Raw genomic sequence first — 114,845 nt, 5'->3', positions numbered from 1 at the left:
TCAATGTGTTCGTTGCGGATAAAGCGGTAGGCACCTTCCATATCGGCGGGGGATTGAGTGATGTTCACAAGTGGTTTTCCTGGTTCATTTGCAAGAGTTGATGCTAACCTTACCAGACGCGCAGTTCTTCGTGGATCACCTAAGTCCGATTTACCGAATTGTTGTGTTGCCCAATGAGTATGTTCGTTAATCATGATGTGTCTCCAAACAAGATTTGAAGATCTGATCATGACGTTGAGATTTAGTTCAAAAAAATCCCTGCTAATTTCTCAGCAGGGATTTGTGTATAAGAGACAGCTCAGTGAGTGGCTTTAAAAATTATTGACTAATAAACTGATTAGGAATGTCCCATTGTAGGGTGTGTAATTGACCCTGCCATGTCTGAATTGTGACCCACAATTTGTCATCGGCCGAAATAGCTTTCGGGGCTATTACATGTGCGTGTTGACCATGTGCCGTTCCATGCATAAGGCCTTCTTCATCTTTTGCAAATTCAGTGAGTGGCAGCGGCGCTTCACCTATATTTAAATAGGCTTGACGTATATTGCTAATATCACCTTGATTAAAGGCGATAAAGAAATCTTTTACATACTCGTTATGATGCGAATAGGGGGCATCTTCATTAAGTGGCATTGGCGCAATTTTAAACTCACCTGCTTGTTGTTCTTGCCAAAGAGCAGGGAATTGTGGGTTGAGCGATTGGTAAATAAACCACACCGGTAAGGCGAGCACAATTGCATGTAACAGGTACTTTTTACGTTGCCACCACGTTGCGTTTAAACGTGCCATTAGTTTGCCTCCTGAATGTTATTAACGGGCGCAACTTGGCGTGCTTTTTCAGGTTTATTTTTTACCAATTTAGAGGTGTACATCATAAACCCTGTGACTGACATACCACTTAAAATTAAGCCAAAGATAAACCAGATAACTTTGGTCCAAAGGCCACCAATATTACCGTAATGAAGGGGGTCGGTAATGTGCGATAGAGTTTGTAATCCTGTCATTGTTTCTGGACTTTTGCTGGCTGCTATCTCACCGGTCCATGGATTAACAGAGGTTGAGTACGCGTAGTTATCATAAAAAATCGTATCACCACTGCCCATAATGTTGAACATACCGCGATTATGCTCTGGTAGCATCACATAGCTCGGTTTAAAGTCGGGATACTTTGCTTTTGTGGCTGCTAATGCGGCTTTTAAATCAGTTGGTGGTGTTTGTTTTGTGGCGGGCAATGTCGACACCGCCACTAACGGGGCGTGCTCTTCAATATCAATTTCGTTGTGCCACATAAAGGCTTGTACAAAATACCATAAGCCAGTCAACGCCATGATGGCCATAAACCAAATTGACCATACTCCGCTGAGTGTATGTAAGTCCTTGAGGAAGGTTTTACGGCCTTGATTAAAGCGCAATTTTGGTTGCGTGAATGCACGCCAGAAATTCTTATAAATTACTAAGCCAGTGATTAGAGCACCCAGAATAACAAATGCCATTGCGCTTACTAAGTAATAACCAATGCTGTAGCCTTCTTGCCAAGGGAAAAATAACCAACCATGCAGGGTACGCATAAACTCAATAAACGAAATGGTGCTGTTTACAGCTTGCACTTCGCCAGTGTATTGATTGACGTAAGCAACAGCATAAGGTTTGTCTGTGTCGGTAAAAATGACTGCGTTAACAAGGTAAGGCTCATAAGTAAGTACACTCATAACATCGGCACTTGGGTAAGCACTTTCTACGCTTTCAATAACCTGATCAACAGGCATCGCCGGTAAATTATTAGGGTTAGTTGCGCGTGCTTCGCTGTTGGTTAACCACATCAGTTCATGGCTTATTACTGAAATTGTGCCCGTAACACAGATAAAGCAGAATAACACCCAGATAGGCAGCGAAAACCAACCGTGTAGCTGGAACCAAAGACGTTTACTCATGAAAAATAGCCCGACATTTAATTGATGATAGTAATTGTTATCATTCAAATTGTACTACAAAGCTTTAATGAAACACAATCTCTGTCGTCGCGAGGTAAAAAAGGTGCTATTCAGCACCTTTCTCATGTGTGTGATTAAGTGTAACGATCCGCTGTGGGAAGGGAATGTCGATATCTGCACCCTGAATAGCGCTGAATACTTTGCGGTTAACCGAGAGCTTGGTTTCAATAATTTTGGTCGTCGGTACCCAATAACGATAACTTAATGTCACGCCGCTGTCTGCAAAGCGCTCGATACCCACTTGTGAATGAGGCTCGTCGGCAACTAATTCGTGCTCTTTTAATACTGTTTCGATGAGTTCAATTGCTAAGTCTGCGTTGGCATCGTAGGCAATATCAATTTCACCTTTTACCAGTGAATAACTAAACGAATTATGTAAAATTTCACCAACAATGTGTTTGTTTGGGATAGTGATTTCGACTTTTTCTTCGTTAATCAAAATAGTATACCCAAGTTCAATAGTTTTAACTTGTCCGCTAACGCCCTTTACTTCAATCGTGTCGCCAACAACAAAAGGGCGCGTGGCAATGATTGCAAGACCAGCCCCATAATTTGACAGCATACCTTGCAGTGCTAAACCAGCCCCTAACGATGCAGCACCGATTGCTGCAACAAATGGCGTAACACTGATGCCAATTTTACCCAGTGCGATAACCAAAAACATAATAATAAGCAGTACTTTAACAACGTTACTGACAAAGTTAGTTAAGGTTATGTCAATGTTGTGCCGTTGCATTAATCCAGCAATCATTTTTGATACTTTTTGTGCGACCCATAAACCAAAGAACAGGATTAAGATGGCACCAAAAATTTGCATGCTGTAGGTAACGAGGTATTCGGTAATTAAGTGGTAGTATTTTTCAACTTGTTGTAATTCAGAATCGATCATGTGTTTTCCTAACAAGGTTACTGCTTGCCCTGACTATACCAGAGCATGTTGTAAAACAGGATAGAGTAAGGGCACTATTATAGCGCTTAAAAGCGCACTCAGTGCCATTGCGACCGATGCAAATGCGCCGGCTTTTGCCTCTTCAGTAATAAGTGAGGCGGTGCCAATAGCATGACACGCGGTGCCGATGGCAACACCTTTAGCTTGTGCATTACGGATGTTTAATAGCGAAAAAATTAAATTGCCAAAAATCCCACCCAGTACACCAATAAAAATAACCATTGCAGCAGCAAGAGAAGGAATACCGCCCAGTGCATCCGTGACAATTAACGTGATGGGCGTTGTAACAGAAAGGCTGGCAAGCGATGCACTAAGCTCAGCAGGGGCAGCAAAAAAATAGCAAATGAGTGAGGCAACAACAGTGGCGTTAATCACCCCTAAGCTACAGCTAATCACGATGAGTAATAGGTTTCTTCTTACGTGCACAAACTGCTGATACAGCGGCAAAGCGAGGGCGACTATCGCTGGTTCTAATAACCAGCTGAGTATTTTGCTGTGCTCAGCAAACGGCGCATAAGGTAAGTCGAGTGTTACAAGTAACGCAGCAATAATCAAAATAGCCCAGCAAACAGGGTTGCTAAGTGCTTTTGAAACACCGTGAGTTGTTTTGTTGTTGAGGACTCTTAGTAACAAAAAAAGGCAAATAATGACTGGAACGCTTAACCACCATAAATTAGTCGTCATTTTCACGCCCCTTAAAATAGGCGATAACGCCACCAATGAGCAATACGCTGCTCAAAGGCACAACAATAAACACAGTGAGCAAAAGCGACCAATGTTGACCAATTAAATCAAGGTGCTCAACGATGCCAACGCCCGCTGGAATAAAAAATAATGGCATGTAATTTAACAGAGGGCTGGCTGTCGGTTTTAGCTGATGCTCTTTAACAACCCCCGTTAATAGCAGTAAAAGTAACATGACCATAGCGAGCAATGGCGCAGGAAAAGAGCTGTTAAGTAACAGGCTTAAATACTTAGCGACCGCTAAGCACGCAAGAATAATGGCACTACTGAACAGGTATTTCATGATAGATGGAAAATGGCTTGTGAAAGTTCAACTACATCATACCCTTGTCAGTAGTACTATGCGACTTTAGCTTACCATGACTTGGCGTTGTTAAACTCAATATCATCTGCTCCTTTTGCTATAGCAATGGCTTTTTTGGTATTTGGGTTCATTAATAAGCGAATTTGGCTCCAGGTTTCTTTTGCTAAGATTTTACGTTGCTGCGAGCGATAGCTCTGTTGAGTAAGCCGCTTAATTGCTGCCAATGTATCTGGTGAACGCGCCATAAGGGTTTCGAGCATTGCCGCGGTGTGTTTATCAACATCATCTGTAAGCTGGGTAACAAGCCCATAGTCTTTAGCGTCCTCAGCAGATACGGGACCGGCATGACTTGCCAACCAGAGTGCTTGGTCATGTTTCATTAATCCTGCAAGCACCACATTTGCTCCCATATCGGGGCATAACCCCCAGCGTGCTTCCATAATCGCCAGTTTGGCGTGTTTATCTACAATTCGGTAATCGGCACCGAGTGCTATTTGCATTCCTCCGCCAAAGCAATGCCCCGAAATTTTTGCGATTACAGGAATACTTAAATCTTGCCAGCCTAAGACCACTTTTTGCGCAAGGTTCTGATTGCCCGGCAGCCACTTAAAAAGCAGTTTCATGATGTTACTGGGCTTTTTCATAACGGCTGCGACATCGAGCCCAGAACAAAAATGTTCACCTTCACCACTAATCACCACAGCGCGTAAGCGAGGGTCACGTTTAATTTTTTTGATGACGCGTGACAGCTCGACAAACATATCAAAACTAAGCGCATTTTGCTTTTCTGGACGAGCAAGGTAAACCCAAGCGACGTGTTGTTTTATTTCTAGCTTTATCATGGCAACTCCTCTGACCTGTGTGTTAGAGCTTACGAGCTAATGACAAGTATGTAAAGAAATGCTGATGTGTCGCAAAGAAACGTTAATTTTTTCAAAAAACGGTAACTCTGTCATATGCTTGATTACAAATTGATGTATATTTTTAAAACAAAGAAGCAGGTTTTCAACTAGCTCAATTTTGCTATCGGTAAGATACTGGCTCAAACTTTCGCAAAATACCACGACACGACTAGACTTAGCGTTAAGTCGCGCTACAAGGAGTATACATATGCTGATGCGCAAAACAGCTCGCATAAAGAATCAATCATCATCTTTTATAACAACCGCCTTATTTACCGTGGCTTTTAGCTCGGCTTTAGTAGGCTGTTCCGATGATAAATCAACGAAACAGGCTACGCCGCCACCGGCGGTATCTGTTTTTAATGTTGTTACCCAAGAAGTCGGAGATTATCGAGAGTTTGTCGCCCGCACTGAAGCGTTTCAAGAAGTTAAAATTAGAGCCCGTGTTGAGGGGGAGCTCATTGAGCGTCACTTTGACGAAGGATCTGCGGTTGAAAAAGATCAGTTATTATTGCGTATAGACCCGTCTGAATACCGCTCCACGGTGGCCGAGGTTGAAGCCGATCTTAAAAGTAAAAAGGCTGCTGCAAGTGCTGCCCAAAGAGACTTAAAACGGGGTCGAGATGTTGCCTCTCAAGGGTTTATTTCGCAGTCCGATTTAGACAAGTTATTAACTAACTTTGAACAAGCGACAGCCGCGGTGAAAGCGGCCGAAGCTGAGCTTGAAAAGGCAAAGTTGAATTTAAGCTACACTGAAATTCGAGCCCCATTCGCGGGTCGTATAGGTAAAGTGAACTACGATGTGGGCAACATTATTGGGCCCTCATCGAATGAACTGGCAGAGCTGACTGATGTAGACCCCATTTATGTGAGCTTTCAAGTTGAAGAGGCTGACTACATAAGCTACCGACAGCAACATCAAACCCCAGATCGCGACCCACGTGATGTACCTATTGATTTAAGTTTACGATTACCAAATAACTCCGTTTTTCCAGGCAAGGGAGTCCTTGATTTTGCGGATACTAAAATAAATCGAAACACGGGGACCGTTGAATTAAGGGCTTCGTTCGACAACCCCGACGGCATGGTTATGCCTGGCTTGTTTGTTACATTAATAGTCGAGAGCACCAACAAAAAAGAATTAGCCTTGATTCCACAAGTTGCAGTACAAGAAAATCAACAAGGTAAGTTTGTACTTGTTGTTAATGATGAAAACACAGTATCGATGCGCGTTGTGAAACTTGGTCGCCGTATTAACGCGATGTGGGTGGTTGAGTCAGGCCTTGAAGCAGGCGAAAAGGTGATTATTGAAGGCTTACAAAAAGTCCGCCAAGGTGCAGAAGTCAAAGCCGTTGAAAAAAATGTTGATGCAACAACGGGCACTATTACTAGCAAAGCCAACTCTTAGGGGGCAGAGATGATTAGTAAAACGTTTATATCTCGCCCTAAATTTGCGCTGGTAATATCGATAGTCATTACGATTGCGGGTTTAATCTCAATGACATTATTGCCGGTGAATATGTACCCGCAGATCACGCCACCGCAAGTACAAATTTCGACAAGTTACCCCGGAGCCAGTGCTCAAATAGTGGAAGAGTCGGTGATCAGGCCCATTGAAGAGCAAGTCAATGGGGTTGAAGACATGATGTACATAGAATCGACTTCGACAAATAACGGCACGGCAAATATTACTGTTTATTTTAAGGTTGGTACCGACACAGACATAGCACAAGTGAACGTGCAAAACCGTGTTGCGCTCGCTGAAGCGGGATTACCTGAGGAAGTAAAGCGCCAAGGAGTGTCGGTTAAGAAAAAGTCGAGCTCTATGTTGTTAGGGATTAACCTTTACTCGAGTAAAGATAATATCGACGCTATTTTTCTAAGTAACTATGCAACAAACTATTTAACAGAGCCGCTTGGTCGTATAAATGGGGTTGCCTCTGCGGAGGTGATGGGTGAGCAAACCTATTCGATGCGTTTATGGCTTCGCCCAGATCGAATGGCATCATTAGGCTTAACGGTGGCCGATGTTAGAAGCGCATTGCAAGAGCAAAATACCATTGTTGCAGCAGGTAAGTTAGGCGCGGCTCCTTCGGGGCCCAGTCAGCAATTTGAATATTCAATTCAAGCAAAAGGGCGCTTAAAAACCCCAGAGGAATTTGGCCAAACCATTATTCGTTCGAGTAAAGACGGTAACTTTGTTCGTTTACATGATATTGCCCGTATCGAAATGGGGGCGGCAAGCTACAGCACCTCCGCTAAATTGAATCAGCAAGATACAGCATTTATCGTTATTTATCAGTTAACAGAAGCCAATGCCACGCAGGTTGCAGAGGATGTTAAAGCCCGTATGGCTGAGCTGGCAAAGCAGTTACCCGATGGCATCGAGTATTCTATTCCTTACGATACAACCGAATTCATTAACCGTTCTATTGAAGAAGTCGTGGTAACCCTTTTACAAGCGGTTGGTTTGGTTATTTTAGTGGTATTTTTGTTTTTACAAAATTGGCGCGCAACCCTGATTCCCACCGTTGCTATTCCGGTGTCTTTGGTGGGGACGTTTGCTTTTATGATGATGATGGATTACTCCATCAACTTAATCACCTTATTTGGTTTAGTACTGGCAATCGGTATTGTGGTGGATGACGCGATTATCGTTATAGAAAATGTTGAGCGTATTTTAAAAGAAGAGAAACTACCAATAAAAGAAGCCGTTACTAAAGCAATGGAACAAGTGTCTGGGCCTATTGTTGCAACCACACTGGTGTTGCTAGCGGTGTTTGTACCGGTTGGATTTATGCCTGGCATCACCGGAGAGTTATATAAACAGTTCTCGGTGACTATTTCATTTGCAGTGCTAATTTCTTCGGTGAATGCATTAACCTTGAGTCCGGCGCTTTGTACGCTATTACTGAATGAAAAAGCGATGAAACCGATTAAGTGGCTAGCCCCATTTGAAAATATTATTACGCGCTCGACCAGTGGCTACAGTAAAGTCGTTAACTTTATTCTAAAGCGTAGCGCACGAATGGCGCTGTTTGCGGTTATCATTTTTGCGGCCGCGGGATGGTTAGTTAAAACTGTCCCCACCGGATTCGTGCCAGCCGAAGACCAAGGTTTTCTATTTGTTGATGTGCAACTGCCAGATGCTGCGGCAAGTAACCGCACCAAAGAAGTCATGCATAAATTGGGTGATATTATTAAAAATGAACCCGCAGCAACTGATTTTATCGCCGTTTCAGGTTTTTCATTATTAGGCGGTGCAGGTTCAAATAATGCCTTGGGTATTGTGGTACTAAAAGATTGGGAAGAGCGCACAGACGCTAATTTAGGTCTGCGAGCGGTGTTAGGTCGTTTGATGGGGCAGTTTTGGGCGATGCCAGACGCACAGATAATGGCATTTAACCCGCCATCAATACCGGGACTTGGCACCAGTGCCGGTTTTGAATTTAGACTGCAAGACAGTGAAGGGCGTGAACCCGCTGCGCTTTCTCAGGTGCTTAACGGCTTAGTATACGAGGCTAATCAACGGCCTGAACTGTCAAATGTGTACAGTACATTCAGAGCAAATGTTCCGCAGTACTTTTTAGAAATTGACCGTAATAAAGCCAAAGCACAAGGAGTGGCGTTGAGTGATATCTTCTTAACACTGCAAGCACAGCTAGGTTCTTTGTACGTTAATGACTTTAATCAATTTAGCCGAACGTATCGGGTCATAATGCAAGCCGAAAGTCAGTATCGTCAAAACCCCGCAGACTTACAGTACTATTACGTGCGTAACGACGAAGGGGTAATGGTTCCTTTAACAACACTGGCCAAACTAGAACCGATTCTTGGCCCGACAAGTTTAACGCACTTTAATTTGTACCGAAGTGCCAGTATCAGTGGCCAGCCAGCGCAAGGGTATTCAAGTGGGGATGCGATTGCTGTTATGCAAGAATTGGCCGCTAAGCTACCCTCTGGGTACGTGTATGAGTGGGCAGGGCAATCTAAGCAAGAAATTGAAGCGGGCAACGTCGCGCCAATTTTATTTGGTTTAGCGGTCGTATTTGTTTACTTGTTCTTAGTTGCGCAGTACGAAAGCTGGACGATTCCATTTTCAGTTATTGCAGCTGTTCCTTTAGCTTTGTTTGGTGCCATGCTTGCACTGTACGTGATTGGGATGGAAAACAATATTTATGCGCAAGTTGGTTTAGTGTTGCTGATAGGTCTGTCGACGAAAACGGCCATATTAATTGTTGAATTTGCGATGGAAGAGCGTGCCGCCGGAAAAGGCATCGTTGAGGCAGCACTCAACGCAGCAAAATTGCGTTTTAGAGCGGTATTAATGACGGCCTTGTCATTCGTGCTTGGCGTATTACCGCTTGTGTTTGCGAGTGGGGCAGGGGCAGGCAGCCGAATATCATTAGGTGTGACTGTGCTCTTTGGTATGCTAGCGGCCACTATTTTTGGCACGTTGCTTGTTCCGCTATTTTATACATTAGTGCAAGCTATGCGTGAAAAAGTGAAAGGCCAAAGGGTCGAAAACTAAAAAAGAGACACTAACGATAAAAAAGTCAGGGTAACCTGGCTTTTTTTTTGGCAAAACAGAAAAGAGGTTTGTTATCATACCTAAAATAACGCAGTTTGCATGTGCAGAGGGTTTAAGGAATGGCTGGTCCACGCTTATATAGTGAAGAAGAAGTAACACATCAGGCGTATGATATCTTTTTAGAGTTAGCACCCGATAACTTAAGCGAACAAGATATTAATGATTTTAACGAGCACAGAGAAGAGTTAGGTTTTATCGAAGAAAGTGAGCCTGACGATCAATGGCAAGATTTTGTTGCATTAGAAATTGAACCTGAGCTGTTTGTACAAGTCTTAGTAGGGCTTGAGTTTGATAACCAAGATATTTTATTTGCCAAGATTTTAATTAGCCGAGATAAAGATGCACCGTTTTGCCACATTCTCTGGAAAGATAGCGAATAACTCTCCAGCCGATGTTTGACTCTACTTTTTGTTGTCTTAGTACAATTAAACGTGTTTTTTTAGCCGCCTTACTGCTTAGCAGTTGGCAGGCTATTGCTGTTGATCCATTTGAAGATTTTCATGAATACGGGCAGTTGTCAGAAGAAGAAATCCATAAAATCCATAAAGGCGAAATGCTGTATGGTGATATGGAGTTCGGTTTTATGGTAAGTAGAGGCAATACCAATTCAACGAGTTTCAAGTTCAAAGGTAACCTTTATCAAGACTTTGAAAAGTGGCGTAATCAATTCAAAATAGACACGCTTTACAAACGCGATCGCAATGAAGAAACCGGCGATGAAGAAGTATCAGCAGATCGTATTTTTGTCTCGGGGCAAGGAAACTATAAGCTGAACGTGAAAAATGAGTCTTTTTTCATTTACGGAGATTACGAAGAAGATAAATTTAGTGGTCTTGAGTTTAAGAGTACGGTTGCAACAGGGTATGGCAATCGTATTTATCAAGGCAGTAAAAATAAAGTCGATATAGACGTTGGACCGGGCCTTTATCGTTCAGTTGCCGATCAAGAAATTGCAACGGAAGAAGACGAAACAAAAACCGGTTATCTGCTCCGTTTAGCGTTGCAATGGGAGCGTACCGTTTCTGAGCGCACACGCTTTAATCAAGATGTGAGTTACGAGCAATCTTTGTCAGGTCTTAACTCGCGATTAAAGTCAGAAACATCATTGATCAGTAAGATTATGGGCGATGTGTCACTTAAATTTACCTACATGTATCGCTACAACTCAAAACCAGAGGAAGACAAGCTTAAGTATGACTCAGAGCTAAGTGCGACCTTTGTTTATAGCTTCTAATTAGAGAATTCTTTATGTATCAACATAAGCAATACGCAGTGTTTATTTTTGTTGTTTTGGGCTGGATAGGTGGTTTTCTTGCCTTAGCGTGGAACTTAATCGGCGCAGATGTGCCATTAATGGGGTTTTGCGCTATTTTAGTGTTAGTGGCTTTTTTATTTCATAGCTTAACTATTAAAGTAACCGATAAAACAGTGAGCTGGGCATTTGGGCCGGGTGTATTTGGTAAAACGGTGAGCTTTGACGACATTGAATCAGTCAGAGCGGTTAGTAATTCATTTCGCCATGGAATTGGTTTACGAATAACTCACGATGGCTGGGTTTACAGTGTATCAGGGTTTAAAGCTGTAGAATTAGCAATGAAAGATGGCACTCACTATCGTTTAGGCACCAACGACCAAGAAGGCTTGCTAGCGGCATTGCAGGCACACATAACTGAACCTGAATCTAAGCCAGAGCCGGAACATAAACCAGAACCAGAGCAAGTGGATGATTAATTAAGCGAATTGGTATAAAAAAAGCGCCTCAGGCGCTTTTTTTATACTGCGAGTTTAGTGGCTGTGACCACAACCGCCTTCACCGTGCACATGACCATGTGCTAACTCTTCTTCTGTTGCATCACGTACTTCAAGTACTTCAACATCAAAGTGTAAAGTAATCCCTGATAATGGGTGATTACCATCAACAATCACTTCTTCATCTTGGATATCGATGATCATCACTGATTGATCGCCTGCATCGGTTGTTGCACGAAACTGCATACCCACTTCAATATCCATCCCTTCAAACATTGACTTAGGCACAGCTTGCATTAAGTCGTCGTGACGCTCGCCATAGCCTTGGTCTGGTTCAACGGTAACACTGAAAGTATCGCCAGCTTCTTTACCTAGTAGTGCGTTTTCTAGGCCTGGGATCAAGTAACCTGTGCCAACGATAAACACCAGTGGTTCACCATCAAACGAGTTGTCGATGGTGTTTTTGTTATTATCCAATACTGAATAATGCATTTTTACCACTTTGTTTTCTGCTGCGATCATAGTCATTCCTATTTATTCATCTTCGAGAGAGTAAGGCAGAGCTTGAATCGATAGCTCAACCTGAGGGAGGTGTTTAGCACGTAATAATTGGCCAGTTTCATTGTCATTCGGTAACACAACGAGTCCCATTAAAGTGCGCGTTTCTTGATTATAACTTTGACTGATAAGCTTGCCAGCGCGACGCCAGTTTTCACCCATTTGTGTTTCGAGTTCAAGCTCATCGAGTAAACCATCTGCTTCACCCGCAACGATATACATGGCGCGCTTGTTTTTGCCAAGATACTTCATACGGGCAACGGTTTCTTGGCCTGTGTAGCAGCCTTTTCTAAAGCTGATACCGCCAATCGCGTGTAGGTTAACCATTTGTGGCACATATTCGCCAATGGCCTCACTGTTAAGTGAAGGCTCACCCGCGGCAATCGCTGCTTGTTGCCATTGGGCATCGTTATCGAGTGCAATAACGTTTTCGGGTAAACTAAAGTCACTATTGACCATGAGTAACACGCGGTTTTCTGCAAGCTTAAGGGCTTTACCGTCGGCAAAATCGACAGCCGTTTGCTCATCATTAAATTGAATATTAAGTGCCTCTAGCACCTCTGAGAGGTCATCACCCATCAAACCAATTAATGGCTTTTCACAGGGGTCTATTTCAACAGCAGAAAAGACCGCATATTTTTTTAACTCAACCAGAGACTGCTCAACTTCGGCTTTAGAACCAACAAGGTAGTAACTGTCTTGGTAGGTAAACAAGCGAAAAACGCCCCAAAGCTTACCTTTGGCATTACAGTGGCCCGCCCACAAGAACGTATCATTAGTGAGCTTATTGATATCCTGTGTAATTTGTCCGTGAAGGTAAGACAACTTATCTTTACCTGTTAGGCTGATAAGCGTATGAGATAATGGACTTGCGTAAACAGTCGACATAAAAACCTTCTTTACGATATAAATGAGTGCTAATGATAACTTAGTTAGGGTGGCAATTTAAATAGCTGTTTATTCGATAGCAATTTGTTAAACTGCTGACAAATAAGTACGAGGTTTAAAATGACTGAAATTCACAGTAAAGAACGTATTCGTTGGGCATGCCGTCGTGGCATGTTAGAACTTGATGTTTTATTTATGCCATTCGTTGAAGAAGCGTTTGACTCGTTAAGCAAAGAGCAACATGCCACATTTCAACGCTTACTAGAATGCGATGATCCAGACTTGTTTGCATGGTTCATGGGTCACGAAACGTGTAAAGATCCCGAGCTTAATAGCATGGTCTCATTAATTTTAGACCGAGTTCGTGTATAGATTTAGCGTTAAACAGAACACACCAGACCACAAACCCTTTGTGGTCTTTTTTTGCTTTGTAGCCATCATACTTAGCTTTGCGTATCAGCAACTTTTTTCTCAATGTCTTGTTTTCGTCTCAAGCTTTATTGTTGGGGTGATTAGCTATAAAAAAGTAACGCAATTACAGCCAACACATGGCGCTATTATTTTAGAACAGTCACAGCTTCGTTTTTTAAATAATCGTGTGAAAATGCAAGGTGCGATAAGCCCTAAGAGTAAGATCTTTTCGAATTTTGTGGTTATAAAACTAGCGGGGTTTTATAAATCACACTGGCTGATTATAACGGCAGCCAGTGTTGATGAGATAAGCTTTTCACGCTTAAAGAGGGCAATTATTGCTGTGCAGCAACCGACTTCGGTGTAAGTACCGTAGGCGTTGGGTTTTCATTTTGCGCTGGGTAATCAATGGTGTAATGCAAGCCTCGGCTTTCTTTACGTTCCAGCGCACTGCGAATAATCAGTTCAGCGACTTGCACTAAGTTACGTAGCTCTAATAAGTTGTTAGAAACTCTAAAGTTAGCGTAGTAGTCGTGAATTTCTTGTTGCAGTAATTCAACACGATGCAATGCACGTTCTAAACGTTTAGTTGAACGCACGATGCCAACGTAATCCCACATAAATAACCGTAGTTCATGCCAGTTATGCGTGATAACAATTTCTTCGTCAGAGTTCGTAACGCGGCTTTCATCCCACAGCGGTAGTGTTTCAAGTGCAGGACTTGCATCAATTTTACTCAGAATATCCTGTGCTGCTGCGTGGGCAAAAACAATGCATTCGAGCAATGAGTTGCTTGCCATTCGGTTTGCACCATGCAGACCTGTGTAAGCAACTTCACCAACTGCATACAAGTTATCTAAATCAGTACGTCCATTAAAGTCAGTCATGACACCCCCACAAGTATAATGGGCTGCGGGGACGACAGGAATAGCTTCTTTGGTGATATCTAAACCAACACTTAAGCATTTTGCGTAAATTGTCGGGAAATGCTCAATAATAAAATCTTTATCTTTGTGGCTAATATCTAAATAAACACAGTTAGCGCCTAAGCGTTTCATTTCAAAATCAATCGCGCGGGCAACAATATCGCGGGGAGCCAGTTCTTCACGTTCATCAAAGTCTTTCATAAAGCGTGTGCCATCGGGGCGTTTTAAGTACGCACCTTCACCACGCATTGCTTCGGTAATTAAAAAGTTTTGCAGCTCAGGGTGGTACAAGCTCGTAGGGTGGAATTGGTTAAATTCCATATTGGCAACACGGCAGCCCGCTCGCCATGCCATGGCAATACCATCGCCACTCGATACATCGGGGTTAGAGGTATATAAATACACTTTACTCGCACCGCCTGTCGCCAGCGCAACAAACTTGGCTGCAATTGTTTCTACTTTCTTGTCTTCACAATTCCACACATACAAACCGTGGATGTGTTTACCTTTTCGGCCTAAGCTTTTATCACCAATTAAATCAATGGCATTGTAGTTTTCTAATAAAGTGATATTTGGGTGGGCTTGCACTTGGCTGATAAGCGTAGTTTGAACGGCGCGACCTGTTGCATCGGCAGCATGCAAAATGCGGCGATGACTGTGGCCACCTTCGCGCGTTAAATGAAAACGTTCTTTACCTTTTGAATCAAACTCCATATCAAAAGGCACACCTTGCTCAATTAACCATTTTAAACATTTTTTGGCATTGCTGGCAGTGTAGTGCACAGCGTCGCGGTCACATAAACCACCGCCAGCATCGAGCGTATCTTGAACATGTGACTCAATACTGTCATTTTTTTTATCAAAAACCGCGGCAATACCACCTTGTGCATATAAAGTAGAGCCTTCAGTTAATGCGCCTTTGCTAAGCACGGTGACGTTACAGTGATTAGCAAGTGATAAAGCAAGCGAGAGGCCAGCGGCGCCGCTGCCGATAATAGCGACATCAGTAATGTGATGTTTATTTTGGTTCATGTCTGTGGTCTTTGCAGTTACAATGCTCTGGAAATAGTGCTAAAAGTATGAGCAAAAAAAATTGTATATGATATACGTATATGTACCATATTTGCCGTAACACTATTAGTCATTTTAATACGTTATACCAATATTATTAGGTTTATCGTCACTTAAACAGCGAATTTTTAACTGTTTAGCATTGTGAATCAAACTGACTTTGAATAGAGATAACTGTTGAATTATCAGCAGTTACTAGGATTGTCGAGTAATAAGATTGGTATAACTCACATTATTTGCGTGCTATTTTATAAAAAAATTATTTTAAACTGAACTTTTATATTCATGGTGCAGTCATAGTTTGTGTAAACAATGGCGAGTATATGAATAGCAAGCAAGAATCAAACAGAGGAGTACCGGCTCGAATGAGCGAGCAGGATTTGGATTTAGCGCTAGTAAAAAGGGTCCAGCAAGGAGATAAAAACGCCTTCAACCTATTAGTTAGAAAATATCAGAATAAAATTGCAGGTTTGATTTCACGTTATGTTTCAAACCAAGGTGATGTTGCTGATGTCGCACAAGAAGCCTTTATTAAAGCTTATCGTGCTTTGCCTAACTTTAGAGGTGATAGCGCCTTTTATACTTGGTTGTACCGTATCGCCGTAAATTGTGCTAAAAATTACTTAGTTGCTCAGGGGCGTAAGCCGCCAGCTAACGATGTTGATGCCGAAGAAGCAGAATTTTATGACAGTGCAGACGCAATGCGTTCAAACGCATCGCCAGAAAACCTGTTATTAAGTGACGAAGTACGTGCTGTAATTTTTAATACGATTGATAGTTTGCCTGAAGATCTTAAAACTGCGATTACCCTTCGTGAAATCGAAGGTATGAGCTATGAAGAAATAGCCGTGGTTATGGATTGCCCCGTGGGGACGGTACGTTCGCGTATTTTCCGTGCCCGTGAAGCGATTGACAATAAATTAAATCCATTAATAGGTGAGTCTTAGTATGACAAAAGCAGACGTTAACAAGTTGGATAATGAGCAGTTATCCGCATTACTTGACGGCGAGCAGCAGTTAACTGATGAAGCGATTACAAACGACGATGTAACTACATTTGGTCGTTATGCAATGATCGGTGACGTAATGCGTGCTGAGGCAAATAACAGCGCCTTCAATTTTGACATTGCTGATGCAGTGGCAGATGCACTCGAACATGAACCTGTGTACGCAGATTTCGCGAATAAAACAACGGCACCAAAAAGCGAAGAAATCGTGGCGGCAACAGGCACCGACAATGTCGTTGCATTTAATTGGCGTCGACCCTTTGCCCAAGTAGCGATTGCTGCAAGTGTGGCTATGTTTGCGATTGTTGGTGTACAAACACTGCCGCAAAACAGCGAATCACCGCAGAGCGAAATTCCTTTATTACAAACAACACCACTAACCGGTGTGGCATCACCTGTCAGTTACTCATCTGAGCAACCTGCACTTGAAAATGCCCAACAAGGTTTACGCGAATTACAACAGCAACGTATTGGTGCGCTTGTACTTGAACACCAACGCCAAGCACGTGTTGCATATTCGCTTGAAAAGTCACAAACTGCGGCTAACGCAGATGAGGAAAAAAACTAATTAAATGAAAGTGTTTACTTTTATTTTGTCGCTGGTGTTAATAGCTCCCGCTTTTGCCAGCGACGAAAACCCCGCCAAAGCATTATTACTCGATATGGCTGAAGCCGTTCATACCCGCAATTTCGACGCATCGTTTGTCGTCGTTAAAGGCCAAGCAATGGAACCTTATCGCTGGCTGCATGCCAAGCAAGGTAATGTAGAGCTTGAACATTTAAGTTTACTGAATGGCGCAGGGCTTGAAATGGCTCGCGTAAACGATCAAGTGACTTATTTTGAGCCCCATTCAGAGCCATATTCTGTACAAACTGATTCAATTGCAGGGCCTATTCCTGAAGTGCTTTTTAAAGATATAGAGCGTTTAAGTGCGCAGTACGATTTTGTACTAGGCGGAAAAGGTCGTATAGCAGGGCGCTCAGCGCAGCTTGTGCGTATTGAGTCAAAAGATGAGTACAAATTCAATTATTGGATATGGTTAGATTTAGAATCATCACTGTTATTGAAATCAGCGTATGTGAACCACAAAGGTGAAATGCTTGAGCAATTACAGTTGACCCACATTAGTGTGACAGAGCAACCTGCACAGATGCTGTTAGAAATGCAAAATCGTGATTTTCCTCCTCCGCTTCCGGTCAGTGAAATTGATAACGAAAGCACAGGCAGTGCGGTTAATAATTGGAAAATTGGCTGGTTGCCAGCAGGCTTTAAATTATTAAAGTCAGACCGTCACAAGTTAGATTTAAATAACGAACTAACCGATTACTACTTGTACTCTGATGGTTTTGTTGAGGTTTCTGTGTTCGTACAAAGACCACTGCCTGGTAAACGACCCAGTGGGGCGCTGTCATCGGGTGCGACAACCGTGTATGTCCACAATGGTGGTAGCTTTGACGTGTCGGTTGTTGGTAATATCCCCGCTATGACAGCCAAAGCCATTGCAGAGTCGGTAGCGCGACCTCTTTAAATAATGATAGAACAAACACTCACTGTCGTGTCGGTAAAAGGCACGACAGCCGATTTAGAAGCCGAGCAAAAACAAGCCTGCGCAGGATGCAATGGCCGTTGTGGCTCGCAAATCTTTGCCAAGTTATTTGGTACTGCCAAAAAAACATTCCCATACACTTTCGACAGTGAGCTAAAAGTCGGACAAAAAGTCACCTTAGCATTAGACGATAGCCACCTTGTAAAACACGCAATGGCTGTGTACATGTTGCCGTTATTATTTAGTTTAGGGTTTGCTTTGGCTGCTTTTTCAGTGTTTTCGCTTGCTGAGGGCTGGCAAATTTTAGCTGCTGTATTAGGGGGCTTAACTGGCTATGCGATAGCTAAATCAAGGGTTAAGAGCCTAAAACATGATATTAAAGTAATAAAAATTCACCCAATTACTATTCCTTTCACTCAAATAGATGGTGATTAAAGCCAATTAAATGTAAAATTGCCGCTTTATACACTTAGTCCATTTTATATAGAAGTTTAGAATCCAGTTTATGAAGCATATCCGTAATTTTTCGATCATCGCCCATATCGACCATGGTAAATCGACTCTCTCTGACCGTCTTATCCAAGTTTGTGGTGGTTTAACAGACCGTGAAATGCAGCAGCAGGTGTTAGACTCAATGGACATCGAGCGTGAGCGTGGTATTACCATCAAAGCGCAAAGTGTAACACTTAATTATACAGCCAAAGATGGCGAGACCTACCAATTAAACTTTATCGACACACCAGGACACGTTGACTTCACTTACGAAGTATCACGTTCGCTTGCTGCCTGTGAAGGTGCGCTTTTAGTTGTTGATGCTGGTCAAGGTGTAGAAGCGCAAACACTTGCTAACTGCTACACAGCGATTGAAATGGATTTAGAAGTTATTCCAGTACTGAATAAAATCGACTTACCGCAAGCGGACCCACTTCGTGTTGCAGAAGAAATCGAAGACATTATTGGTATTGATGCGCTTGAAGCCGTGCGTTGTAGTGCAAAAACAGGCGTGGGTATTGAAGACGTACTCGAAGTTATTGTTAAAGATATTCCGCCACCAGTTGGCGACAAAGATAAGCCATTACAAGCGCTTATTATTGATTCATGGTTTGACCCATACCAAGGCGTTGTGTCACTTGTGCGTATTAAACACGGTGAATTACGCGCGGGCGATAAAATTAAGATCATGTCGAACGAACAAGTTCATATCGCAGATAAAGTGGGTATTTTCACACCAAAGCAAACTAACACAGGTTTATTAAAAACTGGTGAAGTAGGCTTTGTTATTGCTGGTATTAAAGAGATTCATGGTGCACCTGTTGGCGATACAATTACGTTACAGCGCAACTCTGCACCAGAGCGTCTACCGGGTTTCCAACGCATTAAACCACAGGTTTACGCGGGTATGTTCCCAATTTCATCGGATGATTATGAATCATTCCGTGATGCGCTAGATAAACTTAGCTTGAACGATGCATCGTTATTCTTCGAACCAGAAAACTCAACTGCACTTGGTTTTGGTTTCCGTTGTGGCTTCTTAGGTATGCTACACATGGAGATTATTCAAGAGCGTCTTGAGCGTGAATACGACATTGATCTTATTACTACGGCACCTACGGTAATCTACGAAGTAGAAACCAAAGAGGGCGTTAAACAGATTGATAATCCATCTGATCTTCCGCCGGTAAACAACATTCTTGAAATCCGTGAGCCAATTGTTGAAGCTAACATATTAGTTCCGCAAGAGTTTTTAGGTAACGTTATTACGCTTTGTGTTGAAAAGCGTGGTGTACAAACTAAAATGAACTATCACGGCAAGCAAGTTGCGGTAACGTATGAATTACCGATGGCTGAAGTGGTTATGGATTTCTTTGATAAGTTAAAATCAACAAGCCGTGGTTTTGCTTCGCTTGATTATAACTTTAAGCATTTCCAAGCATCAGACATGGTACGTGTTGACGTACTTATTAATGGTGAGCGTGTAGATGCATTAGCAATTATTGTTCACCGTGATATTGCACAATCGCGTGGTCGTCAGTTAGCTGAAGCGCTTAGAGAGCTAATTCCGCGTCAACAATTTGATATTGCAATTCAAGCGGCAATTGGTCAGCATGTTATAGCGCGTACAACGGTTAAACAATTACGTAAAAACGTAATTGCAAAATGTTACGGTGGTGACGTGAGCCGTAAGAAAAAGCTTCTTCAGAAGCAAAAAGAAGGTAAAAAGCGAATGAAGCAACTAGGTAACGTTGAAGTACCGCAAGATGCATTCTTAGCTATCCTCAAAGTTGGTAAATAATTAGAAGTAAATAAAGGAATTAATGCATGGCGGGTTACTTTTCGATTTTTTTAGTGTTGTTAACACTAGGCTCAGGCTTAATTTGGTTAATTGACCACTTTATGTTTGCGCCTAAACGTCAACAGCGTATCGCCCTTGCTCAAAACGCGGCGGGTGGTGAATTAGACGAAGAAACCGCTGCATTAATTGCACCAGAGCCAAGTATTACTGAAACGGCTAAATCAATCTTTCCGATGATTGCGGCTATTACTATTTTCCGTTCATTTATTTTTGAACCGTTTCAAATTCCATCAGGCTCAATGATGCCAACATTACTTGTTGGTGACTTTATTTTGGTACAAAAGTACTCATACGGCATTAAAGACCCAATTTGGCGCACCCAGCTAGTGGATGTGGATGAGCCAGAGCGCGGTGATATTGTGGTATTTAAATACCCATTAGATGAGCGTATTGATTACATTAAACGTGCCATTGGTTTACCTGGCGATAAAATTGTTTATCGCAATAAACACCTTTATATTCAGCCAAAATGTGAAGAAGGTGTCGAACAGCAAGGTGATTTGCTGTGTAATGAATACAATAAAATAGATATGGAAATTCTCAATAGTGACGAGTTCAAGCAAGGGTCAATGAATTTAGTGCGTTTAGAAGAAAACCTAAGCCCATTGAATCACAACATTTTGATTAACCCAGAGGCGCTTGAAATGAAAGGCCGTTATTATCAACAACCGGGTACACGCTCTGACGAGTGGGTTGTTCCTGCCGATCATTATTTTATGATGGGTGATAACCGTGATAACAGCCAAGACAGTCGCTTTTGGGGCTTTGTGCCAAAAGAAAACTTGGTAGGTAAAGCCGTCTTTATATGGATGAGTTTTGAATTTGAAAATGGCCCAGATGACTTTTTACCAGGCTGGGTTCCAACTGGTGTTCGTTTTGAACGCCTAGGTAATATTCAGTAACGATGAAAAAAAACGTAACAGAGTTATACAACAAAATAGGTTATACATTTACTGATCAAGCTTTGCTTGAACAGGCAATGACGCACCGCAGCCACAAAGGTCAACATAACGAGCGTTTAGAGTTTTTAGGCGATTCGATTTTGAGCTTCGTGATTGCGAATGCGCTTTATACTAAATTTCCAAAAGCACGTGAAGGCGACTTAAGCCGCATGCGCTCAACCTTAGTACGTGGTCAAACACTGGCTGAGTTTGGCCTTGAATTTGGTCTGGGCGATTACTTACGCTTAGGGCCTGGCGAGCTGAAAAGTGGTGGCTTCCGTCGTGAATCGACTCTTGCCGATGCAGTAGAAGCCATTATTGGTGCCGTGTTCCTAGACTCAAGCATTGAACAATGTGGTGAGTTAATCTTAAATTGGTATGAATCACGCCTTGATGCAATTTCTCCTGGCTTAAACCAAAAAGATCCAAAAACATTACTTCAAGAGTACTTACAAGCGCGCAAATTATCGTTACCGGGCTACACTGTCATTGATACAAAAGGCCAAGCGCACAATCAAACATTCACGGTTGAATGTATTGTTGAAGGGATGGATAGCATTATCTCAGTAGGGAGCTCGCGTCGTAAAGCCGAGCAAAAAGCTGCTGAAAAAGCCTTAAAGATACTTAAAAATGAATCTTGATGATTTAATTAGCAAAGAACCTGCAGAGCTTGATACGCACTGTGGGATGGTGGCCATTGTTGGTCGTCCAAATGTGGGTAAATCGACCTTACTTAACTACATTGTTGAGCAAAAGGTGAGTATTACCTCGCGCAAACCACAGACCACGCGTCACCGTATTATGGGTATTCATACTGAAGGTAAATACCAAGCAGTCTACGTTGATACACCGGGTCTACATGTTGAAGAAAAGCGTGCCATTAACCGTTTAATGAACCGTGCTGCATCCAGTTCGATTGGTGATGTAGAGCTGATTATTTTTGTGGTTGAAGGCACTCACTGGAATGAAGATGACGAGATGGTACTGAATAAAGTCCGTCAAAGTGGTCGTCCAGTGTTATTGGTTATGAATAAAATTGACCAAGTAAAAGACCGCGACTTAGTGCTTCCGCACATGCAGTTTTTAGGCAATAAATTTGATTTTGTTGGCATTATTCCTGTCTCAGCAAAACAGGGTAAAAACATTGAGCTTATAAAAGCAGAAGTAACCAAGCGTCTTCCGCTGTGTGAGTTTTACTTCCCTGAAGATTATGTGACAGACCGTTCGATGCGTTTTATGTCGGCAGAGGTTATCCGTGAAAAGCTAATGCGTTTTATGGGTGATGAATTACCGTATTCTGTTACCGTTGAAATAGAGCAGTTTAAATGGCTCGATAACGGCGTGTGGCAAATTAATGGCCTGATCTTAGTTGAGCGTGAAACGCAAAAACGCATGGTTATTGGCAATAAAGGCGAAAAGCTAAAAGTTATTGGCCGTGAAGCACGTAAAGACCTTGAAGAGATGCTTGATAACAAAGTATTTTTAGAACTTTGGGTTAAAGTGAAGTCTGGCTGGGCTGATGATGAGCGTGCGCTACGCAGCTTAGGCTATGGTGAAGATTAAGCTTAGCTTGAGACGCCATGGATAGCGATTTCTACACAGCATACTTGTTGCACCGACGTCCATTTAGTGACTCACAAGTAATGCTTGATATGCTGGTAGAAGGCGTGGGTCAGCTTAGAATGCTGGCCCGAATTAGTGGTCGCCAGGCCACTAAACATAAAGCACAACTGCAACCTTTCCAATCACTGCTGGTACAATACAGCGGTAAATCAGATTTAAAATACATTAATCGTTTTGAACCCCATGGCACGCAAACCATGCTCACGGGGAATGAGTTGTATTGTGGATTTTATTTAAACGAATTAACCAATCGTATCGTACCTATCAATGAACCCATGGAAAGTGTTTACCATTTGTATAAACAGCACTTGAGTGATTTATCGGGTACTCAACACTTGCAAGCAGTGTTACGTTCGTATGAATTTCAGTTACTCGAATTGCTCGGTTATGGGGTTGATTTTAGTGTCGACGCGCACGGTGATGAGATCATTGGCAGTGCCAGTTACCAGTACTTTGCTGAATATGGCTTTTTGCTGCATGACGACCCGCACAGTGGTTTTTCAGGTGCGCAATTAAATGCCATTGCTGCCCATGACTTCAGCGCGCCTGATGTGTTATATATGGCAAAGCAGTTAAGTCGTTACTTACTCAAGCCTTTACTCGGTAAAAAGCCATTAAAAAGTCGTGAGTTATTTATTAAGTAGGCTGAATAGCAGCCGTTAATCGTTGTTTTAAACAGGTAAAAAAATGAAAGATATTCTTCTTGGTGTAAACGTTGATCATATTGCCACTTTACGCCAAGCGCGTGGCACAAGTTACCCAGATCCTGCTCATGCAGCCAGTGTTGCAGAGCATGCCGGTGCAGATGGTATCACCATTCATTTGCGTGAAGACCGTCGTCATATTCAAGACCGTGACGTGTATGTAATGGCTAAAACCATTCAAACGCGTATGAATCTTGAGGTTGCCGTGACTGATGAAATGATTGATATTGCGCTTGAAGTAAAACCCGCTTATGTGTGTTTAGTGCCTGAAAAACGCGAAGAGCTAACAACAGAAGGCGGCCTAGACGTAGTGGGTAACTTTGAAAAAGTAAAAGCGGCGACTGAAAAATTAACGGCAGCGGGTATTAAAGTATCGTTATTCATTGATGCTGATAACGCGCAACTTGATGCTGCTAAAGCCTGTAACGCACCGTATGTAGAAATTCATACTGGCGCGTATGCAGATGCAGAAAATGACGAAGAGCTACATACAGAGCTTGAGCGTATTCGCAGCGGTGTACAATACGCCCACGGTCTTGGTTTAATTGTAAATGCTGGTCATGGCCTGCACTACCACAACGTAAAACCAATTGCTGCAATGCCAGAAATTTACGAGTTAAACATTGGTCATGCGATTATTGCGCGTGCCGCGATTGACGGCCTAGACAAAGCAGTACGTGATATGAAACGCCTGATGATTGAGGCGCGTTTGTAAATATAAGCTTCAAGCACTTTTAAGCAAGTATTGAATTGAGAGCGCGGCGGATGTTGTATCCAGCGCGCTTTTTATTTCATCAAATACGCAATAAATTGTGCAAGCAATGATGATAACAAAGGTGAAATACAGAGTAGAGTAACTATGTACTGATGCTTTTTCTTAAAGCTTTTTAAAACACCATCATCAATGGCCGACAATTCGCCTTGTTTAATTGAATGAAACACAATTGAGTTGGGTGTTGCTCTCATTAAGCGGGCTTTACTTTCGTATGTTTGCCACTGCTCAGCGTAATTGATTTTTACGTAGTTATTAGCTTCTTTACTTAGTTTTTTATAGCGAAGGAAAAACCACGTGAGTGAAATAGCGCTAAAGAGAATAAGTAAGATAAAATACAAAGCAGGCTCCCTTTAATACTTCACAATTCGTGTACCCGTAGAATAAATAATATCGCGACTAGGGCATGAATAATTAGGTTTTAGTGTTCTACAAGATTGCTCGGGTGTGTCAAAACAAAAATCAAAACGAGTTTGGGTTTTCACCGCTTTATCAGTAATATTTTGCGGCAGCTCATTCCAGTGCCAATGCGTGATTACTTCTTTTGCTGCATCGGCAAATACAGGGTGAGTAGAGGCAACTACCTGAATATCTTTAATCTCATTGTGTGGCGTAATAACATACTCAATGGTCGCGCACCCTTCTGTTGCTTGGATAACTGCTTTTTTTGGGTATCTGGCAGGAAAGCGCTCAAGTTGCTGCCATTTTGGTGTTTTCAATTCATCATAGCTAACTGATAAATCCGCATACTCTAGTGTCATCGGTTTATCTGCAGTTGAAGCACAGCCAAAGGCAAGTAAACTGCCCGCTAAAATTAAATAACTTTTCATTTATATATTCCTTTATATCGTTTTATTGAGCGGCTTTTATCGTTGCTGCTCTATCATGCCTGCATCACTTAACAAATTATTCAGCTCGTCAATAAGCTCAAATAATTCAGGTTCAATATAATTTAAATCACAATCGCCTTTTAGTGACGTTTCAAGGGTTTCGGCAAGCGATTTTAGCTTTGGTACGCCGGTGTAACAACATGCGCCATGGAACTTATGCACGATGCTAAGTACATGCTCGCAATCTTCATTTTCTATTGCTTCATTGAGTAGACGCAAGGTCTCAGGCACGCTGAGTAACAGCATATTGAGCATTTCAAGAGCGAGTTCTTCTTTGCCGCCTGCGCGCTGTAGCGCAAGCTGCCAATCTAGGCGTGTGCTCTCAAATGGAGGTTCAGATTGAACGGCAACTGTTTTGCTTCGCTCTCGGTTAATAGGGGATTGTGGGCTATGATCACTAATGATCTGCTTTAGCATATCTTCGTCAATCGGTTTGGTTAAATAACCTTTAAAGCCATCTTTTAGCAGCTGCTCTTTTTCACCAGCCAACGCATGCGCTGTTACCGCAATAATTGGGGTGTCTTCATTAAGTGATGACTCACGAATAAGCTTACACGCTGTAATGCCATCCATAATAGGCATTTGAATATCCATAAATATTAAGTCGTATTTATGGCTTTTACTTAAGCTATAGGCTTGTGAACCATTATGGGCGGTATCAATGAGCTCAATTTGTTCATCTAATAGTGTACAAATAAGTTTTAGATTTGCGTCATTATCATCAACAACCAGCACTTTTAATGGCAGTAGTTTTTCATCGCCTTGCTCAATATTGTGTACCGGATGGTCAAGGCGATACGGGGCTGCTAATACTTCACATAATTTACGATGATTAAGTGGTTTACTTAAACAGGCATCAGCACCACTACCCACAAAGGCTTCACGCATATTATGCGACACCGTATTGAGCATAATGTATAAATAGTCAGTGACAGGTCTTACCGCTTTAACGTAGCCTTTAAGCTGCTGCATATCATCGATTGTTGCGGTGTGACCGATAATACAAATATCGTAACTAAAGTCTTTGTTTATCTCGTTTAAGAAACTTTCTTCATCGGTACAGGCGGTAACTTGTGTTTGCCACTCATTCAACAATGACAAGGTTGCTTGGTGCGTATGTTCGTGCGGTTCTAAGTATAGAATGCGTTTATTAATCAGTGATTGAGTTGGTAAGTCACTGGTGATTGAATTAGACGGCGTTCTAAACACCGCATTAAACGTAAAGCAGGTGCCATTACCGGGGGCTGAGTTTAAGGTAATGCGGCCGTTCATGGCTTCAACAATATGCTTGGTAATAATTAACCCTAAGCCTGTGCCGCCAAATTTGCGGGTAATACTTGAATCGGCTTGGCCAAATGGTGTGAATAAAGCATCTTGCTTATCCATAGGAATACCCACACCGGTATCGGTTACCGACACCAAAATAGAGGCTCGCTCTTCATCAAGCAAACGATAACCGACATCGACTTTAATAGACCCTTTTTCGGTGAACTTTATCGCATTACTGAGTAAGTTAATTAAAATTTGCTTAAAGCGAGTCGGGTCGCCAGTTAAGTTATCGGGCACTTGCGGGTGAATAAATATAGATAGCTCGAGTTGTTTTTCGTGGGCGCTAGGAGCAAGCAATGTTAATACTTCATTGATGGTATCGCGCAGTTGAAACTGCATCGATTCGAGTTCCATCGCACCGGCTTCTAATTTCGAGAAATCTAAAATATCGCTGATAATGGTCATTAAGCTGTTAGCAGACAACTCAATCGTATCGAGGTAATCCTTTTGGTGTTTATTCAGAGGCGTTTTATATAGCTGACGCGTAAAGCCAATAACCCCATTTAAAGGAGTACGTAATTCGTGACTCATTTTCGCTAAGAAATCTGATTTAACACGGTTGGCATCTTGAGCATCTTTTTTTGCAATACTCAGCTGAATATTTTGTGTTTCGTACTGTTCGAGTGTTTCTCGGTAATCTGCAGTGGCTTGGTCAATGTGCTTTTGCATTTCATCGCGTTGCATCACCATGGTGTCTGAAATCGTATTAAGTCCTTCACGAAGGAGCTCAAATTCGCCAAACATTTTTTGATCAAGGCCTGTATCGACTTTACCCTCATTAAGTTTATCTGTAGCAAGTACTAACTTATTAAGAGGTTGAATAAACATACGCGATAATCTAAACGCCAGCACAGTTGCTAAAACAAGCGCCAGTAAAATAACCACACCACTTACTAATAACGCACGTTGTTGACCAATGATGGCTTGCTGCTTATTGAGCATGATCACCACTGTGCCTAAAGAAGCCTGATAACTATGGTGATTCCATATCATGTCTTGGCGGCTATGATTAATAATAGCCGTTGAAAAGGTTAAATAATGTTCTGAGCTTTGCATATGAACACCGTCTAATATCGGTTTGTTCGTGTTCATCAGCTCTCTAAATTCACTTTGGTATTTACTGAAAATAACCAGCTCGTTATTTTCATCAAAAATAGCAATAGACTGAATAGCAGGCGAGTGTTTGTTGTGAGTATGACTAACTAAACGAGTTAACAGCGCTTTATTTCGTTTAAGTAAAGGTTGCTCTACAGCGATAGCAAGGGGCTCAATGATGGTCTCGCCTTGTTGATACAAAATTTCATCGAGCTCAATGTAACGATTTATTGTAAAATAACCGCCCAGCAACAAGCCTATGATCACAGTCGGTATAAGTGTGAGGGTTAAGACTGAGTCACGTAAGCCAAATTTAGTCATAAAAGATGTTGTTATCATTATTATCGTAGTTTAAGAGTATATACTTACTCCCGCTTTATCAATAATTAAGGTGTTGCCCGATGGCACAGATTTTCAAAGCTAAAAAGAAATCCGTCTCACAAAAAATGCTCACACTCACCGTTTCGGCCATGGATCACCAAGGACGAGGTGTTGCAAAGCAAGGCAGTAAAGTGTGCTTTGTGAACGGTGCGCTGCCCGGCGAGGAAGTTAAAGCACAGCTCATTGACGATAAGGCACGTTTTGCCAGTGCTGATTGCAAAAAAGTATTGCGCGCGTCAGCGCATCGAGTAACGCCTTTTTGTCAGCATTATCAAGTATGTGGTGGTTGTCAGTTACAACACCTCGATGCATCGCAGCAATTAGTTGAAAAGCAAGCAGCTGTGAGCCAGCTATTCAGTAAATTTGCCAAAGCAGATAATTTAAATTGGCAAGCGCCGCTTGTTAGTGAAGCGCGTCATTACAGACGATCGGCACGTGTTGCCGTAATGCATGATAAAGCCGCGAAAAAAATGCGCGTAGGTTATCGTGCTCAAGGGTCAAAGCAGCTCGTGAGTATTGAGCGTTGTGATGTGCTTTCAACTAAATTTAGCGCGTTATTTACGGTCTTTGATGAACTGATAAATAACCACGCAGGGCTAACCTGTATTAGTCACTTACAACTGTGCGAGGCAGACAATGCCGCTTATGTTGTCATTCGCCATACAAAACCAATTAGCAATGCGCTTAAAACGGTTGTTGAGAAAGCCTGTGATGAGTATCAATGGTGCCTAGTATGGCAATCACACAGCGGTGAGATTGATCACACTCATCATCCAATGCCGTACTACACTATACCAGAGTACGACTTAACCTTTGAGTTTGGCTTAGAGAACTTTGTGCAAGTAAATCCGCATGTTAATCAAGCCATGTTACATCAAGCAAAAGTGTGGCTTGATTTACAGGGTCATGAACAGGTATTAGATTTATTTTGTGGTATTGGTAATTTTTCATTATTGATTGCAAAGTATGCAAAACACGTTATTGGTGTCGAAGGAGTGGATTCTGCGGTTGCATTAGCGAAACAAAATGCGCAAACTAACTCATTATCGAATACCGATTTTTATTGCTTTGATTTAACTCAATCAATGCAATCAGCTGCGTGGTTCAGCAAAGACATTGATGTATTGGTGCTTGACCCGTCACGAACTGGCGCTATGGCTATTTTAGAGCAGTTACCACTTACTCAGTTTAAAACGATTTTATATGTCTCTTGTGATCCTGTTACTTTAGCCCGTGACAGTGCAATTATTTTACAAGCAGGCTTCAGCATTGAAAAAATTGGGCTTATGAATATGTTCCCGCATACAGGGCATATTGAAACGATGGCGTTATTTCACAGGAGGTAAAGCGCACTATGGTAGCCACTAGACAGTCACATCAGCTTACTAAGCCGAGTGATTTTACCAGCCGTATAGAGCTGTTAGCGCTAACAGAAGATAAATCTACCTTATTAGAACAGGCGCATCAATTGTGCCTGCATTGCGATGATGTTAAACGCCAGAATATGGCCATTGAAATGGTGGAGATTTTAGCCGAGCTAAATTTAGATGCTGATTCATTGGCAACCGCCTTTTTAACGCCGTATTTTTTAGCTGAAAAAATTTCTATCGACACAGTAACAGATAAGCTTGGTAACCACGTTGCCTTGCTGCTTACTGGTGTGAGCCAAATGGCAACCATCAGCACCTTAGCACATCAGGGTAAAGGCACCGTTCAAATTGATAATATTCGCCGTATGCTTTTGGCAATGGTTGAAGATGTGCGTGCGGTGGTTATTAAACTGGCTGAACAAGTATGTTACCTACGCGAAGTGAAAAATGGCAGTGAAGAAGAGCGCGTAATAGCAGCAAAAGAAACGCGCGATATTTTTGCGCCACTCGCCAATCGTTTAGGGATAGGTCAGCTTAAGTGGGAGCTAGAAGACTTATCTTTTCGTTATTTGCACCCAGACACCTACAAAAATATTGCCAAGCAATTAGACGATAAACGGCTTGCCCGCGAAGCCTACATGGAAAATATGGTGGCTCTGGTTAAAGCACGCCTCCAAGAAGCGGGCATTGCTGGCGAGGTGTATGGTCGCCCGAAACATATTTTCAGCATTTATAAAAAAATGGCGCAGAAGAACTACGAGTTCGATCAATTATTTGATATTCGTGCCATGCGTATTGTGGTTGAGCGTTTGCAAGATTGCTACGCGGCCTTGGGGATTGTTCACACAAACTGGCGTCATTTAAATAAAGAGTTTGATGACTACATTGCAACGCCAAAACAAAATGGTTATCAATCGATTCATACCGTGGTGTTTGGTCCTGAAGGTAAAACTGTCGAAATTCAAATTCGTACCAGCGAGATGCACCAAGATGCCGAGCTCGGTGTCGCGGCTCACTGGATGTACAAAGAAGGCGCATTACCGGGGCGTGGCTCAGGTTATGAGCAAAAAATTAGCTGGTTGCGTAAGTTACTGCAATGGCAAGAAGAAGTTGTTGATGGCAGCGACTTAGCCGAAGAGCTTAAAAATCAGGTGGTGGAAGACCGTGTTTACGTGTTTACCCCGAAAGGCGATATTTTTGATTTACCACTCGGTGCGACGCCGCTCGATTTTGCCTACTACATTCACTCTAATGTAGGGCACCGGTGTATCGGCGCAAAAGTATTTGGCAAAATTGTGCCTTTTACGTACCAACTAAGTACGGGCGATCAGGTTGAGATTTTAACGCAAAAGCAAGCGAACCCGAGCCGAGATTGGTTAAATCCGTCGTTAGGCTATATTAAATCGTCGCGAGCACGTTCGAAAATTCATCATTGGTTTAAGCAGCTCGACCGCGATAAAAACTTAAGTGCCGGTAAAGAAATTCTAGAAACAGAACTACACAAGCTCGATCTTACAACCAAAGATCTTACCCCCGCGATAGAGCGCTTTAACTTGCGGGGTCTTGAAGATTTAATGGTTGCTGTTGGCGCAGGTGATGTGCGTCTTAATCAGTTGCTTAACTTTATTAGCGACCGTGATGACGACGAGCCACAAATCAGGTTTAAAAAACCAAAAAGTGTCAACGGTGATAAAAATGGCATTGTGGTTGATGGCGTCGGCAGTTTATTGAGCCATGTGGCTAAATGTTGTCGCCCTGTTCCCGGCGATGAAATTATTGGGTATATCACGCAAGGGCGGGGGATTGCCGTTCACCGTGAAGACTGTGATTCATTTGAAAAACTGCGAGAAAAGCACCCAGAGCGTGTGATTTCAGTAAGTTGGTCAGACGATGTAAATGGCTCTTACACGCTAACCATTAAAGTAGAGGCAACGGATAGATCTGGGCTTATTCGTGATATTAGCTCTGTACTTGCCAATGAAAAAGTAAATGTGCTGAACATGAACGTCAACACAGTCGAAGACAAGCAATTAGCACTTTTCTCAATGCAGGTAGAAGTTCACGACTTATCAAGCACAAACCGCTTGTTATCTAAACTTCACCAAATTGAAGGGGTCCATGAAGCAAAACGTGGGCATGCGTAATGACAGATAAACACAGTATTGATGACTCATTAGCGATCATGGAAAAACTACGGGACCCAGATACTGGGTGCCCGTGGGATTTAAAACAAAATTTTAAATCGATAGTGCCTCATACCATTGAAGAGGCTTATGAAGTTGCTGACTGCATTGAAAAGGGCGAGTTGAGTGAGCTTAAAAGTGAACTGGGTGACTTACTCTTTCAGGTTGTGTTTTACGCGCAGCTTGCAAAAGAGCAGGGGCTATTTGATTTTAATGACGTTGTCAGCACATTAAACGAAAAACTAGTGCGCAGGCACCCTCATGTGTTCGCTGAAAAAACAACACTCACAGAGGCCGAATTATCACAGCAGTGGCAAGCAATAAAAGCACAAGAGCGGGCGCAAAAAGCACCCACACAGCAACTGAGTTTATGGCAAGACATCCCCGATGCGATGCCAGGGCTTACTAAGGCGAAAAAGATTCAGCAGCGGGTGGCAAGTCTTGGCTTCGATTGGCCAAGCTATCAGGGGGCACTTGATAAAGTGGCCGAAGAAGTCGGGGAAGTGAAAGAAGCGCTTGCGCATGATCCGTACTCAGAACACAGCGCAGAAGAACTGGGCGATTTGTTATTTGCAACGGTCAATGTGGCCCGTCATATTAAGCGCGACCCTGAGCAATTATTACGCAGTGCTAACGCTAAGTTTATGGCACGCTTTGAAAAAGTGGCCGCTTATTTAAGTGAGCGCGGGCAATGTTTAGAGACCGCAAGTTTAGAAGAGATGGACAGCGCGTGGGAAGCCATTAAAAAGCACCCACAATGACACAGCATAGGGACAGGAATGCCGCGCTCGTTTTTTGTGCACTTATTTGCTAATTTTATCTGGATTGATAGCAGTGCCTTTGCTATAATATCGCCCCGTCTTGATTCTATATTATTCCTTTTAATTCCTGATATTCTAGGGTTCGCATGAGTACAAAATTTATCTTCGTTACTGGCGGGGTTGTTTCTTCGTTGGGTAAAGGTATTGCAGCAGCGTCGTTAGCCGCAATTTTAGAAGCACGTGGTTTAAACGTGACTATTTTAAAGCTGGATCCTTACATCAACGTTGACCCAGGCACTATGAGCCCAATTCAGCACGGTGAAGTATATGTTACTGAAGACGGTGCAGAAACTGACCTTGATTTAGGTCACTATGAGCGTTTCATCCGTACTAAGATGAGTAGCCGCAACAACTTCACACAAGGCCGTGTTTATGAAGATGTTTTACGACGTGAGCGTCGCGGTGAATACCTTGGTGCAACAATTCAGGTTATTCCACATATCACAAACGACATTAAGCAACGTGTATACGACGGTGCCGAAGGTCGCGATGTAGCCATCGTTGAAATTGGTGGTACAGTGGGTGACATTGAGTCACAACCGTTCTTAGAAGCAATTCGTCAGCTTGGCACAGAAATCGGCCGTGAGCGCGCATTGTTTATTCACCTAACGCTTGTGCCATTCTTAGGCCCTGCAGGTGAAGTTAAAACGAAACCAACACAACATTCAGTAAAAGAATTACGTTCGATTGGTATCCAACCAGATATCTTAATTTGTCGTTCTGATCGTAAATTACCTAATAACGAGCGCGCGAAAATCGCACTTTTCACTAACGTGGAAGAAAAAGCCGTTATTTCATTACCAGACGTAGAAAGCATCTACAAGATCCCAGCGTTACTTAAGTCACAAGAACTTGATAACTTTGTGTGTCGTCGTTTTTACCTTGAGTGCCCAGAAGCAGATTTATCTGAGTGGGAGCAAGTATTATATCAAGAGTCTAACCCAACGGGTGAAGTGACAATTGGTATGGTAGGTAAGTACATTGAACTACCAGACGCTTACAAGTCAGTAAACGAAGCATTAAAGCATGCGGGTCTTAAAAACCGTTTAACAGTGAACATCGAATACGTTGATTCACAAGACTTAGAAAGCAAAGGCACTGAGATGCTTTCTCACCTTGACGCTATTTTAGTACCAGGTGGTTTTGGTGGTCGTGGTGTTGAAGGTAAGATTTTAGCGGCTAAATACGCACGTGAAAACAAAGTACCTTACCTAGGCATTTGTTTAGGTATGCAAGTGGCACTTATTGAGTATGCGCGTAACGTTGCAGGCCTTGCAGATGCAAACTCAACGGAATTCAATGCAAAATCAGCACACCCAGTGGTTGGCTTAATCACCGAGTGGCAAGATGCCGACGGTAACGTTGAAGTACGTGATGAGCAGTCTGACCTTGGAGGCACAATGCGTTTAGGCGCACAAAAATGTCACTTAACGCCAGGCTCTAAAGTAAGTGAAGTATACGGTAGTGACGAAATTGTTGAACGTCACCGTCATCGCTACGAAGTAAATAACCACTACGTAGAGCAGCTTGAAAAAGCAGGTTTAAGTTTCACTGGTTTATCTGAAGATAAGAAACTAGTCGAAATTATCGAAAATAAAGATCACCCTTGGTTTATTGCCGCGCAATTCCACCCGGAATTCACGTCAACACCACGTGATGGTCACCCGCTATTTGAAGGGTTTGTTGCAGCTGCACACACTCACCAAAAAGCGTCATCGTAATTTAAATAGGCCGTGCTATATGCACGGCTTATTTGTTTTAAAAAGCCAACGAATTAACAAAGTTGGCATAAACTCACCATTTTCGGGAAAAGAGGAATCAAGATGTCAGAAATCGTAAAAGTGATTGGTCGCGAAATCATGGACTCGCGTGGTAACCCAACTGTTGAAGCTGATGTACATTTAGCTGATGGTTCATGGGGCCGTGCTGCAGCACCTTCTGGTGCATCAACAGGTACTCGCGAAGCGCTTGAATTACGTGATGGTGATAAAGCACGTTACTTAGGTAAAGGTGTTTTAAAAGCGGTAGGTTATATCAATAACGAAATCGCAGCGGCTCTTAAAGGCCAAAGCGCACTTGATCAACAAGCTGTTGACCAAGTAATGCTAGATTTAGACGGCACTGAAAATAAAGAAAAATTAGGTGCTAACGCAATCTTAGCGGTATCTTTAGCAACAGCTAAAGCAGCTGCAAACTCTAAAGGCGTTGAGCTTTATGAGCACATCGCTGACTTAAATGGTACGCCGGGCGTTTACTCTATGCCATTACCAATGATGAACATCATCAACGGTGGTGAGCACGCAGATAACTCTGTTGATATCCAAGAGTTCATGATCCAGCCAGTTGGCGCTGCAAACTTCCGTGAAGCACTGCGCATGGGCGCAGAAGTATTCCACAGTCTTGCAAAAGTACTTAAAGCAGACGGTCACTCTACATCAGTAGGTGATGAAGGTGGTTTTGCACCAAACCTTGAATCAAATGAAGCGGCACTTGCTGCAATTAAAGTGGCTGTTGCAAATGCAGGTTACGAGCTAGGTAAAGACATTACTTTAGCGCTAGACTGTGCTGCATCTGAGTTCTACGACAAAGAAGCAAACATCTACGACCTGAAAGGCGAAGGTAAAAAATTCACGTCAGAAGAATTTAACTATTTCCTTAAAGACCTAACAGAGCAGTACCCAATTGTTTCAATTGAAGACGGCCTAGATGAGTCTGATTGGGACGGTTTCGCACACCAAACAAAACTAATTGGCGATAAAGTTCAATTAGTAGGTGACGACCTTTTCGTAACAAACACGAAAATCTTAAAGCGTGGTATTGATAACGGTATTGCTAACTCAATCCTAATCAAGTTCAACCAAATCGGTTCATTAACTGAAACGCTTGCTGCGATTAAAATGGCAAAAGATGCTGGTTTCACTGCTGTTATCTCTCACCGTTCAGGTGAAACAGAAGATGCAACAATTGCAGATCTTGCTGTTGGTACGGCGGCTGGTCAAATTAAAACAGGTTCATTAAGCCGTTCTGACCGTGTTGCTAAATACAACCAACTTCTTCGTATTGAAGAAGCGTTAGGTGAAAAAGCACCTTTCAATGGTCTTAAAGAAGTGAAAGGTCAATAATAAACACACCGTTTATTTAGACTGATAAAAACCTCCTGCGGGAGGTTTTTTTATGTGTGAAAAGTTAAGCTTGAAAAAAGCAAAATAAAAAGCCGCGTGACTTTCATCACGCGGCTATCTTACTAATACGCTTCGGTATTAAAAAGAGTAGCTGTAACCTACTTGAAGGGTACGTGGCTTACCAGGTTGAATACCTCCGTTTGCACGGTTTGCGACGTAGGTTTTGTCAAACAGGTTGTCGACCGTTAGGTATACTTTTTGTTTGTCGTCGATAAGGTATTTAGCGGCTAAATCCCATACTACACGGCTGTCAATTGCGTTACGGCCTGAAGTTGATAAGTCTGCGTGTGCATCAGACACATAACGCATTTGCGTATCAAACACAAAGCTTGAGAACTCGGCACCAAACGAAAGCGCTAGCTGGTTTTCTGGTACATATGGCATAGCATCACCACTTTTAACGCTGCCCCAAAGATCTGATTCAAAGTCATTTTCAAACTCAGAGTTTGTGTAGGTATACGTTAAACGCACAGGGAATGAGGCTGTATCTGTTGCAAACACTTTACCGGCGCTCACTTCAAAACCAGATACCGACACTTCACCGTAGTTGTACTGGTCGCCAATGTTATTGTCGTTACAGCCTACAGCAGCAGTACAGTTACCGTGCATGTTTGTGTAGTCAGAGTTAAAGTAAATCACTTCACCATTAAAGCCTGCATAGTCGTAGCGACCCCCAAGCTCAATGTTAACACTCTCTTCTTCTTCTTGATCCGCATTACCTGGTGCTGCTGGCGCATACCCTTTTTGAATACCAGCAAGTAGCGTTAAGCTATCGCTAACAGTGTATGTTGCGCCCAGTGACGGCACTAAAATTTCAGTGTCGTTGCTGATATTTTTAGTTAAACCGTTTGCTCGTGTTGGATCTGATTTTGCCCATTCTTCACGTTTAATCGTGATATCTTCATAACGCAGACCCGCGCTAATTACTAATGCGTCTAATGACCACTCATCTTGAATGAATAGCGTTGTAGCTTCAGCGCTATCTACACGGTTGCTATCTGAACCTGGTACGCCTTTTTCAGTTAGCGTCATTGAAAGGTCTTGATTAAGCGTGTATTTGTCTTGCCATTGGAAGCGATCCATTTCGTCTTCGTGGTAACGCGCACCCACTGTAATGTAGTGGTTACCCGCAGGAATATGGAACTCTGTTTGTAAACCTTTCGCTTGGTAGTCACGGTTATTTGCTTTAACAGCAACCCCTTCGATACCTTCGCTGGTTGGGTTTGCTTCAAATTCGCTGTACTGTTCAAGGTAGCTTGAGCTTACTTTGCTCGCTTTATACCAGTTACGGTGGAAGTCATTTAAGTAAGCAGTTGCAAGTAACTCGTAACCTTTACCAAAGCGATATGCATAGTTAACTTGGTATGCATTGTGTTGCGTGTTCATTTCATCATTTTGCGAGGCAGCATAACGACGATATGGGTTTTCTTGGTAGTCTGTATCGGTTAAGCCCATGTAAGTTTCATCAGAGCGCTCGTCTGAGTATTTAACTTTCATTTCAAGGCTGTGAGCTTCGTTATCACCAAAATCAAAACCAAACTTTAATAAGAAATCGTTCTTTTCAAAACCAGAGTTATCGCTACCAACCGGTAATTCTTTAAAGCCATCTGCGCCGTAAGTGAATACTTCAACTAAGCCTGCTGCATTGTTTTTCTTTTTACCGAAGTATGCGTGGCCTTTGTAAAAACCATCGCTACCTAGTTCAGCGTTTAATAAACCTTTAGAACCTTCGGTCGGTAAGCTGCGTGATACTAAGTTTAAAACACCGCCCGTTGTACGTGGACCATATTTAACCGATGCAGCACCTTTAAGTACTTCGATAGACTCCATGCGGCCCATAGTAGGGAAGTAGTAAGCCGATGGTGCAGAGTAAGGAGCAGGAGCAACAAGAACGCCGTCTTCCATTACAGAGATTTTATCGTTACGGCCAGTACCTGTACCACGCATACCAATGTTAGGGCGTAGACCATAGCCATCTTCTTCTTGAACGTATACACCGGGCACCGCACTTAAAACACGTGAGATGTCGGTGTATTCAAACTTTTCAAGATCTTGCTCGCTGATGAAAGTAGCAGAACCCGGAATATCGTTAATAGCAGATGCAGAGCCAATGACAGTAATTTGCTCGAAGTTCTTTTCTTCTTTAGTTACATCTTTAGCAAAAGCATTAGCGCTAAGTGATAACGCTATGGCAGTAGAAAGAGTTGAAACAATAAACGTAGGTTTCATTGTGCGTCCTGTGTATGTTTAGATTTTTTTAACCGGCGCAATTTAAACATGTAAAGTAATGCGAATCAATCCTATTTGTAATAAAATTGATATAAAGCATAAGTTCATGAATTAAAATGAAAATAATAAATACAGTAGTATTGTAGTATTATTTGTGTGCGATACCTCGTTAAGTAATACTTAACGATGTGCTAATTGGGTGAGTATGATGCAAAGGCAATATTTGTTGCTGCATAACACGCTAACCACTTGCAGGTTATAAGTTTAAACCTGCATGGCGAAAACCGTGCCCACAAGTAGGGTATTGCAGGGGGGGATTAGGTGTCGGCGTGCAATTTATTTTGCGATAAACGGCTCAATACGAAACATAGAAGGCGTTTTAATGCCGAAAAAAGACTTTCAAGGTGAAATAAAACAACACTCATCGAAATACTCATCCACCGAAACACTCAACGAAACACTCACATCCACATCGAAATACTCAATCAATGAATTAATCGCCACTCGCTTACGTTAAACGCAGCGCAATAAACTCGGCAAGTTTATCAACCGCATTGCCCGGTTCGTCAGCCCGCTTAATTAAACTAATCCCTATTTGGCCTAATTCAGGCAGATCCTTGGTGTGTAGTTGATAGTTTAGCTCATTCGGTACGGTGCTTTTTGCTAAAACAGTAATACCTAACCCTTCTTTTAATGCCGCAGTAAGGCCTGTTAAATCGGCATTACTGTACGCAATACGGTATTTAATCCCTGCGTGCTGCAATGCATCAATCGCGCGGCGACGATAAATACAGCCCTCGGGAGCGGTAACAAGGGTAACTACATCGTTTTGTGCTAGGTTTAAATCGCCTACCCACACCAGTTGATCTTGCATAAAAATAGGGAACTTGGCCGACTCGAGTTCTTCGTTTAGAGCAAGCACCAGATCAAACTGATCTTGGCGCGATACCGACAATAAATGTTTACTTAAGCGCGAGCGAACCTCTAGCGATACATCAGGGTAGAGCGCCACAAAGTCGCCAATAATAGAAGGCAAGATACGCGCAGCAAATTCGCTGGGAATACCTAAGCGCACTTTACCGGTTACGTTTTCGCTGGTGAACTGCTGCAAAATGGCATCGTTTTGTTGCAACATTTGTTTTGCCAAAGGCAGCAATAACTCACCGTATTGATTGAGTACTTGGCGTTGCCCCTGCTTTTTAAATAGCTTGTGGCCAAGCATATCTTCAAGCCGTTTTATTTGCAGACTAACCGCCGGTTGCGACAGCCCTAATAGCTCGCCAGCTTTGGCAAAACCACCTACTTCAACAACCGCAACGAGGGTGCGTAAACTATCGGTAGAAATATTTTTCATTTAAAAATTCTATTTATAGGGCTGCATATATAAGTATTATTTATCAATTGATAAATAATTACAATTTGTTGTTGCAAGCACGGGACAATATACTTCAAGCATTAAAGATTGATAGGTGTCACATATGACTTTTACGCCAATAATGTTTGCTCGTCACAGCCAAGCTAATACGCCAGCAAACAACGTGCTACAAGCAAATAGCGATACTGCCATTATGGATTTTAGTGGCACTGAAGCAATCCCATTTTTAACGACTATTTTAGGTCTTGATATTAATAAGCTAACCGCCAGCGGTTTAGGCTTACGCAGCTCATTAGACGATGACCTAACAAGCAGCTACGCTTATGCGTTGTATTACTTTAACGAAACCGCTTTTCGTTTTGTACTCGCCAAAGACGCCAGCGTGCAGCTGCAGTCGCTAATAAACGAGCAACAACTGCGTTACGATATTGATTATGTTATGCGTAACGACTTAAGCGCGTTAACCTTAAGTGGTGAGCAAGCGTTTGATGCCTTGGTAGATAACTTTAAGCTAACACCAGGCCTGCGTTTATCTGACATGCGCAGCTGTTATGGTGCACAAAGCGGTGAGGTATTTATTACCGCGATTGATAACCAAGATCAGCAGCAGTTTCAACTGGTAGCGCGCCAAGCAGAGCTTGATAAATGGCAAGCGCACTTACAGCAGCTCGGGTTTGATTTAACCTTAGCGGATGTTGCTTAAAGTATAAATTTTAAAAACAGCTACACACTTGGGTGTTTAGCTGTTTTTTGTAGTTACAAATCGCAATTTGGGTGTGACAACTGTGCAACTAATGTATAATCGCCGCCCATGTTATTCCCCCTCATTAAATTGAGGCCACGCCCACTTAGTGGGTTAATTTAAAAGTGAAGGAATATTATGACTTCTAAAACAGTTTTACATGCTAAGCACCTTGAAGCTGGCGCAAAAATGGTTGATTTTCACGGCTGGGAAATGCCAATCAACTACGGCTCACAAATCGAAGAGCATAATGCGGTTCGCGCAGATGCAGGTATGTTTGACGTATCGCACATGACAATTGTTGATGTGCAAGGCGAACAAGCACAAGCGTTCTTACGTAAGCTAGTAGCAAACGACGTTGCTAAGTTAACGGTACCGGGTAAAGCACTTTACACAGGTATGCTTAACGAAGAAGGCGGCGTAATCGACGACCTTATCATCTACTTTTTTTCAGAAACTGACTATCGTTTAGTTGTTAACTCAGCAACCCGTGAAAAAGATTTAGCGCATTTAGCTAAAGTTTCGGCTGATTTCGCCGTAACGGTTACTGAGCGTCCTGAATTTGCAATGATTGCCGTTCAAGGCCCTAATGCACGTGCTAAAACGGCCACTGTACTTACTGCAGAGCAACAAGCTGCTGTTGAAGGTATGAAGCCGTTTTTTGGTGTGCAAGCTGGTGATTTATTTATTGCAACAACAGGCTATACTGGCGAAGATGGTTATGAGATCGTAGTACCTAATGATCAAGCTGCTGATTTGTGGCAACAACTTCTAGATGCAGGCGTAGCGCCAGCGGGTCTAGGAGCACGCGACACACTTCGTCTAGAGGCAGGTATGAACCTTTACGGCTTAGATATGGACGAAAGCGTATCACCACTTGCTGCTAACATGGCGTGGACGATTGCGTGGGAGCCAGAAGATCGTAAGTTTATCGGTCGTGAAGTATTAGAACAGCAACGCGCTGACAAAAGCACAGACAAACTAGTTGGTTTAGTGCTTGAAGAAAAAGGCGTATTGCGTAGCGGTTTAAAAGTCATCGTTGAAGGTGGTGAAGGGGTGATTACCTCTGGTACATTCTCACCAACACTTGGTCACAGTGTCGCTCTTGCACGCGTTCCGCGTTCAACTGGCGAAACAGCTCAAGTAGAGATGCGTAAAAAACTGGTTAACGTTAAGGTTGTTAAACCTTGCTTTGTACGTAACGGTAAATCAGTTATCTAAGTAATATAAAAAATTTGGTGTTATCACCCAATATAAACCAAAGGAACAAAAAAATGAGCAATATCCCAAGCGAATTAAAATATGCTACTTCACACGAGTGGGTTCGCGACGAAGGTGACGGTACGTTTACTGTAGGTATCACTGAGCACGCACAAGAACTTCTTGGCGACATGGTATTCGTAGAATTACCAGAAGTTGGTGATGAAGTTGACGCGGGTGAAGACTGCGCAGTAGCAGAGTCTGTTAAAGCAGCATCTGACATCTACGCACCAATCAGCGGTGAAATCGTTGCAATCAACGAAGATCTTGAAGATTCGCCTGAAACAGTAAATAACGACCCGTACATCGACGGTTGGTTATTCCGTATCAAAGCATCTGACACATCAGAGCTTGATAACCTGTTAGACGCTGAAGGCTACGCTAACACGATCGACGAAGACTAATTAATTAGTCACGCCGACTAAAAGCCCCGTCTAGATCCCCAGCTAATTAAATGCGTAGCTTGGGTTTCACAGGGGCTTTTATGATTTTATAGCTTACCTTTCCATACGCTGTAAGTTATTGAATCACCCTGTTTTTAAGTTATTGCCAGTTACCCATTGGCAGTAACCACTTTTTTTTGGATCATAGGAATCTGGACAAATGTCAAACGCCAAATCTCTTGAACAATTAGAGCAGAAGCAAGATTTTATTCGCCGTCACATTGGGCCAAGCCCAGCGCAAGTAAGCGACATGCTGAGCGCTCTTGGAGTATCGAGTGTTGAAGAGCTGATCGGTCAAACGGTACCTGCAAGCATTCGCTTAGAGCAAGGTTTATCAATTGGTGAAAGCCGCACTGAAGTTGAAACACTAAGCTACTTAAAATCTGTAGCAAGCAAAAATAAAGTGTTCAAATCTTACATTGGTCAAGGCTACCACCCAACTCACGTACCTCACGTAATTTTACGTAACGTACTAGAGAACCCAGGCTGGTACACGGCGTATACACCATACCAACCAGAGATTGCACAAGGTCGTTTAGAATCATTATTAAACTTCCAGACTATGACCCTAGACCTAACTGGTCTTGACCTTGCAAGCGCATCGTTACTTGACGAATCAACAGCTGCGGCTGAAGCAATGGGCCTTGCAAAGCGTGTTGCTAAATCAAAATCAAATGCATTCTTCATTGCTGATGACGTACACACACAAACAATCGACGTTGTTGCGACACGTGCAGAGCAGTTCGGTTTTGACGTTATCGTAGGTAAAGCGGCAGAAGCGCTAGACCACGACATTTTTGGTGCGTTATTCCAATACCCATCAACAACGGGTGAAATTACAGACGTAACCGATTTAATCGCTGGCGTTCAAAGCAAAAAAGCAATTGCCTGTGTTGCCGCAGACATCATGAGCTTATTACTACTTAAAGCACCGGGTAAACTTGGCGCAGACGTAGTACTTGGTTCAGCACAGCGTTTTGGTGTACCTATGGGTTACGGTGGTCCACACGCTGCATTCTTTGCAACACGCGACAAGTACAAGCGTTCATTACCGGGGCGTATTATCGGTGTATCTAAAGACCGCTTAGGTAACGACGCACTACGTATGGCAATGCAAACACGTGAACAACACATTCGTCGTGAAAAAGCCAACTCAAACATTTGTACAGCGCAAGTATTACTAGCGAACATGGCTGCGTTCTACGCGGTTTACCATGGTCCTGAAGGCCTTAAAACAATCGCTCAGCGTATTCACCGTTTTGCTGATATTTTAGCGACTGGCTTAAAAGCGAAAGGCGTAAACCTTAAGCACGACACATGGTTCGACACCATTACCGTTGTTGCAGACAACAAAGACGACGTTGTTGCACGCGCAGTAGCAAATGGCGTTAACTTTGCGTCAAACCGTGCGGGTGAATACTCAATTTCTGTATCAGAAACAACAACGCGTGCAGACGTAGCTGAACTATTCGACATCATTTTAGGTGACGACCACGGCCTAAGCGTTGACGCACTTGCGAACGAAATCGAAGTAAACGGCAGCAACTCAATTCCTGCAAGCCTTGTACGCGATGACGAAATTCTAACGCACCCTAACTTCAACTCGTACCACAGCGAGACTGAAATGTTGCGTTATATCAAGCGTCTAGAAAACAAAGATTTAGCGCTTAACCACTCAATGATCTCATTAGGTTCATGTACCATGAAACTTAATGCGACAGCAGAGATGATCCCAATCACTTGGCCTGAGTTTGCAAACCTACACCCATTCTGCCCACTTGATCAGGCAGCGGGTTACCAAATCATGATGACTGAGTTACATGATTGGTTAGTAAACATCACAGGTTACGATGCCGTTTCACTGCAACCTAACTCAGGTGCACAAGGTGAGTACGCAGGCTTAATCGCTATTCGTAAATACCACGAGTCACGCGGTGAAGGTCACCGTAACGTATGTTTGATCCCAAGTTCAGCGCACGGTACAAACCCAGCGTCTGCACAAATGGCAAGCATGAAAATCGTGGTTGTTGACTGTGATAAAAACGGTAACGTTGATATGGCAGACCTTAAAGCGAAAGCCGAAGAGGTATCTGAAAACCTATCGTGTATCATGATCACGTACCCATCTACACACGGCGTTTACGAAGAAACAATTCGTGAAATCTGTGACATCGTGCATCAGCACGGCGGTCAAGTGTACATGGACGGCGCAAACATGAACGCGCAAGTAGGTGTTACAAGCCCAGGTTCAATCGGTTCTGACGTATCGCACCTTAACCTACATAAAACATTCTGTATTCCACACGGTGGTGGTGGTCCAGGTGTTGGCCCTATCGGTGTTAAATCTCACCTAGCGCCATTTATGCCTAACCACAGTGTAATTAACGTTGCTGGCACAAACATTGGTAACGGTGCGGTTTCTGCAGCCCCTTACGGCTCAGCAGCAATTTTACCAATCTCGTGGGCATACATTGCCATGATGGGTTCTGAAGGCTTGAAACAAGCAACAGAAATGGCTATCGTGAACGCTAACTACTTATCAGAGAAGCTAAGCGAGCACTACCCAATTTTATACCGTGGCCGTAACAACCGCGTTGCGCACGAGTGTATTGTTGACCTACGCCCACTTAAAGAGCAAACAGGCGTGACAGAAATGGACGTAGCTAAACGTCTTCAAGACTACGGCTTCCATTCACCAACTATGTCATTCCCAGTAGCTGGCACACTAATGATTGAGCCAACTGAGTCTGAGTCAAAAGTTGAAATTGACCGTTTCATCGAAGCCATGGTGTCAATCAAGTCAGAAATCGACCGTATCGCATCTGGCGAATGGTCAATTGAAAACAACCCGCTCGTGTTTGCACCGCATACACAAGAAGACGTACTAGGCAATGAGTGGGACCGTGCATACGACCGTTTCTACGCAGCATTCCCAGTACCAAGCGTAGCAAAAGACAAATTCTGGCCTACAGTAACGCGTATCGATGACGTATACGGCGACCGTAACCTAGTTTGTTCATGCCCAGCGGTTGAGACATACCGTGACTAAGGTTTGATTTGATAACTGGTAATGAAGATTGTGACAGTTTTAATGAAGTCTGTGACAGGTAATTAAGATTGTGACAATCTAGCCAGTAGAACACTAAAAAGGCGAACCAAATGGTTCGCCTTTTTGTTAACTCGTTTTTACCAAAAATGAGTTAACGTAAATGCTCTAATGGCGGTTTTGAGCGATGAAAAGACGCTTGTAGAGAGTTATGGTGATCAGCTCAACTTTATGTTGCAGACATTCAGCCAGCTCATTTCAGTATGAAATTTGTTAGTTATTCTCTCGCTATATTTACATCATCTGCAAAACACTAATCAGATTAGTTTTCTGAAAAATACATATCTAATTATTTAGTTGCAAAACCAGAGTCCGATCACTTAATGTATAAAACACAATGAAGATAATATATTTATTTTTAAAATTAGTTCTATCCAATTGAAGGAAGGAAAATGATTGGCTCAATATGGAATAAATGGGATTTACACGTTCATTCGCCATTCACGCATCAGAACAATCAATATAATGGCACAACTATCGAAAATTATGTTGATGCTTTAATTACTAATGATATTGCCCTTGTTGGTGTGACTAATTACTTTTATTTTGCAGATAATGAGCTTGAAGTCATTCGTGAAGAGATAGCCAAAAAAGGCGCTGATATTACTGTTTTAGGTAATGTTGAGTTTAGATTAACCCAACCTAATAAAGACGGAGAGTGGATAAATGTTCATTGTATTTTCGCAGAACATATTACCAGTGCTCAAATAAATGAAGCCTTATCTAAATTTCAAATTGCTAATACAGGAGGTTTTCAACAAGCAATTTATTGCTGCCAAAATTCATTTACTCAAAACGGAATTAAACCTTCCGATGTTACGGTTAATTTTGAAAGTTTAATTGAACACATGAAAATAAGTTTTCGATTTGGTGTCGATTATCTCATTGCTGTATGTCCAAATGGTTATGGTGGTTTTAGACCAAAGAGAGAAGGTCGTTCTATTGCAATGGCGATAGAAATAGAGAAAAAAGGTCAGCTATTACTTGGTACTAAAGATGATCGGGAATTTTTCTTAAACTGTCTGGATAGGTATGAAGGTGCTGTACCTAAACCTGTTTTTTGCTGCTCTGATGCACATGGTTTTATAAGCGATCCCAAAAATGGCAGGTTTTCTGTTGGTGAAAACTATACGTGGGTAAAAGCAAAGCCAACGTTTGAAGGGCTAAGGCAGGCATTAATTGAACCAGAAATTAGAGTTCAACAATCAGATGATTTTATTGAAAAAACGTTTATAAAACCTAAATTCACTTCAATTCAGTTAAATGGTGAAATTTTTACTGGTCAAGCAATTAAATTCCTACCGCAAACTATTCCGTTAAACCCTAATATGGTGGCAATTATTGGGGGGCGTGGTACAGGGAAAAGCTTGTTTCTAGACTCAATGCATTCAATGTTTAATCATCAAGCAGTATTTACTAATGCTCGTAGGGTTGAGGTTAATAGTTTGAAGATTACTTTTGACCAAGGTGATGGTACTGAGCTGGTGTTTAACTCATTAGATGATACATATTCATATCTGCACGTATCTCAGGGGGATATTCAAAACTTCAGCCAAGAGCCGAGCCAATTGAGTGACGAAATAAAACGAATGCTAGGTATTCATGGAGCAACTTTCGATTCAGTGACATCAAATGCAATTACTGAAAATATAGGCAAATATAGGAGTTTTGTTCAATATTGGGAGTTATCTGATGACGTTGGCAACAGGCTCAATACTCCTACGTATCAAAACGCCATTAAAGAGAAATTTATTAAATTAATGGCAACTATAACTAACCCTCAAAATAAGCAACATATTGAACAATATCAAATTAACCTGAAGTCGATAAACGAAAAACAGTTATTTATTAATGAACTAAGAGAGGTTCAAGCAGCAATAACTAGGTCTATAAATGATATTAATAATAGTTTAGGTAGTGTTAATCTCAAGCTATTGAAACCAAACCAAATCCCCTTACTTAACACTACTGCTACAAATGACAAAATCACCTCCAATATTTTGCAATTTGAAAGTGAAATTGAACAGTTAAGTACTGGTAACTCAGCGATTGTTGTAGCTTTTCAACAACAAGGGATAAATCAGGACATATCATCGTTATTGGATAAGATTTCTGAGTACCAATTGGCTATTGATACAGCAGATTCCAAACTTCAGGAAATACAAACTAAGACAGAACAATATCATGACTATGTTAAATCAAGAGCAGAATTAGCTTCATCGTACCGTAACTACTTAATTGAAGAAAAATTGAAAGTAGATGACAAATTTCAATCGCTAAAATTAGAAAAAAAACATTGGAATGATGAGCAAAATGAATTGGTTGCTTCTATGTTGGATGAAATCAATATCAATGGCAGCATTATTTTTGATAGTAAAAAGTTTTATGAAGGGCTTGAAAGATGTCTAAACCGAGGAAAATTTAGGGCTACACAATCCAAAACAACAGCAAAACGTTTAGAAGAGATGTTTGCTATACGGCAATCCACTGCAATTGATGACTTTTTTAATTTGATAAAAGGGAATAAACAAATTGCTTGTGAAGGTGATGTGGATGAGCATGGGCAACAAGTACTAATTTCGATTGAAGATTTTTTTTGGAGATCAGAGTTTTTCAATCAAGGTGGAAGATTCGAGCTACTTAACTATTTGTTCTCACCTGAAAGCATGAAAACATTCCTTTATGTTAATGCTGAATTTGAATATAAAGGTAAAACAGTAGATAAACTGAGTGTGGGTCAAAGAGGTACATTCTATGTCTGTCTTAAATTAGCGACAGATCCATTTGGCAGCCCTTTTGTATTTGATCAACCTGAAGATGACTTGGACAATGATTTTATCATGAGCCAGTTAGTGCCATTATTCAGGAAAATTAAGAAATATCGTCAGGTCATTATAGTTACACATAATGCAAACTTAGTTGTTAATACTGATGCAGAACAGATAATTGTAGCTAACAACGAGAGCGAAGTTATCAGTTATAATTCCGGTGCATTAGAAGATGGGACGATTGCAGATGGAGTAGGCACTAAAGCGAGTATTTGTAATATACTCGAAGGGGGTAGCTATGCTTTTGAAAAACGTGAGCGTAAATATGGAATTCAAGCATTAGTTTGAATACTGCATCACCATTTTCACTCATGATTTTTTGAAGTGATTGATTATTTGAAATTTGAGTTTAATGGCCACTTTTGTGAGGTGCAGCTTTAAATTCAATTTTCTGAGATTCATATGTCACAAACTTAATTTTAGATAATTGATAATTCAAAAACCATAGTGTAAAGTCAGTCACAATCTTCATTAGTTAAATTAGTTAACTATTTTATAGAAAAATTTGATTTTTAGTCACAAACTTCATTTCTAGTCATCATGATTAAATTCAAATGCCAAAAAGCCGTTGCAGCAATGTAACGGCTTTTTTGTTGGAGAAAGTTAGCGAGTTGCGAGGGGAAAGTTACGAGGAACGAGTTTCGAGATGTGAGTTGTAGGAGGCGTTTTAACGCCGAAAAAAGAGTTATTAGATATCAGTCGTCAGAAGTCAGATTAAGAATACAAGTTAGCGAGGGAGCGAGTTAGCAAGGGGAAAACGTATATAAGCTAGTTTGTGCCTGCACATAGCTTAGGCTAAACACGATACCGTAGGCGTGAAATTTATTTCGCGAGTAAATTAGAGTAAAGTCAAAAAGCAAGACCTGACCCCATTTCTTTCCCCAGAGTAAAGCGCAACACAGCTGGCTATTCAGTATTTTGTTTTAAGTTATAAAAACGATTAAATATCAAAATACTAGGTAGACAAATGAGGATAGGTGTCTAACATCAATTTAAAGTGAAGATAGGGAAGTTCTAAAACACACTGTTTTTATGCGGTAGTGAATAAACCGACCTTCAATGAACATGAGTTAGCTTTATAAAATATGCTGCGTAAAATGCCATAACTCGAATGGCGAGCTACTGTAACTAGGGAGTGCAAGTATGGGAATCTTTGAGCGCTATTTATCTGTGTGGGTCGCGATATCTATTGCCGCTGGGGTTGCGTTAGGCATTGTTTATCCGCCTTTGTTTGAAGCGATTGCAAAGCTCGAAGTTGCGCACGTCAACGTGGTTGTTGCTGTTTTTATTTGGGTGATGATTTACCCAATGATGGTGCAGGTCGACTTTTCAACCATTAAAGAGGTCGGTAAAAACCCGCAAGGCCTAGTATTAACCTTGGTGATTAATTGGCTTATTAAGCCGTTCTCTATGGCTGCATTAGGGTGGCTGTTTTTCGAAGGATTGTTTGCCGATTTTGTTTCACCAGAAACGGCTCAAGAATATATTGCGGGTATGATTTTACTGGGGGTAGCCCCTTGTACTGCGATGGTGTTTGTGTGGTCGCAATTAACAAAGGGCGATGCTAATTACACCTTAGTGCAAGTGTCGGTAAACGATATCATCATGATTTTTGCTTTTGCTCCTATTGCTGGTTTATTGCTCGGTGTGACAGATATTCATGTACCGTGGGGCACCTTGTTTATATCTGTCGTGTTGTACGTGTTATTGCCTTTAATCGCGGGTGTACTTACACGAAAAAGTATTAATCGTTCAGGGCGAGACGAAGCGTCTATTGCTGGCTTATTGGATAAGTTAAAGCCGTTTTCTGTTATTGGCTTGTTGGCAACCGTGGTACTTTTATTTGGTTTTCAGGCGAATACAATTATTGAGCAACCTTTAAATATTGTATTAATTGCTATTCCATTAATTCTTCAAACCTACGGCATTTTCATTATTGCTTACTTTATTGCGGTAAAACTTAAGCTTAAACACAACATTGCAGCGCCTGCTTGTTTAATTGGCACCTCAAATTTCTTTGAGTTGGCGGTAGCCGTAGCAATTTCTCTTTTTGGCTTACATTCTGGTGCGGCATTAGCAACGGTGGTTGGCGTGCTTGTTGAAGTACCCGTTATGCTTTCTCTTGTAGCTATTGTGAATAAAACTAAACATTGGTTTACCGAATAATAGAGATTTAGCGCCTAAACTAGACTGTAAACGTGAAATTTATTTTGCGCGGAGGAGTTAGTGTAAAGTCAAAAAGAAAGACCTCCGTATTAACCGTGAAATTCTTGATAATCATGTTAATTTACAATGCGTTAAAAGGTTTGTTTTTGTAGTTAGTTTACTAGGGCAGAGTATGAATTTTCTCTATTTAACGGAATTATTGAGAATTAATGTCTGGAGAAATAATATAACCTTGCCTATTATTTGAACATAAGAAATATAAGCAAGGATATGCGATGCTCGTTAAACCTTTATTGATTGGTCCAATTGTTGGGCACACTACATCGTCAAGTTTTCGTGTTGGTGGTAGTTGTTTAAATGCTGATAGTTGTATTGGTGTTATTCGAGTTAGAGAATCGGAATCACCTCAGTTTTTCCCCATTCGGACTTTTCATTTCAGTGCCTATTACAATGATATGGGCATTGTTGATATTTTGTCGCTAGAAGCTAATACGACCTACATTTACGAAGTCGGCTATGTAATCTGCGATACGTTGGCTGAACTAAATCAAGCAATTGAAGAAGATAAGCTGGTTTGGGGAGCTGAAAAGACTCCAGATTTAAATGGACAAATAACGACTTTTCCAGACGAAAATAATGCTACTACTCGATTTATTATGGGGTCATGCCGTGACAACCTCGGCAATAAAGGCGAGGAGACATTCGACAATATATATGCTTACCTTGATGAAATTGACGAAGAACTAAGACCAACCATGTTGTTTATGTTAGGTGATCAAATATACATCGACCATGCGCATATTTTAGATAAGTATCAATTTAGACCTAAAATTGAAGACTATTTCAAAGAATATAGCGAAGCGTTTGGTTTATACATGTTTAACAAAGTCACTCGGCAACTACCTTGCTATATGATGATGGACGACCATGAAATACAAAATGATTGGTCATTAGGTAAATTCAAAGAAGACGAAAATAAAGTTAATCAGCAGTTCAATAAAAATACTCTTAAATATGGCCTTAGGGCATATGAGGCACACCAAGCTGCCTTCTCTAACCTAATTGAAGACCCTGAACAGTTTATCCAACAAAATTTCCCCTTCCATCCAACCGAAAACCGCAAAAAGTATTGGTACAAGTTTACTCATAGCAACAGTGACTTTTTCTTTCTAGATGTGCGCGGTGATAGTGAAGTAAGATCTAAAAAATATGAAGCTGAACACACCACTGAACCGAAAATCTTGAGTGATGCTCAATATACTGAGTTGTGTTCATGGCTAAGTGATGGCAGTGGTAACGTTAAATTTATTGCTAGTTCTATTCCCGTATTTCCTGATACCAGAGGTAAACTAGGCACTCCTGAAGATAAATGGTTCTTAGCCGCAAAGCAGCGTGTAGAGTTACTCGATTATATTCGAACACTTGATGAACGCCCTCAAGTAGTGTTTTTATCAGGTGACGTGCATATTTCAGCCGCTGCTCAATTGACTCATGAAGATGATCCAGATTTTAAAGTATTTAATGTCATATCTTCTGCCTTTCATTGGTTTGTTTTGGGCTTGCAAGAAGATCATTTTGACTGGGGCAAATTATTAGCAAAGAAAGCGAGGGCAGACCATGTTGAAGATGGTAATGCCACGTTTTCCAAATATCATTCAGAAAGTGTGATTAAAACGGCCTTTGGTAAGCCCAAAATATTTAAACGTAATAACTTTGCGATAGTAAGTGTTGAGAAGGTAGATGGCAAAAATCAAGTTTCGATTGAGTTTCGAAGGGGAAAGGACTATAGCAAAGTACTTAAAAATATCATATTGGACTTTAGGTAACACAAAAACCAAGGGGTCAGGCCTTTCTTTTTCTCTAACTCCTTTACCAATCCTAAACCAACACTATGCTGTTAGCACCTAGCACCTAGCACCTAGCACCTAGCACCTAGCACCTAGCACCTAGCACCTAGCACCTAGCACCTAGCACCTAGCACCGTAGGCGTGAAATTTATTTCACGCGATGTCTACTTGCAACTCGCTAACTTGTGTTTTTCATCTGACTTCTAACGACTGATATCTAATATCTCCTTTTTTGTTCGGCGTTAAAACGCCTCCTAAGCCTCGAATCTCGTTCCTTGCAACTCGCCCCTAAAACCAGTTAGTTTGTTTTCGATCATTGCGCTATAAGGTACTCAAATCTATACTTTTTTGTATCGATGTTGATTAATAATATCAGTACTTTATAAGCGAATGGAAAATATTACTATAGCCATGGCTGGGCTTACCGCCATTATTCTTTTTATTTTTGGTCTCGAGAACTTTTCTCGGGAGATCGAGAATATATCTGGCGAGCACTTTCGTAAGTCGTTAAGTCACGCAACGAATATTCCTATTTTAGGGGTGTTAATTGGTGCGGTGGTGACGGCTTTTATTCAATCGAGCTCTGCAACCTCGGTGATCACGATTAGCCTGGTAAATGCCGGGGTGTTAACGTTTAAAAACAGTGTTGGTATTATCTTCGGTTCGAACGTGGGCACCACCATCACGGCACAGCTGGTGGCTTTTAAGCTAACTGTGTTTGCCCCTGTGATCATTATTATTGGCTTTTTTCTTTCGCTCACTCGTAACCGTTTTTCAATATTTGGAAAGGCTATTTTCTATTTCGGCTTTGTGTTTTTTAGCCTTAATCTGATTTCTTCGTCACTTGCGCCGCTGCAAAATAACCCCGCATTAATTGAAATTTTAACGCAGCCGCAAAATCCGCTTATCGCGATTTTAGTGGGCTGTGTATTTACTGCTATGGTGCAGTCGAGCTCGGTAACAACGGGGTTGGCAATCGTATTTACACAACAAGGTATTTTGGGGCTTGAGAATGCTGTGCCACTTATTATGGGCGCGAACATTGGCACCACGGCTACAGCCATGATTGCGGTGTTTGGCATGGATATCGCTGCGAAAAAAGCCGCGCTTAGTCACTTTTTGTTTAATGTGGGTGGGGTGCTGTTGTTTCTGCCTTTCATTTTACTGTTTGGTAATAAGTTAAGTGAAATCAAGATGGAGCCAGCAATTGCGTTGGCGAATATTCATTTTATTTTTAATGTGGTTGCCAGCTTGGTTTTTATTCTTTTTCTTAATCCTTTTACGCGATTTGTGGATTTTCTGCTTGGCGAAGGCAAAATGGATTTTGAACGTCTTGAGTTACCTACCTACCAAGAAGATGAAGAGTTTCAGCACGTTGTTGATAAACTGGAGTCGGGGAACCAACAACTGCTTAACTTTTTGAAAGAGAATTACAACCAAGTCACGCTTAGCCTTGAAACAAACTTTAAGGGTATTCAAGACACCGCGCAAAAGCGCTTGGAATATGCCAGTTTTGTTGAAAAGGAATACATTACTTATTTCACGACTATTGTTAGTAAAATCAATGATGAAGAGCAGTCACGAGAATTAATGCTGCAAATTAATCGCTTTGATTATTTGTTTCAAATTCACGACTCCATCATCGATCTGTTTGAAAGCAAGCGCATTATGAATGAGCAATTTATTGAGCTAAAGAGCGATATATTGATTTTGATCCGCGAACTTTCGAGCGATACGCTTACCCTGTTTACCCATACGAGTGAGCACCTTGAACAACCTAAAAATGATGAAATAGAAAAAGCAGCGAAGTCACTGCAATTGCACCTTAATCAAGCGCAGCGAAAGTTGTTAATGCTGCTTGCCGATACCAATAGAAAAGACGCTGGCGCGCTGACAAATTTTGTGACTTACTCGCAACGACTTAAAGATAAGCTATTGAACTTACATAAAATGTATTCACATAAAAATGCCGAATTATAGTGTAAACATGACTCAAGCAGTGTTGAGTGAATTGATAAATGACATATGTTTGGGTATGTATTTATTGCTTTAGGTGTTTTGATCAGTAAGCTGACAGTGCGGGTATTCAAGCGTACGGAGCGCATATTCTGTACGCTTGAATCTGGCTTTATTGAATTAAGCTTACTTGTTTTACATAGGTGTCGGTTTGCAAACCAAAATGCCCTAAAACATAAGTGTAAGTGGCGTTTTCATTCCATAAACGGCTGCTGTGTATACCGTACACATAACATGTGCCCGTTGAGCATACTATTTGATCAGAGTAACTCTTTATAGAATACACTTTGTCGCCCAATGCCTCGCCATAAATACTGTTGAGTAAGGGGCTACCCACCGACAAACCATAGTAACCACATGTACTATTCCACACGTTGTACGGGTAAACGCCGCAGCTTAATAAGCCGCGAGCTGCACCGGCTACACCAACGAAGGTATCAACGTATGCTGCCATGCCTAATTTATAAATTTGTTGTGCGGCCAGTGTGACCCCCATTGAATGACCAATAATATCAATTTGACCTGTGCATGATTGGTTAATAGCCGTAAGAATGGCGTTGCGTACTGGTGTTTCTTCACTGCCATTGTGATCATTGCAACTAGCGCAAGATTTTGAGCCCCAATCTGGGGTGAAAATTTCACTACTAGCATACCCTTTTCGTTTTAATTCATTGATGGTGTTGTTCCAGCTAGAGGGGGATGCAGTGTTGCCATGCACCAGTACCACATTATCTCGACATGCTGCAAAAGCAGTTGTACACATACCCAAGCAGAGGGTAAATAAAGTGAGTAGGCGTTTCATTGAGTGTTCTCCTGTTTAACAATTATTTTACAACGTATGAAATTTAAACAGGGCTGGATATAGTACTTTCGTGCAGCAGCACTATTTCGTAATATGCAATGAATGATTTTTATTTTGCTAACCGCTAACCGCTAACCGCTAACCGCTAACCTCTAACCGCTAACCTCTAACCGCTAACCTCTAACCGCTAACCTCTAACCTCGAACCTCCCTCCCAAAACCTAATAATTTGTACTTAAAAACAACACTAAAGTTAAATAAATGTAAATATTTTCTTGCAATCGTACCTGTTTAGTCTATTTTCTGATCGGAGGTCACTCCTCCAACCTGATAGATATAATTACAATCAACAGGAACACACATGAAAATAAAAACACTCTCACTAGTGCCGGCATTAGTACTGGCCGCGGGTATGAGCCACAGCGCGTTTGCGGCGCAAGGGGTTGCATTTGTTCACGGCACAGGCCAGCAAACAGATGCATATAACGACTATTGGACAGGCAGTTTTGTTAATACGGTACGCCAAGGTTTACCAAACACCAGTAACTACACGGTGATCAATTGTGACTTTGAGCAGTATATGTGGGCCGATGGAGCTGCGGGCTGTTTAGCTGGGCAGCTAACCACATTTATAAATAATAAAAATATTACTGACTTAACACTGATCACTCATTCTAACGGTGGCAATGTGGTGCGTTGGATTTTATCGAACCCGACATGGGACAGCCGTTTTCCAAATATTATTAATAAAGTAACGCGCACCATTGCACTGGCTCCATCAAGTGGTGGTACGCCGTTGGCTGATGCGGTTGTTGCGGGCAACTCGTTTGAGCAAAGCTTAGGGTGGTTACTGGGTTATGGCAACGATGCAGTAAAACAACAACAAGTATCGTGGATGGCATCGTATAACGCTCAGTGGTTGTACGGCACACCAAACCGCCCAAGTTTACCATCTCGTTTTGAAACGGTTGTCGGCAGTGATGTTGATTCGGCTGTGTGGGATAGCGATAGTTATTGCGGCGGATACCAAAATCAAGTGGCACTTGAAGTGACACAAAATTGGTTAGACAGCTGTTCAGATGGTTTTTTAAATTGCAGCTCTCAGTCGCTAGCGGGGGCGGTGTGGTTTACAGATAAATCACGCACGAAAGGCAGTGAGCCTTTAAGCCACCAGCAAAGTCGTCGCAATTGTTTTGGCTTGCCAGACATGATTAAAAATCGAATTTAGGAGCCAGACAATGATCAATAATTTAAGCAAAATATGTGCTGCAATACTGTTTGTGAGCTCTGCGGCAAATGCAAATGAGCAAACCGTTTATCAATTTCCTGAGGTTCAATCGGCGTCTGTAGCGCAGTTACACATGCTTGAAAAAGACAGCGTAGAGTATTGGCAACGCGTGTCAGGCAAAGAGCTAAAGCGCGGTGTACCGGTGTTTGTGAACCAAGCGGAACATTTTATTCGTATCGCCCCTAAAGCGCGTTTTGAGAGCGGTGAAGTGTTTAAACCGCGCGACTTGCAGCTCGATAAGTTTTCAGTGAGTGATGCCAATGCGCAACAGCTGCCAATGCACGCTATTGCGGCGCGTGAGCAAATGCAAAATGCCGGTTTTACTGATGGCAGTGTTGGCCTTAAGCTTGGCCATGTTAACGCTAAGGCAATGTTAAAAACAAGCCAAGCGCTTAACGACAACGACACCTACTTAGTACATGTTATTGAAAAAGGCTCGCGTAACGCCTTACATGCCAAAACGCAATTTAAAGTAAACGACCAGCAGCAGCGCGTAGGCATGCAGTTGAGTATGGGGCAAAAGCGCGTTAAAGATAACGAGGTGCAACTTAGCTTATACAGCCCTGAAGGCGAGCAACTTGATGTACGCTATGAAAATGGTGAGGCAGTTTTCACATACCCGCTTGAAACCCTCGGTGCAGCAAATGGCTATTATGAGCTTGAGGCGAATGTCGAAACAAAAGTAAATGGGCAAACTGTAAAACGCTCTATAAAAATGCCGTTTGTGAACAGTTCGCAAACCATTACTATGGATAATGCTAAAGTTACGGCACTTGGCAACAACCAGTACCAAGCATGGGTGCCTGTGCAAGTTACTGACTCTGGGCGTTACGCTATTCGTGCCACTTTAACCGGTAAAGGCGATAAGGGCGAACGCGTAAAACTAGCAACAGTAGAAGTGGCTAAGCAAATAGACAACTATGATCAATTTATGATGCCATTTTCTGTTTCAAAAGCTGCTAAAGCCCCGTTTGAGCTGGTGGATATTGAACTTACCGACCAAACGCGAATGTTAAAGTTTGCACAGGGGCAATAAACACAACTAACCAATTTGTAAGCCGGTGCATAAACCGGCTTTTTTGTGCCTTAAGGCTGAGCTATAAAGCAAATGACCCCCCTAAGTAAGTTGATTACACCCCTTAATCACTAAAGCCATTTCAGCTGTATCAAAGTATTTTAAGTTACTTGAAGTCGTGAAATTTATTTCGCACTAAAGGGCTAAATATCTGTTTAATAATGCGCCTTTTATGTTTAAGATAAAATTTGGACATAAAAATGTGGGACTGACAATTTTACTAAGGAAAGGGAATGCCAGGTATTTATTTAGCAGTATTGGCCAATATTGGCTTTATAGCTTTCATTGTTTTGCTTTTAACGTTACTTAAAAAAGTGACCATTAGCCCTCGTTGGTTATGCATATCATTAGTCATTTTTATTTGTTATTGCTTCGCCTTATTTAATGGTAAAGCGATTATTCCACTCGACGTATTGTTCTCAGATCTTAGGTGGAATTGGTCAGGAAAAATAGCCGCCATTATCCTCTGGGGGTGTGTATTACTTGCTTTAATTCGCTTTAAAAAAGACTTTAAAATTAAAGAGGCTGGTTTTACCTTTAAGCAAAATGAAGGCTCTATTGAACCTGCGTTTATGATGATGGGTTTGTTTATCATTTTGCAGGTAGTTATCACCCTGATTTTAGGAAGCGATCCTAACTATGATCTTGAAACATTACTGTATCAAGCAGTCATCCCCGGATTTGATGAAGAGCCTATGTTTAGAGGGGTATTATTGTTTTGTTTTTCTTTAGCAGTCATATCAACGCGTTTTAACTTGCTGGGTGCGCCAATAAATGTTGCTGGTTTACTGTTGGTTTTACTATTTGGTTTAGTGCATGGGGTCATGTATAGCGAGGGAGAATGGTTTTTTTCTACCTTTAGAATCGCATTAACGAGCACCTATGGTTTTATTTTACTGTGGTTAAGAGAGCGTACAGGCAGCCTTGTATTTCCTATTTTGGCGCATAATTCGGTGAACTTAGTTGGGCAGTTAGTGTAGCCGCAACGAGATTACTGTGTTTATAGGCGCTGGGCGCGTTACTTTAACCATTCACGGTTAAGCTCCTTTTAGGGTTAACCGTGATTTAGGATGCTTTTGTAGCCGTGAAATTTATTTAGCGCCAAAGAGTCTTAATCCGCATTTTGTGACTTTAGCGTTTAGCCTTCACCCTAGATTCTACAGCCAGTTATCTTTTAAACTGTCACAAACACATTATCTTAGAGAATACGTTGAATTACTTGGCTCATCTTTATTTAGCAAAACCAACAGCTGATTCGCATTTTGGCAATTTGCTGGGAGATTTTGGTGGGCGTAGGCATTTGGCGCAGTTACCTAAGCCCGTTAAGTTTGGCCTTGAAAATCACTACCTCGTTGATAAATTTACTGATACGCATCCACTCGTTAAAGAGGCCAAGCAGTACTTTTCACCTGCACGTAAACGCTTTGCCAGTGTTGCACTTGATGTGGCGTTTGATCATTTTTTAATTCAACATTGGTCGCGTTTTAATAGCCAACCATTGCATGACTTTAAACACATGAGTTATTCGCTTTTAAATGCGCGACGCGCCATGATGCCTTTGCGTATGCAGCATGTTGTAAAAAGCATGACTGAAAACGACTGGTTTAAAGAGTACGAAACTCTCGATGGAGTAGGTCTTGCGCTCGATAACATTGCACGACGCATTCGCTTTGCTAATAACTTTGCGGGTGCAGCTGAAGACATTGCCCGTCATTACCATGATTTAGACGCCGTGTTTTTAGCTTTCTTCCCTGAATTGGTTGAACATGTTAAACAGCAGGCGATTGAAAAGCTGTAAGCAACTATAAATACCGAATTACAACCCCCACGACGAAAGCCCTTTATACCTAGATAACAATGGCCTGCTGCTTAATCGTCGCTTTAAAATTGCGATGTGCGCAAGGTTTTTAAAAATTCACTCGTTAGTCCTCACAGCCTCCCTTAATTTAGTCATTCAATACTTTTGTAATATTTATATGGAAGGGGGGTGGCGCTTTTTATTATGTTTAGTTATTATCTATCTAAATGATAATGGTTGTTGTTTTCATACTCATAAAAATACCTTTACCTGTAAGTTTATCTTCACTCAACGCAGTATCTTATGGGTTTTATTGACACTATTTGAGTGAGAACTTAACCGATTAAGCTGTATTTATACCCAAGAGATAGAATGACTATAATTAACCGATACCACTTGTCAGCCCTTTCAATTGCTATTAGCACGCTTTTAACTCCTGCTGTTAATGCAACAACAGCGTCACCGAATATAGAGAAAATATCTGTATCGGGCGTTAGGCAAGCGTTCCGTGGGGACATTCCTCTGAACGAGCAACCGCAAAGTGTTGAATTTATTTCTACTGAAAGTCTTGATGATGCGGGTGTGAACACGCTCACCGATATCTTTGATTTAACCCCAAGTATTGCTGAGCAAAATGATTTTGGCGGTTTATGGGAAAGCTTTGCTATTCGTGGATTAGTCGGTGATGAGAGTATTCCGTCAGGCTTTTTAATTAATGGTTACTCATCTGGGAGAAGCTTCAGCGGTACGCGTGATACGAGCAATATTGATTACGTAGAAGTAATGAAAGGACCGGGTTCTGCGCTTTATGGTCGTTCTGAGCCTGGCGGTACAATTAATATTATTACTAAAAAGCCACAGTTTGCACAGCAGGGTTATGTAAAAGTAACGGGGGGAAGCTGGCAAAATTACCGTGCAGAAGCCGACTATACTAACGCGATTTCAGAGCACGTTGCTTTTAGAATAAACGGGGCTGTCGAAGATAGTGAAAGTTTCCGAGACTACCATGAGTCAAGTAAAAGAGTGGTTACTCCTTCAATATTATGGCTAATTTCAGACACATCAAAGTTAAATTATGAACTTGAGTATGTCGATCAAAGCACAACCTTTGACCGCGGTATTGTTGCCATTGATGGAAAAATTGATTCATTACCCATTGAGACTTTTTTAGGTGAACCCAGTGACAAGCCAACAGAGGTCGATGCTATTTCTCATCAACTTACTTTTGAACACCAAATTGGACAATGGTCTCTTTTGAATGGCTTTAGTTACAGTGATTCGAAATTTTTAAGTGAATCAAGTGATGCCGAACTGGCACCCAGTAGACAAGTTTATTTTAAAGATGGCGAAACATTAAGTCGGCAGCATAATCAACGAGACTTTCAAACAGCGTATCTTTCTGCGCGAACAGAGCTTAGCGGGAGTGTTGAGCTCGCTGGTTTTACACACCATTTATTAATTGGCGCAGATGCCAGCAAGTTCGACTTTGATAAACTGTGGTATCGATACCGTCCTACACTGGAAGATACCCGTTATGCCATTAACATGTACAACCCTGTGTATGGAAAAACAGCGCCAGAAGGGTCACTTTTATATAACAGCACTGAAGTACAGCATAGCTATGGGGTTTATATTCAAGATCAAATAGATGTCAGTGAGCAATGGAAAGTACAAGTAGGTGGTCGTTTTGATTGGTTTGATCAGCAAATAGATAATCATATTAATCTAAAGCAGTCTAAAAGTGATCAAAGTACATTTAGCCCGCGTGTAGGTTTAGTGTATGCCCACTCAGACAACCTGCAGTACTACACGAGTTATTCTGAAGGCTTCAGACCCAACAGTGGTTACGATAGTAACGGCGATGCATTTGAGCCTGAAGAAACCGCTTCTTTCGAGGCCGGTATCAAGTTTAATACCGACAGTGTCAGTGGTAGTTTTACAGTATTTAGTGCTGAAAAAAGCAATATGTTAACAACAGACTTGCAAGCAGGTGTATCAACGGCGTTAGGTGAAGTGACAAGTGATGGCATTGAGCTTGATTTACATGGTGACATGACAGACAGTATGTCATTCGATTTTGCCTATACCTACACAGATGCCAAAACAGCAAACGACACTGTTAATCCTGACTGGTGGGTAAAACTGCCAAAGGGGAGTCCGTTACTTAATATTCCTAAACACAGTGCTAATGCTCAAATAAAAAGAGATTTAAACGACTTAGTCGATTTAAATGCAACGGTTGGACTCGCTGTACAATATGTTGGTGAGAGGTTAGGTGAAACCATTGATCCTACTTATTATTTACCTTCTTACACTTTAGTAAATATGTTTGCCAAATATCATGTGAACAATGATGTAAGCATACAATTTAATGTAAATAACTTATTGGATAAAAAATATTACGCCAACTCTTATTCTGCTATTTGGACTCAGCCAGGCGAGCCAATAAATTATAAATTAAGCTTAAAATATACCTTTTAACGAGGTTGGCGCTAAGCTAAGCCCTTTATGGCTACAGTCATGCCTACGATTATTGCAACACGTTGCTATTTAATCGTAGGCGTGAATTTACTCTGCTTACAAGGACTAATAGGCTTGCCCCTTGTAACCGGTATTATATTTTAACGATTAATCATCAGGCCCTTTTAGGGTAAATACTAAGTGCCTGCGCATGTCTTTTAAAATCACGCCTTTTTTTAGCATTGCGCCACTTAGGCGCTTTTGCCACGTTAATAATTCTGGGGTTGCAGCATCGAGTGTTTGTTGGTTTTCGAACTGAAAACAAAGCAATAATGAGCCAGGAAATAAGTGATATTCAACATCAAACCAGCATTGCACCATACCTTCAAGCTCTGCGCGGCCTTGAATTTCAAGGGCATCGGCAACGTTTAATACAAGCGCTTGTTGTTTTTGTTGTACTTTAGAAAGCTTTTTCATTTAAAAACCAAAATTCAGTCGAAAAAGTGATTATACCTAAGCTTTAACGAGGCCAACAATATTTTGCAGGATTAATTCGTTTTCAGAATAAGTGCAACTAATGGTTTGTTGCTTATTCAGCAAAAAAGTTACTATGCTATTTATGTCGTTTAAGGTGTGCGCAGAGTCGAGAGTCGGTCATGCTTGTATCATTTATGAGGTCGGTCGCTTATCGACAATTCTTTTCACTGTTTGTTAAAAATGATGTTATATTTGTTTTCTTACTTAAAAGTAATAAAATAATACAAATTAAATTTAACGATCAGGTTTCAAGATGACATTAAAAACAAATAGCCCGTTAGTCGAGCAGCGTGCCGACCCGTTTGTACATAAGCACAATGATGGTTTTTATTATTTTACTGGCTCTGTACCAACCTACGACCGTATTGAACTTAGAAAATCACAGACTCTCGAAGGGTTAAAAGACGCAGAAACGTTTGATATTTGGTTCAAGCACGACAGCGGCCCTATGAGCCGTCATATTTGGGCACCTGAAATCCATTATCTTGATGGTAAATGGTATATCTATTTTGCAGCCAGCCAAGAAGACGATATTTGGGCATTACGTCCTTATGTTCTTGAGTGTAAAGGCCAAGATCCATTAAATGATGAATGGGTTGAGCTAGGTATGATGCAAGCAGCCGATGGCGACGATAAGTCATTTACCGATTTTTCATTAGATGCCACAATTTTTGAAAACAACGGCAAGCGTTACTGCTGTTGGGCAGAAAAAACGGGTGGTCAATTTGCTGCATCAAACTTGTATTTAGCGGAAATGGAATCGCCAATAAAACTAAAAACAACACAGTTTATGCTGACCACGCCTGACTATGATTGGGAGCGTGTTGATTTTTGGGTTAACGAAGGTCCTGCCGTACTTAAAAATAACGGTAAAATCTTCATTGCTTTTTCTGCAAGTGCAACAGGTGCATGCTATTGCATGGGTTACATGGAAGCCGATGAAAACAGCGATCTGTTAGACCGCAATTCATGGACAAAAACGCGTATGCCGGTGCTTGAGACAAGTGTTGAAAAGAGAATATTTGGTCCGGGTCATAACTGTTTTACGGTGGCCGAAGACGATAAAACACCTTTGTGTATTTACCATGCTCGTGATTACGAACACGCAGTGGGTGAACCAAGTGTTGTGCCAAAAACCGACACGCGTCCGCTTGAAGAGATTGTTAAAGATCCACTCTATGATCCAAATCGACATGCGCGTGTTATGGAAGTTAACTATGACGAAAATGGCAGACCGTTATTTGCGTTGTATTAATGAGCATTACGCTAAATTCAAAGCCACCTAATTAGGTGGCTTTGTTGTATTTATATTAAGCAACGATAGCGGGGTACCAGCTTGCGAGGACTACGCCGAATAAACCGGTCAAAAATATCGCAGATATCAGTAACATTAAGCAGGCACAAGTGAGTGTTATTAATCTATGTGAGGTTTTTTTAGCTGCATATCTCACTAACTCGGCAATTAAAATAGGTAACACGTAGGAGCATAAACTAATAAAGATGACCGTCGGTCCGGTGAAAGTGGCGGTATCTATTCCCATTGAACCAAATACGATAAACCATGCAAAAATCATCAGCCTAAAAAATAACACGCCGTTAGCAGCAAGGTATAAACGAATAGCCCATATTTGATGAGCATGGATATTACGCGCTCTAGCCGTTTTTACTGCAAATATGCTCGATACAATGACCAATACGCCTCCAAACATGGTGAGCGCATGCATCAGTGTATTACCAACAGTTCCCCTTACTATAATTAAGTACAATCCTGCGAGTGAAATACAACACGCCAATATAACAAACACATAGCCATTATAGCGGTGAAATGTTTTATATTTTGCTCTTAATGTGGGGATTAATTGCAAACTCCCGCCGATGATCATAATAACAGCCAGTAAAACATGAGCAGCGTACATGACGTTACCGGTCATATCATTTGCTATGTACGCTGTATTATTCAGGCGAGTCCACTGTGATAAACCATGAGTAATACCTGTTACTGCATAACCGAGGATCAGGTAAGTCACAAAGCAGGCTTGCGCAAGGAGTAAGCAAATAAACCAGAGCTTTTTACTTGTTTCGAGTAGGTTAATAGGGGTGTGTGTTGTTGTATGGGGAGCCATGTCTCTTTCCATTTCACTTTTATAATGCCTCAAATATAAAGGGCTGCAGCTTTATTTCTTCTCAAATTCGAAATTTGAGCAATGAAATCGTGTTAATTTTTGCCTGTGTGTTGAATTAATTAGACACATTCATTAACAAAGTCTTTTTGCTAAGATGAAAGTTAGTTTGTAAGATACGTGTAACGCTCGATAATTGAATAAGCACACTCTTTATAAAGGCATAAACGGCTATGCAAAATAATTCCTCCTATTACTTCCTTGTGATTGTTTGTATGGTGCTCATGCTGGTTAATGCATTAAAAAGCGATAAGCAGCTTATTCATTATTTATTTGCGATATTTTGCGGCTCGCTGTGTATGGTGGGGGTGCAAAAGCTCAGTGCTCCTACGATTGGCGTCTATCACTATTTAATTGGGTTATTTACGTGTGCAACGTGTAATGTTTCTTGGCTAGTATCACGAACATTATTTCGTAAAAGTAAGCCTATATCAGGTGTTCATATTGCAGTTGCAGTGTCTATTGCTGGGCTGATTATGTTCAACCAAACGTGGCATTACTTAGTCAGTATCGACGCTCAACCTTTCCCCGATAGCCAGCAAATGTGGCGTTTAAAGCAAGGCATGAATGAAATAACAGTTTTACTGTCATCCAGTATTCTTGTGCTGTCATTTTGGGAAGCATTGAGGGGCTATAAACAAAAAAATGAAAGCCAAAAATTACAGGCAATTATTTTTGCTAGTAGTTACGCTTTTGCCGTTTTTAATGCCAGCATTCTGCCTAAATTCCTGTTTAGTGAAGCCGATATCAAAGCATACGAGCCGTTTATCATTACTTCTTCTGCCTTATTAATTGTGTTAGCAATGCAGGTTGTCATGGTTTTACAAAGTAGAGATAAAACGCATTGCTGTAATCAAACTGAAAGCGAAACAAGCGATGAAGTGAATCGTGTTAAAGTTGATGAGCCATTTGAGGAAATGGATATATCACCAAAGCTCATTAAAGGGATAAACCAATTGATTAATGAGCAGCAATTATACCTACAAAGTAACTTAAAAATTTCAGATCTTGCGCAAGCCCTTTCAGTGCCAGAGTACAAAATAAGTCGCGCAATTCGACATTATTACAAAGTAGCTAACTTTAATTTATTTATTAATCAGTATCGAGTTAAGCATGCTCAGGCCTTATTACTAAAAGATGAAGCACGGCACTGGAGCATTTTGAGTATTGCATTGGAAAGTGGTTTTTCTTCTTTGGCTACGTTTAATCGTGTGTTCAAAAGCATCGTGGGCGTGATCCCAAACGAGTTTAGAAAACAAAATGATAAGGTGCAAAATTCAAGTTTACCTGAGCTTGCTGAGTAGATGAGTGAGTTTTTCCTCCTTTTATTTTTGTTGATTTTTTTGCAATTATTTAATGCAAACGTGTGTATTCATTAAAAAAATACCCCCCAAGAGTTCACCCAAATGGCACTCATACAAGGTACTCATACAGGGCTTTTTAGTGCATTTAACGACGCCTTTTTCAGTGCATTTAACTACGTCTATTGCAGTGTATTAACAGCTTTACGACGATTGTTTTTGTATGTTTAAGGCCAAAAAACTCCACGATTGATTACCTAGTTTCAATTGTTACGTTCCCTTTTTAAGGTCAAATCTTGATGGTTTGAACGCGTTTAATTTACTGATTTATTGCAACTTGATAAGCAAACACACGAAACAGCGTTATAATTTTTAATACTAATTTCGTTTTTTACAATTTGGCATACTATTTTATGGTGATAGGCACAAAACTCAGAAAGCAATTATTACTGGCTTTTACAGCAGCCTGCATCGCTATTCTTAGTGCGCAAACGATTATTCGGCATTTTTGGATATTGCCTACCTTTGAAATGATGGCTAAACAAAATGATCGGATAGACATCCAGCGAGTTGAATCTCAGCTTCAACAGCAAATAGATGCGTTATCGAAAATGGTATTCGATAGTGCAGCATGGGATAGCATGTACGATGCAGCCAAAAACCGCCGTACAGCGTGGTTCAACAATGATTATGTAATAGCGGATGCACTTGAGCGTTTAGACGTTAATGGTTGGTATCTTTACGACACCAACGCGACGATCATTGGCGGAGGAAGCTTTGATAATAATTATCAACCTTACTCACCAGACATACTCGAAGTACCCCAACACCTTTTAGACAATGATTTGATTATTTTACCTGAAGAGATCATCGCAGATTCAAAAGCCATGACCTCTAAAATTCACTTTTTAAAAATTAATGAGTTACCTGCGGTGACGGTTGCTTATAACGTGACTAAATCAGACGGAACAGGTTCTCCTGTTGGTACGCTATTATTGTGGAGCTTTATTGATAAAGAATTTATTGAAAACCTCACCCCTGGCTTAGCTGACGATATTACGTATTACCAAGGTGAAAAAGCACAGGCTTTAAATGCGTACATCACGTCGTTTTTTGGCCATGAAAATACCGTTAATACGCCGATAGAGCATGACAAAAAGCTTTATATAGGAGTGCAAGATAAACACGCTAACTTGCTATTTGTTTTGTCTATTCCAATGCGTGAACGCACCTATGATAGAAGTTTATTTGACAGTTCTTTGATCACGGGGCTGCTTATATCGGGCTCGGTATTTATGTTGTTTTATTTATATATTAATCAGCAGTTACTGCGGCCATTGTCAGAAATGTTTGTGTCGGTGAGCAGTGCGCTTAATCATAAAGATTTCACTGTGCGCGCAGAATATAAAGGCGACAATGAGCTTCATCAGTTAGGTCGGGGGATGAATGAGCTATTTATGCTAATTGAAACTCAGCGAGCAGAAATTATAGAGCGACACGAAAAGTTAAGGCATATAAGCAACACCGATGCGATGACAAGCTTGGCAAATCGTCGTGCGCTGGATACTCACTTAGAAACGCTTGCGAATGACCCTGAGAATATAAACGAAAACGTGTCGTTGATCGTTGCTGATATCGATCACTTTAAACTTTATAATGATTATTACGGCCATGATCAAGGTGATAAAGCGCTTTGTAAAGTGGCTCAAGTTCTAAAAGCATTTACAAAACGAGGAACTGACTTTGTTGCACGTTATGGCGGCGAAGAGTTTGTTATTGTGCTTAGTAACACTGATGCGCAAGCAGCACTCGCTGTCGCTGAAACACTTCGTAAAGCAATAGAGTCTGCTGCCATTGTGCATGAGGGACGAAAGGACGTTAAATGTGTAACATTATCGATTGGCATTGCTAGTAAACCTGTATCACAGCAGTTTGACTCAAATACACTGTTTAAGCAGGCTGATGAAGCGCTATACCAGGCAAAAGCCCAAGGCCGAAATTGTTGTGTGTTAAGTCGCTAATTTTATAATCTTTATTGCTTTAATATAATTATAATAACACCCAAGTTTGCGCTAATCAGCATTGGTACACTCATTTATTCAGAAACTCTCAGGTGACTGCTCATCACAATTTTTGGGATACAGCAGCAGGGCGAAACCCTAAAATAGATGGCTATAATTCACGCGTTCATATGTTTAATAATTACTGGAAAAACATTACTTATTTTGCAATTAGTGCGAGTGATGGCGCCGAAGTACTTGTTGAGAACAATTATTTTGAAAACTCAGCAAAGCCTCATTGGAATCAAGGCTCTGGATATTTTAGTGCCTCAGGAAACATTTACACAGGACGTTCAGCAACAGATCAATATCGTGATAGTGGTGCAACGGTCTTTAGTGATGTGCAGCTTTACCCATATCGATTAGACAGTGCAAATACTTTGGGTAGCCAAGTAGATGGAGGAACGGGCCCTCAATAGATTCAGAACCCGTTTTATTGCTCAGCGAATGTTTTCACAGGCGCTGAGCAAGTTTATTACAGTGCGACTAAGCTCTGTTCAAGCATGGCTTTTATTTGTGCAACGATTTTGGCTTCTGTTTCGGGCTCAAATTGTGCAATACGTGGCGTATGAATATGACCCGTTGGAATGTCTGAATTAAGCTCATCGCGTAGGCGAATACTCCGGTACGAAATTTCGTTTGATAGGTAGCCACCACCGCCACCTTTAACCGCAATTGCACCTTCAAGCTCTTTCAGTGATTGTGGTTCAAATGCTTTTTCAAGAGTGACCACTTTATGATTGTCGTTGATTGTGAATGGGCCTTTCGCTTTTTGCATATGCTCTACAGGTAGGCTGAAAGTCACAAATTCATTACCCGGCAATGGGCGGTCGTGAAGGCGTGATATTTTTGGTGCAGTTGCAGTACCGCCATACACTATATTCGCATTGTCTGGCGCAGTGACGCTACGGCGTTTACCCGGAAAGCGTTCAAGATCAAAATCTTTACTGCCCATGCTGATCGTAGCAATCATATCAACATTATTCAGCGCATAATACGGCGCAAGTAATGATTCAATAATACCTTGATCAAAGTCTTCATAGCGTACCGGCACCATGACCGTGTTTATTTCGGCACTAATACCTTGATAGCTAATTACTTGACCATCTAACAAAAGCGCTGCCACACCCGATGGGTTACTTTGGTTAATGTTTTTATCAAGTAAAAAGGGATCAAAGCCGGTAATTAAGATCTTTTTGTCGGTTTTTTTGCTGTAATCAAGATCGGTGCGACCACGGCTGCCATTTTCAAGCATGATTAATAATGCGGTTTGTTCGCTGTCTGTGATGGCAAACTGTGGTTTGCTGGTACGCATCACTTTGCTTGAAAGGAGGCGTGCCCAATATAGTTCGCGGTCATCAAAGCTATTTGTTTTGCTGATACGTGCTTTTGCATTGCGCCAAAGTTGTTTTGAATAATCATCGATAAGATCACTTGCTTGCTGGTAGCTCGACACCGCCTGCCAGTCTTTTTCAAATTGCGCGACCTCTTTCGAAAAAGCAGCTAACACTGTTGGCATGGCTTTTGTCGCTTTTTCGATACGAACCTCTTCAACAGTTAGCTCTGCTGCAAACGCAGTAAATGATGAGGCAATAAGGCTGGTAGCAAGTAAAACGTTTTTCATAGTTATCCTGTTAAGTTACAGCAAGTTTTTAGACTAAGTTAACTATCCTATGGATAAAAGCCCAGCGCAAATAAAATCGTTCAGTGCCGCTATTGCCTACATTCAGACAAAAAAGCGTGTGTGCAACTATCTTAGGATCAGTTTTGTTTGTTTACTCTGTGAGTCTGAAAGCAGCTTTCGGTACTTGGCAGGTGTAATGTGCATAATCGCTTTGAACTCTTTAATAAAATGCGGCTGATCGGTAAAGCCACACGCTTGCGCTATATCGGCAAAACTCATAGAAGGGTGATCTTTTATGGCTTGTTTGGCCATTTTTACGCGATAAATGCGTTCAAAATACTTAGGTGTTACTCCGCACTGGTTTTTAACTTGTCGTTCAAGTTGTCTTTGACTGAGTGGTGCTCGCTGATAGGCGGTTTCGAGTGGGGTTAAATTAATTAGGTTACGAATTAAGTGCTTAGAGTGCTCAGTTCCGCGATTAATCACTTTGGGTAGGGTTAAGTACTCGCTTAAAAGAGCCACAAAAGCACTAAGGCTTGGGTCTTTTTTAAGGCCTGTTGCTATTGTATTGAGTGACTCAACGTTAACTAAAGAATGTGTTGTGGCGTGCAGCTGCGGCAGTACTGTGGGATTAAAACGTATGCCGCAAAATCGTGCCTCTTTTGAAAAACTCAATTTTGATGCATGTGTCGATGTTTGCTGAAAAGCATAGGGTGGGGCGACTGGCTGATCATCAAGAAAAAGCGCACCAGCCACAGGAAAAATAACCCCAGTTGCCCCATCGCACGCGAGCCATTGGTCACCCTCTGAATGCGCCGAAGCACACCAGATAGCTTGAATAATTTCGGCTATGTCACCTTGTGGCGTCATGAGCTCAAGTGTTAAATGATTATTCATTAAACTCGACATCAGGTTTAAATGTTTTCACTATACGATTCCAGCTATTAATTGCATTAATGGCAACCGTTAATGCAACAAGCCCTTGAGCTGAAAATGCGTCAGTCAGTGTTTGATAGAAAGTATCATCAATTGGTTGTGCTTGTGTCAATTTTTCGCACAGTTTTAACGCAAGGCGCTCATGCTCAGTATAAAGCGGCATGTCTTGCCAAGCACTTAAACCAATAATGCGATTAGGTAATTCGCCATACTCGCGTGCTTGTTTAGTATGCATTGCAATACAAAAAGCACATTGATTAAGCTGCGATACCCTCAGTTTTATTAGCTCCCATATTGTTAAGCCGAAAGTCGCTTCGGCAGCATTTTTAATTAATGATTCTTGGTTAATAAGGTGCTTTATAAGCACGGGGCATGAAGAAAGATAATTAGCACGTTTCATAACGGTTCCTTAAATAACAATTTAGGGCCAGTTTAGAAAACGCATAGATTTAAATATTGCAAAAAAACGACATGTTTGAATGTTATTTGTCTACAGTCATTCGCACCCGATTTTTAATCCTGTTATGCTAGCTTTATTAGCAATCACTGAGTGTTTAAGATGATTAATGATAATGATGTAATCGAAACATTAGATGAATTAGAGACATTTTTACGTCTTGTCGAAAATGGTGGCTTAGGCCTTGAAAATGTAGCAGGGGTCGCCTTGGCTACAAATAACAGTGATGGTCGCCCATTTGTCGCTGTTCTTGATGATAATCATCAACTATTACTGGGTCGGTATGTTAGTCATGACGTATACGAGAATGGTAAAGATATGGTGCGATATGGCGTGAAAAAACCGCATTAAAAACGGGTTTTGTACCTATAATGTTGTGATTTTATGCCTGTAGTATAATAATATGTTCTTATCGAGCGCTAAATTAATTAAAAAAAGGGAAGTATATGAAGTTTTTAAGTGTTGCTCTTTTAGCCGTGTTAATGACCGGTTGTGCGAGTTCAAGTGATGAACAAGCAAGTAATGATGGTTTAATTTGTAAAATGGAAAAGCCAACGGGTAGCAATATACCTAAGCGTGTTTGTCGTACTCCAGAACAAATTGCAGCAATGGAAAAAGAAGGCCGAGATGGCATTCGTGATATTCAACGAAATAGCACAAATACAGTGAGACTATAATCGCTGAATAGATTTTTCTGAATCGAATTAATAAGGGCCACGTGTAAATACGTGGCCCTTTTTTGTTATAGTGCGGTGCGTATACCGAGGGCAATACTGCGACCTGGCTGCGGGGCTAAATATCGTAAATAGCTTTGATGTGGGCGTATTTCTTGGTTTGTTAGGTTGTCTATAGTTATAAACAGCTCATTATCAAATCCCAAAAGTGAATTTGCGTAACGCATGTTCATGCCCATACTGTAGTAGCTTGGTGATGCGTGTTCAAACTTTGCAAGCTGCTCTTGCGCTTTGCTGTGTTGGTAATCAATCGTGGTTTTTATATTTTCAAATTGCCAATGAATTGCTGCGCCATAGCTGTCGGCAGGCGTGCGAGGAATGCTATCTCCTTCGAGTCGACGGCGAAAATACTCTGCCTCTTGGGCTTCATCAGGGTTAAAAAAAGCCTCTGGTGTAAAAGGGTCATAGCTTCCGTCAAATTGATATACCGGTGTGTTTTTTGTTTCGTCAGCATACGCAGTAAAGGTGAAATCGCCTAAATTTTGCGTGTTGAGTGTATAGTTGAGCTCAACTTCGAAGCCTTTATTTAAGGTATCTGCTTGACGCCATTCTTTAACATACACACCTCCTCTGTATACTCCTGTGCTGCCTAGGTAAATATAATTATCGTAGTTATTTTCGTACCAACTCGCAGTCAGGCTTAGGTTGTCGAAGTGAAAACCTGTGCCAATTTCGTGCGCTTTATTCACTTCTTTTTCGAGGCTTGAATTACCTTGCTCTTCAATTAACAGTGCGTAATGTGGGTTACTTGCATACAGTTCATTGATACCGGGGGCGCGCTCGGCATGGGTCGTACTTGCATCGACATACCAAAACGAAGAAATATCCCAATTTGCAGACAATGAATGATTAAACAGCTCAAACTCATTATCTTTTATGGCTGCTCCTTGACCTCGTCCGGGCTGATAGTGGTCGTTAATAGTTGGCGTGTAATTGACTTTTTCGTAGCGTGCTCCAATTTGCAACGAAACAGGCCCAAGTGCTGCATCTTGCAGTATGTATGCACCTTGGCGTTTAGCGTTAATGTCGGGTAGGTAATTGTTTTTGCCACTGCCTTGTTTTTCACTCCTATCGACAACGAGTCCGAATGCACCAGCGAATTGTTCTGTAAATTGATAATTTAACGTTGGACTAAGTTGCCAGTTTTTTAAAACGAATGTGTTCACGCTGCTCTCGTCGAGATTTTCGTCGTCTAGCTGTTTTGAGTACACCGCTTTTATATTGAACTCATTTAAGTATGGATTAGCTGAAAAATGTTTTTGGTAAAGTGCATCAATACGATATTGAGATGAGTAAATACGAATATTTCCCGACTGTTCAGTCTGTTGTGCATCGTGTGAATGCACTGCTGGACGGGCTATGTGAACAAACCCCGGTATTGCCCTATTTGCGGAGTTGTAATTCACAGACATACCAAATAACTGCTCATCGTCAAATCGCTGACTGCCACCAAAAGTTAAGTTTGTTTGGTAATAACTTGAATTGACTACTTTATTTTTAGAGTTAGCGAGTTGATGAGTAATTATTTGCTGCTCAATAGGGGTGACATCAACAAACTGAGTGCCATCATGCTCCCATGTTGGTCTTGCCAAAGAAACTTGGCATTGGCTTACCTGTTGGCTATTTAAAACCAGCGAGTCCCAATTTGAGCAGTCTGCTGCTTTGCTAGTATGAGGAACTTTATAATCACTCTGCTCGCGATAAAGAAGGTTAACGTTATACGCAAAGTCGTGTTCTTGACCGCTTGCGGTGCCAAGCACAGAAGACGGGGCATTGTAGCCCGTTTGAATTTCAAGTTTGTCTTCTTTTTCAATACCTTGTTGTAAGGGAATACGGCCATCATTTATATCAACAATCCCAGCCATGGCTTCACCACCAAAAGGAATTGTTGCACGAGCGCCTTTAAGTACCGTGATCGATTCTGCAAAAAAAGGCTCAATAGGTATGAGTTGATCGTCGCTCACCGCTGACATATCACGAATAGGCATGCCATTACTGGTGATCAGTACTCGTTGGCCTCCTTGACCACGAATTTGTGGCCGACTTGCCGAAGAGCCGAAAAAACTGGCACTAACACTGGGTATTTGTGAAAGCGTATCACCCAATGTTGTTGCTTTTTGTTGCTCTAAAAGATCACCAGATAATACAGACTTACCTACAGCAACCTGGTTTATGGGGGAATAGTCTTTTATGTCGCTTTTTATCTCTATGTGTTCGATTTCATTTGCGTGCATAGATGAAGAGATACCTAAGCATAAAAGGGAGATTTTAAATTTCATTACTTTCTCTTTGTTATGTTACATCATAACAATTGTATTCTGTATCTAAATACGGTTCAAACAATTACGTTCATTATTAACTTAATTTTTAAGGGGCTTAAGTATAAGTGGGCTTAAGTAGGGGCGGTTAGAGTGCTCCACTTACTAGGGAGCACTGCGACGCTGAAAAACCTTGCTAAGCAACTGTTGATGGATATTTTCTACGAGCTTTTTTGCAAAGCACGATTGATTCGCTAATGCTTTTAAGTAAAGCACAGAGAATCAGATAAATGGTACAAAACACACCACGTCGCTATTAATTTAAGTCGACTTTTGCTTGCTTAAAATATCGTCATTACTATAAATTAAAGTGCCGATTAGTTTTACTATAAGTTGTCTTAAAATAAGGATAATCATATGACAGATAATTACACACCACCTGAAGCAAGCCTTGAAATTCCCACAGAGAATAACTCAGGACAAGGTAAGGTGGGCGAGTTACCAGAAGGCGTAAAGGGGTTTAGTTGGGGAGCGTTCTTTTTAAGCTGGATTTGGGCAATTGGCAACAGTACGTGGATAGGCCTATTAGCTTTAGTTCCTTATATTGGTTTTATTGTGTCTATTTACTTGGGCTTTAAAGGCCGAGAGATGGCGTGGCAAAACAAACGATGGGACAGTGTTGAGCATTTCCAACGTGTGCAAAAACAATGGTCATTTTGGGGTGTACTGATTGTTGGTGGCTTATTTATACTGGGTATCGTGGCAGCTATTTTACTTCCTGCGATGCAATCAAGTAGCTATTAAGCTTTATACTGACAAGTTTTGTTAATGCCAGCTTTTACTGGCTCAATATACCATTAGGATATTCGCTTTTTATAAAATAACACAGTGAACGGCGTCGATAATATTGAAGACTTTGTCAGTGCAAATAAAAATGAAGTAGAACAAATGCAACAGCTCGGTGCATAGCAATACTGCCATTATAAAGTTTAAAGCCCCTTTGTTGGGGCTTTTTTTTAGCCTTAACAAATTGAGCATTGTTCATTATGACGAACAACTATAGTATTTCAGTAATTTGATTAATTAGGGCAGGGCGTATGTTACGATTTTTTTCTATTAACCAAGGTGTGATCACCGAAACTGAGCCAGCCCCCGATACACCTTTAGCAACCGCTATTAAAAATGCGCATTGGATAGACACCATTAATCCAAGTGAAGAAGAGCGCCAAGCACTTGCAAGCACATTAAATATTACGCTTCCTGCGGCGGATGATGTAGACGAAATTGAAGCATCATCGCGGTGTTTTATCGACCACGAAGGCTTGCATGTGCATGCATTGTTTATGTCGCCTAACGAAGGGCGTTTTAATACGGTGACGGTCGCATGTTTACTGCAAGATAACTGCTTACTAACGATTCGCGATGATGAATTAGCCGATTTTCGTTTATTGCGTTTACGTGCTCGCAAAGGGCAAGTTGCGTGCGATAACCCAAAGCAATTACTCGTGACTTTATTCGATCAAAAGGTCGAAAACCATGCAGATATGCTTGAAGATATGCATCATCAACTCGAAAAACTCAGTGCGTATGTGCTCGAAGAGGATGACTCAGATCTTGAGGAAGCAGTGAGCCGAATTTCTCGCCTTGAGGACAACAACGGTAAAGTACGTTTATGTTTAATGGATACGCGTCGCAACATTTCTTTTTTACTGCGTAATTTGGGAGCGCCCAGCGAAGACCGCGAGTCTCTGCGCGAAATTGTCCTCGATATCGATACCTTGATGTCTCACTGCACCTTTTTGTTTGATAAGGTGAACTTTTTAATGGATTCGACTCAGGGCTTTATTAATATCGAGCAAAACCAAATAATTAAGACTTTCTCAATCGCCTCAGTGGTGTTTTTACCTCCCACCGTGGTTGCCAGTATTTATGGTATGAACTTTAACTCTATGCCTGAGCTTAACTGGGCATGGGGATACCCGTTCGCGATTGGCGTGATGTTGTTGTCGGGTTTTGCCCCTTATTTATTTTTTAAACACAAAGGCTGGTTATAACGTTGTTTTAAAAAATAAAAAAGCCCAGCAGATGCTGGGCAAGGGGTCTTCGGATAGAAGGGAGGGTTTAACTTTTCAGTTCGCCCGTTGACGATTCGATGTGCGCACGAACAAACCACTGAAATTGCTCTAAGTCTGCTAATTGACCTGTGATCATATCTTCAGAAACTGGGTCAAGCTCGGCTAACTTTTCAATGGCTTGGCGGTGATCTTTATTCACCCCGTTATACACTTTATCAAGGGCTGACAAGTGGTCGGTTACGAGCCCTTTGCCAATTGAATAATCTTTCCAATTACGACGGTCGACAATCGATTGCGGTGTGCCTACGGGCACGCCACCCATAGTTGCAATACGCTCTGCGATAGTGTCGGTCATTTCTTGTACGGCACTTACTTGTGGATCAAGCATTTCGTGCACACCAATAAAGTTAGGGCCGACTACATTCCAATGAATGTGTTTTAAAGTGAGGTGTAAATCGATTAAAGCGACCATACGTTGGTCTAAAATAGCAATCGTGTCAGCGGCTGATTGGTTATTAACACCGGGTGCTGTGAATTCTGCGACTTTCGATGATGTGTTACTCATTACTCCTCCGAGTTTCTTTAAAAAGTTGTTCCATGATGCTTTCTGTAATGACCAGAAAGCGAAGTTATTTAAAGAGGAGCAAGCGTTGTACCAAAATTAATGATATTTATAAGTTTTTGTTTTTATTTATTTATTTTTTGTTTTGAGGTGGGTCGTGAGGTATGTGGGTTTAGCTTATTATGAAAACTCTGCACACTGAATGTAAAAAATTCAGTGTGCAGTGGAAGAAATAATTACTCGTTTATATATCAAGATAACAATGCAGCCGCTAAACGAACAAAGTCAGACGAGGTTAAAATACCTACTAGGTTATTGTCTTCGTCGACAACGGGCATACAACCATGACGATTCTCGACAAAGAATTTAGCCACCTCATGCAGTGGCTGCTTTGCAGAAATACTAGTGAAATCGGTTGCCATGATATCGGCTACTTTGGTTTGCTTTTCTTTTCGCTCGAGTGCGCTGGCGCTAAAGTTGGCCATAATGTTCATTACTTGGGCAATCATTATTTTCTGCGTGAGCATGCCTACTAAGCCACCGTGCTCGTTAATAACGGGAATGTGGCGGATGTTTTTTTCTTTCATTAAATTGTGGGCATCATGCAAGGTGTTGTGCGCACTAATCGCAAATGGGTCTGGAGTCATTAAGTCGGCGACGAGGTGTGTCATGGTTTATTCCCTACAAAGTAATTAATAAGGTATAAGTTTAGCTTTAATTGGGCTGAATACACTTTGTTCAGATCAAAGTTTTATTGATTGATGAAATTTTTTAGATCAGCAGTGACAGCCTGCCATTGTTACTTTCATTGCTTTTTAAATATAACTAAAAGTACTTTTTAACACGGCTGTATATTTGCTACTTTCTTAGAGCTTAAAAGGAGAAAGTTATGGCAATAAATAAATTATGGCGGCATCTCACTGAGCCTTGGCAGCGCGCAGCAGGTGCGTGGTTTGCTTTTTTTCTGTTATTCAATGCCTATTGCTTTTTTTGGCGTCACTATATTGGTGGCGGTCATTACCAATTTTTTGATTCACAATTATTTTGGTTAAAAGAGTGGGGAAGCTTATGCGTGCTTAGCATAGGAGTTGTTGCATTTTTTAATTTAAAAGCGCGCGTTAAAAGTAGAATTTACTTTTATCCTACGATGTTATTGATGAGCATCTCATTGATCATTAGCTTACGTATTTTAATAGATTTTGATTTTTATGGTTATGCGCTCGCAGCCTCGGTTACTCAGCTTTTTCCAAAATACTTCATTGCGAGTACTCTAGTATTAATACTGTGGCATGTTTTCACGGTACAAGCAGAGTCAACACCTGCGACGGTCCGACCTGAACACACTGAGCATTTTGAAAAGGCTGATTATATTGAAGTGAACCATAAAGGAGTCGCTAAAAAGCTGCCGTTAGCGTCAGTGGTTTTTATAAAGTCAGCAGGTAATTACTTAGAGATACAGACCGTTGAGAATCGTTACTTAAAGCGAGATACCATTAAACACCTATATTCTGAACTACCGTCTGACACATTTTGCCAAGTACACCGTAGTTATATTGTTAATGTTGCCCAGATTGCTGATTTTAATCTAGCGCTCAATAAGTGCAAATTGACGATGGCTGCAGGTTTTAGTGTGCCAGTGAGTAAGTCGTTTAAAGCCCGTGTATCTGATTTGCTCAGTGTCGAAGATTCATTCATCACAAAATAGGTGATTTCGTCACAGTTCTATATAAATCATAAGGTTAATCATTATTCTTGAACACATGAAAATCATTGTTTAAGGATTAATTAAATGAAAAACACCAAGCAAACTACGCATAAGTTCTTGCACTGGTTGAGTGCGCTATTGGTTTTGACTGTGATTGTAATGGGTTACTACATGACCTGGGCTACCGATTACAGCTTATACCACTGGCATAAGTCGATAGCGGTTATGATTGCGATGCTATGGGTAGCCAGAATTATCTATCGAATACGAAATCCGTTTCAATCAGCAGTGCAAAATCGCCTTACCAAATGGTTGCATGTTTATCATTGGGGGCTGTTAACTTTATTAGCTATCATGCTTGTTTCTGGCGCATTTTATAGTGGGTTTGGCGGCTTTGGTATTGGCTTGTTTTCGTGGCAACTCATTGCTAGTAACTACAATGAGGCAGGCGAGGCGGTTGCCTCTATTGCTTGGTTAAGTGAGGCAGGATGGCAAGTTCACATTTTGTGTGGTTATCTATTATCAGCCGCGCTGTCGTTACATATCTTAGCGGCACTTAAGCATCACTTTATTGATAAAGATATGACTTTAAAAGCCATGCTTTAAAGGTTTATTTCAACCCGGTTTCTGCCCTTATTTTTAGCCGAGTAGAGCGCTTTATCTGCTCGGTTAATTAGGTTATCGAATGTGTCATCTTGTTGCCAACGGGTTAGTCCAAAACTGGCAGTGAGTGTGATGTTATTTTCATGAAAAACAATTTCGCTGGTTTCAACAATAGTCCGAAGCGTCTCTAGCTTTTGTTGGGCTGCATTTTCGCTGGGCTCAAAACTCAAAATGAGGAATTCCTCTCCGCCCAAACGACAACATAAGTCTTGTTTGGCTAAATGGTGATTTAACAGTTCAGAGAATACTTCAAGTACGAGATCTCCCCCTTCATGGCCATAACTATCATTGATACGTTTAAAGTAGTCTATATCTACCACGCTGGCATACAGTTTTGAGTTGTGTTTTGAGGTTAATAAACGCTGTTGTTCAAGTATAAACTGTAACCCTCGGCGGTTGTATAAATTGGTGAGGGGATCTTTTAAAGAAAGGTCTAAGTAACGTTTTTTCTCGTCGATAAGTAACGTTGTTATGAGGCCTAGTCCTATCATCACAAACACAGTGGCATGCCCAACAACCGTTAGCGAATAAAGCACCGCAACAGTTAGGTTCCCAGAGACTACAATGGCTAATTGGCTTATTGCGATGATCAATAAAATACACAGGGCAGTGGCGAGTACCCCATTGCCTATATTACTTTTTAGTATGGCGCGTTTGAAACTGACATAAATAAGAACGGGCAGAGTTATAAATGTATAACTTAGCTGCGCGATAGCTAATTGGTTTATGGTTTTCATAAAAAATATAAACACGGCGCATACGAGACTAAAGGCTATTACTTGCAGGTTGAAGCGAGACTTTTCGTCGTAATTAAAAATAGCTAACTGAAGCAACATAATAGAGAGCACGTACATGGCGACACCTGAGCGAAAGTCAGGTGTGAGCTCAAAAATATTCTGTATCCATAACCACGAAAAGCCCGCCATTCCTAAATAGAAATACAGGTTAAATAGTGAGATTGATCGACTGTTAAACCCACTGGTCATTAATTTTGTGGCAATAACCGAGCAGGTAATAACGGTGATCATTAAGAAAATATAGAACCCGTGATAAAAATAGTTCTCGATGCTACCAGTCATGAGTCACACTGAAATGCGCTGTATTAGTAAAGAGTAGCACAGAAAGTTTCCCCGCGAGAAAGAGATATATCCCTGATTATTCAGGGTGATGAATATGTGAATAAGCATCTATTGCATCAATACTGGGTTTGATCCCCTTTCCCAAAACAATGATTAACTGTGTTGTAATTTCACGCTTTGCAATGTGGGGTGGCGACTCACTAGGGTAAGGTGAAGCTTGCCTTGAACAGGTAAGTAAACCACAGCGTGTTGTATAAGTTGCAGTTTGTCTGTGCGAGTTAAGCGCTGTATTGTTGTGCGATATGTGTGTATCTTGCGTGGTGACAACGAACCAGTCGTAACCTTGTTTTAGAGTTAGTTTGGCGGCGTGATGCAAACTAGCATCAAGCACGCCTTGCTTTGATAGCCTATTACTTTTATAGCGAAGCACATATTGGTTTTCTGCGAGCGGCTTAATTGTCAGTCCAACATGATTATCAATGTCATTATGTTGATTTGTGCTGCTGCAGCCACTGAGAATAAGGGTTATTAATAGTGTGATTAAAAACTTCATGGTTATTTTACCTATTGCCACTTATTCTCGCGTGCTTGCTGTTCTAGAGTGCGGTCGAGCGGCTGCCCCTTAATTGTATTATCGATAAAGGTGTCGAGCGCTGACGTGTTACTCGCGAGGCTATATGTTTGTCGATCATAGGGCTTTTGCTCAGTAGAGACTTTAAGTTGCCAAGTACCGTGTTCTTTACAGGCAATATGAGACTGCTGTGTTTGTTGTTGGTAAAGGGTGTACTGTCGACAAAAGTCCCCCGTCGAATTAATAAAACTTAATTGTGCTGTAAGTGAGCGTGCACTATCTATATTTGTTTTGTCACCGCTTAGTTGCTGCTCTAATGCATTTGCTATGGGCTGTTCAATATTTAATTGCTTTTGTTGCGTTAAACTGGCAACGCCCACAGTAAATAGCACAGCAATACCTGCTGCGACAGCGAGTTGCTTACGGCTGGCTTGTTTTATTTTTTGCCACTTCGACAGTGAAACAACCGTGTCGTTTGTTTGCTTGCCAAGGGTTTTTTCTAGCGATTTAGACAGTGGCATTGCATCAATTTGCTCAGCATGTTGTTTCACTAGTAAATCAACTTCGCTTAATTCGGCAAGGCGTATGGCAAGGTCTTCATTTTGCGCTATGGCGCTGCGAACTCGCTCCATTTCTTGCGCTGATAATTCATTGTCTAAAAAGGCACTGAGAGTTTGGTCGTCAATCATTAGGCGTTTTCCTTAGTGAAGTCAGGCTTTATTAATTGATACAAGGCACTTCGAGCTCGCGATAACTTACTCATAACGGTTCCAACAGGAATATCTAGCGTGTGTGCAACGTCTTTATAAGCCATGCCTTGTACTGCAACTAACGAGATGATTGCACGCTGCTCATCGGGCAGAGTAGTTAAAGCGTGGTTGACGCGTTTAAGAGTTTGCGAGGTCGCCAGGTGTTGCTGCCCATCATCGCATGTGGGTTCTTGTAAATCGGTATTTTGAACCGCTTTTAACCTTACTTTTTGCGAGCGATATTCATCAATCCATACATTACGGCATACTTTAAACGCCCACTTTAGTGGCTCAATATCGTCAGGAATTCCTTTTACCAACAGCTTTTCGATGGTAATTTGCACAACGTCATCTGCATCAGCTTGGTTGCCAGTTAGCGAAAATGCAAAGCGCCTAAGTGCAGGTAATAAACTGGTTAGTGTATTAGTCATGTTTTCCCTTATTTGTTAGGGCGTGTGGCCTTATAAATTAAGTGACTCATGAATGATTCAGCCTACACGCACTACTATAACGAGTAGAAACTGTTTTTATTCCCTAAATATGCAATTTATTTTTATTTCAAACGTTATACCTTTAACCTTAGTCAAAAGAGAAGTGACTGTAACATGAAAATAAAAGATGTTGCCTTTGGCACGTTATTGCTCATGTCGAGTAATTTATATGCCGCGGTTATAAAACCGATCAGCCCTATTATAGAGCAGATAGACCCAGCCATTGAACGTATTGAAGATAGGCTCGATATTCCACGTCGCGCATTGCCTAGCATTGATTCTATTCAACAACTTGCGACTGATATAAGCGCATTACCCAGCCGGTTGGCCATTTTGAATACGGTAGGAAAACCAGCATTCATAGAAATCGAAACAGAGCAGGGTTTTAGAGCCGTCGAACGGCAATGGATTTTGTTAGCTAATGAGCAGCATAGAGCGAAGCTAGAGCACATTGGTGCACAGATAGTCAGTCGTCAATCATACGATGCTTTGGGAATGGTTTTACTACGATTTGTGGTGCCTGAACAGTTTGATTCAAAAGCTCAATTACAACGTCTTTTGTCGATAGATGATGCGGCCTTATTAGGACGTAATCACATTTATCAAGCGCAGCAAGGTCCTTTGCAAGGTGTTAACACACATAAAAACCTGCCCGTTTGCGACTTGCCTGTGCGGGTAGGCATGATCGACAGCGCACTTAACTTGGCGCACCCTGGTTTTGTGGGGAGCACCATTGAGACTCGGTCATTTCTGCCCAATTCCGTGGCATCACCTGACTTACATGGCACTGCGGTCGCCGGTGTTATGATTGGTAAAACGACCAAGTTATCGCCATTATTAAACCAAGCAACGTTATACAGCGCGGCGGTTTTTTATCGTCAATCAGACTTGTCACAGGGTGCCACATTGGCTGCTATTGTTGATGCCTTAAATTGGCTGGTGGCTGCGCAAGTTCCAGTGATTAACCTGAGTTTTACTGGGCCAGATAATGCTATTTTAGCGGCAGCAATTAAGGCGACAATTGCGCAGCAAGTGACTCTTGTTGCAGCAGCCGGTAATGATGGCCCCGCTGCATTGCCGCTTTATCCCGCGGCGTATGAAAATGTTATTGCAGTGAGTGCGGTTGATAAAAATGGGCAAATATACCGTTGGTCAAATAAAGGTGACTACATTGATTTTGCAGCCTTAGGTGTCAACGTATTAACACTAAACTCGGGCGGTGGTGTAGGGGTTGAATCAGGGACTTCAATGGCGGCGCCGCAGGTGACTGCGGCTGCGGCATGTTTGGCGGCGAACCCCGATTACACACCCCATTCTATCTATAATAAGTTAGTTGAGCGTGCAGTCGATAAAGGAAAACCCGGAAAAGATAGCGTGTTTGGGCATGGCTCAATCACTTATTAAGGCTTAAAATTCAGCACGCAAAGAAATGGATGCAATGCTTTGTGTGTATGTATTTGCCTCTAATTGAGATTGATAATCCCCATACTCAGCCTCGGTAATTAAACTTAACGAATCAAGCAGCGATAGTTGCCAATGCGCGGTTAAGACATGGCGGCTTTCATCACGTGATGGAGTTGGCTCAGTGAGTATATCGTTTGGATTCTCTTGATAGTCTTTATCTTGATATCGCCAACCAATGCTCGCTTTATTTGTGTTGCCGAAAGCGGTGAACGTGTGTGAAACGCGCGTATTTAAAGTCCAGCCAGAAAAGTCATATTGTTGCTCAGTTGCCTCTTCTTTGTCGAGACTCGCACCCAGTAGCAACATGGTATTACCTTGATTTATAAAATAAAAAAGACTGGTGTCAAGGCCAAGGCTTTGTGCATCACGTGCAGGTTGAGTGGTAAATTGTTTTTCACCCGCTTTCAATGCTGCTCTTAAATATGTGGTGTTATTGACAAAGTGACCTATGTAAAGACTTCCTTGGTCGAGCGTTAAAAATGTTTTGTTTGCCACTTGGGCTGTTGCACCATCATAACGAAAGCCAATGTCAGTGTGTGTTAGCTTATAATTTGTGTCTAACCCGTATTGATGGAGCGATAAGTCGTATTGATCCAAGGTATGGTAATTGGTGTTTTCATAACGATAACTGGGTGTGAACTTGAGTGCATCGGTTGCTTTAAATTCTGCACTTAGACCCGCAGACAGCAAGGTGCCAGTGTCACTTTGCGATGAAATGACATCGAGCTCTTTTATTGCTAAATCTGAGTTGCTCGTTAAACCAATCTGAGCATGTGTATTAAACGTTGCATCGGCTGCGGTTGCATGAATGCTTAACGTCATTGCACTCATTACAGCAAGTGTTGTTAGTGTACGCATAGCGACCTCCTTAAAAGTGCGCCGGGTAATAACCCGGCACAACACGACTTTAAAGGCCTAAATTAAGGCTATTTTGGATACTGTTAACCACTTCTGTTGTTGTGGTCGCGGTGACTTGGTCAGCAACGTGTTGGCTGACACTATTACTCACAGTAGAAGTTACCGTTTGCTCAACACTACTTTGCACAGAGTCGATAGCGGCTTGTTGCACATTCCCTGACAGGCTTGATTGTAGGTTGTTGCTAATGGCAGATACTTGGTTCACATCAAGCAGTGGGAGCTCGGTTATGTTCGCTTGAGTTAATGAACTTGTTTGCTGATCTAGCTGGTTTTGCAAGGTCAGTGCAGTAGGGTTAATTGCATTACTTGTGGTCATTGCATTAACCATCGATACGCTGTTATCAATAGTTGCACCTGCTTGGTTTGATATCGCTGTTACACTCACTGAGTTGGCAGACTCATTAATGCTATTAAGTGAGCTTGCGGTAGTTGCAGTAGGCGTTTGTTCAGCATTTTGAGCCGTGTTTGTTGTGTTTGTTTCAGTACTGGTTTGTGCACTGTTGCTCGTAGTCGTGTTTGTTTCTGTGGCTGAGTTTTGAGTTGTCGCAGAGCCTGAAACTTGGCTATTTTGCATCAATGATGTCGTGCTTGTTTGGCTTGCATTAGCCGGTGCAAGAGATGTTTGCATATTACTTGAAGCTTGTTGGTCGGTTGATACCGATAATTGCACATCTGCTGCGTAGCTCGCCGTTGTTAAACCTGCTGAAGTTACTACACACATTGCGATTAAAGTTTGTTTAAAGTGAGTCATTGTCTCGTCCTCTTTTTTACGAATTGACATAGAGGTAACGAACAGACGAGATATTTATTCCCAATTTTTTTATAAGCAGGTGTGAAAGTAAGGCAAGCTGGGCAACTTGCCTTATGGTAGAGCATGGAGCTCTGTGTTAGCTAAAAGAGCTAGATAAGGAAAAACGTAAGCCTTACCTGTTGTGCAAGCAGCCGATGGCTGCTTACAATTATGCAAAAATATGCATAATTAGGTGTCTAGAATCGTATACTTGCACCAACAAAGTAACGGGTGCCAAATTCATCTACGCTGTGCACAATGTTGCCTGCTTTTGGTTGGCGTAAGACGAGGGCTTCGTTCAATAAGTTAGCTGCCTCAAGGGTGATATCTAGATAATCAGTCGCATGCCAAACAATCGATGCATCTAATTGATCATACGGGTCGTTCATGCTGTCTAAACTACTTCCGTTATACTGGCGAACCCAGTCATCGCGGTAGTTATAGGCTAGTCGTGCACTGAAAATTTCATTTTCATAGTAACCAGATAGGTTAAATGAGTTTTGTGATACTTCTTCAATAGGAACTTCTTCGCCCGCTGAATTTGTGCGGCTGCTGTCTGTATAGGTGTAGTTTGCTTGAATACCAAAGCCATTATCAAAGTCTTGTTGGTATTGTAATTCAAGGCCTCGTACATCGGCTGTACCGACGTTTCTTGAACGTGTTACAAGACATTCAGGACCGCAACCAGGGTAGTTTTCTTTAACGGTGGTTTGCTCAATGTAGTCGCTAATGTTCTTAATAAAGAATGTAGCACCGATAATAGATGATGGGCTGAAATACCACTCTATACCCATGTCATATTGGTCTGACTTATAGGGGTCAAGCTCGGGGCTGCCGACATTGGCTGTTTGAAAGCTTTCTGAGATGATATCTGCCACTTTCATATCGTCATAATCAGGGCGTGAAATTGCAGAACCTGCGGCGAAACGAAAAATCATCTCTTCAGATAAATCAACAGCTAAGTTAAAGCTTGGTAAGTAGTTACTGTAACTTTTGTTGATTTTATCTGGCTCGCCATTAATGCTGCCGGTTGAGAGAATATCAGTGTCGACATAGCGTAAGCCGATGTTACCTCTAAAGCCTTCACCCGAAAAATTACTTTTCACGTAGGCAGCAGTGATATCTTCTTCAATCGAAAAAGCATCTTTTACGGTGATTTCAGAAGGCTTATTTTTGTGTGCGTAATCCCATATTGCGGTGCTTGCAACAGGGAATGCTGACAAACTGCCTGCACGACCTTCAGCACTGTGTAAGCCTGATACAAAGCCACCATTGAAATCGGCGAGGGTTAAGTTATCTGCTTGAGCTGCCGCGACATCTAAATCTTGGAAATCACCTTGTGATGAAAAAACTTGCTCTTGCACTTTCAAGCCTGCTTGTATCGATGTAAACAAGCCTGACTCGAGCTGGAAAGTAAAATCAGCTTGGGCGTAATCAATTGTATTATCGCGTTTGTAGTTAATAAATGTGAACTCTTGAAATAGCGCAAAGTTACTGTGATCGCTCATATAATCAGGGTTTGTTGGAATTAACTCCAAAGGTCCTGCAACGTCAAAACTAAAGCTTGAGTTTGCAGTGTCGGTAATATCACCCCACCACGTACTTGACTGTAAAGTACGGCCTTCGGCATTAGAGCGACCAACTACAAAGTCTGCTGACCATGTGTCTGCATTGTAATTAACCGAAAAATTCAGTGCATCGGTTTGCATTTTGGGTGTTCGTAATACGGTATTATTGAAAAGGGGAGCAAGCCCAGGACCCGACGCAAGTGATGTTGCAGCTGTGACAATACCTTGATCATTGACAACAACAGAGTCACCTTGCATTTGCCCAAAGCCGACAATCGCAAATTGTGCTGAGTTTACATGGCTATTTTCAAGTTCAAATAAGTTGTAGTTTAAATCCATGCTTAAGGCGTCGCTAGGTGCGTATTGTAGCGTGATTTGTGAGCTGCTTCGCTCTCTGTCTTCATCAAATAAAATGGATGACATTGCACCATATGATTGGCGCTCTACACCATTTGTATCGACAAATGTGGTGTTACCAGCGGGACCAAAGTTTGATAGCGTTTCGCGGTATACTTTTGACTCTTCATTAGAGTAGGCAACTAAAACACCAAAGTTTTCATCGTCGTTTTTCCAACTTACAAGGCCTGAGTAAGCGGGTGACCATGTTTTAGCATTGGCGTGATAGCTGTTTTCAACAGAAGCGTAAACGGTGCCACTTTCTAAGTTAAGTGGTTTTCTTGTTCTGAGGTTAACTGTGCCTCCCATTGCGCCTTCGTTGATATCGGCCTCGGCTGATTTGTATAAATCCATTCCAGAAATTTGTTCTGCTGCCAGCATTTCAAAATTAAAACTTCGATTCATTCCACCTAAATCAAACCAACCGACACTGGCAACATTTTGGCCATTCAGTAATACCATGCTTTGTTCTGGTGCTGTGCCACGTACGGTTACACCCGCTACTTCGCCAAATGTACGTACGACAGTCACACCAGGAATACGTTGCATGGCATCACCGATATTTTTGTCTGGGAATTTGCCAATATCTTCAGCTGAAATAGAATCAACAACAGAATCTGCAAAGCGCTTAGTGTTTAATGCTTCGGTCAGGCTGCGACGAATACCACGCACTTCAATGGTCTCCATTTCCTTGTTTTCTTGTGCCTGTGATTCACTTTGCTGAGCATAAGTTGACAGCGATACGCTTGATAGCGCTGTCATTATGCATAGCGTTAAATAATGGGTTTTTAAAGCAGCGGTTGTTTTCATTAGGTTATCCTTTTTTGTTATCGTTATAATTAATAAAATTGATTTACTAATTATTTATTAAATCATTTTGACTAATTGTCAAGTTTAATTTGGTTGTTTTATGAACGCTCTATAACAGCTTTGCTATAACTTCTGCACTAATCGCTCTGCTTGAGTAGGCGCAAATATACGTTTTTAACTGCGGGTGGTTTTCGAGTTCGTAGTCAGAGCGCATGGCAATAACGATAAGCTGATCGGGCCATTTATCGATTGCCTTTTTGAGTATTTTTTGTTGCTCAGAAACATCAAATGACTCGCCGGGCAAAGGGTAATCTTCGGTTACTAGCACAAGGGGGGTGTTGAGTTCGAAGTCGTCGCTGTTCAGAGCCGCTAACAGTTGCTGATAGCTAAGCAGTGTGTGGGGCGTACTGCGTTGTTGCAGCGTACTTACAATGACATGTTGAGCCGATAAAGGATCATTGGGGCCTATGCCTCTGTCGTTAGTTATTTTTTCGTAACCTTGCGGGTTTGCAGCAAATGCTAAGGTAAATGGGCGAGTGTTGAGTGGCCAAAGTCCTTGTTCATTTCTTAATACTTTTATGGCTTTCTCTGCTGCAAGTTTTGCAATGTCAGAGGCTTTATTAAGCAGACTGTTCGTTGGTGTCGGCGAATCTGCAAAGTGCCTATATTTGAACACGAGTACCTGTTGAAGCCGGTCATTAATGACTTTTTCATCCAGAACGTTATTTTTTACAGCGTCGATAACCCCTAGAATAGTCGCCGCTTGAATTTCTTTGTAGGGGGTTGTGCTGTTTTCGTAATGCTCCTCACTTAACATGACAATATGAGCACCTGCTTCAAGCGCTTTAATAGCGGCTTCGGCAGGCTCATAATTATGCCTCATTGACCACATATTCATGCTGTCGGTAATAATTAGCCCTTTAAAACCCAATTGTTTTTGTAAAATGTCCTGCAATATGATCTTCGATAGAGTTGCGGGGTTTTTAGGGTCTATTTGCGGATAGCAAATGTGGCTTGTCATAATAAGCCCTGCGCCTTGCTCAATAGCGGCTTTAAACGGAACTAAATCTTGTTGCATGAGTGCGGTAAAAGATTTATCTACAATGGGGAGGGTTTGATGTGAATCACTCTGTGTATCACCATGACCAGGAAAATGTTTTGCACAACACAGGTTTCCCGACTTATTTGCTCCCTCGACTGCAGCGCTGACATGATGGGCAACTCCAACCGTTTCTTCACCAAAAGCACGTAAGCCAATAATCGGGTTATTAGGGTTTGCGTTGACATCAGCACAAGGCGAAAGCAGGGTGTTGTAACCAATTTGCTGCATTTGCTCACCATAAACTTGGTACATGTCTGCGGTAAGTGCGCGATCATTTGCTTGGCCCAGCGCCAGATTACCGGGACCTAAATCGGTATGGTGTGTGAGTATTCCCCAAGCGCCTTCTTGATCTACTGCGAGTAATAAAGGGACATCACATGCTCTTAAAGCGGCTTCCTGTTGTAGCATAGTCGCCAAATTCGTTGCCTCTTTAGGATTGGCAGCGTTGTCATCTGTGATATAAAAACCACCCACATGGTAGTATTTGACTAATGCTTTTGCGTATTCGTAATCATTACCTGCAAAAGCGAGTAAGAACAGTTGACCCACTTTTTCGGCTAAGGGCAAGGTGTCGATTAATTGGGCTACTTTTTTTTCTATGCTCATGATTATACTTCCTTATGCTGCTGTTTTAGCGCCTGTGATGAGGCTAACTAAGTCTTCTTTGCTTACCTCGGATACAGCAACATCGGCAACCGATCTACCTTGGTAAAGTACAACCGCTCTGTCGCATGTTTCTACGACATGCTGCATATTATGGCTGATCAATAATACGGCAACGCCTTGAGAGCTGATAAGGTTGATTAGCTCATTGACTTGGGCGCTTTGCTCAACACCTAAAGCGGCTGTTGGTTCGTCCATAATAACGATATCAGCTCCCCAGTTTACAGCGCGGGCAATGGCCACAGCTTGGCGCTGTCCGCCCGATAAACGGTAAATCTGTTCTTCAAAACTAGGAATACGGCTGTTAAGTCGGTTTAATGCTTTTTTGGCTTTTTTCTCCATGGCTTTTTTATCAAGCCAGCCTAGTCGACGAAGAATAGGGTTTTTGTGTTTTATTTCACGGTTCAGAAATAAATTTTCTGTAATGTTGAACTCTGGCACCATGGCGAGGTCTTGAAAAACTGTTTCGATCCCAACATTGCGTGCATCTAAAGGGGAGTCAATATTGACCACTTGACCATTCACGATTATTTCGCCTTCGTCTGGGCTATGAATGCCTGAAACACAGCGAACTAAGGTTGATTTCCCAGCGCCATTGTCGCCGAGTAAGCCAACAACTTCGCCTTTGTTAATGGTAAAGTTAACCCCTTGAAGTGCGTGAACACCGCCAAAACTTTTTTGTATATTTCGGACTTCTAAGGCCACTTGGTCGAGTGCTGTTCTAACCATTTTTTAACTCCTTGACGCCAATAGCAACGGCAATCACTAAAATTACACCGCGCGCAATCATTTGTTCATTGGTGGAAAAACCAGAAAGGATTAACCCGTTATTGATCATACCCATTAACCACGAGCCTAAAATTGCGCCAATAATGCAAGCGCGACCACCAAAAAGACTGGTTCCACCAATGGCAACAGCCGCAATCACAGTTAATAAGTCTGCTTCGCCGAGTGTGTAGCGTGCACCATGTAAACGACCGGCATACAACAAGCCTGCAAGCGCCGCTGCTAAAGAAGAAATAACCAATGCATAAAGTCTAATGCGTGTCACTTTAATGCCCATGGCGAGGGCTGCTTTTGGACTGCCTCCCACGGCGAGTAAATGACGGCCAAAAGAAAGCTTTGTTAGAACAATGTAGGCAATTGCTGCTACCACAACAGTCCAAATAAGTAAGGAAGGCACACCAAAAAGCTCGCCCGCTCCAAATAAAGCAGTGAAAGTTTGGTCGATAATTGGCACAGATTCTAAATTAGTAATTTGTCGTGCAACGCCTGTAATTACGCCCATTGTACCTAAGGTGATAAGCAATGAAGACACTTGCAAGCGCTCGATTAGTAAGCCGTTAATAAGGCCCACAATGAGTCCCACGCTCAAGGCGCCAACAACAGCAAGAGGAATGCCTACATGCTGTAGCAAAATCGCGCCGACTAACGCCGAAAGTGCAACAACGGCACCAATTGACAAGTCAATATGCCCAACGGCTAATGCAAACGTAAGTCCAATAGCCATAATAGTGACGGGCGCTGTTTGTCTTACGATATTCATGAAATTGGTGAGGCTAAAGAAGCCACTGTCATGGAGCGTAATGGTAAATAGCAGCATCACGGTCAGAAAAATATAGTAAATAAAGAACTCTCGCTTCAACGCGAGACCCTTTATTTGGTTTAGTGTTAGTTGATTTATGCTCATGTCGTTCCTTATTGTTTTAATGCTAAATCAAGTAATTTAGGCAGCGGTGCTTTAAATGCTTTTTGCCAAATAGGGGCAATATTTTCGTGGGTCACTGAGTCGAAAGGGACCAGTGTAAATTCAGGTGCTTGAATACCTATTTCAGCCCCAGCTGCAATGCGAGCCATGGTTTTACCAATGTCGTAGGGTCTGTCTGAAATGGTGCCGTATACATTGCCATTCATCGCCATATCAAGCAGGTTATTTACCCCTAAATCATGGGTAATAACTTTTATATCTTTACGGCCAATCGAGCGTAGCGTTTCAATAACGCCTTCTGCTGCAGCATCCCATGATACATAAAGAGTATCTATTTCAGGGTGTTGTAAGAGCATTGCTGCAGCGATATTGCTTGTTTCATGTTCTTTTACGAAGCCTTTTTCGCTGATCACTTTAATATTGCTGTAGCGCGCTAAGGCCTTTCGAAAAGCCTGATCGCGATTATTGGTAATAAAATAGTTAGCGTCATGGAAAATAAGCCCTACTTTGCCCGCATTATTTGATGCTTGCGCGACTAATTCTGCGGCTGCTTCTCCCATACCAAACATGTCATCAGTCACAATACCGACATAGTCTTGGTTATGTTTAAATCCTGGAATCGGGTTACTTAATAAAACCAGTCTGGCGCCGACGGCAAGTATTTTTTGATAGCTTAATTTAGTGCTTATGCCATCAATGCTCAGAGATAAAACGAGGTCGGGTTCTAGAGTTGAAATATTCTCTAAATCAGCCACTTGTTTTGCAGGGTCGTATTGCGCATCGGTTTGTGCAATCACTTTGATACCAAGCTTTTTAAACTCATCTTCTGCTCCGCGGCTAACGGCATTGATCCACGGGCTTGCGCCATGCCAAGCGAGTGCTGCGGTAAGGTGTTTATTTTTTATAGTCTTTATTTGTTCTGAAGAGAGCGCTATGTCGCTGGCATTCGCTGCTTTTGACCAGTCTATTGTTTGGCTATCTTGTGCCGATAAAGCAAAGCTGTAAAAGCATAACGAGCATAATACGTGTAAAAAGTAGCGGTTTGCTGATTTGAGTATGCTTTGCTTGCTGTTTTTTTTAGTCGATGACATGTTAAACAATCCTGTTTAATGCACGTACTTTGACTTAATTATCATAGCCTACTGTAACTAATTGTAATTTATAGGTAAGCTTGTTTTGTAATGTGAAATTAAAGTAAAAGTAACGTTTCTAAGTTGTTTTATTTATAATCATATTTATGCATGAGTATAAATATGTCAAATGTTTTTACTAATTAATTTTTGTTCGGTTTCCTGTTACGATAGCTTAAACTGCGTAAGACGTTGTAAACGAAGAAAGATGTAAAAAAGGTGGGCTTACAGTGAAAGGATCTAACGCAAAGCAAAATAAAGCGATAAATTTGCGTCTTGTACTCTCGCAAATTGTTACTCAAGGCCCTGTTTCGCGTGTGGAAATTGCGCGAAATACTCAGCTTACAAAGCAAACAATCACCAATATGGTTGAAGAGCTGCTAGCGGCAAAACTAGTAGAAGAAGTCGGGATTAAAAAAGCAGAAGGTGCAGGAAAACCGTCTAAAATGCTCGTGTTAAATAAGAAAGCAGCCTATAGCATTGCGATAAGAGTGTTGAATAACGAACTAGAAGTGGGACTTTTCTACTTAAATGGTGAGCAAATAAACCGACTGCATACCTTGGTTGAACCTGATGCGCTGTTAGATAAAGCGGCGTATTTAGTCGACACGCTAGTGCAAATCGATAATATTGATAAGTCATTAATTTTAGGCGTTGGGTTATCACTCGAAGTCAGTGATGATACGGCGATTAATCGTTTTACATTTAACAAGCAATGGCAGCAACGTTTAGCCAATAAGTTGCAATTACCCGTGGCGCTTGAAACCTCAGCTTCGGCGTGTGCTGCTTTTCAAATGTTATTTGGAGAAGCACAGCAACTTCACAACTTTATTTTTGTACACTTAGGCTCAAGAGTTGAATCAGCGGTGGTGTATGATAGGCAAATTTTGCTTGGTCAAAATGGCCTAACGGGCGCGTTAGGTGATATTTTTGTAACACCAGAAACAGATGAAAGCACAGCCGAATTAGGACGGTTAAACGACTTTGCATCGATAACATCCTTAAAAGCGATGCTTAATTTAAATGATTTAACGCAAGAAGAAGTTATTACCCAATCAGCTGTAAGTAAACATTTAGATAGGTGGGTAGACCAAGCCGCCGAGCCTCTGCGCATTGCTATTCATACGCTTGAATCACTTTTGAATACGCAAACAATCATCATTGGTGGTGATGTCAGTGATATTTTATTAGAGAAACTAATTAAGCAATTACGGCCTTTTATACCTTCTATCTCTCAATATGGTGACAGAGAGGTTGTTAGGTTAATTAAAACCCCTGATGTTGCCAACATCACCATTAAGGGGCTAGCCACTTTACCACTTCATGCCGCATTGAGTCGTAAGAATATGCAAACGCTTTACATGCCACTTGAGCTTCAATGCTCCCAAATTCAACATTTAGTGTATGCTTCTGAAAGCTAAAATAAACTAGATGAGCGAGCATAATAGGAGAGATTAAAAGAGTGATAAATGACTCTTTTGCATTTTAATAATCATGTTAATCACTCTATGAATACAGCAGACTGCTCATACGTTTAATCAATACGTTGAGAATGTACCTGTTAAATAAGGTTACTTATAAAGTCCAGAAACCCCCTGTTTTGTTAGGCATTGTTTAGCCGATACAGCATGGAGTTATTTTCTAAACTCATTTATTTCAACGTGTTAAATGTAAAGTTGCTGTTTTTATAGAGGCGGTTTTTATGAGAGGGTTTTTGTCTATAGATAAAAATAGCGAGTCATTTTTAAGTTATGGAAAAATATATTTAATTTTATATCTTTACGCTATAGAACAAATAATAGTCAATTCGAGGATTATATTCTAAGTTTGGCTATTGAACTTGCCTTAATTGTTGGTTTATTATCCACCCCCTAATTCTAATTAAGGGATAATAATAAGAATGGATCTCCACACATTGCTCGTTTGTACGGCACTGGTTAGCTTTATAATGATGTTAACAATGGCTGCTTTGTACATTGCGAGTCGTAACGAAAGTTATTTAATTGATTGGCTGGTGTGTGGTGCATTATTTTTCGCTTCCAATTTATCGGGTATTCTCGCGACTAATGTCGATTTTCCTTCGTTTTTCCATCCTGCTTTTGCGAATGCTTGCTATTTAGCTGGGCATGCAGCGCTTTTCAGTGGCGTATCTAAATGCTTATATAATCGTTCGATGTGGGGGGTTGTGCTGATCGTTTTTGTTGGCATTTTTGTTATGCATTTTGTGCCAGCAATGAATGAGTCAATTGAACTGCGTATTGTTGTTTTGTATCCGATGATTGCTGCACTTGATATTTCGGCGATGCTAGCACTTTGGAAGCACCGAAAAGAAGAGGCGGGCAAAGCGTATTACTTGCTCATTATTTTGTTGTTTATTTTCTCGGCGCAACAGTTATTTAGAGGCTATTTGTTACTGACAGGTATTGAAAATACGCCATGGATTGAAAAGCATCAACTTTTAAACATAGGTAGTTTAGCGGTTATCGCTTTTTACTTTTTACTGACGATAGCATTTTCTGTTGTGGTGACTTGGCGTAAAGAACTCGCGTTAAGAGAGTATTCTTTAACGGATCATTTAACAGGGTGGTATAACCGTAAAGCGCTTGAGGTATTTGCTAATAAAGAGCTAAAGCGATGTATACGCAATGACACCCAGTTAGCCTTTATAGTGTTTGATATTGACCACTTTAAATCAGTGAACGATCAGTTTGGACATATACTTGGCGATAAAGCTATCGCACATGTAACCACAATTGCTAAACAGCAACTCAGGGAATATGACCAATATTTTCGCTTAGGAGGCGAAGAGTTTGCTGTGTTAGTGAGCCACATAAGCGGCCAAGACGTTGAGTTATTGGCACAGCGTATTCGAAAATCAGTTGCAAAAACACCGCTTATTTTAGACGATGAAACTGTGTATCTGACAGTAAGTGTCGGAGTTGCAATGTTGAACCCACAAGAAACAAGTTGGCAAACAGTACTAAAACGTGCAGATGATGCGTTGTATCGTTCAAAGCATCAAGGTCGTAATCAAGTAACGAGTTGTGGCGACTTAGCAAAAATATAAGCATCTCGAAAATAATTGCTTATTCCGAGTTTGAAACACTCCACTAGAGAGAACATTAACTTTTCACAATACTGTGATGATGACTTTTAAGCGCATTCATAAAATGGCTAGTCTGGTTATGTGAATGGTTAGTTTTGCCGTTTGGAATATCACCGTTATTTAGTTTTATTGTGCCGAATCAACAACTCGTAGTGATTAAAGCGTCGTTATTAGGTGCTTTATGACATTTTCGTGAAGATTGTGATACTGTAACTTTTTATGATTTCTTTGCTTTATAATGCTCTTTTTATTTGTATGATAAAGCTGGTTTCAGCTCGGAGTTAGCATGGTTTCACGTCGAGAATTTTTGGTAGGGGCGGGTACGTTAGCCTTTTTAGGGTTATCAAAAAGTGCCATTGGCAAAGTGTCGCTTAATGATTTGCAAACAACGATCAAAGGGTTTGGTCCTTTATTGCCTGACCCTGATGCGCTATTAGATTTACCCGCAGGTTTTAGTTATCAGATTATTTCGAGCTTAGGTGAGAAAATGTCAGATGGCTTCACTGTTCCCGACAAAGCCGATGGTATGGGCTGTCTTGCCCTTGGCAATGACCGTGTTGCTTTGGTGCGTAACCACGAATTAAAACCAACAGATTTAACTAAAGCCGAAGCCAGTATCGCACAGCATAAAACACCATTCGCCTTCGATACTAACCGCGAAGGTGTCGCACTTCCTGGTGGTACTAGCCACATTATTTATAATTTAAAAACCCATCAAAAAGAGCAAGAGTATCTTTCGTTAGTGGGCACTATTCGTAACTGTTCTGGTGGTATTACGCCTTGGGGCTCGTGGCTGACTTGTGAAGAAACAACCGACACCAAAGCCGATGGATTCAATCAAGATCATGGTTATATTTTTGAGGTGCCTGCCAATAGTAAAGGCCTCATTAAACCTGAGCCATTGAAAGCCATGGGACGCTTTAATCATGAAGCGGCCGCTGTCGACCCTCGCACTGGTATTGTGTATTTAACCGAAGATAAGGGTGACAGCGTTTTTTACCGTTTCATTCCTAACGAATATGGCAAGCTGCACAAAGGCGGCCAATTACAAGCAATGGTCGTTAAAGGGAAACCACAGTTCGATAGCCGTAACTGGCATAGTAAGACCATGCCACTGCATCAAGAGTTGGATGTTGAGTGGATTGACTTAGATAACCCTGAAAGCCCGAAAGATGACTTACGCTTACGTGGCTTTAAGCAAGGCGCTGCTTTATTTGCGCGAGGTGAAGGCATTCACTGGGGTGATAAAGAGCTTTATTTTTGTTGTACTAATGGCGGTAAAAAGCAACTTGGTCAGGTAATGAAATACCAGCCATCAGAATTTGAAGGCACTAATAAAGAAGCTGAGCAACCTGGCAAGATATCGTTGTTTGTTGAGAGTACCAGCAAAACACTCTATAACTTTGGCGATAACTTAACAGTGTCACCAAATGGCCATTTAATTGTTTGTGAAGATCAATACACCGATGTGGTTGATAATCACTTACGTGGTGTGACTCCTGAAGGACAGGTTTATAATTTTGCGCGTTTGGTTGCGCAAACAGAACTTGCTGGAGCCTGTTTTTCGCCCGATGGCAGTACCTTGTTTGTGAATGTTTACTCACCAGCAAAAACACTCGCCATAACAGGTCCTTGGCATCAGTTTAGTGGTTGATTAAAGCGCTGCTCATAACGTTTTTCATTCGTAATGAGTATGCGTTATTTAACGGGGCTTTTTTGATGCTCTACGGGCATGCTTTGCTATCCATTTAGTCATCTTTTTCATTAAAGCGGGTGGAAAATCATGCCCCATGCCGGGCACCACTTTTAATTTACTGCGTTTGATTATAAGTGCGGTATTAATGCCAGCTTCAAGAGGGATGACAGGGTCGGCACTGCCGTGAATAACCAAGGTCGGGGCTTTAATTTTTTTCAATAGTTTTTCGCGATAAGGGGTTGCTGCAATGGCTGCTAGTTGGCGTTTGAAACCCTGTTGATTATGAGCGGCACGCTTACTATAACGGTTTGCGTTTTCATACAAAGCGCATTCATCTTGCGGGTAAGCAGGGCTGCCAATTAATTGATTAAGGCGTATGTTGTATTTTATTTCGGCTTCTTTAGTTCGGTTTCGTGGCTGTATTTTAGCTAGTTTTATGAGCAAATTAATGTTCGAGCCTGAAAACGACCAAGGTGAACTACTCGACATAATGGTGGTTAAACTGAGTACGCGCTTTTTGTACTTTGCAGCAGCTATTTGTGCAATCATGCCCCCCATTGATGCCCCCACTAAATGCGCTTGTTTGATAGAAAGTGCATTCATCAACTCTTTTACATCACGGGCCATGTCATCTAATGAGTAGGGGAGGTGGGTGCGTAGCGGTAAACGGCGGCTCAGCCAATGTTTAATAAGGCTTGGTTTGCCTAATTCATCGAGCGATGATGACAGCCCTGCATCGCGATTATCAAAGCGAATTACTCTAAACCCTTTTTCTACTAAACCACTATACAAGGCCTCTGGCCACACGGTAAATTGTGCGCCTAAGCCAATAATCAATATGATCACAGGTGCATCAAGGTCACCTTTATCTTGGTAACTAATAGATATACCGCTGGCTGTGAGAATATTTTCCATTATTTAACTAACAGGCTTACGCAGGTTAATGAAGTATAAATGGCATTGTTGGCAGTTTAGTGACAGTCGGACGACCTGCTCGAAGTAGGCAGCACAACAGTGAGTGCTGCCTATATTCAGGGAGAAAAATATTAGAAGTAAGCGGTAACGCCAATCCAGAAATTACGGCTTTTATCTTTTACGTTGTAGTCATCAGTGAAAGTGACTTCACTCACTACGCCACGACCTGTTAGGTACTCGTACTCTCCATCCCCATTTAAGTCGGTATAGCTCGTACTATAAGAGGTGAAATCTTCGTCGAGTAGGTTGTTTACGCGAGCGTTAATTTGCACGTACTCATTAACATAGAACTGTGCACCTAGATTAAGTAGGTTGTAGTTTTTGTAATACAGCGCTTTATCGTGCACGTTATCCCAGCCACGGTAACGATCTGAGCGATACACACCTTGTAAATAAAGGTTGATTGAGTCGGTGGCTTCCCAGTTTAGCGTTAAGTTGGCCATGTGCTCAGCACTGTTAGTTAATGGTTTGCCTTGTTCTGGTCCGCTCTTTTGTTCGCTGTCAGTCCATGTGTAGTTACCATTGATTGACACCGTGTTGGTTAGTGTATATTGGCCTGCAATTTCAACACCTTGTAGGTCTACTTCGTCGATATTGATTTTTTGGCTATAGCTGTCATAGCCCAGTTGATCGTATTGGCCTAAGTTAACACACGGGCGCACACCATTGGTTTGCTCACAGCTTAAAATGGTATCGCCGCGGGCTATTTTATCTTCGAACTTAGTGTTGTAATAAGTGACATTGATGTTGTGATCACCTTCAAGTGATGTCCAATAAAGCGCGATTTCTGAGTTAACACTGGTTTCTGGTTCTAAGTCTGGGTTACCAGCAAATGGGCTGGTGCCTTGACCACCAAAACCAGTAATACCGTCGTATAGGTCGGTTGTTTGTGGGGTTTTATAGCCAGTGCTAACACCGCCTTTTAAAGTCCAAGTGTCGGATAAGTTGTACACAGCGTACACACGGGGTGATACTTGGCTGCCAAATACATCATGGTCGTCGTAACGGGCACCCAAAGTGAAAGTAAAGTTATCGGTTGCCATCCAGTTATCTTCGGCAAATACCGAGTACATGTTTTGTTCTTGAACTTGACCGGCTTGGTCACTTTCAAGACCAAATACACCATCTTTTAACTCACCATCAATTAACTGACCACCAATCGCTAAATTGTGGCTGCCAAAACCGCCAGTGATTGGAATATCAAAGCGTAAATCATACGTGTACTGACTGCTTTCGAGTGGGCGAGCTGGGCGGGGTAAGAAGGTGTCTTCGGCTAAATCTTTACGTGCTTGCTCATCCATACCTTCATATTCGCCAGTGCCATCGTACATAGCTTGCAGCTCTATACGCTCACTAACGCTTAGAGGCAAAGTGCGGCCGTTATTTTGCGTATCAACATACGATACCGACGCTTTAATAGTGGCCCATTCAAGCTCACCATCATAACTAAATGACCACCACTCACGGTCAAACTCTTGATCGGCGGCATAACCTGCACGTGGATTAACCTGACCGCGGCTGTCTTGCCAAATAGATTCAATATTATCTTTAGTGCCTAAAGGGTAAGTAATAGTGCCTGATTCAATATCGTAGCTTGGCGTGTTGTCATACACTTGGCTTGAGTTGTCATAATCAAACCGTAAATGATGAGAATCAAAAGGTGTGTAAGTTAAAGTAAAGCCGTATTGTTCGTTGGTATTATCAACAGTACGACCACCACTACCAAAGCCAAGTGAGCGAGTATGCACTACACCATTAGGATCGACCGCAGGTTCAAATGTTGGCGAGGAGGCTTGTTGCTCATAAATACTGCCGCGCACACCTAAGCTTAAAACATCTTTGATAAGCGGACCCATCACGCTAAAGTCGGTGGTTATGTCATCACCAAAGTCGTCGTTTTGCTGTAATGAACGGCTAAATGACACTGCACCGCTCCAGTTATCAGTGTGCTTTTTAGTGATGATATTAATAACACCACCAAGTGCGTCTGCTCCATAAAGTGTCGATGCAGGGCCGCGAATAACCTCAACACGTTCAATAGCGTCAACCGGCGGCACGTGATTAAAGGCGTTACCACCAAAGTTATTAGGGTATATATCACCGTGGTTGTTTTGACGTTTACCATCGATCAATAGCAGGGTGTATTCACCTGTTAAACCACGCATACTCACACTGCCTTGGCCTGTTTTGTCGCGGGTTGTACCAATGTCGATGCCTTCTAAATACTGCACTGCATCGAGCACCGAAGTAAAGGCGTGAGATTTAATATCTTCATTTGTGATAATTGAAATACTTGCAGGTGCTTCAGTTACTTTTTGCTCAAAACCAGTGGCGGTAATAACTAAACGTTCCATGTCTTGCTTAGGCTTTGCATCATCTGCTATTGCTGAAAATTGTGCGGTAATTGCCAGAGTTAATAAGCTAAGTCTTATTGATTTCATTGTTGATCCCAATTTTTTTTGTTAGTCCATATAAGATGGCGGTTATAGTATACAAAACACAAATAAGATCAAGAATAATTCGCATTTGAACGTTTGTTTTAAAGCCAGCTTTCCACGGAGCTTATTTAAAAAGGGGCTGATAGCGGGTAATTAACTATCATTACTTTTATTGCAGAAAAGTAATGGCAGCAAAGTAATTGAAAAAGTGAAGTGGGGGAATAAGCTTACGAAACGCTGTTTAAACGTTTAAATTTTAATGAGTTATAAATTCCTTTATAAATTCCTTTATAAATTGTTTTATAAAAACATGAGATGCCAAAGCCTGCCAAAAACATACTGAACTCGGCACGTGCTTGCGCTTACACGAACAACCGAGAGCCATATTTGCACGGTAACGCTTTTAGCCGCTTTGTTTTAAGTGGCTAAAATTATAAGTTCAAATGGTTAGGCATTATTGCTGGTTATAGCGATGACTCAACGCGTGTAGTCGATGTCTTTGAAGGCATCATAAACCGCTAAATGCAATGTGTCGCCGTGCTCATGTTCGGAGAAAAACTGGAATTTCACTTGGCTTTTGTCTTTAAGTGAATGAGCAAGTTGTTTGTATAATTCTTTCGCAACTCGCTCCATTACATGGCCTTCTTTGCCAACTGCAATGTACACCGATTTAGGAGGATGATTTGGTTTAAATTGGCTTTTTAATAACGCCTCATCGTCCCACCACAAGCTTGGGCTTATGATTAGGTAATGATCGAATAACGCACTGTGATTATACAATATTTCAGTTGCAAGCAAGCCCCCTAAAGATTGACCTATGAGGGTCTCTGTGCCGTTAGTACGGTACTCTTTGGCGATTAATGGTTTTAATTCATGTTGTAAAAAATGGATAAATTGTTCAGCCCCCCCATGGCTTGGAAGTTCTTGCTGGTCAAAGTGGTTGTTACTTTTTGTGGTGAAGTCGTGCTTTCTATCAATATTACTTATCCCGACAACAATGGTGTCGGGGATCATGTTGATCCATGAAAAATTCGCAAATTGCACCAGGCCCGCTATATGAATAAAGTCTTCATTTTTAGAACCATCTAATAAGTAAATGACCGGATAATGTTTGCCTGTATTTTTTTCATAGCTTTGCGGCAAATACACATTTATAGAGCGAACTTGATGCAACACTTCAGAGTTAAAGCTTAGGGTTGTGGCAAAGTCAAAAGGGGTGGCGTTTATAGCAATGTCAGCTTTTGTGGGATAGCTGGTTATTAAAAAGAATAAAGTGATACATATCACGCTAATAGATTTCATGGTTTTCCAAATTCAAATTGCTCGTTTATTCCTTCATTAATACTAGCCCTAGTAAGGTTATTTTAATACATGACGCACACTCAGAAAATTCAGAACTTATTTGAGCCGGCTATTTTTTGAAAATGTTTTGATAGCGTTGTCAATTTACGTCTTTCGTGCGAGTTAATAGTGTGGCTCATCCGCTTATAATGTTAAAAAAATGTATACATCGAATATAAGATTAATGAGCAAACCTTTTTCTTCATACCAGCATGCGCTTTTAAGCACAGCAATACTCGCTTTAGTAACGGCGTGTGGCGGTGGTTCAGAGCCACAAGAAACGCCCGTTACACCTCCGGTCACTGAAACACCGCAAAATCAAGCACCTCAAATCAGTGGGCAGTCACAAACGTTAAAGGTCGGCGATACGCTAAACTTTAACCCACAAGTGTCTGATCCAGATAATGATCCACTCACAGTTTCGGTGAGCAACTTACCTAATTGGGTCAATTTTGATAAAGCAACGGGGGCGATAAGCGGTATACCTGAGCAGGCAGGCGTGTTTTCAAACATAGAGTTTAGTGTATCGGATGGGCAGTTATCAGCACAGCTGTTGATTGATATTAAGGTGGAGAAAGCGCGGGAAGAAAACACATCGCCAACGCTTACTTCAACGCCAGCTAATGCGAATGAAGGCCAAGCCTACGCTTATCAGCTCACATTTAGCGACGCACAAAACGATACGATTATAGTGAGTGACGTTGCACAGCCTGATTGGTTAATTTTTGATAATAACACTCAGCGCTTTTCGGGAACGCCTGCATTTACTGACCGTGGCGAGCAGCTCATTCGTTTTCGTTATTCAGATGGCGAAGTATCGCAGCTTGCTGAGCAAATATTTACTGTGACTCCTCGCGCTAATTCATTGCCTAGCATCAGCCCACTCGCTGCAGAGGCGCGTGCAGAAAACGCATTTAGTTTAACGCTTACCCTTAATGACACTGACAATGATGAGGTAAGCCTAACGGTGGCAGGTTTACCGGCATGGCTTAGCTTTAATGCGCAAACAAATACCTTATCGGGCACGCCTAGCGATGAGGATGTAGGTGAACTTCGGTTCACTATCACAGCCAGTGACTCACGTGAACACGCGAACTATGAATTTGTGTTAAACATAGTGCAAAGTTATGTGGCACAAGCTCTTGCATCGGGAAACGCCCTTGATGTGCCAAACAGTGATTTATTACTTGATGCGGCACTGAATGAAATTGACACTCACAAAGCGCGCTTTCAAACGATTAAAAATCGTTTATTTGGTTTAGACACACAGTCACCCTTGGATGCACTAAGCTGGTATCCAACATGGGATGCAACGCTGTTAAGGGCCACTTATCCATTTAATGAGCCCGTACTGTTAACCAATAATAGTTGGCAAGAAGGTTATGAAGCAAAAGTAAGAAACCTCGCCGTGGTGGGTAGCAGTGATGCACAGCGCGGCCGCTACCTCGTATTCGGCAGTAACCCGTATCGCAATACGATTAATGAGCAAATGCTCAGCTTTTTGAAAAACAGCCATAGCTGGCTTGCAGGCAGAGAAGCAACTGAAGAGCAGCCTCTTAACCTTGTAATGGCACAGCTTGATCAGAGCTATTATTTTCAAGACCGCATTCTCACTAGAGAATGGTTCGATACGCATTACAAGGACCGAGTTCGTTATAACGAGAAAGCCAGCTGTGATAACGATGCCTTGGCGGGATGTTTAACTGATGACACCGATATATTAATTATCTCTCAGCATGAACGCGAAGGATTAAATATTGATAATGTGGTTGCAGCAGTAAAGCAGGCGCTAGCGAATGATATTGCCGTGATTTATGTTCAGCGCGATGGTAGTCAAACAGCGTTGGGTAACGCCTTGTTTGAGTTATTCCATGTCAGTGTTGCTGGTGATAACTATTGGCACCGATTAGAACTCGCAGAATGGAACCCAAGTGTAATCAGCAACAGCCTACCGAGTGATGTGCTTACTATTAAAGCCCTATTGAACCGTTTTAAAACAGGTGAATTCACTGTAGATTTAAGCACCTGTGATAACCGTAGTTGTCCGAGTGATAGTCAATACCAGCAACAATTCAGCGATGCAGCCACTAAAGTGAACTCATTATTTAGAGGCTTTGACCAAGCAAAAACCGATATTTTTGCAGAGCAAGGCTATCGCTTTTATCAATTATTAGCGCTGCTTGGCGATCATTATCGCCAAGATGTGCGTTTTCCGATGGATAAGCTTAGTACTGATAATAATGCTTTTTTCCGTTCGTTATTTGCTGATCATGCGGTATTAAATGTGCGTAAAGTGAACCCAACCCAAAGTGATATGGGAAATTTTAGCCGCAGTGACTTTAGCCATGTAACGCCAAAAAGCGTGACAGTAAACATGCAAAGTAAAGCGCATTTTCGCTCAACAGGTGTGTATGCGCTGCCCGGGCAAACATTCTCGATAAAGCGCACCGACAACCAAGCCGTTAACACCAAGGTGTTTGTAAATACCTTACGTGATGGCGCAACGCACTATATGAGCAGTAATGGGTATAATCGTCCTGCTAAATTGCAGTCGGTGCATGTGCCAGTGACAAGCAATGAAACCGTGTACTTTACCTCACCCTATGGTGGGCCAATTCAAATTGCGTTCGATCAAAATGATTTAGACGTCAGCTTTGAATTTAACAATGTTGGTGAGCATCCGTATTGGCGAAGCAGCAGCGATGATACACGTTTTGCTGAGCTACTTGAAAAAGGCGACTACGATTGGGCCGAAGTAGCAACAGGCGGTTTTGAAGTACACTCAAAGCTTGAGAAAATGCGTATTTCGATCAACGAAGGTTACTGGCCAATTGCCTCTGACTTTGCCCATGCCGTGGAGCGTTATACTCATAACTACCCGCATGTATTAGCGGGTTTTAAAGGCCCAGGTATTGATGTAGTTATCGAAATTCATGACTTTGCTAGTGCACGCAATCTTGAAATACAGACCATTGATATTGTTAAGCACATGAATGCCGACCAACCCACATGCGGCTGGGGCTGCTCGGGTAACCCGTATGACGCGGGGTGGAATTTTAATCCGACTGGGCATGGCGATATTCATGAGTTAGGCCATGGTCTTGAAAAAGACCGATTCCGTATCGAAGGCTTTGGTGGTCACTCCAATACCAATTTTTACTCCTACTACAGTAAGTCTAAATTTGAAGATGAAACGGGATTCTCGGCGTCGTGTCAAAACTTGCCATTTGAAGGTTTATTTAATCACTTACAGGCCAGTCAGCAAACGGCTAATCCCTATGCTTATATGCAAGAGTTAGCGATGTCAGAGTGGTCACAAAGCCATGCAATTTACTTACAAATTATGATGGCGGCACAGGCATACAATACGCTTGAAAACGGCTGGCATCTGTATCCGCGTTTACACATTATTGAACGGGCTTTTAATCTAGCTGATAACAGCGAGGCTAATTGGCTGGCGCAAAAAGATGCACTTGGTTTTTCGAACTACAGTCTGTCGGAGGCACAGAGCATAGGTAACAATGATTGGCTATTAATAGCGTTGTCAGAAGTAACAGAGCTCGATTTGAGCGACTACTTCAGTATGTGGGGCATGACAACCTCAGATAAAGCACGGCAGCAAGTGAAATCCAAAGGCTACACGGTGTTGGGTGATGTTTATTTTGCTTCCTCTGCGACAGGCTATTGCACAACGCTTAGCCATCCTATGCTTACCGTTGACGGGGAGCAAAGCTGGCCTGAATAACCAATAAACCTTGCTAAAAAACGCCTGCGGTCATGAATGTTCGTGGGCGTTTTTGTACATAAGCTAGTGATTTTGTGAACAACTGCTACCTTTAGAGAAGACACGTTCCAACACGAGGTTCAATATGGCTATATCTGCAATACCTAAAGGTTACCATGCGGTAACGCCTTATTTGATTATTGAAGGTGCCACGAAGGCAATAGAGTTCTATAAGCAAGCGTTTGCTGCTGAACTGGTGATGCAAATGCCTTTACCAGACGGTGGCGTGGCACATGCCGAAATTAAAATTGCTGATTCCCACATCATGCTTTCAGATATGTGCCCCGATGTGCAGTTTAAGTCTCCACATCAGCTTGGTGGTACACCTGTGAGTATTATGCTGTATGTTGAAGACGTTGATGCTGTATTTGCCAACGCGTTGTCGCTGGGTGCAAAAGAGCTGCGCCCAGTTCACGATCAGTTTTATGGCGACAGAGCTGGGACCTTAGAAGACCCTTTTGGTCATATTTGGACTATAGGCACACACAAAGAAGACCTCAGTGAGCAAGAACTTATGCAGCGAATGAGCGAGTTGATGAGTAAAGAGCAGGATGCTTAAAAAGTTGTTTCAACCGACATTCCTATTTGCCATGAATCAACGTCTTGGTAACTGCCAAGAGGCGTACTAAAGTCAATATGTATAACGTTGTCGTTACTTGAGCGCGATGAATATAGGCGAATACCAAGACCTGCACTGGTTAGCATTGAATCTGATATATTCGCAGTTTCAGTGCTGCCAAATGCTTGGCCTACATCAACAAAGCCAACAAAGCCTACATCTACAAACTGATACAGATTGATATTTGGGTACATTCTTAGCTCAGCGGTTGCTTGTACGCTTGAAGTACCATGTTGGTAACTTTCAGGGAAGCCACGCATGCCTTCTTCACCGCCTACAGCCAGCGGTTTATCTGCAAACTCATGGTTTTGCCAATGACCATTTAAATGCGCATAAAAGGCAAATGAATCTGACCAGCGATAGTTCATTTGCGCTTTTGAGTAAATAGCTAAGCGGTCATCAAGCTCTGTACCAATATTGCCTTTGACCCCTGTGGCAAACCGATACAAGGCATTATTGTTAAACCACGCTTTGGTGAGGTTAGTATCAAATAAAAAGCCTTGCCCCAAATTAACCGTATCGATGGCAAACTTTGAGTTTAACTCCCAGCCTAGGTTAACGTCTTCATTGTGGTTTATTAGGTCAATATCGTGCAACACAGCGTAATTGTCTTCTAACCAATGCAATCCTAGCCAAGGTGCAGCAATGCTGTAATCGTTGAGACCTGCAAGTAAAGGTTCTGTTTGAAAAGGGCGGTAGCTGACATCTTGGTAGTCAATCCCTGCAAGCCAGTGGAAGGTTTGCTGACTGTCTTGCGATAAAATACCACCATAGGCAAACTGGGCGATTAATTCATCAGTAAAAAACTCTGAACGAGTTATACCATTTTGATAGATATAACTTTTTTGCTTTTGAGATTGTGCAAAGTAGCGCATTAGTGCGTCACTGCTGCGTTGATAAAAAGGCTGATGATAATCCACTAAAAAGACTTGCCCGTCATCGTAATCATCAGCTTGTAAAGTGAGGGTCGCATGAGGCTGCCAAGGTACTGGCATTTGCAGTACTGAATGGAAGCCCGAGCGTTCGTGATCAGATTTATACTTTAATGATGCGCGAATACCGTACCCTAAAAAGTTTTCTTCTTTAAAGCCCAAGCTGTATTTATTGTTGCCACTACTTCGCCCAAAATTAACGGTTGGTAATAAACTCCAGGTATCCCAGGTATCTATTTGTACAACTTTAGGCTCATCCACAAGGCAATCTTTTGTATAGCTAACTTTGGCATCTCTTAAGTATTTTTTATTGCGCAGAATACGCTCTGCTTCTTGTAACTGACGCTCACTTACTTGCTCACCTTCTTTAAAGGTAATTTGCTCACTGATAACTTTGTTTTTGGTATCTATGTGTAACCAGTTAATAAAGCGGTGTAGGGCGGTCGTTTCAGGATCGTTTGGATCAAAAATAGTATGTGTATCAATGTTGAGTTTATCAACAGTGATGTCTTTGTCTTCGCTTAACTCAGCAGTGGGTTTGCTTTTTACCTCACAGACGACATCTAAGCTTAAAGGCTCGTTTGCATAAGCTGTCCCTGTAGCAGTGCATGTGAATAATAAAACAGGTGTTATTTTATACATTTGGAACTATGCCTACTTAATACTTAGCGATGAGGTTGTCATGCTACATCAACCTAAGTCGTTAAAAACGCTTCATTTTGAAAGCATAAAAGAACTAACTTAAGAAAAACTTAACTAAAACTGAAACTTAGTTGAAGATTGTAAGAGCTTGATAACTTTTGATTTAGATAATGCGTTAGCGTGAAATTAATCGGTAAAAGGCTGGCTTGCGTATGATTTATTAAGATTTCTAAAAGAGTAAACAATGAAAAAGCGTGTTTTATATTGGCTGCAAAATGACTTAAGAATGAGTGATAACGTCATACTATCTGAACTTGAACACTTTAATGGTGAACTTGACCTTGTTTATGTGATTGAGCCTAGGTGGTTTAAACAAAGCAATTATCAACAACGGCCTGTTGGTAAGCATCGATATCGTTTTTTAATACAGAGCCTACAGGCTTTTTCTAACGCTGTGGAGGCGCTTGGGCAAACCTTACATGTGGTCACAGGTGAGCCCGAAGTGGTTATTCACGAGCGTATAAAAAAACACGGTATTTCAACGCTTGTCTGTACAGAGCAAGTGGGCTATTACGAGCAAAAACAGCTTAATAAAATAACTGAGTTATGCCCAGAACTTGACATTAAAACCTACCAGCAAGACACTTTATTTACAGCACCTGATTTACCGTTCTCAGTTGCCGATTTACCAAAAAATTTCACGGCTTTTCGTAAAAAAGTTGAAGCAGAACCTGCGGCTATTGCTGCACCGCGTGATGCGGTTTCGCGTTTGCCACACCCAGTGCAGCTTTGCCCAGCTCAACCAATCCCAGATGCAGTGACAGAGCCTGAAAGTGTGTCTGGTGGCTTGTTTGCTGCTCAACAACATTGCCAGCACTATTTTTCATCGCCCGCACCGGCCTGCTACAAAGAAACACGTAATGAATTAGACGGCTTCAGTAACACGACTAAGTTTAGTTTGTGGCTTGCGGGTGGGTCTATTAGTGCAAAACAAGTGTATGCTGAGGTTGAACATTATGAGCATATAAATGGTGCGAATGAGTCAACGTATTGGATTAAATTTGAATTACTCTGGCGTGAGTATTTTAAGTGGCATGCTAAGCATGTTGGCAGACAGCTATATCGCTTTAAAGGCCAGAAAAAAACAGCGCCGCTAACAACATTTAATAGTCAACGTTTTGCATCTTGGTGCCAAGGAACCACACCTTTTCCACTGGTAAATGCAATAATGCATGAGCTCAATGAAACGGGCTATATTTCGAATCGTTCGCGGCAAATTGCAGCCAGTTGTTTGGTCAATGAGTTAGCGGTTGACTGGCGTTTTGGAGCGGCTTACTTTGAGCAACAGCTCATTGACTATGATGTCGCTGCGAACTGGGGTAACTGGCAATATATTGCAGGAGTTGGCGTGGATCCGCGAGGTGGGCGTCATTTCCATATTAATAAGCAAACGGCATTATATGACCCAACAGGGTGTTATATTCGCAAATGGCAAGGTGATAAAACAGTGAGTCGTGTTGTTGATATATACGATGCTGCAGATTGGCCCTTAAATGAGTAATTTTAATTTAAATCAAAAATCTAAATGTCATTTTTAGTCTTTTTTTATTTTGTTATCTAAAATAGAAATAAAGGCTTACTTTTTCACCGTGATCCAACTCAAAAGGTTAACTATGGCATTTAGTAAAGGATACGAGGGGATCCAGTCGAAGCTCGGAATAGACATCGCCCAGCTTATACTTGATAGTAGCGATGCGGGGATATGGCTATGGAATATAAAAACAGGTGAAACCATTTTTAATGAAAAATGGGCGGCAATTATTGGTTATAGTTTAGCTGACTTGCATCCGGTTTCTATTGATACGTGGCTTGTGCATGCACACCCTGATGATCTCGAAAAATCGCATCGACACCTTCAAGCCCATTTTAGTGGCGAAACTGAGCGCTATATATGCGAAGTCAGAATGAAGCACAAAAAAGGGCACTGGATTAAAGTACTCGACAAAGGCCAAGTGCAAACATGGGATGAAGAGGGGGAGCCTGAATGGATGTTTGGCGTTCACATAGATATAACCAATCAGTGGCGAAAAGAGTGCGAAATAGAGTCTTTACATAACAAACTGCAAAAATTTACTGATAACTTACCGGGCCTTGTTTTTCAGTACGTAATAGATAAAAAAGGTCACGGTTCATTTCCTTTCACAACGTCAAAAGTAATAGAAATTTATGGCTGTACGTCAGACCAATTGAAAGAGTCTGATGCTTTTGCCATGCAGGTAATACACCCCGATGATCTGCCTCGTGTGTTGACAAGTATTGAGCGTTCGCGAGTTGAATTATGTGACTGGCATCAAATCTATCGGGTAAATCACCCAAAAAAAGGGCTCATATGGGTTGAAGGTAAATCGTCGCCTATTGCGCGCCATGATGGTTGTTTTGAGTGGAATGGTTACTTAGAAGATGTCAGTGAAGAAGTGACGAGTAATGAAAAAATAAAATTGTTAACCGCCGTCTTTTCAACCACCAGTCGAGGAATTTTAATTACAACCCCAGAGCCACGCATTGTCGATGTTAACCCCGCATTTGAACAAATAACCGGATACAGTAAATCTGAAGTGGTAGGCCAAAGTCCAGCAATACTTTCAGCTAAAAAGCAAGGAAAAGAAGTGTACCAACAAATGTGGGCAACACTACTGAGTAAAGGTCGCTGGCAGGGGGAGGTGTGGAACAAGCGTAAATCGGGCGAAATTTTCCCAGAGCTGCTTTCTATCGATGCTTTATATGATGAAAAAGGATGTGTAAGTCATTACATAGGTGCTTTTGATGATATTTCGCTGGCAGTAGAAAAACGTCAATTATTAACTGAGCTGGTAAATCAAGACCCGCTTACTAAGTTACTTAATCGACGAGGGTTAGATATTCAGTTACGTGCAATCACGCAAAGTACAACGGCAAATAACCCTAAGTTTGCGTTAATTTACCTTGATCTTGATAACTTTAAATTGGTTAACGACACCTTTGGGCATGAACAAGGCGATAGTTTATTGCTTACGATTAGCCAGCAGATAGCGTTACAGCTACGTGAGCAAGATATTCTTGCACGCATAGGGGGTGATGAATTTGTGATTGTACTACCTAGTTTAGTAAAGCCTGAAGTATGCGAAGAAATTGCATTGCGTTGTCAAAAAGCGGTGGAAGTAATTGCAAAAAACTATGCCACTGCCCAGCCTGTCAGTGCAAGTTTTGGTATTGCGCTGTATCCGCATCATGGCAAAAATGTGAAAGAGTTGCTTACCATGGCTGATAAGCAAATGTATAAGATGAAATCGATACCAAAATCGTTACCATTCGGTTGATATTTCAACACTGGGCAGTTTATTGAGTAGCGGCAATAGCGCCCGTTCTTTGCGCAAGTCATTACGTTCATCTTCTAAACTTTTACGCTCATGGTAGAGGTTTTTACGCTGTTGATTATCGAGCTGATTATTGTTTAGTTCAGCACGAATAGTATGTAGCCGACGATCAATTTCTTCTATACGATCATCGATATCAATAAGCCGTTGCTGTACTTGGTAGCGGTCGTTACCTTCTTGCCATGCTTTACGAAACGCAGTGCTGTTACACACGCCGTTATAAGGCATGCCTTGCATGGCCAATGTAAAGCCGTTTTCGGGTTCACAATACACATTGAGACCTTGATCATAACCCGATTTATATTCGTTTATGTCTGCACGCACGCCAAACTCACTGCATTGTGCTAACGCATTTACGCCATCTTGGTATTGGGTGCCATTAACACCATGTTGATAGCCAATGCCATACCAATTTGCTTGCAAACATTCATCTTTACTCAGTGATGTACAACCCGTTAAAACAACCAAAGGCAAAAGAGGGTAAAGCCATTTTTTCATGTGTTTAAGGCTCATAAAAATACGAAATAAGTTCAATAAGTTTAGCGTGTTATTCGTTTTTTGGGTACGTTTAGTTTTATTTTAAAGCAGCTTATTGTCGGTAGGGTAAATAATACATAGCGTGGCTTTCAATAGAGTATAAAGGCCTTATTAAAAGGCCTTTGGTAACATTACAAAAGCATTTAGCGATTGTTTAGTTGTTGGTTGATTTCGTCAAAAATAGAGGCGTCATCAATCGTTGATGGAATGTTTAATTCTTCCCCATCGACTAATTGACGAAGGTTTTTTCTAAGAATTTTCCCTGAACGTGTTTTAGGTAATCGTTCAACATGCAGAATATTTTTCAAACAGGCGATTGCGCCAATTTGATGCCTAACAGCGTGGATTAACTCTTTTTCAACCTCTTTGCTATCACCGAGGTAATCATCTTTTAGAACGATCATCGCCATTGGCAATTGCCCTTTTAGTGAATCACTTACACCAAAAACGGCACATTCAGCAACGGCAGGGTGAGCCGCGACAATTTCTTCCATTTCCCCCGTGGATAGGCGATGACCCGCAACATTAATCACATCATCGGTTCGGCCCATAATGAATAAATAGCCATCGTCATCAATATAACCCCCATCACCAGAGAGGTAATAACCAGGGTACTCACTCAAGTAACCCGCGTTAAAACGCGCGTCATTTTGCCAGATAGTGGGTAAACAACCCGGAGGTAAAGGCAGTTTTATTACAACCGCGCCGTTTTCATTTGGTGCGCAACGCTCACCATTCATATCTAAAATTTGCACATCGAAGCCCGGTGTGGGCACCGTTGAACTGCCAGGTTTTGTGCCTAGCTGCTCAATGCCAATTGGATTACAAGCAATGGCCCAGCCTGTTTCTGTTTGCCACCAATGATCTAGCACCGGTAATCCTGTGTGCTCTTTAAGCCACTCATACGTCGGAGGGTCAAGGCGTTCACCGGCTAAAAATAAGCGTTCTAACGAGGAGGTATCGTATTTTTTAAAGCCTTCGGCTGTCGGATCTTCTTTTTTGATAGCCCTAAATGCGGTAGGTGCACTGAATAACGCGGTTACCTTGTGCTCTTCTACCACACGCCAAAATGCGCTGGCATCGGGCGTTCTAATGGGTTTGCCTTCATATAAAACGGTGGTACAGCGATAAATAAGAGGTGCATAGACGATGTATGAATGACCGACTACCCACCCGATATCGGAAGCCGCCCAAAAGACCTCGCCCGGCTTCATGCCATAAACCGTCTCCATGCTGTAATGCATTGCAACTGCATGCCCCCCGTTTTCTCTCACCACGCCTTTTGGCGTGCCTGTGGTACCTGAGGTATAAAGGATATAAAGCGGGTCATCCCCATTTACTGCGACAGGCTCTATAGGAGCGGCTGCATCGCTGGCCGATTGCCAGTCAATATCGCGACCTGCTTGCATATCGGCTTTTGCTTGTTCACGCTGGTAAATAATGCAGTGTTCAACGTGATGCTTTGCGGTTTCAAGGGCTTCATCAAGCAGTGGCTTATATTCAATGACATGATTGATTTCGACCCCACATGATGCGCTAAGCACAAGTTTAGGCTTTGCATCATCGATACGCACGGCAAGTTCGTGGGGTGCAAAACCACCAAAAACCACCGAGTGAATAGCCCCTAGTCGTGCACACGCTAACATGCCAATAACCGCTTCGGGGATCATCGGCATATAAATAACCACGCGATCGCCCTTACTAACGCCCAATGAATGCATTAGGCCTGCAAATGTTGCAACGCGACTTTGCAATTCTGAGTAGCTGATTTTTTGTTTTGTGTTTGTAACGGGTGAGTCGTAAATTAATGCTGTTTGTTCGCCGAAACCGGCATCTACATGCTGGTCAAGTGCTAAATAACAGGTATTAAGCGTGCCATCGGCAAACCAATGATAAAAATTGTTTTCATCGTTTTGATACGGTGCGCTGGGGGCTTTAAACCACGCAATACGTTTACTTTGCTCAAGCCAAAACTGACCGGGATCGCGCTGAAACTGTTGATATTGTTGTTGATATTCGCCCGACATAAAGAGGCTCCTATACTTTATTTGTGAGAGATTTATATCCGCTCCCCTTGAAGATGCAATGTTAAGTGCTATCACGTGGGAGCGTGGATATTTAAAATGTAGGCGCTTTTTTGGTTAAATAATATGCGACCTTGGTCTGCACTTAATCAAGGCCTGAGAGGCGATAACAGGGTTGTTAGCAGTGTTTTAATCTTAATAATTTTTTAATTAATAAGGTTAAAGTGTTGGTGTTAATGCGTGTAAGAATAAGCGTGCTTGTTGCAGCATAAAGTGAAAAACTAATGTGGTTTTTTACTGCGTGGAGCACCTAGCAATATACCAATATGGCATAGACACACGGCGAGAAATGCACTGATCCCCAAAGCCCCACCATAGCCATTTAAAAGAGGCACAAGATACTCAAAAAGAAGAGAAAAAAGTAAGGCTGCAATGGTAATGGTAAAAATACCAAAGCGTTTAGGGGCACTCATGCCAATAAAAGTGCCGCCAAAAAACGCCACACTGTATAAATCAGCGTGAGGGGTGATATAAACCATCACACAGTAAGCAATAATTGTTAACGAGGCTGATGCACGAATGCCGTCAAAGCGATTTTGTTGTGCAAGAAGATAGGTGCCAAATGCGGCAAATATTGACAATAAAGTAATCGCGAGGTTCATAAAAACGCACTTTTCGTAAACATGTAAAGGGCCACACTGGCAAATGCGACACTGCCTAAGCGACCACCAAAACCAGCAAAAAGATTCATTGTCATGACATATAAGCTCGCACCAAAAAATGAAATTAAACCCAGTTCCCAGTAATTATTAATTAAACTTGATGAGCACATACCCGCAAAGCTGCCCGCATAAATAGCTGCATAGGGGTGAGACTTATACACGCGTGAAAAAGGAATAAAAGTGCCAATTAACCCAGTGCCAGCTGCGGCCACTACAATGGGAACATTGAATTTATCGTGCAAAATAAAGCTTAAAAAGCAGCCACAAAAGAAACAAATATACTTAACTAAAAAAAAGCTGAAATGATATGAAATGCGCTGAGTGCACAGTTTAGACATGTGGGGTTGTAAAGCGGACTTAAGCGATTTCATACTTACTTTTAGGTAGTGATAAAGGCGCTAATTTTCACATTTTATACTCATAAAGTACAATACGATAAGGCACTGATTTACGCTCAGCGCCTTATTTTTTATATCGTATTGTTACTACTTATTCGTGTTTATGTGTATTTTTGGTGCCCCGAGTATGGTGGCCATAAAGAGAGACAATTAAAAAGCACAGAAGAGGAATAATAAATGAGCTGGCCGTATCCAATGTATCAATTAATGTTGCTTGGAGTAACGGTAAAAATGCGCCCCCTAGAATCGCCATTACTAATCCTGCAGCGCCAATTTTTGCATCATCGCCGAGTCCCTCGAGTGCCGTGCCATAAATAGTCGGAAACATAAGCGATAAGCAGCCAGAAATACTCACAAGTGCCGCCACTCCCAGTAAATTAACTTGAGTGATAACCAAAACACACAGCGCAGCTGCGACTAAGGCCATAATCCGCAGTAATTTAGCACCACTCAAAAAACGCATGAGCCACGTCATAATAAACCTAGAAATTAAAAAGACGAGCATCGAATACTGTAGCACTTGACCCCCAGTGACTTCATTCGTTGTGAGTGCCTCCATGGTGTAACCGATAGTGTAGGTCCAGACACATGTTTGCGCTCCAACGTTAAAAAACTGCGCAACAACACCAAAACGATAATGCTTATTTTGATATAAGGTTTTAAAAGCGCTTGTTAAATTGCGTGATGGGGTGTGGGAGTGCGTTATTGTTTTAGGAGATTTACTAAAAAAGATACACAGCCATAATAAGATTAAACAACCCGCCATCCCCACGTAAGGCACCATCACTGCACTGAGCTCACTGCTCACAATCGCCTTTAATTGGCTTTCACTCATGAGTGCTCGGTGTGCATTATCGGCCTGATTTAAACTGGGTAAAATTAACGTGGCGGCCAGAAATACACCGATATTGGTGCCCACTGGGTTGAATGCTTGCGCCAAATTTAGGCGGCGAGTGGCCGATTTTTCGCAC

At 41.7% G+C, this 114,845-nt stretch carries 98 protein-coding genes (1 of these 98 running past the window's edge); 54 read left to right on the top strand and 44 right to left on the bottom strand.

Translation table 11 applies throughout. The features are described from left to right. The 7 genes from BWD47_RS08480 to BWD47_RS08450 all read right to left on the bottom strand — a co-directional run. Positions 1 to 194, bottom strand: a 194-nt coding sequence (locus tag BWD47_RS08480) for a transposase DNA-binding-containing protein (protein WP_075593687.1), incomplete at its 3' end; no start/stop codon positions are given. A gap of 124 nt (positions 195 to 318) precedes the next feature. Continuing rightward, positions 319 to 789 carry a hypothetical protein gene (locus BWD47_RS08475; protein ID WP_075593800.1) on the bottom strand — a complete coding sequence of 157 codons (471 nt, stop codon included), beginning with the start codon at positions 787 to 789 and terminating at the stop codon, positions 319 to 321. Further along, the gene (locus BWD47_RS08470) at positions 789 to 1,931 is read right to left on the bottom strand and encodes a PepSY domain-containing protein (protein WP_075593799.1); all 1,143 of its coding nucleotides are present in this window, start codon (positions 1,929 to 1,931) and stop codon (positions 789 to 791) included. The genes BWD47_RS08475 and BWD47_RS08470 overlap by 1 nt, the downstream gene beginning before the upstream one ends. Before the next feature lie 106 nt (positions 1,932 to 2,037). Continuing rightward, positions 2,038 to 2,880: a mechanosensitive ion channel family protein gene (locus tag BWD47_RS08465; protein WP_075593798.1), complete on the bottom strand. Its 843-nt coding sequence runs from the start codon at positions 2,878 to 2,880 to the stop codon at positions 2,038 to 2,040. A 33-nt stretch (positions 2,881 to 2,913) separates the two neighbouring features. Further along, entirely contained in the window at positions 2,914 to 3,624 is a 711-nt protein-coding gene (locus tag BWD47_RS08460) for an LrgB family protein (protein ID WP_036966578.1), read from the bottom strand. After that, positions 3,614 to 3,967 (bottom strand): CidA/LrgA family protein, encoded by a 354-nt coding sequence (locus tag BWD47_RS08455; protein ID WP_075593797.1) that lies wholly within the window; start codon positions 3,965 to 3,967, stop codon positions 3,614 to 3,616. The genes BWD47_RS08460 and BWD47_RS08455 overlap by 11 nt, the downstream gene beginning before the upstream one ends. A gap of 71 nt (positions 3,968 to 4,038) precedes the next feature. Then, positions 4,039 to 4,830 (bottom strand): crotonase/enoyl-CoA hydratase family protein, encoded by a 792-nt coding sequence (locus BWD47_RS08450; RefSeq protein WP_075593796.1) that lies wholly within the window; start codon positions 4,828 to 4,830, stop codon positions 4,039 to 4,041. Positions 4,831 to 5,098: 268 nt separating this feature from the next. On the opposite strand from BWD47_RS08450, the gene BWD47_RS08445 reads away from it, so the two are divergent. The 5 genes from BWD47_RS08445 to BWD47_RS08425 all read left to right on the top strand — a co-directional run bounded on the left by BWD47_RS08445 (position 5,099) and on the right by BWD47_RS08425 (position 11,212). Beyond that, positions 5,099 to 6,298, top strand: coding sequence for an efflux RND transporter periplasmic adaptor subunit (locus BWD47_RS08445; protein WP_230235559.1), 1,200 nt, complete (start codon positions 5,099 to 5,101; stop codon positions 6,296 to 6,298). A 9-nt stretch (positions 6,299 to 6,307) separates the two neighbouring features. Continuing rightward, positions 6,308 to 9,421, top strand: coding sequence for an efflux RND transporter permease subunit (locus BWD47_RS08440; protein ID WP_075593795.1), 3,114 nt, complete (start codon positions 6,308 to 6,310; stop codon positions 9,419 to 9,421). A 119-nt stretch (positions 9,422 to 9,540) separates the two neighbouring features. Then, positions 9,541 to 9,861, top strand: coding sequence for an HI1450 family dsDNA-mimic protein (locus tag BWD47_RS08435; RefSeq protein ID WP_036966590.1), 321 nt, complete (start codon positions 9,541 to 9,543; stop codon positions 9,859 to 9,861). 11 nt (positions 9,862 to 9,872) lie between these two features. Next, positions 9,873 to 10,715, top strand: a complete 843-nt coding sequence (locus tag BWD47_RS08430) for a YdiY family protein (protein ID WP_118844560.1) — start codon at positions 9,873 to 9,875, stop codon at positions 10,713 to 10,715. Between the two features lie 14 nt (positions 10,716 to 10,729). Further along, positions 10,730 to 11,212, top strand: a complete 483-nt coding sequence (locus BWD47_RS08425; RefSeq protein ID WP_074989039.1) for a hypothetical protein — start codon at positions 10,730 to 10,732, stop codon at positions 11,210 to 11,212. A 54-nt stretch (positions 11,213 to 11,266) separates the two neighbouring features. On the opposite strand, the gene BWD47_RS08420 is transcribed toward BWD47_RS08425, so the two are convergent. Both BWD47_RS08420 and ygfZ read right to left on the bottom strand, forming a co-directional pair. Continuing rightward, positions 11,267 to 11,752 (bottom strand): peptidylprolyl isomerase, encoded by a 486-nt coding sequence (locus BWD47_RS08420; protein ID WP_036966596.1) that lies wholly within the window; start codon positions 11,750 to 11,752, stop codon positions 11,267 to 11,269. 12 nt (positions 11,753 to 11,764) lie between these two features. Continuing rightward, on the bottom strand, positions 11,765 to 12,676 hold the full coding sequence (gene ygfZ / locus BWD47_RS08415) for a tRNA-modifying protein YgfZ (protein ID WP_036966598.1): 912 nt from the start codon (positions 12,674 to 12,676) through the stop codon (positions 11,765 to 11,767). 120 nt (positions 12,677 to 12,796) lie between these two features. On the opposite strand from ygfZ, the gene BWD47_RS08410 reads away from it, so the two are divergent. Beyond that, entirely contained in the window at positions 12,797 to 13,048 is a 252-nt protein-coding gene (locus tag BWD47_RS08410; RefSeq protein ID WP_036966599.1) for a succinate dehydrogenase assembly factor 2, read from the top strand. Beyond that, entirely contained in the window at positions 13,041 to 13,454 is a 414-nt protein-coding gene (locus BWD47_RS08405) for a hypothetical protein (protein ID WP_256719295.1), read from the top strand. Before BWD47_RS08410 ends, BWD47_RS08405 begins: the two co-directional genes overlap by 8 nt. On the opposite strand, the gene nadB is transcribed toward BWD47_RS08405, so the two are convergent. Continuing rightward, positions 13,423 to 15,045 (bottom strand): L-aspartate oxidase, encoded by a 1,623-nt coding sequence (gene nadB, locus BWD47_RS08400; RefSeq protein WP_036966601.1) that lies wholly within the window; start codon positions 15,043 to 15,045, stop codon positions 13,423 to 13,425. The genes BWD47_RS08405 and nadB overlap by 32 nt on opposite strands. Before the next feature lie 404 nt (positions 15,046 to 15,449). Here nadB and rpoE point away from each other — a divergent pair, with 404 nt between their 5' ends. From rpoE to pdxJ, 10 genes are all read left to right on the top strand, one after another. Beyond that, positions 15,450 to 16,031 carry an RNA polymerase sigma factor RpoE gene (rpoE, locus tag BWD47_RS08395; protein WP_036969086.1) on the top strand — a complete coding sequence of 194 codons (582 nt, stop codon included), beginning with the start codon at positions 15,450 to 15,452 and terminating at the stop codon, positions 16,029 to 16,031. A gap of 1 nt (position 16,032) precedes the next feature. Next, on the top strand, positions 16,033 to 16,659 hold the full coding sequence (locus tag BWD47_RS08390; RefSeq protein ID WP_036966603.1) for a sigma-E factor negative regulatory protein: 627 nt from the start codon (positions 16,033 to 16,035) through the stop codon (positions 16,657 to 16,659). A gap of 4 nt (positions 16,660 to 16,663) precedes the next feature. Beyond that, a complete protein-coding gene (locus BWD47_RS08385) occupies positions 16,664 to 17,620 on the top strand; it encodes a MucB/RseB C-terminal domain-containing protein (protein ID WP_036966604.1) in 957 nt (318 codons plus the stop codon). Between the two features lie 3 nt (positions 17,621 to 17,623). Next, entirely contained in the window at positions 17,624 to 18,073 is a 450-nt protein-coding gene (locus BWD47_RS08380; RefSeq protein WP_036966606.1) for a SoxR reducing system RseC family protein, read from the top strand. A gap of 70 nt (positions 18,074 to 18,143) precedes the next feature. Then, positions 18,144 to 19,931: a translation elongation factor 4 gene (gene lepA, locus BWD47_RS08375; RefSeq protein WP_036966608.1), complete on the top strand. Its 1,788-nt coding sequence runs from the start codon at positions 18,144 to 18,146 to the stop codon at positions 19,929 to 19,931. A gap of 26 nt (positions 19,932 to 19,957) precedes the next feature. Further along, complete coding sequence (gene lepB / locus BWD47_RS08370; RefSeq protein WP_036966610.1) at positions 19,958 to 20,893, top strand: signal peptidase I; 936 nt, start codon at positions 19,958 to 19,960, stop codon at positions 20,891 to 20,893. A gap of 2 nt (positions 20,894 to 20,895) precedes the next feature. Further along, positions 20,896 to 21,573 (top strand): ribonuclease III, encoded by a 678-nt coding sequence (gene rnc / locus BWD47_RS08365; protein WP_036966612.1) that lies wholly within the window; start codon positions 20,896 to 20,898, stop codon positions 21,571 to 21,573. Next, positions 21,563 to 22,495 (top strand): GTPase Era, encoded by a 933-nt coding sequence (gene era / locus BWD47_RS08360; protein WP_036966614.1) that lies wholly within the window; start codon positions 21,563 to 21,565, stop codon positions 22,493 to 22,495. The genes rnc and era overlap by 11 nt, the downstream gene beginning before the upstream one ends. A gap of 17 nt (positions 22,496 to 22,512) precedes the next feature. After that, entirely contained in the window at positions 22,513 to 23,199 is a 687-nt protein-coding gene (gene recO / locus BWD47_RS08355; protein WP_036966616.1) for a DNA repair protein RecO, read from the top strand. A gap of 43 nt (positions 23,200 to 23,242) precedes the next feature. Then, positions 23,243 to 23,974 carry a pyridoxine 5'-phosphate synthase gene (pdxJ, locus tag BWD47_RS08350; protein WP_036966619.1) on the top strand — a complete coding sequence of 244 codons (732 nt, stop codon included), beginning with the start codon at positions 23,243 to 23,245 and terminating at the stop codon, positions 23,972 to 23,974. 71 nt (positions 23,975 to 24,045) lie between these two features. On the opposite strand, the gene BWD47_RS08345 is transcribed toward pdxJ, so the two are convergent. Genes BWD47_RS08345 through barA form a run of 3 tightly spaced genes read right to left on the bottom strand, consistent with a single transcriptional unit; the run spans position 24,046 to position 27,666 of the window. Continuing rightward, positions 24,046 to 24,372: a hypothetical protein gene (locus BWD47_RS08345; RefSeq protein WP_036966622.1), complete on the bottom strand. Its 327-nt coding sequence runs from the start codon at positions 24,370 to 24,372 to the stop codon at positions 24,046 to 24,048. 12 nt (positions 24,373 to 24,384) lie between these two features. Further along, positions 24,385 to 24,861 carry an energy transducer TonB gene (locus BWD47_RS08340; protein WP_075593794.1) on the bottom strand — a complete coding sequence of 159 codons (477 nt, stop codon included), beginning with the start codon at positions 24,859 to 24,861 and terminating at the stop codon, positions 24,385 to 24,387. A 36-nt stretch (positions 24,862 to 24,897) separates the two neighbouring features. Then, a complete protein-coding gene (gene barA, locus BWD47_RS08335; protein WP_065978676.1) occupies positions 24,898 to 27,666 on the bottom strand; it encodes a two-component sensor histidine kinase BarA in 2,769 nt (922 codons plus the stop codon). 80 nt (positions 27,667 to 27,746) lie between these two features. On the opposite strand from barA, the gene rlmD reads away from it, so the two are divergent. The 5 genes from rlmD (at position 27,747) to eno (ending at position 35,222) form a co-directional block, all read left to right on the top strand. Then, positions 27,747 to 29,072 carry a 23S rRNA (uracil(1939)-C(5))-methyltransferase RlmD gene (gene rlmD, locus BWD47_RS08330; RefSeq protein WP_036966629.1) on the top strand — a complete coding sequence of 442 codons (1,326 nt, stop codon included), beginning with the start codon at positions 27,747 to 27,749 and terminating at the stop codon, positions 29,070 to 29,072. 8 nt (positions 29,073 to 29,080) lie between these two features. Beyond that, complete coding sequence (gene relA / locus BWD47_RS08325) at positions 29,081 to 31,240, top strand: GTP diphosphokinase (RefSeq protein WP_036966631.1); 2,160 nt, start codon at positions 29,081 to 29,083, stop codon at positions 31,238 to 31,240. After that, complete coding sequence (gene mazG / locus BWD47_RS08320; RefSeq protein ID WP_036966634.1) at positions 31,240 to 32,040, top strand: nucleoside triphosphate pyrophosphohydrolase; 801 nt, start codon at positions 31,240 to 31,242, stop codon at positions 32,038 to 32,040. The genes relA and mazG overlap by 1 nt, the downstream gene beginning before the upstream one ends. Positions 32,041 to 32,186: 146 nt before the next feature. Next, positions 32,187 to 33,821 (top strand): CTP synthase, encoded by a 1,635-nt coding sequence (locus tag BWD47_RS08315; protein WP_036966637.1) that lies wholly within the window; start codon positions 32,187 to 32,189, stop codon positions 33,819 to 33,821. A gap of 102 nt (positions 33,822 to 33,923) precedes the next feature. Next, entirely contained in the window at positions 33,924 to 35,222 is a 1,299-nt protein-coding gene (gene eno / locus BWD47_RS08310; protein WP_036966640.1) for a phosphopyruvate hydratase, read from the top strand. A gap of 138 nt (positions 35,223 to 35,360) precedes the next feature. On the opposite strand, the gene BWD47_RS08305 is transcribed toward eno, so the two are convergent. After that, entirely contained in the window at positions 35,361 to 37,511 is a 2,151-nt protein-coding gene (locus tag BWD47_RS08305) for a TonB-dependent receptor domain-containing protein (protein ID WP_075593793.1), read from the bottom strand. Between the two features lie 382 nt (positions 37,512 to 37,893). Between BWD47_RS08305 and BWD47_RS20255 the strand changes: the two genes are divergently transcribed. Beyond that, the gene (locus BWD47_RS20255) at positions 37,894 to 38,028 is read left to right on the top strand and encodes a hypothetical protein (protein ID WP_256719294.1); all 135 of its coding nucleotides are present in this window, start codon (positions 37,894 to 37,896) and stop codon (positions 38,026 to 38,028) included. On the opposite strand, the gene BWD47_RS08300 is transcribed toward BWD47_RS20255, so the two are convergent. Next, the gene (locus BWD47_RS08300) at positions 38,020 to 38,865 is read right to left on the bottom strand and encodes a LysR family transcriptional regulator (protein ID WP_065978637.1); all 846 of its coding nucleotides are present in this window, start codon (positions 38,863 to 38,865) and stop codon (positions 38,020 to 38,022) included. The genes BWD47_RS20255 and BWD47_RS08300 overlap by 9 nt on opposite strands. Before the next feature lie 124 nt (positions 38,866 to 38,989). Between BWD47_RS08300 and BWD47_RS08295 the strand changes: the two genes are divergently transcribed. The 8 genes from BWD47_RS08295 to BWD47_RS08260 all read left to right on the top strand — a co-directional run bounded on the left by BWD47_RS08295 (position 38,990) and on the right by BWD47_RS08260 (position 53,258). Beyond that, entirely contained in the window at positions 38,990 to 39,589 is a 600-nt protein-coding gene (locus tag BWD47_RS08295; protein WP_036966649.1) for a hypothetical protein, read from the top strand. Positions 39,590 to 39,766: 177 nt separating this feature from the next. Next, a complete protein-coding gene (gene gcvT, locus BWD47_RS08290; RefSeq protein WP_075593792.1) occupies positions 39,767 to 40,849 on the top strand; it encodes a glycine cleavage system aminomethyltransferase GcvT in 1,083 nt (360 codons plus the stop codon). 53 nt (positions 40,850 to 40,902) lie between these two features. Further along, a complete protein-coding gene (gene gcvH, locus BWD47_RS08285; RefSeq protein WP_036966655.1) occupies positions 40,903 to 41,292 on the top strand; it encodes a glycine cleavage system protein GcvH in 390 nt (129 codons plus the stop codon). A gap of 199 nt (positions 41,293 to 41,491) precedes the next feature. Further along, on the top strand, positions 41,492 to 44,380 hold the full coding sequence (gene gcvP, locus BWD47_RS08280) for an aminomethyl-transferring glycine dehydrogenase (RefSeq protein WP_075593791.1): 2,889 nt from the start codon (positions 41,492 to 41,494) through the stop codon (positions 44,378 to 44,380). A gap of 449 nt (positions 44,381 to 44,829) precedes the next feature. Beyond that, on the top strand, positions 44,830 to 47,553 hold the full coding sequence (locus BWD47_RS08275) for a TrlF family AAA-like ATPase (RefSeq protein ID WP_075593790.1): 2,724 nt from the start codon (positions 44,830 to 44,832) through the stop codon (positions 47,551 to 47,553). A gap of 855 nt (positions 47,554 to 48,408) precedes the next feature. Further along, on the top strand, positions 48,409 to 49,431 hold the full coding sequence (gene arsB / locus BWD47_RS08270; protein ID WP_065978635.1) for an ACR3 family arsenite efflux transporter: 1,023 nt from the start codon (positions 48,409 to 48,411) through the stop codon (positions 49,429 to 49,431). A gap of 275 nt (positions 49,432 to 49,706) precedes the next feature. After that, positions 49,707 to 51,257 (top strand): alkaline phosphatase D family protein, encoded by a 1,551-nt coding sequence (locus tag BWD47_RS08265; protein WP_075593789.1) that lies wholly within the window; start codon positions 49,707 to 49,709, stop codon positions 51,255 to 51,257. A 411-nt stretch (positions 51,258 to 51,668) separates the two neighbouring features. Continuing rightward, positions 51,669 to 53,258, top strand: a complete 1,590-nt coding sequence (locus BWD47_RS08260) for a Na/Pi cotransporter family protein (protein ID WP_075593788.1) — start codon at positions 51,669 to 51,671, stop codon at positions 53,256 to 53,258. Positions 53,259 to 53,406: 148 nt separating this feature from the next. On the opposite strand, the gene BWD47_RS08255 is transcribed toward BWD47_RS08260, so the two are convergent. Continuing rightward, positions 53,407 to 54,096, bottom strand: coding sequence for an alpha/beta fold hydrolase (locus tag BWD47_RS08255; protein ID WP_036966687.1), 690 nt, complete (start codon positions 54,094 to 54,096; stop codon positions 53,407 to 53,409). Positions 54,097 to 54,456: 360 nt separating this feature from the next. Here BWD47_RS08255 and BWD47_RS08250 point away from each other — a divergent pair, with 360 nt between their 5' ends. From BWD47_RS08250 to BWD47_RS08230, 5 genes are all read left to right on the top strand, one after another. After that, positions 54,457 to 55,323 (top strand): hypothetical protein, encoded by an 867-nt coding sequence (locus BWD47_RS08250; protein ID WP_075593787.1) that lies wholly within the window; start codon positions 54,457 to 54,459, stop codon positions 55,321 to 55,323. 10 nt (positions 55,324 to 55,333) lie between these two features. Continuing rightward, complete coding sequence (locus BWD47_RS08245) at positions 55,334 to 56,419, top strand: DUF4785 domain-containing protein (protein ID WP_075593786.1); 1,086 nt, start codon at positions 55,334 to 55,336, stop codon at positions 56,417 to 56,419. A gap of 272 nt (positions 56,420 to 56,691) precedes the next feature. Beyond that, positions 56,692 to 57,438 carry a type II CAAX prenyl endopeptidase Rce1 family protein gene (locus BWD47_RS08240; protein WP_075593785.1) on the top strand — a complete coding sequence of 249 codons (747 nt, stop codon included), beginning with the start codon at positions 56,692 to 56,694 and terminating at the stop codon, positions 57,436 to 57,438. Between the two features lie 230 nt (positions 57,439 to 57,668). Continuing rightward, positions 57,669 to 58,256 (top strand): ACP phosphodiesterase, encoded by a 588-nt coding sequence (locus tag BWD47_RS08235; RefSeq protein ID WP_065978629.1) that lies wholly within the window; start codon positions 57,669 to 57,671, stop codon positions 58,254 to 58,256. Between the two features lie 372 nt (positions 58,257 to 58,628). After that, a complete protein-coding gene (locus BWD47_RS08230) occupies positions 58,629 to 60,737 on the top strand; it encodes a TonB-dependent siderophore receptor (protein ID WP_075593784.1) in 2,109 nt (702 codons plus the stop codon). 147 nt (positions 60,738 to 60,884) lie between these two features. Here BWD47_RS08230 and BWD47_RS08225 read toward each other — a convergent pair whose 3' ends face one another. Continuing rightward, complete coding sequence (locus BWD47_RS08225; protein ID WP_036966705.1) at positions 60,885 to 61,193, bottom strand: hypothetical protein; 309 nt, start codon at positions 61,191 to 61,193, stop codon at positions 60,885 to 60,887. 313 nt (positions 61,194 to 61,506) lie between these two features. Here BWD47_RS08225 and BWD47_RS08220 point away from each other — a divergent pair, with 313 nt between their 5' ends. Next, positions 61,507 to 62,508, top strand: coding sequence for a family 43 glycosylhydrolase (locus tag BWD47_RS08220; protein WP_075593783.1), 1,002 nt, complete (start codon positions 61,507 to 61,509; stop codon positions 62,506 to 62,508). A gap of 55 nt (positions 62,509 to 62,563) precedes the next feature. Here BWD47_RS08220 and BWD47_RS08215 read toward each other — a convergent pair whose 3' ends face one another. Then, positions 62,564 to 63,376 carry a DUF2306 domain-containing protein gene (locus BWD47_RS08215; protein WP_075593782.1) on the bottom strand — a complete coding sequence of 271 codons (813 nt, stop codon included), beginning with the start codon at positions 63,374 to 63,376 and terminating at the stop codon, positions 62,564 to 62,566. Positions 63,377 to 63,606: 230 nt separating this feature from the next. Here BWD47_RS08215 and BWD47_RS08210 point away from each other — a divergent pair, with 230 nt between their 5' ends. The 3 genes from BWD47_RS08210 to BWD47_RS08200 all read left to right on the top strand — a co-directional run bounded on the left by BWD47_RS08210 (position 63,607) and on the right by BWD47_RS08200 (position 67,213). Further along, on the top strand, positions 63,607 to 64,737 hold the full coding sequence (locus BWD47_RS08210; RefSeq protein ID WP_256719290.1) for an AraC family transcriptional regulator: 1,131 nt from the start codon (positions 63,607 to 63,609) through the stop codon (positions 64,735 to 64,737). A 410-nt stretch (positions 64,738 to 65,147) separates the two neighbouring features. Next, positions 65,148 to 66,755: a diguanylate cyclase domain-containing protein gene (locus BWD47_RS08205; protein ID WP_075593781.1), complete on the top strand. Its 1,608-nt coding sequence runs from the start codon at positions 65,148 to 65,150 to the stop codon at positions 66,753 to 66,755. Between the two features lie 92 nt (positions 66,756 to 66,847). Further along, positions 66,848 to 67,213 carry a hypothetical protein gene (locus BWD47_RS08200; RefSeq protein WP_075593780.1) on the top strand — a complete coding sequence of 122 codons (366 nt, stop codon included), beginning with the start codon at positions 66,848 to 66,850 and terminating at the stop codon, positions 67,211 to 67,213. Between the two features lie 56 nt (positions 67,214 to 67,269). Here BWD47_RS08200 and BWD47_RS08195 read toward each other — a convergent pair whose 3' ends face one another. From BWD47_RS08195 to BWD47_RS08185, 3 genes are all read right to left on the bottom strand, one after another. Further along, positions 67,270 to 68,418, bottom strand: a complete 1,149-nt coding sequence (locus BWD47_RS08195; RefSeq protein ID WP_075593779.1) for a hypothetical protein — start codon at positions 68,416 to 68,418, stop codon at positions 67,270 to 67,272. Positions 68,419 to 68,544: 126 nt separating this feature from the next. Next, positions 68,545 to 69,315, bottom strand: a complete 771-nt coding sequence (locus BWD47_RS08190; protein WP_075593778.1) for an AraC family transcriptional regulator — start codon at positions 69,313 to 69,315, stop codon at positions 68,545 to 68,547. Beyond that, positions 69,308 to 69,754, bottom strand: coding sequence for a carboxymuconolactone decarboxylase family protein (locus tag BWD47_RS08185; RefSeq protein ID WP_036966718.1), 447 nt, complete (start codon positions 69,752 to 69,754; stop codon positions 69,308 to 69,310). The genes BWD47_RS08190 and BWD47_RS08185 overlap by 8 nt, the downstream gene beginning before the upstream one ends. A gap of 159 nt (positions 69,755 to 69,913) precedes the next feature. Between BWD47_RS08185 and BWD47_RS08180 the strand changes: the two genes are divergently transcribed. Both BWD47_RS08180 and BWD47_RS08175 read left to right on the top strand, forming a co-directional pair. Further along, the gene (locus BWD47_RS08180; RefSeq protein ID WP_036966721.1) at positions 69,914 to 70,162 is read left to right on the top strand and encodes a hypothetical protein; all 249 of its coding nucleotides are present in this window, start codon (positions 69,914 to 69,916) and stop codon (positions 70,160 to 70,162) included. A gap of 95 nt (positions 70,163 to 70,257) precedes the next feature. Continuing rightward, positions 70,258 to 70,488 (top strand): hypothetical protein, encoded by a 231-nt coding sequence (locus BWD47_RS08175; protein ID WP_036966724.1) that lies wholly within the window; start codon positions 70,258 to 70,260, stop codon positions 70,486 to 70,488. 65 nt (positions 70,489 to 70,553) lie between these two features. Here BWD47_RS08175 and BWD47_RS08170 read toward each other — a convergent pair whose 3' ends face one another. Further along, positions 70,554 to 72,824 (bottom strand): TonB-dependent receptor, encoded by a 2,271-nt coding sequence (locus BWD47_RS08170; RefSeq protein WP_075593777.1) that lies wholly within the window; start codon positions 72,822 to 72,824, stop codon positions 70,554 to 70,556. A 396-nt stretch (positions 72,825 to 73,220) separates the two neighbouring features. Here BWD47_RS08170 and BWD47_RS08165 point away from each other — a divergent pair, with 396 nt between their 5' ends. Next, positions 73,221 to 73,607, top strand: coding sequence for a hypothetical protein (locus tag BWD47_RS08165; protein ID WP_051501730.1), 387 nt, complete (start codon positions 73,221 to 73,223; stop codon positions 73,605 to 73,607). Positions 73,608 to 73,900: 293 nt separating this feature from the next. After that, positions 73,901 to 74,857, top strand: coding sequence for a magnesium/cobalt transporter CorA (corA, locus tag BWD47_RS08160; RefSeq protein ID WP_065978620.1), 957 nt, complete (start codon positions 73,901 to 73,903; stop codon positions 74,855 to 74,857). Between the two features lie 67 nt (positions 74,858 to 74,924). Here the strand turns inward: corA and dps are convergent, their stop codons facing one another. Together dps and BWD47_RS08150 are read right to left on the bottom strand one after the other, a co-directional pair. After that, complete coding sequence (gene dps, locus BWD47_RS08155) at positions 74,925 to 75,443, bottom strand: DNA starvation/stationary phase protection protein Dps (RefSeq protein WP_036966733.1); 519 nt, start codon at positions 75,441 to 75,443, stop codon at positions 74,925 to 74,927. A gap of 248 nt (positions 75,444 to 75,691) precedes the next feature. Then, positions 75,692 to 76,111 (bottom strand): HPP family protein, encoded by a 420-nt coding sequence (locus tag BWD47_RS08150; RefSeq protein WP_036966736.1) that lies wholly within the window; start codon positions 76,109 to 76,111, stop codon positions 75,692 to 75,694. Between the two features lie 218 nt (positions 76,112 to 76,329). Here BWD47_RS08150 and BWD47_RS08145 point away from each other — a divergent pair, with 218 nt between their 5' ends. Continuing rightward, positions 76,330 to 77,145, top strand: a complete 816-nt coding sequence (locus tag BWD47_RS08145; RefSeq protein WP_074989019.1) for a LytTR family DNA-binding domain-containing protein — start codon at positions 76,330 to 76,332, stop codon at positions 77,143 to 77,145. 84 nt (positions 77,146 to 77,229) lie between these two features. Next, positions 77,230 to 77,751 (top strand): cytochrome b, encoded by a 522-nt coding sequence (locus BWD47_RS08140; protein ID WP_074989018.1) that lies wholly within the window; start codon positions 77,230 to 77,232, stop codon positions 77,749 to 77,751. Here BWD47_RS08140 and BWD47_RS08135 read toward each other — a convergent pair. From BWD47_RS08135 to BWD47_RS08120, 4 genes are all read right to left on the bottom strand, one after another. After that, the gene (locus BWD47_RS08135; RefSeq protein WP_065978617.1) at positions 77,748 to 78,887 is read right to left on the bottom strand and encodes a GGDEF domain-containing protein; all 1,140 of its coding nucleotides are present in this window, start codon (positions 78,885 to 78,887) and stop codon (positions 77,748 to 77,750) included. The genes BWD47_RS08140 and BWD47_RS08135 overlap by 4 nt on opposite strands. A 76-nt stretch (positions 78,888 to 78,963) precedes the next feature. Beyond that, entirely contained in the window at positions 78,964 to 79,440 is a 477-nt protein-coding gene (locus tag BWD47_RS08130) for a hypothetical protein (protein WP_074989016.1), read from the bottom strand. Between the two features lie 11 nt (positions 79,441 to 79,451). Beyond that, on the bottom strand, positions 79,452 to 80,147 hold the full coding sequence (locus tag BWD47_RS08125; protein ID WP_074989015.1) for a hypothetical protein: 696 nt from the start codon (positions 80,145 to 80,147) through the stop codon (positions 79,452 to 79,454). After that, the gene (locus BWD47_RS08120) at positions 80,147 to 80,638 is read right to left on the bottom strand and encodes an RNA polymerase sigma factor (RefSeq protein ID WP_065978614.1); all 492 of its coding nucleotides are present in this window, start codon (positions 80,636 to 80,638) and stop codon (positions 80,147 to 80,149) included. Before BWD47_RS08120 ends, BWD47_RS08125 begins: the two co-directional genes overlap by 1 nt. Positions 80,639 to 80,812: 174 nt before the next feature. Here BWD47_RS08120 and BWD47_RS08115 point away from each other — a divergent pair, with 174 nt between their 5' ends. Then, a complete protein-coding gene (locus BWD47_RS08115; protein ID WP_074989014.1) occupies positions 80,813 to 82,102 on the top strand; it encodes a S8 family serine peptidase in 1,290 nt (429 codons plus the stop codon). A gap of 3 nt (positions 82,103 to 82,105) precedes the next feature. On the opposite strand, the gene BWD47_RS08110 is transcribed toward BWD47_RS08115, so the two are convergent. From BWD47_RS08110 to BWD47_RS08080, 7 genes are all read right to left on the bottom strand, one after another. Then, the gene (locus BWD47_RS08110) at positions 82,106 to 83,020 is read right to left on the bottom strand and encodes a hypothetical protein (protein WP_074989013.1); all 915 of its coding nucleotides are present in this window, start codon (positions 83,018 to 83,020) and stop codon (positions 82,106 to 82,108) included. A 49-nt stretch (positions 83,021 to 83,069) separates the two neighbouring features. Beyond that, a complete protein-coding gene (locus BWD47_RS08105) occupies positions 83,070 to 83,831 on the bottom strand; it encodes a hypothetical protein (protein WP_075593776.1) in 762 nt (253 codons plus the stop codon). Between the two features lie 236 nt (positions 83,832 to 84,067). Continuing rightward, positions 84,068 to 86,644 (bottom strand): TonB-dependent receptor, encoded by a 2,577-nt coding sequence (locus BWD47_RS08100; RefSeq protein WP_074989012.1) that lies wholly within the window; start codon positions 86,642 to 86,644, stop codon positions 84,068 to 84,070. Between the two features lie 109 nt (positions 86,645 to 86,753). Further along, positions 86,754 to 88,352: a glycoside hydrolase family 3 protein gene (locus BWD47_RS08095; protein ID WP_074989011.1), complete on the bottom strand. Its 1,599-nt coding sequence runs from the start codon at positions 88,350 to 88,352 to the stop codon at positions 86,754 to 86,756. Between the two features lie 12 nt (positions 88,353 to 88,364). Then, positions 88,365 to 89,138 (bottom strand): ATP-binding cassette domain-containing protein, encoded by a 774-nt coding sequence (locus BWD47_RS08090; RefSeq protein WP_074989010.1) that lies wholly within the window; start codon positions 89,136 to 89,138, stop codon positions 88,365 to 88,367. Beyond that, positions 89,131 to 90,099, bottom strand: coding sequence for an ABC transporter permease (locus BWD47_RS08085; RefSeq protein ID WP_074989009.1), 969 nt, complete (start codon positions 90,097 to 90,099; stop codon positions 89,131 to 89,133). The genes BWD47_RS08090 and BWD47_RS08085 overlap by 8 nt, the downstream gene beginning before the upstream one ends. 8 nt (positions 90,100 to 90,107) lie before the next feature. After that, the gene (locus tag BWD47_RS08080; protein ID WP_074989008.1) at positions 90,108 to 91,208 is read right to left on the bottom strand and encodes a substrate-binding domain-containing protein; all 1,101 of its coding nucleotides are present in this window, start codon (positions 91,206 to 91,208) and stop codon (positions 90,108 to 90,110) included. A gap of 269 nt (positions 91,209 to 91,477) precedes the next feature. Between BWD47_RS08080 and BWD47_RS08075 the strand changes: the two genes are divergently transcribed. The 3 genes from BWD47_RS08075 to BWD47_RS08065 all read left to right on the top strand — a co-directional run bounded on the left by BWD47_RS08075 (position 91,478) and on the right by BWD47_RS08065 (position 96,007). Then, complete coding sequence (locus BWD47_RS08075) at positions 91,478 to 92,668, top strand: ROK family transcriptional regulator (protein WP_074989007.1); 1,191 nt, start codon at positions 91,478 to 91,480, stop codon at positions 92,666 to 92,668. Between the two features lie 479 nt (positions 92,669 to 93,147). Then, complete coding sequence (locus BWD47_RS08070; protein WP_075593775.1) at positions 93,148 to 94,314, top strand: GGDEF domain-containing protein; 1,167 nt, start codon at positions 93,148 to 93,150, stop codon at positions 94,312 to 94,314. A gap of 325 nt (positions 94,315 to 94,639) precedes the next feature. Then, positions 94,640 to 96,007, top strand: a complete 1,368-nt coding sequence (locus BWD47_RS08065; protein WP_065978608.1) for an alkaline phosphatase PhoX — start codon at positions 94,640 to 94,642, stop codon at positions 96,005 to 96,007. Between the two features lie 48 nt (positions 96,008 to 96,055). On the opposite strand, the gene BWD47_RS08060 is transcribed toward BWD47_RS08065, so the two are convergent. The 3 genes from BWD47_RS08060 to BWD47_RS08050 form a co-directional block, all read right to left on the bottom strand. After that, positions 96,056 to 96,964 (bottom strand): alpha/beta fold hydrolase, encoded by a 909-nt coding sequence (locus tag BWD47_RS08060; RefSeq protein WP_075593774.1) that lies wholly within the window; start codon positions 96,962 to 96,964, stop codon positions 96,056 to 96,058. A gap of 131 nt (positions 96,965 to 97,095) precedes the next feature. Next, complete coding sequence (locus tag BWD47_RS08055; protein ID WP_075593773.1) at positions 97,096 to 99,465, bottom strand: TonB-dependent receptor domain-containing protein; 2,370 nt, start codon at positions 99,463 to 99,465, stop codon at positions 97,096 to 97,098. Between the two features lie 474 nt (positions 99,466 to 99,939). Continuing rightward, positions 99,940 to 100,764 (bottom strand): alpha/beta hydrolase, encoded by an 825-nt coding sequence (locus BWD47_RS08050; RefSeq protein ID WP_075593772.1) that lies wholly within the window; start codon positions 100,762 to 100,764, stop codon positions 99,940 to 99,942. A 223-nt stretch (positions 100,765 to 100,987) separates the two neighbouring features. Here BWD47_RS08050 and BWD47_RS08045 point away from each other — a divergent pair, with 223 nt between their 5' ends. Continuing rightward, positions 100,988 to 104,548 (top strand): ImpA family metalloprotease, encoded by a 3,561-nt coding sequence (locus BWD47_RS08045; protein WP_075593771.1) that lies wholly within the window; start codon positions 100,988 to 100,990, stop codon positions 104,546 to 104,548. 124 nt (positions 104,549 to 104,672) lie between these two features. Continuing rightward, positions 104,673 to 105,146 (top strand): VOC family protein, encoded by a 474-nt coding sequence (locus BWD47_RS08040; RefSeq protein ID WP_036966768.1) that lies wholly within the window; start codon positions 104,673 to 104,675, stop codon positions 105,144 to 105,146. On the opposite strand, the gene BWD47_RS08035 is transcribed toward BWD47_RS08040, so the two are convergent. Beyond that, positions 105,143 to 106,780, bottom strand: coding sequence for a hypothetical protein (locus BWD47_RS08035; protein ID WP_074988998.1), 1,638 nt, complete (start codon positions 106,778 to 106,780; stop codon positions 105,143 to 105,145). The genes BWD47_RS08040 and BWD47_RS08035 overlap by 4 nt on opposite strands. Positions 106,781 to 107,024: 244 nt before the next feature. On the opposite strand from BWD47_RS08035, the gene BWD47_RS08030 reads away from it, so the two are divergent. Continuing rightward, complete coding sequence (locus BWD47_RS08030; RefSeq protein WP_075593770.1) at positions 107,025 to 108,341, top strand: DASH family cryptochrome; 1,317 nt, start codon at positions 107,025 to 107,027, stop codon at positions 108,339 to 108,341. A gap of 112 nt (positions 108,342 to 108,453) precedes the next feature. After that, positions 108,454 to 110,136, top strand: coding sequence for a sensor domain-containing diguanylate cyclase (locus tag BWD47_RS08025; protein ID WP_036966797.1), 1,683 nt, complete (start codon positions 108,454 to 108,456; stop codon positions 110,134 to 110,136). On the opposite strand, the gene BWD47_RS08020 is transcribed toward BWD47_RS08025, so the two are convergent. The 5 genes from BWD47_RS08020 to fucP all read right to left on the bottom strand — a co-directional run. Next, complete coding sequence (locus BWD47_RS08020) at positions 110,122 to 110,691, bottom strand: DUF2799 domain-containing protein (protein ID WP_083633647.1); 570 nt, start codon at positions 110,689 to 110,691, stop codon at positions 110,122 to 110,124. The genes BWD47_RS08025 and BWD47_RS08020 overlap by 15 nt on opposite strands. 182 nt (positions 110,692 to 110,873) lie before the next feature. Next, entirely contained in the window at positions 110,874 to 112,778 is a 1,905-nt protein-coding gene (locus tag BWD47_RS08015; protein WP_256719298.1) for a propionyl-CoA synthetase, read from the bottom strand. A 257-nt stretch (positions 112,779 to 113,035) separates the two neighbouring features. Next, on the bottom strand, positions 113,036 to 113,416 hold the full coding sequence (locus BWD47_RS08010; RefSeq protein ID WP_075593768.1) for a hypothetical protein: 381 nt from the start codon (positions 113,414 to 113,416) through the stop codon (positions 113,036 to 113,038). Beyond that, a complete protein-coding gene (locus BWD47_RS08005) occupies positions 113,413 to 113,718 on the bottom strand; it encodes a hypothetical protein (RefSeq protein WP_075593808.1) in 306 nt (101 codons plus the stop codon). Before BWD47_RS08005 ends, BWD47_RS08010 begins: the two co-directional genes overlap by 4 nt. A gap of 247 nt (positions 113,719 to 113,965) precedes the next feature. Then, positions 113,966 to 114,845 carry the 3' portion of an L-fucose:H+ symporter permease gene (fucP, locus tag BWD47_RS08000; RefSeq protein ID WP_075593767.1) on the bottom strand. The gene runs 401 nt beyond the window's last position, so 880 of the gene's 1,281 nt are visible here — the last part of the coding sequence; its start codon lies off the right edge, out of view — the gene reads right to left on this strand; it ends in the stop codon at positions 113,966 to 113,968.

Origin of the sequence: Pseudoalteromonas sp. PAB 2.2 (assembly GCF_001938575.1) — a bacterium.
GTDB lineage: Bacteria > Pseudomonadota > Gammaproteobacteria > Enterobacterales > Alteromonadaceae > Pseudoalteromonas > Pseudoalteromonas lipolytica.
This window is presented reverse-complemented; position numbering and strand designations above follow the sequence as displayed.

What these genes read in the sequence shown, in the direction of transcription:
- BWD47_RS08475 (WP_075593800.1), bottom strand. Translation starts at nt 789, where the DNA reads ATGGCACGTTTAAACGCAACGTGGTGGCAACGTAAAAAGTACCTGTTA.
- BWD47_RS08470 (WP_075593799.1), bottom strand. Translation starts at nt 1,931, where the DNA reads ATGAGTAAACGTCTTTGGTTCCAGCTACACGGTTGGTTTTCGCTGCCT.
- BWD47_RS08465 (WP_075593798.1), bottom strand. Translation starts at nt 2,880, where the DNA reads ATGATCGATTCTGAATTACAACAAGTTGAAAAATACTACCACTTAATT.
- BWD47_RS08460 (WP_036966578.1), bottom strand. Translation starts at nt 3,624, where the DNA reads ATGACGACTAATTTATGGTGGTTAAGCGTTCCAGTCATTATTTGCCTT.
- BWD47_RS08455 (WP_075593797.1), bottom strand. Translation starts at nt 3,967, where the DNA reads ATGAAATACCTGTTCAGTAGTGCCATTATTCTTGCGTGCTTAGCGGTC.
- BWD47_RS08450 (WP_075593796.1), bottom strand. Translation starts at nt 4,830, where the DNA reads ATGATAAAGCTAGAAATAAAACAACACGTCGCTTGGGTTTACCTTGCT.
- BWD47_RS08445 (WP_230235559.1), top strand. Translation starts at nt 5,099, where the DNA reads ATGCTGATGCGCAAAACAGCTCGCATAAAGAATCAATCATCATCTTTT.
- BWD47_RS08440 (WP_075593795.1), top strand. Translation starts at nt 6,308, where the DNA reads ATGATTAGTAAAACGTTTATATCTCGCCCTAAATTTGCGCTGGTAATA.
- BWD47_RS08435 (WP_036966590.1), top strand. Translation starts at nt 9,541, where the DNA reads ATGGCTGGTCCACGCTTATATAGTGAAGAAGAAGTAACACATCAGGCG.
- BWD47_RS08430 (WP_118844560.1), top strand. Translation starts at nt 9,873, where the DNA reads ATGTTTGACTCTACTTTTTGTTGTCTTAGTACAATTAAACGTGTTTTT.
- BWD47_RS08425 (WP_074989039.1), top strand. Translation starts at nt 10,730, where the DNA reads ATGTATCAACATAAGCAATACGCAGTGTTTATTTTTGTTGTTTTGGGC.
- BWD47_RS08420 (WP_036966596.1), bottom strand. Translation starts at nt 11,752, where the DNA reads ATGATCGCAGCAGAAAACAAAGTGGTAAAAATGCATTATTCAGTATTG.
- ygfZ (WP_036966598.1), bottom strand. Translation starts at nt 12,676, where the DNA reads ATGTCGACTGTTTACGCAAGTCCATTATCTCATACGCTTATCAGCCTA.
- BWD47_RS08410 (WP_036966599.1), top strand. Translation starts at nt 12,797, where the DNA reads ATGACTGAAATTCACAGTAAAGAACGTATTCGTTGGGCATGCCGTCGT.
- nadB (WP_036966601.1), bottom strand. Translation starts at nt 15,045, where the DNA reads ATGAACCAAAATAAACATCACATTACTGATGTCGCTATTATCGGCAGC.
- rpoE (WP_036969086.1), top strand. Translation starts at nt 15,450, where the DNA reads ATGAGCGAGCAGGATTTGGATTTAGCGCTAGTAAAAAGGGTCCAGCAA.
- BWD47_RS08390 (WP_036966603.1), top strand. Translation starts at nt 16,033, where the DNA reads ATGACAAAAGCAGACGTTAACAAGTTGGATAATGAGCAGTTATCCGCA.
- BWD47_RS08385 (WP_036966604.1), top strand. Translation starts at nt 16,664, where the DNA reads ATGAAAGTGTTTACTTTTATTTTGTCGCTGGTGTTAATAGCTCCCGCT.
- BWD47_RS08380 (WP_036966606.1), top strand. Translation starts at nt 17,624, where the DNA reads ATGATAGAACAAACACTCACTGTCGTGTCGGTAAAAGGCACGACAGCC.
- lepA (WP_036966608.1), top strand. Translation starts at nt 18,144, where the DNA reads ATGAAGCATATCCGTAATTTTTCGATCATCGCCCATATCGACCATGGT.
- lepB (WP_036966610.1), top strand. Translation starts at nt 19,958, where the DNA reads ATGGCGGGTTACTTTTCGATTTTTTTAGTGTTGTTAACACTAGGCTCA.
- rnc (WP_036966612.1), top strand. Translation starts at nt 20,896, where the DNA reads ATGAAAAAAAACGTAACAGAGTTATACAACAAAATAGGTTATACATTT.
- era (WP_036966614.1), top strand. Translation starts at nt 21,563, where the DNA reads ATGAATCTTGATGATTTAATTAGCAAAGAACCTGCAGAGCTTGATACG.
- recO (WP_036966616.1), top strand. Translation starts at nt 22,513, where the DNA reads ATGGATAGCGATTTCTACACAGCATACTTGTTGCACCGACGTCCATTT.
- pdxJ (WP_036966619.1), top strand. Translation starts at nt 23,243, where the DNA reads ATGAAAGATATTCTTCTTGGTGTAAACGTTGATCATATTGCCACTTTA.
- BWD47_RS08340 (WP_075593794.1), bottom strand. Translation starts at nt 24,861, where the DNA reads ATGAAAAGTTATTTAATTTTAGCGGGCAGTTTACTTGCCTTTGGCTGT.
- barA (WP_065978676.1), bottom strand. Translation starts at nt 27,666, where the DNA reads ATGACTAAATTTGGCTTACGTGACTCAGTCTTAACCCTCACACTTATA.
- rlmD (WP_036966629.1), top strand. Translation starts at nt 27,747, where the DNA reads ATGGCACAGATTTTCAAAGCTAAAAAGAAATCCGTCTCACAAAAAATG.
- relA (WP_036966631.1), top strand. Translation starts at nt 29,081, where the DNA reads ATGGTAGCCACTAGACAGTCACATCAGCTTACTAAGCCGAGTGATTTT.
- mazG (WP_036966634.1), top strand. Translation starts at nt 31,240, where the DNA reads ATGACAGATAAACACAGTATTGATGACTCATTAGCGATCATGGAAAAA.
- BWD47_RS08315 (WP_036966637.1), top strand. Translation starts at nt 32,187, where the DNA reads ATGAGTACAAAATTTATCTTCGTTACTGGCGGGGTTGTTTCTTCGTTG.
- eno (WP_036966640.1), top strand. Translation starts at nt 33,924, where the DNA reads ATGTCAGAAATCGTAAAAGTGATTGGTCGCGAAATCATGGACTCGCGT.
- BWD47_RS08305 (WP_075593793.1), bottom strand. Translation starts at nt 37,511, where the DNA reads ATGAAACCTACGTTTATTGTTTCAACTCTTTCTACTGCCATAGCGTTA.
- BWD47_RS20255 (WP_256719294.1), top strand. Translation starts at nt 37,894, where the DNA reads ATGCCGAAAAAAGACTTTCAAGGTGAAATAAAACAACACTCATCGAAA.
- BWD47_RS08300 (WP_065978637.1), bottom strand. Translation starts at nt 38,865, where the DNA reads ATGAAAAATATTTCTACCGATAGTTTACGCACCCTCGTTGCGGTTGTT.
- BWD47_RS08295 (WP_036966649.1), top strand. Translation starts at nt 38,990, where the DNA reads ATGACTTTTACGCCAATAATGTTTGCTCGTCACAGCCAAGCTAATACG.
- gcvT (WP_075593792.1), top strand. Translation starts at nt 39,767, where the DNA reads ATGACTTCTAAAACAGTTTTACATGCTAAGCACCTTGAAGCTGGCGCA.
- gcvH (WP_036966655.1), top strand. Translation starts at nt 40,903, where the DNA reads ATGAGCAATATCCCAAGCGAATTAAAATATGCTACTTCACACGAGTGG.
- gcvP (WP_075593791.1), top strand. Translation starts at nt 41,492, where the DNA reads ATGTCAAACGCCAAATCTCTTGAACAATTAGAGCAGAAGCAAGATTTT.
- BWD47_RS08275 (WP_075593790.1), top strand. Translation starts at nt 44,830, where the DNA reads ATGATTGGCTCAATATGGAATAAATGGGATTTACACGTTCATTCGCCA.
- arsB (WP_065978635.1), top strand. Translation starts at nt 48,409, where the DNA reads ATGGGAATCTTTGAGCGCTATTTATCTGTGTGGGTCGCGATATCTATT.
- BWD47_RS08265 (WP_075593789.1), top strand. Translation starts at nt 49,707, where the DNA reads ATGCTCGTTAAACCTTTATTGATTGGTCCAATTGTTGGGCACACTACA.
- BWD47_RS08260 (WP_075593788.1), top strand. Translation starts at nt 51,669, where the DNA reads ATGGAAAATATTACTATAGCCATGGCTGGGCTTACCGCCATTATTCTT.
- BWD47_RS08255 (WP_036966687.1), bottom strand. Translation starts at nt 54,096, where the DNA reads ATGAAACGCCTACTCACTTTATTTACCCTCTGCTTGGGTATGTGTACA.
- BWD47_RS08250 (WP_075593787.1), top strand. Translation starts at nt 54,457, where the DNA reads ATGAAAATAAAAACACTCTCACTAGTGCCGGCATTAGTACTGGCCGCG.
- BWD47_RS08245 (WP_075593786.1), top strand. Translation starts at nt 55,334, where the DNA reads ATGATCAATAATTTAAGCAAAATATGTGCTGCAATACTGTTTGTGAGC.
- BWD47_RS08240 (WP_075593785.1), top strand. Translation starts at nt 56,692, where the DNA reads ATGCCAGGTATTTATTTAGCAGTATTGGCCAATATTGGCTTTATAGCT.
- BWD47_RS08230 (WP_075593784.1), top strand. Translation starts at nt 58,629, where the DNA reads ATGACTATAATTAACCGATACCACTTGTCAGCCCTTTCAATTGCTATT.
- BWD47_RS08225 (WP_036966705.1), bottom strand. Translation starts at nt 61,193, where the DNA reads ATGAAAAAGCTTTCTAAAGTACAACAAAAACAACAAGCGCTTGTATTA.
- BWD47_RS08220 (WP_075593783.1), top strand. Translation starts at nt 61,507, where the DNA reads ATGACATTAAAAACAAATAGCCCGTTAGTCGAGCAGCGTGCCGACCCG.
- BWD47_RS08215 (WP_075593782.1), bottom strand. Translation starts at nt 63,376, where the DNA reads ATGGCTCCCCATACAACAACACACACCCCTATTAACCTACTCGAAACA.
- BWD47_RS08210 (WP_256719290.1), top strand. Translation starts at nt 63,607, where the DNA reads ATGCAAAATAATTCCTCCTATTACTTCCTTGTGATTGTTTGTATGGTG.
- BWD47_RS08205 (WP_075593781.1), top strand. Translation starts at nt 65,148, where the DNA reads ATGGTGATAGGCACAAAACTCAGAAAGCAATTATTACTGGCTTTTACA.
- BWD47_RS08195 (WP_075593779.1), bottom strand. Translation starts at nt 68,418, where the DNA reads ATGAAAAACGTTTTACTTGCTACCAGCCTTATTGCCTCATCATTTACT.
- BWD47_RS08190 (WP_075593778.1), bottom strand. Translation starts at nt 69,315, where the DNA reads ATGAATAATCATTTAACACTTGAGCTCATGACGCCACAAGGTGACATA.
- BWD47_RS08185 (WP_036966718.1), bottom strand. Translation starts at nt 69,754, where the DNA reads ATGAAACGTGCTAATTATCTTTCTTCATGCCCCGTGCTTATAAAGCAC.
- BWD47_RS08180 (WP_036966721.1), top strand. Translation starts at nt 69,914, where the DNA reads ATGATTAATGATAATGATGTAATCGAAACATTAGATGAATTAGAGACA.
- BWD47_RS08175 (WP_036966724.1), top strand. Translation starts at nt 70,258, where the DNA reads ATGAAGTTTTTAAGTGTTGCTCTTTTAGCCGTGTTAATGACCGGTTGT.
- BWD47_RS08170 (WP_075593777.1), bottom strand. Translation starts at nt 72,824, where the DNA reads ATGAAATTTAAAATCTCCCTTTTATGCTTAGGTATCTCTTCATCTATG.
- BWD47_RS08165 (WP_051501730.1), top strand. Translation starts at nt 73,221, where the DNA reads ATGACAGATAATTACACACCACCTGAAGCAAGCCTTGAAATTCCCACA.
- corA (WP_065978620.1), top strand. Translation starts at nt 73,901, where the DNA reads ATGTTACGATTTTTTTCTATTAACCAAGGTGTGATCACCGAAACTGAG.
- dps (WP_036966733.1), bottom strand. Translation starts at nt 75,443, where the DNA reads ATGAGTAACACATCATCGAAAGTCGCAGAATTCACAGCACCCGGTGTT.
- BWD47_RS08150 (WP_036966736.1), bottom strand. Translation starts at nt 76,111, where the DNA reads ATGACACACCTCGTCGCCGACTTAATGACTCCAGACCCATTTGCGATT.
- BWD47_RS08145 (WP_074989019.1), top strand. Translation starts at nt 76,330, where the DNA reads ATGGCAATAAATAAATTATGGCGGCATCTCACTGAGCCTTGGCAGCGC.
- BWD47_RS08140 (WP_074989018.1), top strand. Translation starts at nt 77,230, where the DNA reads ATGAAAAACACCAAGCAAACTACGCATAAGTTCTTGCACTGGTTGAGT.
- BWD47_RS08135 (WP_065978617.1), bottom strand. Translation starts at nt 78,887, where the DNA reads ATGACTGGTAGCATCGAGAACTATTTTTATCACGGGTTCTATATTTTC.
- BWD47_RS08130 (WP_074989016.1), bottom strand. Translation starts at nt 79,440, where the DNA reads ATGAAGTTTTTAATCACACTATTAATAACCCTTATTCTCAGTGGCTGC.
- BWD47_RS08125 (WP_074989015.1), bottom strand. Translation starts at nt 80,147, where the DNA reads ATGATTGACGACCAAACTCTCAGTGCCTTTTTAGACAATGAATTATCA.
- BWD47_RS08120 (WP_065978614.1), bottom strand. Translation starts at nt 80,638, where the DNA reads ATGACTAATACACTAACCAGTTTATTACCTGCACTTAGGCGCTTTGCA.
- BWD47_RS08115 (WP_074989014.1), top strand. Translation starts at nt 80,813, where the DNA reads ATGAAAATAAAAGATGTTGCCTTTGGCACGTTATTGCTCATGTCGAGT.
- BWD47_RS08110 (WP_074989013.1), bottom strand. Translation starts at nt 83,020, where the DNA reads ATGCGTACACTAACAACACTTGCTGTAATGAGTGCAATGACGTTAAGC.
- BWD47_RS08105 (WP_075593776.1), bottom strand. Translation starts at nt 83,831, where the DNA reads ATGACTCACTTTAAACAAACTTTAATCGCAATGTGTGTAGTAACTTCA.
- BWD47_RS08100 (WP_074989012.1), bottom strand. Translation starts at nt 86,644, where the DNA reads ATGAAAACAACCGCTGCTTTAAAAACCCATTATTTAACGCTATGCATA.
- BWD47_RS08095 (WP_074989011.1), bottom strand. Translation starts at nt 88,352, where the DNA reads ATGAGCATAGAAAAAAAAGTAGCCCAATTAATCGACACCTTGCCCTTA.
- BWD47_RS08090 (WP_074989010.1), bottom strand. Translation starts at nt 89,138, where the DNA reads ATGGTTAGAACAGCACTCGACCAAGTGGCCTTAGAAGTCCGAAATATA.
- BWD47_RS08085 (WP_074989009.1), bottom strand. Translation starts at nt 90,099, where the DNA reads ATGAGCATAAATCAACTAACACTAAACCAAATAAAGGGTCTCGCGTTG.
- BWD47_RS08080 (WP_074989008.1), bottom strand. Translation starts at nt 91,208, where the DNA reads ATGTCATCGACTAAAAAAAACAGCAAGCAAAGCATACTCAAATCAGCA.
- BWD47_RS08070 (WP_075593775.1), top strand. Translation starts at nt 93,148, where the DNA reads ATGGATCTCCACACATTGCTCGTTTGTACGGCACTGGTTAGCTTTATA.
- BWD47_RS08065 (WP_065978608.1), top strand. Translation starts at nt 94,640, where the DNA reads ATGGTTTCACGTCGAGAATTTTTGGTAGGGGCGGGTACGTTAGCCTTT.
- BWD47_RS08060 (WP_075593774.1), bottom strand. Translation starts at nt 96,964, where the DNA reads ATGGAAAATATTCTCACAGCCAGCGGTATATCTATTAGTTACCAAGAT.
- BWD47_RS08055 (WP_075593773.1), bottom strand. Translation starts at nt 99,465, where the DNA reads ATGAAATCAATAAGACTTAGCTTATTAACTCTGGCAATTACCGCACAA.
- BWD47_RS08050 (WP_075593772.1), bottom strand. Translation starts at nt 100,764, where the DNA reads ATGAAATCTATTAGCGTGATATGTATCACTTTATTCTTTTTAATAACC.
- BWD47_RS08045 (WP_075593771.1), top strand. Translation starts at nt 100,988, where the DNA reads ATGAGCAAACCTTTTTCTTCATACCAGCATGCGCTTTTAAGCACAGCA.
- BWD47_RS08040 (WP_036966768.1), top strand. Translation starts at nt 104,673, where the DNA reads ATGGCTATATCTGCAATACCTAAAGGTTACCATGCGGTAACGCCTTAT.
- BWD47_RS08035 (WP_074988998.1), bottom strand. Translation starts at nt 106,780, where the DNA reads ATGTATAAAATAACACCTGTTTTATTATTCACATGCACTGCTACAGGG.
- BWD47_RS08030 (WP_075593770.1), top strand. Translation starts at nt 107,025, where the DNA reads ATGAAAAAGCGTGTTTTATATTGGCTGCAAAATGACTTAAGAATGAGT.
- BWD47_RS08025 (WP_036966797.1), top strand. Translation starts at nt 108,454, where the DNA reads ATGGCATTTAGTAAAGGATACGAGGGGATCCAGTCGAAGCTCGGAATA.
- BWD47_RS08020 (WP_083633647.1), bottom strand. Translation starts at nt 110,691, where the DNA reads ATGAAAAAATGGCTTTACCCTCTTTTGCCTTTGGTTGTTTTAACGGGT.
- BWD47_RS08010 (WP_075593768.1), bottom strand. Translation starts at nt 113,416, where the DNA reads ATGAACCTCGCGATTACTTTATTGTCAATATTTGCCGCATTTGGCACC.